Annotated in this window: 82 protein-coding genes, 2 tRNA genes and 1 pseudogene (1 of these 85 only partly in view); 43 read left to right on the top strand and 42 right to left on the bottom strand. The window is 58.9% G+C overall.

Features of this window, described 5'->3' with window-relative positions; translation table 11 throughout:
• Positions 1-70: 70 nt before the first annotated feature.
• Both nspC and speB read left to right on the top strand, forming a co-directional pair.
• Complete coding sequence (gene nspC, locus ACR0JN_RS18080; protein WP_480887714.1) at positions 71-1,240, top strand: carboxynorspermidine decarboxylase; 1,170 nt, start codon at positions 71-73, stop codon at positions 1,238-1,240.
• Entirely contained in the window at positions 1,237-2,079 is an 843-nt protein-coding gene (gene speB / locus ACR0JN_RS18075; protein ID WP_480887712.1) for an agmatinase, read from the top strand. Before nspC ends, speB begins: the two co-directional genes overlap by 4 nt.
• Here the strand turns inward: speB and ACR0JN_RS18070 are convergent.
• A complete protein-coding gene (locus ACR0JN_RS18070; protein ID WP_480887710.1) occupies positions 2,076-2,666 on the bottom strand; it encodes an HD domain-containing protein in 591 nt (196 codons plus the stop codon). The two genes, speB and ACR0JN_RS18070, sit on opposite strands and share 4 nt — an antisense overlap.
• A gap of 100 nt (positions 2,667-2,766) precedes the next feature.
• Here ACR0JN_RS18070 and ACR0JN_RS18065 point away from each other — a divergent pair, with 100 nt between their 5' ends.
• Positions 2,767-3,597: a LysR family transcriptional regulator gene (locus ACR0JN_RS18065; protein WP_480887708.1), complete on the top strand. Its 831-nt coding sequence runs from the start codon at positions 2,767-2,769 to the stop codon at positions 3,595-3,597.
• Positions 3,598-3,599: 2 nt separating this feature from the next.
• On the opposite strand, the gene lptF is transcribed toward ACR0JN_RS18065, so the two are convergent.
• Both lptF and ACR0JN_RS18055 read right to left on the bottom strand, forming a co-directional pair.
• Positions 3,600-4,733, bottom strand: coding sequence for an LPS export ABC transporter permease LptF (gene lptF, locus ACR0JN_RS18060; protein WP_480887705.1), 1,134 nt, complete (start codon positions 4,731-4,733; stop codon positions 3,600-3,602).
• Positions 4,734-4,842: 109 nt separating this feature from the next.
• Complete coding sequence (locus ACR0JN_RS18055; RefSeq protein WP_480818299.1) at positions 4,843-5,286, bottom strand: hypothetical protein; 444 nt, start codon at positions 5,284-5,286, stop codon at positions 4,843-4,845.
• A 195-nt stretch (positions 5,287-5,481) separates the two neighbouring features.
• Here ACR0JN_RS18055 and ACR0JN_RS18050 point away from each other — a divergent pair, with 195 nt between their 5' ends.
• Both ACR0JN_RS18050 and ACR0JN_RS18045 read left to right on the top strand, forming a co-directional pair.
• Complete coding sequence (locus ACR0JN_RS18050) at positions 5,482-5,688, top strand: hypothetical protein (RefSeq protein ID WP_480887703.1); 207 nt, start codon at positions 5,482-5,484, stop codon at positions 5,686-5,688.
• A 1,067-nt stretch (positions 5,689-6,755) separates the two neighbouring features.
• Positions 6,756-7,514 (top strand): nuclear transport factor 2 family protein, encoded by a 759-nt coding sequence (locus ACR0JN_RS18045; RefSeq protein WP_480887701.1) that lies wholly within the window; start codon positions 6,756-6,758, stop codon positions 7,512-7,514.
• A 22-nt stretch (positions 7,515-7,536) separates the two neighbouring features.
• Here ACR0JN_RS18045 and ACR0JN_RS18040 read toward each other — a convergent pair whose 3' ends face one another.
• From ACR0JN_RS18040 to ACR0JN_RS18010, 7 genes are all read right to left on the bottom strand, one after another.
• Positions 7,537-9,147, bottom strand: coding sequence for a GMC family oxidoreductase (locus ACR0JN_RS18040; protein WP_480887699.1), 1,611 nt, complete (start codon positions 9,145-9,147; stop codon positions 7,537-7,539).
• Positions 9,148-9,233: 86 nt separating this feature from the next.
• Complete coding sequence (locus ACR0JN_RS18035) at positions 9,234-10,304, bottom strand: acyl-CoA dehydrogenase family protein (protein WP_480887697.1); 1,071 nt, start codon at positions 10,302-10,304, stop codon at positions 9,234-9,236.
• Positions 10,305-10,307: 3 nt separating this feature from the next.
• Positions 10,308-11,495: an acyl-CoA dehydrogenase family protein gene (locus ACR0JN_RS18030; protein WP_480887694.1), complete on the bottom strand. Its 1,188-nt coding sequence runs from the start codon at positions 11,493-11,495 to the stop codon at positions 10,308-10,310.
• Between the two features lie 2 nt (positions 11,496-11,497).
• Entirely contained in the window at positions 11,498-13,558 is a 2,061-nt protein-coding gene (locus tag ACR0JN_RS18025) for a 3-hydroxyacyl-CoA dehydrogenase NAD-binding domain-containing protein (RefSeq protein WP_480887691.1), read from the bottom strand.
• 21 nt (positions 13,559-13,579) lie between these two features.
• Positions 13,580-14,305 (bottom strand): IclR family transcriptional regulator, encoded by a 726-nt coding sequence (locus tag ACR0JN_RS18020; RefSeq protein WP_480887687.1) that lies wholly within the window; start codon positions 14,303-14,305, stop codon positions 13,580-13,582.
• Positions 14,306-14,311: 6 nt separating this feature from the next.
• Positions 14,312-15,499 carry an acetyl-CoA C-acyltransferase gene (locus ACR0JN_RS18015; RefSeq protein ID WP_480887685.1) on the bottom strand — a complete coding sequence of 396 codons (1,188 nt, stop codon included), beginning with the start codon at positions 15,497-15,499 and terminating at the stop codon, positions 14,312-14,314.
• Positions 15,492-16,982 (bottom strand): class I adenylate-forming enzyme family protein, encoded by a 1,491-nt coding sequence (locus ACR0JN_RS18010; protein ID WP_480887682.1) that lies wholly within the window; start codon positions 16,980-16,982, stop codon positions 15,492-15,494. Before ACR0JN_RS18010 ends, ACR0JN_RS18015 begins: the two co-directional genes overlap by 8 nt.
• 192 nt (positions 16,983-17,174) lie before the next feature.
• On the opposite strand from ACR0JN_RS18010, the gene ACR0JN_RS18005 reads away from it, so the two are divergent.
• From ACR0JN_RS18005 to ACR0JN_RS17995, 3 genes are all read left to right on the top strand, one after another.
• Entirely contained in the window at positions 17,175-17,636 is a 462-nt protein-coding gene (locus tag ACR0JN_RS18005; RefSeq protein ID WP_480887679.1) for a putative molybdenum carrier protein, read from the top strand.
• A gap of 207 nt (positions 17,637-17,843) precedes the next feature.
• Positions 17,844-19,700, top strand: a complete 1,857-nt coding sequence (locus ACR0JN_RS18000; RefSeq protein WP_480887724.1) for an SLC13 family permease — start codon at positions 17,844-17,846, stop codon at positions 19,698-19,700.
• 171 nt (positions 19,701-19,871) lie between these two features.
• Positions 19,872-22,664, top strand: a complete 2,793-nt coding sequence (locus ACR0JN_RS17995) for a bifunctional aconitate hydratase 2/2-methylisocitrate dehydratase (protein ID WP_480887678.1) — start codon at positions 19,872-19,874, stop codon at positions 22,662-22,664.
• A gap of 64 nt (positions 22,665-22,728) precedes the next feature.
• Here the strand turns inward: ACR0JN_RS17995 and ACR0JN_RS17990 are convergent, their stop codons facing one another.
• The 5 genes from ACR0JN_RS17990 to ACR0JN_RS17970 all read right to left on the bottom strand — a co-directional run bounded on the left by ACR0JN_RS17990 (position 22,729) and on the right by ACR0JN_RS17970 (position 29,700).
• Entirely contained in the window at positions 22,729-24,432 is a 1,704-nt protein-coding gene (locus ACR0JN_RS17990; RefSeq protein ID WP_480887677.1) for an ABC transporter ATP-binding protein, read from the bottom strand.
• A 4-nt stretch (positions 24,433-24,436) separates the two neighbouring features.
• Positions 24,437-25,387 (bottom strand): ABC transporter permease, encoded by a 951-nt coding sequence (locus tag ACR0JN_RS17985; protein ID WP_480887674.1) that lies wholly within the window; start codon positions 25,385-25,387, stop codon positions 24,437-24,439.
• A complete protein-coding gene (locus ACR0JN_RS17980) occupies positions 25,384-26,361 on the bottom strand; it encodes an ABC transporter permease (protein WP_480887673.1) in 978 nt (325 codons plus the stop codon). The genes ACR0JN_RS17985 and ACR0JN_RS17980 overlap by 4 nt, the downstream gene beginning before the upstream one ends.
• Before the next feature lie 100 nt (positions 26,362-26,461).
• On the bottom strand, positions 26,462-28,027 hold the full coding sequence (locus ACR0JN_RS17975) for an ABC transporter substrate-binding protein (protein ID WP_480887672.1): 1,566 nt from the start codon (positions 28,025-28,027) through the stop codon (positions 26,462-26,464).
• A gap of 92 nt (positions 28,028-28,119) precedes the next feature.
• On the bottom strand, positions 28,120-29,700 hold the full coding sequence (locus tag ACR0JN_RS17970) for an ABC transporter substrate-binding protein (RefSeq protein ID WP_480887670.1): 1,581 nt from the start codon (positions 29,698-29,700) through the stop codon (positions 28,120-28,122).
• Positions 29,701-29,969: 269 nt separating this feature from the next.
• Between ACR0JN_RS17970 and ACR0JN_RS17965 the strand changes: the two genes are divergently transcribed.
• The 10 genes from ACR0JN_RS17965 to ACR0JN_RS17920 all read left to right on the top strand — a co-directional run bounded on the left by ACR0JN_RS17965 (position 29,970) and on the right by ACR0JN_RS17920 (position 41,080).
• Complete coding sequence (locus ACR0JN_RS17965; protein WP_480887668.1) at positions 29,970-31,103, top strand: LacI family DNA-binding transcriptional regulator; 1,134 nt, start codon at positions 29,970-29,972, stop codon at positions 31,101-31,103.
• Positions 31,104-31,127: 24 nt separating this feature from the next.
• Positions 31,128-32,483 (top strand): ABC transporter substrate-binding protein, encoded by a 1,356-nt coding sequence (locus ACR0JN_RS17960; protein ID WP_480887667.1) that lies wholly within the window; start codon positions 31,128-31,130, stop codon positions 32,481-32,483.
• Positions 32,484-32,541: 58 nt separating this feature from the next.
• A complete protein-coding gene (locus ACR0JN_RS17955) occupies positions 32,542-33,774 on the top strand; it encodes a carbohydrate ABC transporter permease (protein WP_480887665.1) in 1,233 nt (410 codons plus the stop codon).
• Entirely contained in the window at positions 33,774-34,982 is a 1,209-nt protein-coding gene (locus tag ACR0JN_RS17950) for a carbohydrate ABC transporter permease (protein ID WP_480887664.1), read from the top strand. Before ACR0JN_RS17955 ends, ACR0JN_RS17950 begins: the two co-directional genes overlap by 1 nt.
• Before the next feature lie 5 nt (positions 34,983-34,987).
• Complete coding sequence (locus ACR0JN_RS17945) at positions 34,988-36,235, top strand: MGH1-like glycoside hydrolase domain-containing protein (RefSeq protein ID WP_480887662.1); 1,248 nt, start codon at positions 34,988-34,990, stop codon at positions 36,233-36,235.
• On the top strand, positions 36,235-37,281 hold the full coding sequence (locus ACR0JN_RS17940; RefSeq protein ID WP_480887660.1) for an ABC transporter ATP-binding protein: 1,047 nt from the start codon (positions 36,235-36,237) through the stop codon (positions 37,279-37,281). The genes ACR0JN_RS17945 and ACR0JN_RS17940 overlap by 1 nt, the downstream gene beginning before the upstream one ends.
• A gap of 273 nt (positions 37,282-37,554) precedes the next feature.
• Positions 37,555-38,748, top strand: a complete 1,194-nt coding sequence (locus ACR0JN_RS17935; RefSeq protein WP_480887659.1) for a tyrosine-type recombinase/integrase — start codon at positions 37,555-37,557, stop codon at positions 38,746-38,748.
• Positions 38,749-39,430: 682 nt separating this feature from the next.
• On the top strand, positions 39,431-39,667 hold the full coding sequence (locus ACR0JN_RS17930; RefSeq protein WP_480887655.1) for a hypothetical protein: 237 nt from the start codon (positions 39,431-39,433) through the stop codon (positions 39,665-39,667).
• Positions 39,668-40,002: 335 nt separating this feature from the next.
• Positions 40,003-40,599, top strand: a complete 597-nt coding sequence (locus ACR0JN_RS17925; protein ID WP_480887654.1) for a dihydrofolate reductase family protein — start codon at positions 40,003-40,005, stop codon at positions 40,597-40,599.
• 49 nt (positions 40,600-40,648) lie between these two features.
• Positions 40,649-41,080, top strand: coding sequence for a transposase (locus tag ACR0JN_RS17920; RefSeq protein ID WP_480887652.1), 432 nt, complete (start codon positions 40,649-40,651; stop codon positions 41,078-41,080).
• 109 nt (positions 41,081-41,189) lie between these two features.
• Here ACR0JN_RS17920 and ACR0JN_RS17915 read toward each other — a convergent pair whose 3' ends face one another.
• Positions 41,190-42,014, bottom strand: coding sequence for a GMC family oxidoreductase (locus tag ACR0JN_RS17915; RefSeq protein WP_480887651.1), 825 nt, complete (start codon positions 42,012-42,014; stop codon positions 41,190-41,192).
• Between the two features lie 570 nt (positions 42,015-42,584).
• Here ACR0JN_RS17915 and ACR0JN_RS17910 point away from each other — a divergent pair.
• From ACR0JN_RS17910 to ACR0JN_RS17835, 16 genes are all read left to right on the top strand, one after another.
• Positions 42,585-43,244 carry a hypothetical protein gene (locus tag ACR0JN_RS17910; protein WP_480887649.1) on the top strand — a complete coding sequence of 220 codons (660 nt, stop codon included), beginning with the start codon at positions 42,585-42,587 and terminating at the stop codon, positions 43,242-43,244.
• Between the two features lie 17 nt (positions 43,245-43,261).
• Positions 43,262-44,701 carry a phage tail sheath family protein gene (locus tag ACR0JN_RS17905; RefSeq protein WP_480887647.1) on the top strand — a complete coding sequence of 480 codons (1,440 nt, stop codon included), beginning with the start codon at positions 43,262-43,264 and terminating at the stop codon, positions 44,699-44,701.
• 27 nt (positions 44,702-44,728) lie between these two features.
• Positions 44,729-45,184: a phage tail protein gene (locus ACR0JN_RS17900; protein WP_480887645.1), complete on the top strand. Its 456-nt coding sequence runs from the start codon at positions 44,729-44,731 to the stop codon at positions 45,182-45,184.
• 5 nt (positions 45,185-45,189) lie between these two features.
• Complete coding sequence (locus ACR0JN_RS17895) at positions 45,190-45,669, top strand: phage tail protein (protein ID WP_480887644.1); 480 nt, start codon at positions 45,190-45,192, stop codon at positions 45,667-45,669.
• 12 nt (positions 45,670-45,681) lie between these two features.
• The gene (locus ACR0JN_RS17890; protein ID WP_480887642.1) at positions 45,682-45,852 is read left to right on the top strand and encodes a hypothetical protein; all 171 of its coding nucleotides are present in this window, start codon (positions 45,682-45,684) and stop codon (positions 45,850-45,852) included.
• Positions 45,853-46,506, top strand: coding sequence for a CIS tube protein (locus tag ACR0JN_RS17885; protein ID WP_480887640.1), 654 nt, complete (start codon positions 45,853-45,855; stop codon positions 46,504-46,506).
• 3 nt (positions 46,507-46,509) lie between these two features.
• On the top strand, positions 46,510-48,291 hold the full coding sequence (gene vgrG, locus ACR0JN_RS17880; RefSeq protein WP_480887638.1) for a type VI secretion system tip protein VgrG: 1,782 nt from the start codon (positions 46,510-46,512) through the stop codon (positions 48,289-48,291).
• A gap of 13 nt (positions 48,292-48,304) precedes the next feature.
• On the top strand, positions 48,305-48,598 hold the full coding sequence (locus ACR0JN_RS17875) for a PAAR domain-containing protein (protein ID WP_480887636.1): 294 nt from the start codon (positions 48,305-48,307) through the stop codon (positions 48,596-48,598).
• A 3-nt stretch (positions 48,599-48,601) separates the two neighbouring features.
• Positions 48,602-49,048 (top strand): GPW/gp25 family protein, encoded by a 447-nt coding sequence (locus ACR0JN_RS17870; protein WP_480887635.1) that lies wholly within the window; start codon positions 48,602-48,604, stop codon positions 49,046-49,048.
• Between the two features lie 458 nt (positions 49,049-49,506).
• Positions 49,507-52,512: a hypothetical protein gene (locus ACR0JN_RS17865; protein WP_480887634.1), complete on the top strand. Its 3,006-nt coding sequence runs from the start codon at positions 49,507-49,509 to the stop codon at positions 52,510-52,512.
• Positions 52,513-52,529: 17 nt separating this feature from the next.
• Complete coding sequence (locus ACR0JN_RS17860; protein ID WP_480887633.1) at positions 52,530-53,675, top strand: hypothetical protein; 1,146 nt, start codon at positions 52,530-52,532, stop codon at positions 53,673-53,675.
• Entirely contained in the window at positions 53,672-56,350 is a 2,679-nt protein-coding gene (locus tag ACR0JN_RS17855; protein ID WP_480887631.1) for a hypothetical protein, read from the top strand. Before ACR0JN_RS17860 ends, ACR0JN_RS17855 begins: the two co-directional genes overlap by 4 nt.
• Positions 56,347-58,374: a contractile injection system tape measure protein gene (locus ACR0JN_RS17850; RefSeq protein WP_480887629.1), complete on the top strand. Its 2,028-nt coding sequence runs from the start codon at positions 56,347-56,349 to the stop codon at positions 58,372-58,374. Before ACR0JN_RS17855 ends, ACR0JN_RS17850 begins: the two co-directional genes overlap by 4 nt.
• A 2-nt stretch (positions 58,375-58,376) precedes the next feature.
• Positions 58,377-59,675: an ATP-binding protein gene (locus ACR0JN_RS17845; RefSeq protein ID WP_480887628.1), complete on the top strand. Its 1,299-nt coding sequence runs from the start codon at positions 58,377-58,379 to the stop codon at positions 59,673-59,675.
• A gap of 4 nt (positions 59,676-59,679) precedes the next feature.
• Complete coding sequence (locus tag ACR0JN_RS17840) at positions 59,680-60,288, top strand: Pvc16 family protein (protein WP_480887626.1); 609 nt, start codon at positions 59,680-59,682, stop codon at positions 60,286-60,288.
• 251 nt (positions 60,289-60,539) lie between these two features.
• On the top strand, positions 60,540-61,691 hold the full coding sequence (locus ACR0JN_RS17835) for a hypothetical protein (protein WP_480887625.1): 1,152 nt from the start codon (positions 60,540-60,542) through the stop codon (positions 61,689-61,691).
• A 95-nt stretch (positions 61,692-61,786) separates the two neighbouring features.
• On the opposite strand, the gene ACR0JN_RS17830 is transcribed toward ACR0JN_RS17835, so the two are convergent.
• The gene (locus ACR0JN_RS17830; protein WP_480887623.1) at positions 61,787-62,044 is read right to left on the bottom strand and encodes a hypothetical protein; all 258 of its coding nucleotides are present in this window, start codon (positions 62,042-62,044) and stop codon (positions 61,787-61,789) included.
• Positions 62,045-62,184: 140 nt separating this feature from the next.
• Between ACR0JN_RS17830 and ACR0JN_RS17825 the strand changes: the two are divergent.
• Positions 62,185-62,733: pseudogene (locus ACR0JN_RS17825) on the top strand (IS5 family transposase); the annotation flags it as partial.
• A 658-nt stretch (positions 62,734-63,391) separates the two neighbouring features.
• On the opposite strand, the gene ACR0JN_RS17820 reads toward ACR0JN_RS17825, so the two are convergent.
• The 8 genes from ACR0JN_RS17820 to ACR0JN_RS17785 form a co-directional block, all read right to left on the bottom strand.
• Positions 63,392-63,844 (bottom strand): YiiX/YebB-like N1pC/P60 family cysteine hydrolase, encoded by a 453-nt coding sequence (locus ACR0JN_RS17820; RefSeq protein WP_480887621.1) that lies wholly within the window; start codon positions 63,842-63,844, stop codon positions 63,392-63,394.
• A 26-nt stretch (positions 63,845-63,870) separates the two neighbouring features.
• Positions 63,871-64,902: a hypothetical protein gene (locus tag ACR0JN_RS17815; RefSeq protein ID WP_480887619.1), complete on the bottom strand. Its 1,032-nt coding sequence runs from the start codon at positions 64,900-64,902 to the stop codon at positions 63,871-63,873.
• 414 nt (positions 64,903-65,316) lie between these two features.
• Positions 65,317-65,391, bottom strand: a tRNA-Phe gene (locus tag ACR0JN_RS17810).
• Positions 65,392-65,470: 79 nt separating this feature from the next.
• Positions 65,471-65,653, bottom strand: a complete 183-nt coding sequence (locus ACR0JN_RS17805) for a DNA gyrase inhibitor YacG (protein WP_480887617.1) — start codon at positions 65,651-65,653, stop codon at positions 65,471-65,473.
• A complete protein-coding gene (locus ACR0JN_RS17800) occupies positions 65,650-66,672 on the bottom strand; it encodes a ribonuclease E/G (protein WP_480887615.1) in 1,023 nt (340 codons plus the stop codon). Before ACR0JN_RS17800 ends, ACR0JN_RS17805 begins: the two co-directional genes overlap by 4 nt.
• Positions 66,669-67,247, bottom strand: coding sequence for a Maf family protein (locus ACR0JN_RS17795; protein ID WP_480887614.1), 579 nt, complete (start codon positions 67,245-67,247; stop codon positions 66,669-66,671). The genes ACR0JN_RS17800 and ACR0JN_RS17795 overlap by 4 nt, the downstream gene beginning before the upstream one ends.
• An 11-nt stretch (positions 67,248-67,258) precedes the next feature.
• Complete coding sequence (infA, locus tag ACR0JN_RS17790) at positions 67,259-67,477, bottom strand: translation initiation factor IF-1 (RefSeq protein ID WP_005978431.1); 219 nt, start codon at positions 67,475-67,477, stop codon at positions 67,259-67,261.
• A gap of 91 nt (positions 67,478-67,568) precedes the next feature.
• Positions 67,569-68,444: a carbon-nitrogen hydrolase family protein gene (locus ACR0JN_RS17785; RefSeq protein ID WP_480887612.1), complete on the bottom strand. Its 876-nt coding sequence runs from the start codon at positions 68,442-68,444 to the stop codon at positions 67,569-67,571.
• Between the two features lie 147 nt (positions 68,445-68,591).
• Between ACR0JN_RS17785 and ACR0JN_RS17780 the strand changes: the two genes are divergently transcribed.
• Positions 68,592-68,807 (top strand): hypothetical protein, encoded by a 216-nt coding sequence (locus ACR0JN_RS17780; RefSeq protein ID WP_480887610.1) that lies wholly within the window; start codon positions 68,592-68,594, stop codon positions 68,805-68,807.
• 90 nt (positions 68,808-68,897) lie between these two features.
• Here the strand turns inward: ACR0JN_RS17780 and ACR0JN_RS17775 are convergent, their stop codons facing one another.
• The 9 genes from ACR0JN_RS17775 to ACR0JN_RS17735 all read right to left on the bottom strand — a co-directional run bounded on the left by ACR0JN_RS17775 (position 68,898) and on the right by ACR0JN_RS17735 (position 74,687).
• Positions 68,898-69,491 (bottom strand): GNAT family N-acetyltransferase, encoded by a 594-nt coding sequence (locus ACR0JN_RS17775; protein ID WP_480887607.1) that lies wholly within the window; start codon positions 69,489-69,491, stop codon positions 68,898-68,900.
• A complete protein-coding gene (locus ACR0JN_RS17770; RefSeq protein ID WP_480887606.1) occupies positions 69,484-69,882 on the bottom strand; it encodes a ketosteroid isomerase-related protein in 399 nt (132 codons plus the stop codon). The genes ACR0JN_RS17775 and ACR0JN_RS17770 overlap by 8 nt, the downstream gene beginning before the upstream one ends.
• A complete protein-coding gene (locus ACR0JN_RS17765; protein WP_480887604.1) occupies positions 69,879-70,337 on the bottom strand; it encodes an arsenate-mycothiol transferase ArsC in 459 nt (152 codons plus the stop codon). Before ACR0JN_RS17765 ends, ACR0JN_RS17770 begins: the two co-directional genes overlap by 4 nt.
• 3 nt (positions 70,338-70,340) lie before the next feature.
• Entirely contained in the window at positions 70,341-70,820 is a 480-nt protein-coding gene (locus ACR0JN_RS17760) for a UPF0262 family protein (RefSeq protein WP_480887602.1), read from the bottom strand.
• Between the two features lie 85 nt (positions 70,821-70,905).
• Positions 70,906-72,207: a histidinol dehydrogenase gene (gene hisD, locus ACR0JN_RS17755; protein WP_480887601.1), complete on the bottom strand. Its 1,302-nt coding sequence runs from the start codon at positions 72,205-72,207 to the stop codon at positions 70,906-70,908.
• A 52-nt stretch (positions 72,208-72,259) separates the two neighbouring features.
• Positions 72,260-72,787 carry a GNAT family N-acetyltransferase gene (locus ACR0JN_RS17750; protein WP_480887599.1) on the bottom strand — a complete coding sequence of 176 codons (528 nt, stop codon included), beginning with the start codon at positions 72,785-72,787 and terminating at the stop codon, positions 72,260-72,262.
• A complete protein-coding gene (locus tag ACR0JN_RS17745) occupies positions 72,784-73,260 on the bottom strand; it encodes a DUF2948 family protein (protein ID WP_480818333.1) in 477 nt (158 codons plus the stop codon). The genes ACR0JN_RS17750 and ACR0JN_RS17745 overlap by 4 nt, the downstream gene beginning before the upstream one ends.
• Positions 73,257-74,525 (bottom strand): UDP-N-acetylglucosamine 1-carboxyvinyltransferase, encoded by a 1,269-nt coding sequence (gene murA, locus ACR0JN_RS17740; protein ID WP_480887598.1) that lies wholly within the window; start codon positions 74,523-74,525, stop codon positions 73,257-73,259. The genes ACR0JN_RS17745 and murA overlap by 4 nt, the downstream gene beginning before the upstream one ends.
• A gap of 6 nt (positions 74,526-74,531) precedes the next feature.
• Positions 74,532-74,687: a hypothetical protein gene (locus tag ACR0JN_RS17735; RefSeq protein ID WP_480887596.1), complete on the bottom strand. Its 156-nt coding sequence runs from the start codon at positions 74,685-74,687 to the stop codon at positions 74,532-74,534.
• A gap of 83 nt (positions 74,688-74,770) precedes the next feature.
• Between ACR0JN_RS17735 and ACR0JN_RS17730 the strand changes: the two genes are divergently transcribed.
• Positions 74,771-74,845 (top strand) — tRNA-Thr (locus ACR0JN_RS17730).
• Between the two features lie 254 nt (positions 74,846-75,099).
• Here ACR0JN_RS17730 and thpR read toward each other — a convergent pair.
• The 5 genes from thpR to ACR0JN_RS17705 all read right to left on the bottom strand — a co-directional run bounded on the left by thpR (position 75,100) and on the right by ACR0JN_RS17705 (position 77,687).
• Positions 75,100-75,618, bottom strand: a complete 519-nt coding sequence (gene thpR, locus ACR0JN_RS17725) for an RNA 2',3'-cyclic phosphodiesterase (protein ID WP_480887594.1) — start codon at positions 75,616-75,618, stop codon at positions 75,100-75,102.
• A gap of 46 nt (positions 75,619-75,664) precedes the next feature.
• Positions 75,665-76,324: a hypothetical protein gene (locus ACR0JN_RS17720; RefSeq protein WP_480887591.1), complete on the bottom strand. Its 660-nt coding sequence runs from the start codon at positions 76,322-76,324 to the stop codon at positions 75,665-75,667.
• 121 nt (positions 76,325-76,445) lie between these two features.
• Positions 76,446-76,937 carry a hypothetical protein gene (locus ACR0JN_RS17715; RefSeq protein ID WP_480887588.1) on the bottom strand — a complete coding sequence of 164 codons (492 nt, stop codon included), beginning with the start codon at positions 76,935-76,937 and terminating at the stop codon, positions 76,446-76,448.
• A gap of 58 nt (positions 76,938-76,995) precedes the next feature.
• Entirely contained in the window at positions 76,996-77,427 is a 432-nt protein-coding gene (locus ACR0JN_RS17710) for a hypothetical protein (RefSeq protein WP_480887586.1), read from the bottom strand.
• Positions 77,424-77,687, bottom strand: a complete 264-nt coding sequence (locus tag ACR0JN_RS17705) for a hypothetical protein (RefSeq protein WP_480851942.1) — start codon at positions 77,685-77,687, stop codon at positions 77,424-77,426. The genes ACR0JN_RS17710 and ACR0JN_RS17705 overlap by 4 nt, the downstream gene beginning before the upstream one ends.
• Positions 77,688-77,760: 73 nt before the next feature.
• Here ACR0JN_RS17705 and ACR0JN_RS17700 point away from each other — a divergent pair, with 73 nt between their 5' ends.
• From ACR0JN_RS17700 to ACR0JN_RS17690, 3 genes are all read left to right on the top strand, one after another.
• Positions 77,761-78,009: a helix-turn-helix transcriptional regulator gene (locus tag ACR0JN_RS17700; protein WP_480887584.1), complete on the top strand. Its 249-nt coding sequence runs from the start codon at positions 77,761-77,763 to the stop codon at positions 78,007-78,009.
• 154 nt (positions 78,010-78,163) lie between these two features.
• A complete protein-coding gene (locus ACR0JN_RS17695) occupies positions 78,164-78,493 on the top strand; it encodes a hypothetical protein (protein ID WP_480818399.1) in 330 nt (109 codons plus the stop codon).
• A complete protein-coding gene (locus ACR0JN_RS17690) occupies positions 78,493-78,978 on the top strand; it encodes an ImmA/IrrE family metallo-endopeptidase (RefSeq protein WP_480818400.1) in 486 nt (161 codons plus the stop codon). The genes ACR0JN_RS17695 and ACR0JN_RS17690 overlap by 1 nt, the downstream gene beginning before the upstream one ends.
• A gap of 87 nt (positions 78,979-79,065) precedes the next feature.
• Here ACR0JN_RS17690 and ACR0JN_RS17685 read toward each other — a convergent pair whose 3' ends face one another.
• Positions 79,066-79,650 (bottom strand): hypothetical protein, encoded by a 585-nt coding sequence (locus tag ACR0JN_RS17685; RefSeq protein ID WP_480887582.1) that lies wholly within the window; start codon positions 79,648-79,650, stop codon positions 79,066-79,068.
• 234 nt (positions 79,651-79,884) lie between these two features.
• Here ACR0JN_RS17685 and ACR0JN_RS17680 point away from each other — a divergent pair, with 234 nt between their 5' ends.
• Positions 79,885-80,814, top strand: a complete 930-nt coding sequence (locus ACR0JN_RS17680) for a hypothetical protein (protein ID WP_480887580.1) — start codon at positions 79,885-79,887, stop codon at positions 80,812-80,814.
• A 136-nt stretch (positions 80,815-80,950) separates the two neighbouring features.
• On the opposite strand, the gene ACR0JN_RS17675 is transcribed toward ACR0JN_RS17680, so the two are convergent.
• Together ACR0JN_RS17675 and ACR0JN_RS17670 are read right to left on the bottom strand one after the other, a co-directional pair.
• Positions 80,951-81,727, bottom strand: a complete 777-nt coding sequence (locus ACR0JN_RS17675; RefSeq protein WP_480887578.1) for a hypothetical protein — start codon at positions 81,725-81,727, stop codon at positions 80,951-80,953.
• Positions 81,728-82,560: 833 nt separating this feature from the next.
• Positions 82,561-82,866, bottom strand: a complete 306-nt coding sequence (locus ACR0JN_RS17670) for an ArsR/SmtB family transcription factor (protein ID WP_480887577.1) — start codon at positions 82,864-82,866, stop codon at positions 82,561-82,563.
• A gap of 154 nt (positions 82,867-83,020) precedes the next feature.
• On the opposite strand from ACR0JN_RS17670, the gene ACR0JN_RS17665 reads away from it, so the two are divergent.
• Together ACR0JN_RS17665 and ACR0JN_RS17660 are read left to right on the top strand one after the other, a co-directional pair.
• Entirely contained in the window at positions 83,021-83,194 is a 174-nt protein-coding gene (locus ACR0JN_RS17665) for a hypothetical protein (RefSeq protein WP_480887575.1), read from the top strand.
• A gap of 49 nt (positions 83,195-83,243) precedes the next feature.
• On the top strand, positions 83,244-83,354 hold the 5' portion of the coding sequence (locus ACR0JN_RS17660) for a hypothetical protein (protein WP_480887574.1). The gene runs 30 nt beyond the window's last position; 111 of the gene's 141 nt are visible here — the first part of the coding sequence; the start codon lies at positions 83,244-83,246; its stop codon lies beyond the right edge, outside the window.

The following is an 83,354-nucleotide window of genomic DNA, read 5'->3' as shown; positions in this document are numbered from 1 at the left end:
TGGCCAAAAGTATCCCGGGGGGGTCCGGGGGGCTGGCCCCCCGGCCTCTCCACAATCGGAGACGCCGGCAATGTCCGACATGATGACCACCCAAGCGGGCGACGCCAAAGCTTTCCGCAAGTTCGATCTGGCCCGCGTCCCCACCCCCTGCTTCGTGGTCGACGAAAAGGCAATCGAACGCAACCTGACCATTCTTGCCGACATCGGCACCCAATCCGGCGCGCATGTCCTCAGCGCGCTCAAGGCGTTTTCGATGTTCTCACTGGCCCCGCTGGTGCGTCAGCACCTCGGCGGAACCTGCGCCAGCGGCATCTACGAGGCCCGTTTGGGTCGCGAGGAATATGGCGGCGAGGTCGCTACCTTCTGCGCGGGTTACAAGGACGCCGATATTGACGAAATCCTATCGCTGTCCGACCACATTATCTTTAACTCTCGGGCGCAGAAGGACCGGTTTCTTGCCAAGGCAAAGGCCGCGAAGGTTCAGGTCGGCCTGCGCATCAACCCCGAACATTCCGAAGGCGAGATACCAAAGTACGATCCCTGCGCCCCCTGCTCGCGCCTTGGCACCCCTGTCAGCCAACTGACCGCCGAGACCCTGACCGGGGTCGATGGGTTACACATGCACACGCTCTGCGAACAGGGGTTCGAGCCGCTGCAACGCACATGGGCGGCAGTCGAACCAAAGCTCAAACCCTTCCTCGGCCAACTCAAATGGCTGAATTTCGGCGGCGGGCACCATATCACCCGCGATGACTACGACCGCGACGGACTGGTGGCTTTCATCAAAGCCATCCGCGCCGAATATGACATCGATATCTACCTCGAACCCGGCGAGGCCGTCGCCTTGGACGCAGGCATTCTGGTGGGCGAAATCCTCGACCTGCCGACCAATGGCATGAACCTCGCGATCACCGATATCTCGGCCACCTGTCACATGCCCGACGTGATCGAAGCCCCCTATCGCCCCGCCCTGATGGACGAGGCAGAGGCAGGCCATACCTACCGTCTGGGCGGGCCCTCATGCCTCGCGGGCGACGTGATCGGCGACTATACGTGGGACAAGCCGCTGGAGATCGGTCAGCGCTTTGCCTTCCTCGATCAGGCGCATTACTCGATGGTCAAGACCAACACGTTCAACGGCGTGCCCCTGCCCACCATCGCCCTGTGGAACAGCGAAACGGACGAGCTGAAAATCATCCGACAATTCGGCTATGACGACTTCAAAGAGAGACTCTCATGAGCATCTTCCTCGACAGCGAACTCACCGCCGCGGAACGCAGCGAAGACGCCCGGTTCCGCGTCATCCCGGTGCCACTGGAACGCACCGTGTCTTATGGCGCGGGCACGGCCAAGGGCCCCGGTGCCATCATCGAAGCCAGCAATGAGCTGGAGCGTATCACCGGCCATGCCGAACCCTGCGTCGAGGGGATTTTTACCGAACCCCCGCTGGACTGCGACGGCCCGCTGGCCGAGGTGATGGAGCGCCTCGCCCAACGCACCGAGGCCGCCATCCGCGCAGGCAAGGTGCCGGTGACGCTGGGCGGAGAACATTCCCTCAGCTACGGCGCGGTGACGGGCGTGGCCCGCGCGCTGAACCAGCCCCTCGGCATCGTCCAGATTGACGCCCATGCCGATCTGCGCAATGCCTATCAGGGCGAGAAACACTCTCATGCCTCGGTCATGCACCTGCTGGCCGAGGACGGCATCCGTCTGGCCCAGTTCGGCGTCCGCGCCTTTTCCACGGAAGAGGCTAAGAGCCGCCTGAAGAACCATGTCTTCCATGTCGATGCCGAAGAGTTGGTGACCGGTGGCCTTCATGCAATCGACCTGCCCGAGGATTTCCCCGAACTGGTCTATGTCAGCTTTGATGTGGACGGTCTGGACCCGTCACAGATGCCCGCCACTGGCACCCCGGTTCCGGGTGGGCTTGGCTATTATCAGGCGCTGCGACTGGTAGAACACGCACTCAAGGGACGCAATTGCGTGGGCTTTGACGTCGTGGAATTGGCCCCGGACGGCAATGCGGCGTGGGATTTCACCGCCGCACAGATCGTCTATCGCTTGATGGCGGCCTGTTAACCCTCGGACGTTTCGTTCAACTCCATGTGGCCTTCGCCTTTATTCAGCACGCGGCGCAGCATGGGTTCAAAGAACTCAAGCGGTCTGGTCGGGTAATCCGGGTCGAACGCTTTCTGGTCGTATTCGTGGCAGAAATACCGGCAGTCCTCCCAATGCGGGCTGTCCCGGTACGTGTCGCGGGCGTGACGGTCGCCGCCCAGATGGTGGTTGTAGTAGTATCCCTGAAACACGCAATGATGTTTCAAAATCCAATAGGTTTTCTCGCCGACATAGGGCTTCATCATCGCCGCCGACAGCTCACCATGGTTGTAGGGGGACAGGATATCGCCCGTGTCATGGATCAGGGCGGCGACCACCAGCTCCTCCTCTGCGCCGTCCTCATAAGCGCGCGTCGCGGCCTGCAAGCTATGCTGGTAGCGGTTGACCGGATAGGGCGTCCACTCCTCGTCCAGAGACCGGATCGCGTCCAGAATCCGGTCGGGCAGCGCGGCGTTATACGCCTCTTCATACTCCATCACCGCGTCCCAGTCGGCCTTGGTGGCCTGTTCAAAACTGGTCCAGGTCGGCTTGTGGCTTTTGTCCAGCATGGCGTGTCCTTTGATCTGGTTCTTGCAATCAGGATACCGCAAGCCACAACATCAAAAAAACGAATTGATTTTATCGCCTTGATCAAAAAATACTTTCGGTATGCAAATCAAAGCTCTGGAAACCTTTCTCTGCGTTGCTGATACGGGCGGATTCCACGCCGCTGCTCGGAAACTCAATGTCACCCAAACCGCCGTCAGCGCCCGCATCCGGCTGATCGAGGAGGAGACGGGCAAGCAACTGTTCACACGTGGGGCCGGCGGCACGGCGCTGACCGAATTCGGGCGACAATTCAAACCCTACGCCGAACAGATGCTGTCGCTGTGGTCCTTTGCCTCGACCGACTTGCCTGCGCAGACGCAGGACCGCCTGGCCCTGCGGTTAGGCACGCAACTCAGCATCTGGGACCCGCTTCTGGTCGATCTTGCGGTACAGTTCGAGCAGCAATTCGGCAAGCTGCTGCTGACATTGAACTACGACCACGACCTAAACATGACAGAAGCCGTGGCGACCCATGTTCTGGACGCTGCCCTGACCCACGAAAAACCCTCGGACCGCCGGGTGATCTGTCACGAGCTGACCCCAGAACGCCTGTCGCTGGTCGGAACTCCCGACGACTCGGCAGATGACGCCCCGTTATTCGTTAATCTGGAACTTGGCGAGATCTATCAGGATCACGTGCGCTCAACAGCACGGCAAGCGGCAGGCCAAACGATCTTTCTCGGCAATTGCATGATGGCACTGCGCTATGTCCTGAAACGCGGCGGGTGCGGGTATTTTCCCGATTACGTCATCGGCGACCATCTGGCTTCGGGCACGTTGATGCGTCTGGACAGCGCGCGGGACCTGGTGCTGCCCCTGTATCTTGTAGTGCGAAAGGACAGCGAGGAATTTGCCAACATCCTGACTTGTCTGACCTACCTGCGCGGCTGAGATCAGGTCGAAGGCACAGCATCGCTCCGCCGCCTCGCTGGCATCAGCGGACGTCCGGCGATCAGCAGAAACAAGCAGGATATCAGAACGCCCATGATCGCGGGCAGGTAGAGCAATATCCACAGGTTGGGGTCGGCAATGACCACGGGCGACACAAACCCTCGAACACCTTCCAGCAGCACCAGAATGGTGAAGGCCGCTAATATCTGCGGCCATAGCCCGAACCGCGAAAAACTTCCCAGCATCAGGGTCGAGTATCCGGCCAGCGCGACCGCGATGCAGATGGCCACCCATGAAAACCGCTGATGCAGTTCTTCGACCAACTGCCCCTCGCTATAGCCGTCGGCGGCGGCGACCCCGGCGCGGTCCTGCAACAGATCTGCCGTCGGTATCGCCTCGAGGCTGCGGCGGGTCATGCTGCTGGTATTGGTGAGTTCAGAGATGTCGTAAGAGGCATCCTGAAACAGGGTCGATGACAAGGTCCTTCCCTGCTGGTCCAGACGCAGGGCAATGCCATCCACCATCACCAGATGGATGCCAGTGTCGTTGCTGACCAGATACGCCGTCGCGCTGGAGTAGCTAACAGCGTTTTCCGCATCGCGCCGGTCCGAGACGAAGACCTCATGCAAGGTGCCGTCCAGATCAATCTGCCCGATATAGACGGTCACGCCTGTGGCCGGATGCAGGAATTCACCCTCGTTCAAAAGCTGCGCCGTTACATCGCCTGCGACCTCGGCCTGTCGCACCTCAAGCTGTTCGACCGAGGCTGGGCGCAGAAACACGCTGATGATGGCCATCATCAGCCCCGTCACCACGCCAAATAGCACGATCGCCCGGGCCAGACGCCAGGGGCTGGACCCGGTGGCCAGCATCACGGTCAACTCGCTTTCCCGGCTCAGCCGGTTGGTGGCATAGACGGCGGCGGCGAACACAGCCATCGGCATGACCGTGCGGACCAACGTCGGCAGCGTCAAAGCAGTGAATTCCAGAAACACCATCGCGGACTGCCCGCCGCTGATCACGCGGTCAAACAGGCTGACCGAGCGGGTGATCCAGAACACCCCGACAAGGACCAAAGTGAAAAAGCCGAACAGAATCAGCAATTGCCGCAGGAAATATCCATCAAAGCGCGACATGAGGCTCCATCCCAGTGATCCGTTCGCGCGGACAGTAGTTCATTCGGCAGGCCGTGGAAACCGCGATTGGCGGGTGGTCCGCGTTTTCCGGCAACGCGCGTACGCCGGATCAATCCGGTAGCAAATGAATGGTCAGGTAACACAACAGCTGAAACCCGCCCTGCACCATATGGTTTTCCTCAAGATCAAACTTCATGACCGTTTGATCCGCAAGAAAGAATGCAAGCCAAAGGCCGAGCGAAACGATAAAGGCGATATCGACCCGGCGAAGCCATTTGTCTTGTTGCTCATAGGGCGTGATGGCTGCAAAGACGAACAGAAGCGTTGACAGCAAAGCCCAAAGGATGATGCCGACAAACAGGGCGACATTGATCACCGTGGTCGAGCCGAACTGTTCCAGCGTCTTAACCAGGAACGGGTAGTTGTGCCCGTCAAACCATGGGGTCGACGTTACGCCCAGCAACTCTAGCCCGCCGATGAAGTCTGTCAGAAACGCGAAGGCCCACCAGAGTAGCCAGAAGATCACCAACCCCTGTTTGAAGAAAACCCGCATTGATCATCCTCCGCCCATGTCAAAATCATTGCATCCAATGACAACAGGATACGCGGTTAAGTCGGGAAAGCGAAACGCGAGGCCGGTTTTGCGCAGCTTGCTGAACGAAGATTAACCCTTGGGCCATGCGGGGTTCAGCACCTATCACGATGTCTGGTTCAAGCTCAGCCAGTCACGAAACAGAAGGAAACCGCGATGGCCTATGCAGACACATTTACCGGAAGCGGTTACTTCTCTCGCTTTTTCGCATCGGCCAAAAGAAAGGCGCGGCGCCAGAAACTGGCAGAGTACAAAGGGAAGCGGCGCGAGGTGGACTTGATGTCCGACAAAGTGCTGGCAAAACTCGGCCACAGCAGATGCGACATGCAGGAAGTTTTGTACCGGCACTATTTTCAGGGTTGATGAGCGGCCGCGATTTCAGCCCATGAAAGCCTGATTGATCCTCACGCTGAGGGCGCATCCGAATAGATGTACGGGAAACCCCTAATTTCAAAGGCGTGATAGTGCTGCTATCCGTCGGGCAACGGACCACTTTAACCAATCCGTAGCCCCCTAGATGAGGGGCTGGTCGAGACCCCCTCACCCAGCCCCTCACACCACCCATCACATCCAGAGGCGATGCGACAGGCGATAACGGTTGCTGGCAGCTGCTTTGAGCCAATGCACCGCGATTCCCGGTCCGAGTACACTCGCTATTTCTGAGGGGTTTGAGACGGCGGATGCGCTTCAGTGTGTCCGAGGATGGTCCAAAAGCCTCGTAAATGCCGAATTATTAACAGAACGTTAACGAAACGTTTCCCCTGCATTCAACTGGATTGTTGCAGGGTGGCAGACAGTCGCGCTGGTGACGCTATCGCGACAAACGCTCAATGATCGAGAGAGGAAGTCTGATGTTGGATTATTTTCTGAATTTCTCTGTTGCATCGACAGCGATCCTTATCGGGTTCCTTGCGACTTTTATTGTCGCGTAACGGAAAGGACGCGGACACCTGTGCACAAACCATCGACCGCAAACACAGCCGTTCTGAATGCAAACCGACTGCACCAGGACGACGCTGAATATGTCGCCGCCATGTGGGCGGCCTGCGCTTTGGCGGCTTTGTGCCAAAAAAGGTCAGATCACTTCGCAGAATATGCGCATGCCTGGGCCGGAAAGCTGCATCCAAGCAACTCCCGGTAAATGCGTACTCGGGGCGGACAAACCGGACATCTGATTCTAATTCCCCATAAAAATATGCGGTTCGTCGTGCGAACCGAACTAACCTGAAAGGGGCTGGCGCCCATACACCCCCCCTCGGCCAGCCCCTTATTTTTTCGAATGCAGATTGATGCGGTCCCTACCGCCGCAAGACGGCACGCGTCGCTCGACTTCTAGTGCCCGACCCAACTAGAATGGACGTTCAGGGAACATGAGCGCCCGGCACGCGCATAAAACAAATCCATCTGTGCCGGTCAGGGGGGGGAATCGCATGGCGTCGAAAAAAGAGCTGTTGCAGAAGCTTCTGAAAGGCATCGAAACCGGAGACGCGGCAGCCGCAGCCGTGGTGAACGAGGAAAAGTACATTCAGCACAACCCGCAAACCCACGAGGGTAGCGAGGGGCTGGCCGAATTGTTCGCTCGCCTGTCCAAAACAAACCCGCGGGTCAGGTTCATTCGGGTGTTCGAGGATGGCGATTTCGCTTTTGCGCATAACGAATACGATTTCTCGAGCCTGCGCGCCGCCTTCGAGGTGTTCCGGTTCGAGGATGGCAAAGCCGTGGAACATTGGGACAATATTCAGCCCCTCCAAAGCCCGAACCCATCGGGGCGCGGCATGCTGGACGGCAGCACCGAGATCACCGATCTGGACAAGACCGAGGCCAACCGGGACCTCTCGCGCAGCTTCGTGGAGACGATTCTTATAGACCGCCAGATCGACCAACTCGACCGCTTTGTCGCTGACGGTTTGATCCAGCACAGCCCTGACCTTGCCGATGGGCGCACTGCCTTGCGTTCCGCGTTGGAGGCCACCCAAAACGGCGCGTTGCGCATTCAGTACCACCGCCTGCACCGCGTGCTGGCAGAGGGCAACTTTGTCCTATGCATGAGCGAGGGCGGCAAGGACGGTGTCCATTCCAGCTTCTACGATCTGTTCCGCCTTGAGGACGGTTTGATCGTAGAGCACTGGGACACGGTCGAGGCCATCGCCCCACGCAGCGAATGGAAAAATGACAACGGCAAGTTCTAGGGCCGTTGCCCTCGCCAAATCGTCACCCCGTACGGATGAGATCGGCAGCCTTTTCCGCAATCGCCATGGTCGGCGCGTTGGTGTTGCCCGAAATCAGGTTCGGCATGATCGAAGCATCGACTACGCGCAACCCTTCAACCCCGTGCACGCGCAGCTGCGGATCGACCACGGCCATCTCGTCCACGCCCATCTTGCACGAGCCCACCGGGTGATAGATCGTATCCGCCCGCGCGCGGATGTGCTTTTCCCAGTCGGCGTCGGTCGTGACGGTATCGGTGCCGTGCATCTCGGACAGTTCATAATCGACCAGCGGCGGGGCCTTCATGATCTCGCGGGTGATCTTCACGCCCTTGATCAGGGTCTCAAGATCGCGCGGATCGCTTAGGAAGGCGGGGTCGATCCCCGGCATCGCAAAGGGATCGGCGCTTTGCAGGAACACATTGCCCCGGCTGTCGGGGCGCAGCTTGCACATGTGGCAGCTATAGCCATGACCCCGGTAAATCTTGCGCAGATGATCTTCGACGATGGTCATCATGAAGTGCAACTGAATATCCGGGCGCTCCAGTTCGGGTGAGGTTTTCAGAAACGCCCCGCCTTCGGCCACGGGCGAGGCCGCCATCGACCTGCCATCCCGGCCCCAACGCCAGAAGTGGCGCATCAGGTTCACCCCGCCCCAGGCGCTGAGACCCAGATTGTCTTTGTATGTGGTACGGAAAGACAGTGAGAAATCCAGATGGTCCTGCAGGTTCCGGCCCACGCCCGGCAGGTCGTGGACCACATTGATGCCCAAACGCGCCAGATCCTCGCCGTTACCGATGCCCGACAGTTGCAGGGTCTGCGGCGATTTCAGCGCACCCGCGCAGAGCAGCACCTCGCGCTTGGCTTTGACCTGAACAGCCTGCCCTTTGTGCTGATAAAGGACGCCGGTCGCCCGTTTGTCCTCGGTCAGCACGCGCTTCACCGAGGCCTGCGTGATCACCGTCAGGTTCGGGCGATCCAACACCGGAAACAGATAGGCCGCAGCAGCCGAACAACGCTCGCCGTTTTTTTCCCGGTCGTGGAATTGCGTGACCTGATACAGGCCTACACCTTCCTGATCGCCGCGATTAAAATCGTCGGTGGCGCGGTGCTGCAGGTGGGTGGCGGCCTCGACAAAAGCATGGGAAATCTCACGCGGGTCCTGTTGGTCCGACACCTGCAACGGACCATCTGCGCCGTGTTCGGCATCGCCACCGCGCTGGTTGTTCTCGGACATTTTGAAATAGGGCAGCATGCTGTCCCAATCCCAGCCCTCATTGCCCAGATTGGCCCAATCGTCGTAATCCTGCCTTTGCCCGCGCACATAGAGCGCCGCATTGATCGCGCTGGATCCGCCCAACGCCTTGCCGCGCGGCTGATAGATTGTGCGCCCGTTCAGACCGGGCTGCGGCGCCGACTCCATACACCAGTTATTGATCTGAACCGGCTTGTTCTGGATCATGACGGCCCCGCCCAGCATCATACGGACAAGCAGCCCGTTGCCACCACCGCCCGCTTCCAGCAGGCAGACGCTGACATCCGGGTCTTCGGTCAGACGGCGCGCCAGCACACAGCCAGCCGAGCCGCCGCCAACAATCACATAGTCAAAGATCATTTGGTCCCTTCCACGGCGGTCACCGTGCCGGGCCTTTGCCTGTGCTTCAATCGTGCCGTCGCGGCACTCGGGTTCCGTGTCGCTTTTTAGCTGTTCGCACCCACGGCCATGACGCGGTGCAACTGCGCATAGCGGTCGCCCAACTGGTGGTCGATCATGACCAGCCGCTTGGCATAGTGCGAGGCCGGATACTCCCAGGTCATACCGATCCCGCCGTGCAGCTGGATACTCTCCTCGGCGATCAGCGTCCCCGCGCGACCGATCAGGTTCTTGGCCATGGCGATATACGTTCCGGCCTCATCCGTGCCCAGCTTACTGGCGGCCAGAATGGTGATCGAGCGGCATTGCTCAAGCTCGATCGCCATATCCACCGCCCGGTGTTGCAGCGCCTGAAAGCTGGCGATGGGGCGGCCAAACTGCGTGCGTTGCTTGAGGTAGTCGACCGTCATGTCGACCAACACCTCCATCACCCCCACTGCCTCGGCACACAGCGCCAAACGGCCTGCATCCAGCGCCGCTTCGATGATGTCGTCGGCTGTCTCGCTCAGGCAGGTGGCCGGGGTGGCTTCGAGGATCAACTCTCCCGCGCCGCCGCCGTCGATCATGGCGTAGTCGATAGCCTCGGGCGTCTCGACCAGAAACAGGCCGATGCCCGCGCTGGTACGCGCGGCGACCAGCGCGCCGTCGGCACCGGGCAGGCCATAGACCACCGATTTTCGGCCGTTCAGAACCCAGCCATCGCCGGTTTGATCGGCGCTGGCGCGGATCAGCGGCAGGCTGTCCGCGTCCGGTTCGAACACCGCCAACGGCAGGCGCCTTGTGCCCGAAATCATCTGTTCAACCAGTTCAGCCGCCCCGCAATCGGCAGCAGCGCGGACACTCATCAGCGCCGCCAGCATCGGTTCGGGGCAGAGCCCCCGGCCCAGTTCCTGAAACACGGTGGTGATGTCGAAACCCGCGCCTCCGAACCCGCCCTGCTGTTCGGACACGAAGGCCCCGATCAGGCCGAGGTCAGACAGTTCGGCCCATTTGGCGAGCGAATGATAGGGGGCAGAGCCGATCACGCCATTGCGGGTCTCGAAATCATATTGTTCCGCCAGATAGCGCCGCAGGGTATCGGACAGCATCTGGCGATCTTCGGTCGGGGTGAAATCCATTGGTCAGCCTCCGAACAGGTCTTTGGCGATGATGTTGCGCTGAATCTCGTTCGACCCGCCAAAGATCGACAACTTGCGGTGGTTGAAATAGGTGGCGGCGGACCGCGCGGCCTCCTCCGGCACGGTCAGTGCGTTTTCGGGCAGGTCTCCGGCCGGAAACGGCGATGCGGCGGCCCCAAGGGCCGAGCGGGTCAGAGACAGAATCCGCTGCCGGATCACCGTGCCCTTGATTTTCAACATCGAGCTTTGCACCCCGGACGCTGCACCTTCGCGGGCGGCCGACAGCATGCGCAGGTTCATGACGCGCAGCGCTTCAAGGTCGATCTCAACTTCGGCCATTTCGGCGGCAAACAGCGGGTCTTGCGCTAGCGGTTTGCCGCCCCGGAGCAGTCGCTGCGACAGGGTTTTTAGCTTTTCCAGATCGCGCGCCGAAAAACCCACGCCAGCGATATTGGTGCGCTCATGGGTCAGCAGGTATTTGGCGATGGTCCAGCCCTTGTTTTCCTCACCCACCAGATTGGTCACGGGGACGCGGATATCGGTAAAGAACACCTCGTTCACCTCATGCCCGCCCTCCAGCAGCCTGATTGGGCGCAACTCGACACCCGGCGCGCCCATATCGACCAGAACAAAGCTGATGCCTTCCTGCGGCTTGCCCTCGGTCGAGGTCCGAACGAGGCAGAAGATCCGGTTGGCGTATTGTCCTAACGTGGTCCAGGTTTTCTGGCCGTTGATCACGTAGTCGTCGCCGTCCCGCACCGCGCGGGTTTTCAGGCTGGCGAGGTCTGACCCCGCGCCGGGTTCCGAATAGCCCTGACACCACCAGTCCGAGCCATCCAGAATGCGCGGCAGAATCTCGGCCCTTTGCGCCTCGGTCCCAAACTTGATCAACACCGGACCCAGCATGTTCAAGCCAAAGGGCACAATGCGCGGCGCGTTGGCCAGTGCGCATTCTTCCTCGAAAATATGCCGCTCGACCGCGCCCCATCCGGTGCCGCCATATTCGACGGGCCATGTCACGGCCAGCCAGCCCCGCGCGTTCAGTTTGGCGTGCCAGCCCTCCATCTCGGCCTTTGTCAGCGGCTCGGAGTTGCGGCCTTTGCGGGCGAGGTCTTCCGTCAGGTTTTCGTCCAGAAAGGCGCGGACTTCGGCGCGGAACGCCTGTTCCTCGGGGATGAAACGCAGGTCCATCCTCAGCCCCCTTTGTTCAGATCATCGAAGGCTTTGCCCGCCTCGGCCAACTCGCGCAGCAGGCCGGGGACTTGCCAGTAATAGGGGTCTTCCTGCGCGTACTGCTCGATCCGCCGGACCAGCACGTCCAGCCCGGTGATATCGGCATATTGCAGCGGGCCGCCCCAGTGGCGCGGGAAGCCGTAGCCGAACAGGAACACCGCATCCACGTCGATCGGGCGCAGGGCGATTTTCTCTTCAACCACCCGCGCGGCCTCGGACACCATCGCGGCCATGTAGCGTTCGACGATCTCCTGATCGGTGAAGCTGCGGGCGGTGATGCCTTTGGCGGCGCGCTCCGCTTGCGCATATTCGGCCACGGCAGGGTTCACGCTGCGTGTCTTGCCGTCGTAGATGTAGAACCCCTTGCCGGTCTTGCGCCCGAACCAGCCCTCTTCGCAGATGCGGTCAGCGATCTCGACATAGCGTTCGTTGGCCGGGCGGAACGCGGCCTGACGCTTGCGCGTGGCCCAACCGATGTCCTGCCCCGCCAGATCAGACACTGCAAAGGGGCCCATAGCAAAGCCGAAAGACTCTAACGCCCGGTCGATCTGTTCAAACGGCGCGCCGTCGAGCTGCATATAGGCCGAGGATTTGCGGTAATGCGCCAGAATGCGGTTGCCGATGAAGCCGTCGCAGACCTCGGACCGCACGGCGATCTTGCGCAGTGTCTTGGCCAGTTTGAAGCTGGTGGCAACGATTTCGGGGGCGGTCTCCTGGCCCACCACGACTTCGAGAAGGCGCATGACATGGGCGGGTGAAAAAAAGTGCAACCCGACTACATCTTGCGGTCGGTTGGTCGTTGAGGCGATTTCGTTCACGTCCAGATACGAGGTATTGGTCGCCAGAATGGCCCCCGGTTTGCAGACCTGATCCAAAGTGCCGAAGACCTGCCGCTTGACGTCCATGGATTCAAACACGGCCTCGATCACAACATCCACCTCCCCCAATGCGGCCATGTCGGTGGTGCAGGTCAGCGTGCCCAGTGCCGCATCGCGCTGCGCCTCGGACAGCTTGCCGCGTTTCACCGCCCCGTCGAGGTTTTTGGTGATCGTCTCGCGGGCGAAGGCGACGCGGTCCTCCTCCATCTCAATCAGGGTGACGGGCATCCCGGCCAGCAGCATCGCGGTGGCGATGCCCGAGCCCATGGTGCCGCCGCCGACCACACCGCCCGATGTCAGATCGCGCGCCTCGGCCTTGGCTTCGGGGATATGCGCCACCGCGCGTTCGGCGAAGAAGGCGTGTTTCAGGCCCTTATGGGCGTTGCTATTCAGAGCCTCCATGAACAGGGCGCGTTCCGCCTTCAGCCCTTCGGCCAGCGGCAGGCTGCTCGCCTCTGCCGCTTTCAGGGCGCGTTCGGCGACCTCACCCTTGGCCTTGGCGCGGAAGGCGTCCAGTTCCTCGGCAGTGATGCGGTTGTTCAGTTCGGCCGTTACGAGGGGTTTCAGCGTGCCGTCCAGCAACTGCTGACCGGCGGCCAGAGCAACCCCCTCGGGGTCGCCATCCTGCAGATCATCCAGTAGGCCGGCCTGCAGCGCCACCTCGGCCGGGATCGGTTTGCCCGACGTGATCATACTCAGCGCCGTCTGCCCATCGACCAGACGCGGCAGGCGCTGAGTGCCGCCCGCGCCAGGCAGCAGGCCCAGATTGACCTCGGGCAGACCCAGTTTCAGCCCCTTGATCCCTACCCGCGCCTGACAGCTCAGCGCGATTTCCAGACCGCCGCCCAGAGTGGTGCCGTGCAGCACACAGACGATGGGCTTGGCGCTGTCCTCAAGGACCTCGCATACTTCGGGCAGGATTGGCTGTTTCGGCGGCTGGCCGAACTCGCGAATATCGGCCCCAGCAACAAAGGTCCGCCCCGCCGCATAGAGCGCGATGACTTTGACCGCATCGTCCCCGGCCAGTTCCCGCACCGCGTTCACCAGCCCGATCCGCACGTCATAGCCTGCCGCGTTCACCGGCGGGTTGTCGATCCTGACCAGCGCCACCGCGCCCTCTTTGCGAATTTCGACCGCAGCCATGGAAGCTCTCCTGTTTATCAATCACATATGCCCGAGGCTCAGCCTGAGCGTTTGCACCGTGTCGCGCAGTTTCGGCGCGACCGTCTGTTCAAGTTCCCCGGCATCCAGCACCGACGCATTTGCCCCACACAAAAACGCGAAGGGTTGCGTGCCTGGCGCGGACTGGAACGGCACGGCGCAGGCGTTGACGTCGCGGTTCCACCCCCCAAGCGAGGTCACGTAGCCCTTGCTTTCCAACTGATCGCGATCGGCGCGCGCCTGATCGCTGTTAGGCACCTGCGCCGGGTCCGCCGCCAGCATTGCCCGCCCGGGCGCGCTGCGCTCCATCGGCAGGCGGTGCCCCTCGCTCAACCACAGCGAGGACGCGTTGCGAGGACGCCAGCAGCGGGTCAGCATTGCCGCGCCGCCATGGCGCATGGTCAGGGCGACCAGAACGCCGGTGTCGTCGGCCAATTGTTGCATCATGTTCTCGGCCATCGGCAGAAAGGACAGCCCCGCGCGCGCCGTATATCCCAGCGCCATGACCGAGGGCCCGAGGCGGTAGGTCTCGGACGGCTGCAACTGTTCCAGAAACCCCATCGAGGCCAGCGTAAAGGTCATCCGCGCCACGGTCGAAGGCGGCATCCCGGTGCGGCGCGCCAGTTCGCGATTACCCAGCGAGGGATCGTCGGGCTTGAACGCCTGCAGCACCTGCAACCCCTTGGCGAGGGTCGAGGCAAACCGGCGATCTCGTTCCGCGTCCGACATGAGGGGCTACACCCGTTCCAGGATCAGGGCGATCCCCTGCCCCACGCCGATGCACATGGAAAGGCAGGCATAACGCCCGCCGGTGGCCTCAAGCTGCCGCATCGCAGTCAGCACGATCCGCGCGCCGGACGCGCCCAGAGGGTGCCCAACCGCAATCGCGCCGCCATTGGGGTTAAGGCGGCTGTCGGCGGGATCGAGGCCCAGATGTTTGCAGCAGGCGAGCACCTGCGCGGCGAAGGCCTCGTTAATCTCGATCAGGTCCATGTCAGCCATCGTCAGGCCCGCGCGCGCCAGCGCCTTGGGCACCGCGTAAGCCGGGCCGATCCCCATGATCCGGGGCGGCACGCCCGCGACGGCCCCGGCCACAACCCGCGCGCGCGGCGCGGCGCTTTCGGTTTTGGCCCCGATCATCAGCATCGCAGCCCCGTCGTTGACGCCCGAGGCATTGGCCGCCGTGGTGACACCGCCCGGAAAGAGCGTCGGCAATGCGGCCATCTTTTCAGGCTGCACATCTGGGCGGGGATGTTCGTCCTGTGTCACCTCATGGTGCGCACCTTTGCGGCCCGTGATTGTGATCGGCGTGATCTCATCGTCAAAGAAGCCCAGCGCGCGAGCGGCTTCGAACTTGCGCTGCGATCCATGGGCAAAGGCATCCGCCGCGTCGCGCGTGATGTCATATTCCGCCGCCAGATTGTCCGAGGTCTGCGGCATCGTATACTCACCGAATTGCTCGGCGATGCGCTTGTTGGGAAAGCGGGTTCCGATGGTGCTGTCATACATCTCGGGCTGCCGCGCCCACGCGGCGTTCGACTTGGCGACGACAAACGGCGCGCGGGTCATGCTTTCGACCCCACCCGCGATGTATAAAGGCGCTTCGCCAAGGGTGATCGAGCGGGCGGCATCCAGAACCGCCGACATGCCGGACCCGCACAGGCGGTTTACGGTCATTCCCCCGGCCTCAATCGGCAGACCCGCCAGCAACCCCGCAAAGCGCGCCACGTTCCGGCTGTCTTCACCGGACTGACAGACATTGCCCAAAATCACATCCTCGATCCCGGTCGGATCAAGTTCAGAGCGCTTGACCAGATCGGCAATGACCTGGGCCGCCAGATCGTCCGGGCGCACCGACGCCAAGGCCCCGGCATGACGGCCAAAGGGGCTGCGGAGCCCGTCATAGATGTAAGCGTCAAGCATTCTGAGCCTCTTCGTCCAATTGCGCCAGTTCGTCCGCGAAGGTTTCGACCAGCTTGTGTTTCAGGATTTTCCCGGTCGCCGCTTCGGGTAGCGTTTCGGCAATCACGATGTGATGGGGAAGCTTGTAGCGCACCAGCGCCTTGCCCAGATGCGCGTTCAACTCTGCCGCCGTCGCCGGGGCGCGCAGGGTCACAAAGGCCAGCACGTCCTCATTCCCGTCGCGCGCGCGGCCAACCACTGCGGCCTGCGTGACGGAAGGGTGGGCGTTCAGCGCGGCCTCAACCTCAGGCGGGTAGACGTTGAAGCCGGAATGGATGATGACCTCTTTGCAGCGGCCCACGATATAGATGCGCCCATCCGCTTCGATCCGCGCCAGATCGCCGGTGCGCAGGAAGCCATCATCGGTGAACACCTCAGCCGTAGCTTCGGGGTTCCGGTAGTAGCCCTTCATGATGTTTCGTCCGCGCGCCAGCAACTCGCCGACACCATCGGTGCCGGGGTTGTCCAGCCGGACCTCGATCCCGGGCAATGCGGGGCCAACGCAGTCGTCCTGCGGCGGGTTCTCGATCTGCGTCGTCGCAATCCCCGGCGATCCTTCGGTCAGGCCATAGCCATTGTGGATGGGCAGGCCAAAGATTTGCTCGACCCGGCGCTTCCAGCTTGGGTCAAGCGGGGACCCGCCCGAGGACATATAGCGCAGCCCGGTCTCGATCCGGTCAATGCCGTTGTCCTTGCAGTGCTTCAGGATCAGCGCAAACATCTGCGGCACGCCGGACAGCATCGTGGCACCGTTTTGCAGCGCGTCGATCACAAGGGCCGGGTCGAACCGGGGCTGAAAGCGCAGGCTGCCCCCGGCCAGAAAGGTTGTCAGGATGATCGAGGAAAACCCGAAGACATGCGTGCCGGGCAGCACCGCCAAAGACTGATCCGCCGCCGTCGCCTGCCGTCGCTGCATCGAGGCGTTGGCTGCGCACAGCAGGTTCTCATGCGTCAACATCACGCCCTTTGGCGTTCCGCTGGTGCCCGAGGTGTAAAGGACCGCCGCCACCTGCCCGGCCCCGGCCTCAACCGATTCGACCTCGGTTTCGTTTAAGGGCGAGACTTTCAGCCGCCCGAGCGGAGCCGCGCCCAGTCGGTCCGCATGGGCCTGCGCCGCGTCCGAGGCCTCGGTGGTGCAGATGACACAGCGTGCGCCGGAATGGGCGATGATGGTGTCCACCTCCTGCTCCGTTGCCCGCGCGTTGAGGGGGATGATCCACGCATCCAGCAGGCTCAGCGCCAGAATGACCACCGCATAGGTCGCGCAGTTCTCGGCCAGCACTACGACCCGATCACCCGGGCGCACGCCATGTGACCGAAGCGAGGCACAGGCCACGCGTGCCGCCTCCGACAGGTCCCCATAGCTGAGGCGCGCGCCATCATGGCCGATGACCGCCAGAGCCGAGGCCTGTTTGCCGTCGATCAACTGGTGAATTCGGTGCACTGCCTTCCCCCTGAGCGCAAGTGGCCGGTTCAGCGGGCATGCTAAAGGATATCAATATGCGGTCAAGTGTTCCGCATTGCGGAACTTTGCCGCCAACCGGTTATGCGCCTTGTCACCGGGAAATCCGGGCCGTGATCTGCTATGATGCGGAACCGATGAACAATAAAGAGCGGCGCGAGCGACGTGAAAATTATGACGGGCGGACAAACTGGGGTCGATCTGGCGGCGCTTCAATTTGCGCGCCAGAACGGCATTCCCTATGGCGGATGGGTGCCCAAGGGCCGCATGAATGAGGCCGGTCGCATCCCCGATCATTTCAGCGGTCTGGTTGAAACACAGTCCGAAGATGTCAGCGTGCGCACAAAGCTGAACGTAAAATCCAGCGACGCGCTGCTGGTCTTTTCGGACGGATCGCCCAGCCCCGGCACCCAACTGACGGTGGATTTCGCGGAAGCGACCGGGAAACCCTGTCTGATCGTCGATGTCCGGGACGGGGCAGAGCTCTGCGCCCGCCAGATACGCTCTTGGCTGGAATCTAACCCCGCCACGGCGCTGAACATTGCGGGCCCGCGGGCGTCGGAGGCCCCGCAGATCGGAGCACAGGTGACAGATATTCTGCATCTGTCACTGGGCGGGGCCGAGGACGAAACCTAATTGGGCCAACTTTTCCCGCCGAGCGTAATTTCGATTGCAGAACGTGAGCGCAGACCCCACCAACACCCCAATCTGGAAATTATGTTTCGCCCACACCACCCAAAACGAAACTTCATGACAAGCCCCTCGGGATAGTCTAATTGTCTCATTTAAGCCAAGTTTTAAGTCCCGGTGAATTTTGTGGAATACGTGACCTTTACGTTCGAGATGGGTGTGGTTTGCGCACTGTTGGCCTTTACCGTGTTCCTGTTTGTCTCGGAAATCGTCCGAATTGACCTGTCTGCCATTCTGGTTCTGGTGATCATCGGCCTGCTCAGCTATGCGCCGGGGCTTGAGAACCTGGCTGACGTGCCGCATCTGTTTGACGGGTTTGCCTCGAACGCGGTGATCTCGATCATCGCGGTCATGATCGTGGGCGCGGGTCTGGACAAGACCGGCATCATGAACAAGGTGGCGGCGGTTATCCTCAAATACGGTGGCACGTCCGAGAACCGGGTTCTGCCGATCATCTCCGGGACCGTGGGCGTGATTTCGTCCTTCATGCAGAATGTCGGTGCAGCGGCCCTGTTCCTGCCGGTCGTCAGCCGGATTTCGTCGCGCTCGGGCATCCCGCTGTCGCGGCTGCTGATGCCGATGGGGTTCTGCGCCATTCTGGGCGGGACGATGACGATGGTCGGGTCCTCGCCGCTGATCCTGCTGAACGATCTGATCCAGACGGCCAATGACGGGCTGCCTGACGGCCAGAAAATGAAACCCTTCGGCCTGTTTGCCGTCACCCCGATCGGCGTTGTTCTGATCCTGTCGGGGATCGCGTATTTCCTGCTGCTGGGCCGCTGGGTTCTGCCGGGGGATTCCGGAGCAGACAATACCGGCACCGGTCAGGGTACGCAGGAATACCTGCAACGGGTCTACGGGCTGAATGCGGATGTGTTCGAGGTGGTCGTCCCCGCCGACAGCCCGCTGGTGGGGCAGGTTCTGGCGGATATCAACCACGAAAACCATCTGTATATCATCTCGACCTTCTATCGCGGCAAAACCTCAATGGTTCAAGTTCTGACGGCGGAAATCGCCGCCCCCTGCCGTCTGGCCATCATCGGTCGCCGCTGGGTGGTCGAGGAGTTTGCGAAGAAATTCGGCCTGACCGTCCTGCCCGATCTGGACATATTCGTCGAAGAGTTCGCACCCACCAATGCCGGTATCGCCGAGGTCGTCGTCACCCCCGACAGCAAGCTGATCGGAAAATGCCCGCGCGAGCTTTTGTTCCGCAAGACATACGGCATGTCGCTGCTGGCCATTCACCGGGGCGAAGAAACGCTCAGCCATGTCGAGACCGAAGACCACCAGTCGACGCAAATCGGGCTCGAGAAATTCCACGCGGGCGACATGCTGGTTGCCCATACGCGCTGGGACAACCTGATGCGGATCAAGCGCGATCCGGACTTCGTGGTGGTTACCACGGATTTCCCGCAGGACGAGCTACGACCCCAAAAGGTCGGCTGGGCGCTGGCCTTTTTCGCCATCTCGCTGTCGCTGATCCTGTTCACCGATGTCCGTCTGTCCCTGTGCTTGCTGACCGGGGCCGCAGGCATGATGCTGACCCGCGTGCTGAGCGTGGATGAGGCCTATCGCGCCGTGGGGTGGAACACCGTCTTCCTGCTGGCCTGCCTGATCCCTCTGGGGCAAGCGGTTCAGAACACCGGCACGGCGGCATGGATCGCGCAACAGATCATGGTCATTCTCGACGGCTGGCCGATCTGGTCGCTACAGGCCGGGGTCGCCATTCTGGCCACCGCGTTTTCGCTGGTGATGTCGAATGTGGGGGCCACGGTCCTGCTGGTGCCGCTGGCGGTGTCCATCGCGGTCGCTGCCGGGGGCAACCCGGCGGTGTTTGCACTGACGGTCGCGATCTCGACCTCGAACAGTTTCATCATCCCGACCCATCAAGTGAATGCTCTGATCATGGGTCCGGCGGGATACAAGGTTATGGATTTTGTACGCTCGGGCGGGGTGATGACAATTGTGTTCCTGATCGTCTCGCTGCTGACCCTGAACCTGATCTACTAAGGGGCACCAGAGGCCCACCGGTCCAGATGGGGCAACATGCCACTGCCGGGGTGTATTGCAACCTGCCGAGAATTAGTATACCGCCGCATACAATGAGTTTGGCCGGGCCTGCGAACCCCCTTTGCGACCCGGCGCTCTCGCCTGATTCAACGCTTACTCGTCGGGATAGCCATGAGCCTTTACACAGACTACTTAACCGAGATCGAAACCCGCAAGGAACAGGGGCTGAACCCCAAGCCCATCGAAGACGGCGCGCTGGTGAAAGAGATCATCGCGCAGATCAAGGACACCGGGAACGCGCACCGGGCGGACTCGCTGAACCACTTCATCTACAACACCCTGCCCGGCACAACCAGCGCCGCAGGTGAAAAGGCGCAGTTCCTGAAAGAGATCGCCCTGGGCACCGCCGAAGTTACCGAGATCAAGCCCGCTTTTGCGTTCGAGCTGCTGTCGCATATGAAAGGCGGCCCCTCAGTCGAGGTTCTGCTGGATATCGCCTTGGGCGACGATCTTGCCATTGCCGAACAGGCCGCCGAGGTTCTGAAAACGCAAGTGTTCCTGTATGACGCCGACACGGACCGGCTCAGGGCGGCCTATGCGGCCGGGAACCCGGTGGCAAAGGACGTTCTGGAAAGCTATTCCAAGGCCGAGTTCTTCACCAAGCTTCCAGACGTGGACGAAGAGATCAAGGTTGTGACCTATGTCGCGGCCGAAGGCGACATCTCGACCGATCTGCTGTCGCCGGGCGGTCAAGCGCATTCGCGGTCCGACCGGGAGTTGCACGGCAAGTGCTTCATTTCGGAAAAGGCGCAACAGGAAATCGAGGCGCTGAAACTGCAGCACCCTGACAAGCGCGTGATGCTGATCGCCGAAAAGGGCACGATGGGCGTTGGTTCGTCGCGGATGTCGGGGGTAAACAACGTGGCGCTCTGGACTGGCAAACAGGCCAGCCCCTATGTGCCCTTCGTCAACATCGCGCCGATTGTGGCGGGTACCAACGGGATCTCTCCGATCTTCCAGACCACCGTGGGCGTGACCGGAGGCATCGGCATCGACCTGAAGAACTGGGTCAAAAAGGTGGATTCCGAGGGCAACCCGATCCTGAACAATGACGACAATCCGGTCCTTGAACAGAAATACTCGGTCGAGACCGGTACCATTCTGACCATCAACACCAAGGACAAGACCCTGTGCAACGAAGACGGTGACGAAGAGCTTGTGGATGTCTCCTCGGCCTTCACGCCGCAGCAGGTCGAGTTCATCAAGGCTGGCGGGTCCTATGCGATTGTCTTTGGCAAGAAGCTGCAGACATTTGCGGCCGAGACGCTGGGCGTGGAACTGAAATCGGCCTTTGCCCCGGCCCGGGAGGTTTCGCACCCGGCTCAGGGCCTGACGGCGGTTGAGAAAATCTTCAACAAAAACGCCGTGGGCGTCACCGAAGGCGCGGTTCTGCACGCGGGGTCCGACGTGCGGGTCAAGGTCAACATCGTCGGCTCGCAAGACACGACCGGCCTGATGACCTCGCAGGAACTGGAAGCGATGGCGGCCACGGTCATCTCCCCGACCGTTGACGGCGCGTATCAGTCGGGCTGTCACACAGCCTCGGTCTGGGACGCGAAGGCGCAGGCAAATATTCCGAAACTCATGAGCTTCATGCACAAGTTCGGCCTGATCACGGCGCGCGACCCCAAGGGTGTTTACCATTCGATGACGGACGTGATCCACAAGGTGCTGAACGACATCACGGTGGATGACTGGGCGGTCATCATCGGCGGCGACTCGCATACGCGTATGTCGAAAGGCGTGGCCTTTGGCGCGGACTCGGGCACCGTGGCGCTGGCGCTGGCAACCGGTGAGGCAACGATGCCGATCCCGGAATCGGTGAAAGTGACCTTCAAGGGCGCGATGGCCGATCACATGGATTTCCGTGATGTGGTCCACGCGACGCAGGCGCAGATGCTGAAACAGTTCGGCGAAAACGTCTTTCAGGGCCGCGTGATCGAGGTGCATATCGGCACCCTGCTGGCCGATCAGGCGTTCACCTTCACCGACTGGACCGCCGAGATGAAGGCGAAGGCGTCGATCTGTATCTCGGAAAATGAGACGCTGATTGAATCGCTGGAAATCGCCAAAAGCCGCATTCAGATCATGATCGACAAGGGCATGGAGAATGACGGTCAGACTCTGCAGGGCCTGATCGACATTGCGGATCGGAGGATTGCCGAGATCAAGTCCGGAGAGAAGCCTGCTTTGGCCCCCGACAGCAACGCCAAATATTTTGCCGAGGTCGTCGTCGATCTGGACGAGATCAACGAGCCGATGATCGCCGATCCGGATGTGAACAACGCCGATATCTCCAAGCGCTACACCCACGACACGATCCGGCCGATTTCCTACTACGCGGCGGAGAAGAAGGTTGATCTGGGCTTTGTCGGGTCCTGCATGGTTCATAAGGGTGACGTGAAGATTGTCGCCCAGATGCTGAAGAACCTGGAAAAGGCCAATGGCAGTGTCGAGTTCAACGCCCCGCTTGTCGTGGCCGCGCCCACATACAACATCATCGATGAACTGAAGGCCGAGGGCGACTGGGAAGTTCTGCAGAAATACTCGGGCTTCGAGTTCGATGATTTCATGCCGAAAACAAAGGCCCGGACCGAGTACGAGAACATCCTGTATCTGGAACGCCCCGGCTGTAACCTATGCATGGGCAACCAGGAAAAGGCGGCCAAAGGCGACACCGTTCTTGCCACATCCACGCGCCTGTTCAAGGGCAGGGTGGTCGAGGATTCGTCCGAGAAGAAAGGCGAGTCTCTGCTGGCCTCGACGCCGGTTGTGGTGCTCTCGGCCATTCTGGGCAGAACACCGACGGTCGAGGAATACAAGACCGCCGTGGAAGGGATCGACCTGACCAAGTTCGCCCCGCCGCTGCAGAAACCGGCGGGCACGCAGTCGGCCCATTTCTAAAGGCTTAACCTGAAAAAAACGCCCCGGCGGTCGAGGTCACGCTCACCGCCGGGGCTTTTATGTTTTAGACGTCCAGACCTTCGGTCGACAGATCGTCCAGCTTGGGCATCAGCCGCAGCAATTCGCGCGCATAGTCCGTTTGCGGGTTGGCAAACAGCGCGTCGGTCTCCTGTATCTCGACCATCCGCCCGGCCTTCATCACCGCCACCCGGTCGCACATCTGCCGGACCACCGGCAGGTCGTGGCTGATAAACAGCATGGTCAGGCCAAGATGTTCCTGCAGGTCCTTGAGGATGTTCAGAATCTGCGCCTGAATCGAAACATCCAGTGCGCTGGTCGGTTCGTCACAGATCAGGAATCTGGGCTGTGTGGCCAGTGCGCGCGCGATGGAAATCCGCTGCCGCTGACCGCCTGAAAACTCATGCGGGTATTTCAGCCCAGCCTCGTGGCCCAGCCCGACCTGATCCAGCAACTCATCCACCCGGCGCTTGATGTCGGCGCCCTGCATCAGGCGGTGATGGCGGATCGGTTCGGCGACAATCTCATCCACGCGCATGCGGGGGTTGAGCGAGGAATAGGGGTCCTGAAAGATCATCTGGATGTTCTTCCGGTATTCCTCTTGCACCGCTTTGTTGCTCAGATCGCTGACCAACTGTCCGCCGAAGGTGATCGAGCCGCCGTCCACCGGGTAAAGCCCCGCAATCATCCGCGCGACGGTGGATTTGCCCGAGCCGGATTCGCCCACGACGCCAAACACCTCACCCGCCTGCACGTCGAAACTCACGTTATCGACAGCGGTGAAATAGGTGCGGTCCCAGGGCAGCAGGCCGCGTTTTTGCAGAAACTTCTTGGTCAGGTTGCGGATTTCGAACACCGGCTTCGAGGTGTCATTATCCACCTTGGGCCAATGGCGCGCCATGTCCTCGATGGCAAACCGCGTCTCGCGCCCGCCATAGCTGATCTGCGGAAAACGGTGCAGTTTCAGCGTCGGGCGTGGCACGGCGGCGATCAGCGACTTGGTGTATTCGTGGCTGGGCTGGCCCATGACCTGCGCGGTCGGGCCGGATTCGACCACCTTGCCCGCATACATCACCGTGACCTTGTCGGTTGTATCGGCGATCACGCCCATGTCGTGCGTGATCAGGATGACGCCGACCTGACGTTCGCGGGCCAGTTCCTTGATCAGGTCCAGAATCTGCGCCTGAACCGACACGTCCAGCGCCGTGGTCGGTTCGTCCGCAATGATCACATCCGGCTCGGTACACAGGGCCAGCGCGATCACCACGCGCTGCCGCATCCCGCCCGAGAACTGGTGTGGATACTGATCCAGCCGCGTGTCCGGGTCCGGGATGCCGACCCGGTCGATCAGGTCGCGCGCGCGGGTATTGGCCTCGGCCTCGGACCCGCCCAGATGGGTCAGAATCGTTTCGGTCAGTTGCTCGCGCACCGTGAACAGCGGGTTCAATGAGGTCAGCGGGTCCTGAAAGATCATCGAGATCTTCTTGCCGCGCAGCCCGCGCATCGCATCCGCATCCAGCCCGCTGATCTGATCGCCGCCCAGCATGATCTGACCAGCGGCGATCTGCCCGGGGCGTTCGAGCAGGCCCATAACAGCTGCGCCGATGGTGGATTTCCCGGCCCCGGATTCGCCGACCAGACCATGTATCTCGCCCGGCTCGACCGAGAGGCTGGCATGGTCCACGGCAGTAAACAGTTTCCGGCGGGTGGGGAACTCGACGGTGAGGTCCTGAATCGTAAGAAGGCTCATGAAATCACCGCAGCTTGGGGTTCAAAGCATCGCGCAGCCAGTCGCCCAGCAGGTTGACCGACAGGGCCAGCGCCAGAAGGGTGCAGGCCGGGAAGAACAGGATCCACCACTCACCCGAGAACAGGAACCCCTGCCCGATGCGGATCAGTGTGCCCAGTGAGGGTTGCGTCGGCGGTGCTCCGACCCCAAGGAAGCTCAGCGTCGCCTCGGCAATGATGGCCAGCGCCAGTGAGATGGTGGCGATCACCAGAACCGGGCTGAGGACATTGGGCAGGATGTGCCGAAACATAATCGGGATCGACCCGCGCCCGATCAGGCGCGCGGCCTGCACATATTCCTTGTTCTTTTCCACCAGCGCAGCGCCACGCACCACTCGTGCGAACTGCACCCAATCGGACAGGGCAATCGCGACGATCAGCACGTAGATTGCCATCTCGTTGCGGTATTCCGGCGGGGTGACGCCCTTGGCGATACCAAAGATCAGCATGGCGACCAGAATGGCCGGGAAGGTCAACTGCACGTCGGCAATGCGCATGATCAGCGTTTCGACCCAGCCGCCGAAATAGGCCGCGACCAGCCCGAGGATCACGCCGATGATCATCGCCAGCAGAACGGCAGCCGATCCCACGAACAGCGAAATGCGCAGGCCATAGAGGATGGTCGAGAACACATCGCGGCCCTGATCGTCGGTGCCCAGCAGGAACGTCTCTTGCGTGAACGCATTGGGTGTGCCGGGCGGCGTGAAGCCGTTCATCAGGTTCAGCGTGGCCGGATCGAACGGATTGTAGGGCGCGATCAGGGGGGCAAAAATGGCCGCCAGTACAAGGATCACAACCACCAGCGTGGCGATCACCGCCACCGGAGAGCGGCGGAAGGACCAGGCAAAATCGCTGTCCCAGAATTTCGCAAAACGCGATTGCGCCGGGGCTTTGGGGGGTAAAGGCGTATCGGTCATGTGGCCCTCGCGTCGACGCGCAGGCGCGGGTCGATGGCATAATAAAGCAGATCCACGATCAGGTTGATCGCCACGAACATGACCGAAATCAGCATCAGATAGGCGGCCATGACGGGGATATCGACGAACTGAATCGCGTTGATGAACAACAGGCCCACGCCGGGCCACTGAAACACCGTCTCGGTGATGATGGCAAAAGCGATGATCGAGCCAAGCTGCAGGCCGGTGATGGTGATCACCGGGACCAGAGTGTTCTTCAGCGCATGGCGGAAATTGATCACCCGTTCCGACAGCCCGCGCGCACGGGCGAAGCGGACGTAATCGGCGCGCAGGACTTCCAGCATCTCGGACCGGACCAGCCGCATGATCAGGGTCATCTGGTACAGGCCAAGAGTAATTGCAGGCAATATCAACGCCTTAAGACCTGATGTCGTCAGGAATCCGGTGGACCACCCTCCTATCATCACTGTTTCTCCCCTGCCGAAACTGGGCAGAAGGTCCAGTTCGACCGAGAAGATGTAGATCAGCAATATCCCGATCAGGAAGGTGGGAAGCGATACGCCAATCAGGCTGACGGTCATGATCACATTCGCCGCGATCCCTTGTCGTCGGATCGCCGTGAACACGCCCAGCGCGATGCCCAAGGTGATGGCCAGAAAGCCCGATACAAAGGCCAGCTCCAGCGTTGCGGGCGCGCGTTCGGCTATGATGGTCGAAACCGGGCGACCCTGACGGTATGAGACGCCGAAATTGCCCTGAACGGCCCCTTGCAGGAACTTGAAGTATTGAACCGGAAAGGGCTGATCCAGGCCAAGTTCGGTCCTAAGCCGGTCGATATCGGCCTGCGTGCGCTCCTGACCCAGCATGTTGTCGATCGGGTCGCCGACAAACCGGAACATCGAAAAGGCAACCAGACCCACGACCAGCAAAACGATCACGGACTGGAACATCCTTCGGACGATAAATGCGAACATGTGTTCTCCCCACTGATCGGTCCGTCTAAGCCCTACCCGATCAGATGGTCAAGGTGCGGCTGGCAAAAGAAACCGGAACCGGGGCCCAAAGCGGGTGGCGTCAGTTGACGGTCACCCAGCGCAGAATGAAAAAGTCATCGGGGCGTTGCGTCAGGTCGATATTGCTGCGCGTCCCCCAGACCAGAGGCTGGACGTAAAGCGGCACATAGACCTGATCGTTCTGATAGATCTGCGTCACCTCGTCCAGCATGGCCTGACGTTTGGTTTGATCCAGCTCGGATTGGATCTTTGGCAACAATTCGTCGACCCGCGGGTTCGAGTAGCCGCCGAAATTCCAGCTTCCCAGCTTTTTCTCTTCGTTTGGGGTCGCCACAAGGAACCGCACCGGGTGTTCCGCGTCAAAGGTGCCGGGGCTCCAGCCCAGCATGTACATGTCGTACTTGTCCTCACGCAGTTCCGGCCAATAGTTGCGCACCGGCATCGCGTCGAGTTCCGCCGTCACCCCGATCTGGGCCAGCATGCTGACCACGGCCTGACAGACGGCCTCATCATTAAGGTAGCGGTCATTGGGGCATTTCAGACCGAATGAGAACCCGTCCGCGTACCCGGCCTCGGCCAGCAGCGCTTTTGCGCCTTCCACATCGAAGGCTGGCCGATCCGAGTTGGCCCGCGAATACCCGCTCATCGCCGGGCTGACCAGTTGCGAGGCAGCCTCGGCATTGCCGCGCATGATGGTGGCAAGGATCGCGTCGACATTGACCGCCTTGGCGACGGCCTGACGCACGCGGGCATCCCGGAACGGGTTCGGCTTGCCCGCATCGTCGGTGTATTTCAGCGCTTCGGCCTGATGGTCGAAGCCCAGCATGATCACGCGTGCCTCGATGCCCTGAATGACGTCCACGTCGCCACTGCCCTGCAACCGCGCCACGTCCTGAATTGGCACCGGGTTGATCATGTCCACATCGCCGGACAGCAAAGCGGCGACAGCGGTGGCGGGATTCTGGATCGGGGTGAACTCGGCCTGGGTGATATTGTGCCCGGCCTCATCCCACCAGCCGTCAAATGGCTCCAGCACCGTGCGCAAACCCGGCTCGCGCGCCGTTACCCTGAAAGCCCCCGTGCCGTTTGCGTTGAGGGTGGCGTAGTTGCCGACTTCTTTGTCCGGCAGGGTGGCCTCATTGGCGTCGGCCCAGCCCTGATCAATGATCATCCAGTTGGCAATCGAGGACGGGAACAGCGGGTTCGGGGCCGCGGTCATGAAATCGACCGTATAGTCATCGACCACCTTCACCTCGCTGATCGGTGCGAACCAACTGCGGGTATCCGCGACCTCGTCCGAGGCGCGTTGATAGCTGAACAGAACGTCCTGCGCGTCAAAAGTGCTGCCATCGTGAAAGGTGACACCTTCGCGCAGGTTGAACCGCCAGCCTTCGCCATCGCCGATCGGCTCCCAGCTTACCGCCAAGGCAGGCTCGACGCGCATATCCTTGCCCCGCCGCACGAGCCCTTCGTAGACGTTGTTCAGAAAGCCGAGGACTGCGGCAGAGTTCACCGCGTGCGGGTCCATCGTTTGCGGGTCAGTTGTCGAGGCCCATTTAAACTCGGCAGCCTGCACCGCACTTGCGGCCAGCAGGACCAGACCAATGGCACTGTTTCTGAGGATCATGGCGACGACTCCCTGATTAGCCCGCAGGCGGTTTTCGAATATCCTAAAGCAAAACAGGGCGCGAAGCCGCGCCCTGTTTCCAGTTGCTCACCTTAGTTCATGGTGAAGTATTTGATTTTCGGCGAATCTTCGGGCTCGACAATGGTGCCGACATCCGACTTCATACCCCAGTTCAGCACCTGATGGTGGATCGGGATGTAAAGCTGTTCGTCCTGAACAACCTGCCAGATTTCCGCGATCTGCTGGTCGCGCGCAGGCAGATCGGTTTCCGAAGCCAGCGCCTGAATCTTGGCGTCCAGATCGGGGTTGGAGTAGCGCGTGCCGTTCCACGAGCCGTATTTCTCACCCTTGGTGTGCGCCAGGAAGTTGAAGATGTACTCCGAATCGTAGGTCGGAACACCCCAGCCCAGCATGTAGAAATCGGTCTCCAGGTTGTTGATCAGCGGGAAGTGCTGCGCCTTTGGCTTGGCGTCCAGATTAACAGTGATCCCGATCTGCGCCAGCATGCCAACAGCGGCCTGACAGATCGCTTCATCGTTGATGTAGCGGTCGTTCGGGCAGTCCAACTGGATGGTGAAGCCGTCGGGATACCCCGCTTCGGCCATCAGCGCCTTGGCCCGTTCGATATCGGTGGTCGAGGAGCTGTCCATCCCCTTATCCCAGCCATTCACGAAGGGCGGAGCAATCATGCCCGCCGGGGCCGACTGACCGCGCATCACGACCTGTTTGATCGCATCGCGGTTGATCGCCTTGGACATGGCCTGACGCACGCGGACATCGGACAAGGGGTTCTTGCCGTCCACATTGTCATTGGCCAGATCGGCATCGCCCATGTTCATGCCAAAGAAGATCACACGGTTCTGCGGCGCGGTGCGCACGTCCAGCCCATCGGCGCTGGCAACACGCTGAAGGTCCTGCACCGGCACGTCCTGAATAAAGTCCACCTCGCCCGACAGCAGGGCCGCCACGCGGGTCGCGGCGTTCTGGATCGGGGTGTAGATGATCTCGGTCACCTGCAGCGGGAACTCATCCTTACCCCAGTAGTTCTCATGCGCCGTAAGCACGGTTTTGACGTCCGGCTCGCGGCTGACCACCTTGTAGGGGCCGGTGCCGTTGGCGTTCTTGGCCGCAAAGGTATCCTCGCCGCCCTCATAGTCCTGAACCTTGACCGCGTTGTTCGCCTCGGCCCAGCCTTTGTCCATCATGAACATGTTGGTCAGGTTGTTCGGCATGATCGGGTTCGGACCGTCGGTTTCAATCTCGACCGTGTATTTGTCCGGCGCGCGGACCTCTTTGACCGAGGCCAGAAGTTCCTTGTAGTCGGAATCCGGCGTCATCGCCCGGTTCAGAGAGAAGACGACATCCTCGCTGTCGAACTCCGCCCCGTCATGGAACGTCACGCCTTCGCGCAGTTTGAACACCCAGACATTCGGGTTGTCTTCCGAAGGTGACCATTCCGTGGCCAGCGACGGAACCAGCGCGCCGGAATGGTCGCGCATGACCAGCGTTTCCATGATCTGATGCGCCAGTGCCGAGGTCGGACCTTCGTTCTGCGCATGCGGGTCCAGCGTCAGCGAGTCGCCCGCGCGTGCCCAGCGCAGCGTCTCGGCCGAGGCGCTACCGGCCAGCAGCGCCGTTGCACTGGCTGCGATCAGCAAGTGTTTCAGTTTCATATTGGATCTCTCCCCTATTGGTTTTTGCCCGCGCAGTTGGCGGGAGACCGGGTTGTTCGGTCTTCATGCCCCTGATCATCCAAATCAGGCTGGAACTTTCAACCGCATAATTGCCGTTAATCCGGATTGCTACTGGGTCAGGTCCGGCGCGTAACTGGCGGCAACGCTTCCCCATAAAGCGAAGCGTATCCCGTCAGAATTTGACCGACCCGCGCCTTTTTTGAACTTTTTGGTTGCCGAAACCGGTTTCGGAACTCCTAATTGACCCTATGAAAGCGAATCTGGAAACCCTGCATGTAGGCTCGGCAGCCCCTCGCACAGCGATTGCGGGCCGCGTAAAGCTGAATGAACTGGCCGAGCATCTGGGGCTGTCCAAAAGCACCGTGTCGCGCGCGCTGAACGGGTATCCGGACATTTCCGAGGTCACCCGCAGGCGGGTTGAAACCGCCGCGCGCAAGCTGGGCTATCGCCCGCTCAGCCACGCGCAAGCGATCCGCACCGGGCGGGTTCGCGCCATCGCGATGGTCCTCAACAGTGATGAGCCGGACGGGCACAACCCGTTCCTGCAGGAATTTCTGGCCGGAGCCTGCGAGGCCGCCAGCGGGTTCGACTGGACCCTGACAATTTCGACCGCGAAATCCGAGGCCGACACCCTGACCGTGCTGCGCCGTCTGGTCGAGGAACATAAAGCCGACGGGTTCATACTGCCCCGTACCGCGGTTGACGACGCGCGGGCCAATCTGCTGCGCGACCTGAACGTGCCGTCCATCCTGTTCGGTCGAACCGGGTACGGGCGCGACGAGCCGCAGGATGACATCTCGTGGTTCGACATTTCCGGCGAAACCGCCATGCACAAGGCCGTGCAGCGGCTGGCCGATCATGGGCACAGCCGTGTCGCCTATGTGGGCAGTGACCCCAAGTTCAACTACAGCCACCTGCGTCAGGACGGGTTTGTCGAAGGTCTGGCCGCCGCCGGTCTGCCGCATGATCCCGATCTTATTCGAAACGGCGCCCGGACCCGCGAGGAAGGGGCCGCCGAGGGTCGCGCCCTGCTGCAGCTTGACCGTCCGCCGACCGCCATTGTCTTTGCAACGGACCTTGCGGCTCTTGGGTTCTGTTCGGTCGCCGCAGAACGGGGGCTGGAGATTGGACGGGATATCTCGGTCATTGGCTACGACGGAATTCCCGAATGCGCCTATGCCAACCCGCCACTGACCACTTTTAGCGTCGACTCGCGCAAGGCCGGGCACCGGCTGGCGACCTTGCTGATCCGCCAGATCCGGGGCGAGGCCGCTGGCACGCTGCGGGAACTGGCCGATGCCACTTTGATCGAACGGCTCAGCGACGGCCCACCAGCGCTGACGAGCGAAGGCTTGGCCCGGAAATTACGAAATACCCACTGAACACAAACGGGGAGGATACAACCGATGAAACTGACACCCACAGCCGCACGGCTGATGATGGGCTCGTCCCTTGCACTGGCGCTGACCGCGCTGACCGTGCAGGCCGACACGATCCGCTTCTGGACAACCGAGGAACAGCCCGAACGGCTGGCCAAACAGCAGGAAATGGCAGACCAGTTCAAAGCCGAAACCGGCACCACGGTCGAGGTGATCCCGGTCACCGAAACCGATCTGGGCACCCGTGCCACCGCAGCCTTTGCCGCCGGTGACCTGCCGGATGTGGTCTATCACCCGCTGCAATACGCCCTGCCCTGGGCCGAGGCCGGCATTCTGGATACCGAAGCCGCCAGCGAGGTGATCGAGGAACTGGGGGCCGACACCTTCGCGCCGGGCGCATTGGCGATGGCGGCGTTCAACGACGAAACCGCCTCGGTTCCCGTCGATGGCTGGACTCAGATGGTGGTCTACCGCAAGGACCTGTTTGATGAGGCCGGGCTGGGGGCTCCGTCCTCGTTCGGCGACATTCAGGCGGCGCTGGAAAAACTGCACAACCCGCCCGAGATGTACGGCTTTGTCTCGGCCACCAAGGTTGACGAGAACTTCATGAGCCAGGTGCTGGAACACGTTTTCCTTGCCAATGGCGTCAGCCCGGTCGGCCCGGATGGGTTCCAGCCACTGGATGAGGCCAAGACGACCGAAGTTCTGGATTTCTACAAGGCGATCTCAAAAGCGTCCCCTCCGGGAGAGTTGTTCTGGAAACAGTCGCGCGAACTATATTTTGACGGCAAAGCCGCCATGATCATCTGGTCGCCCTTCATTCTGGACGAACTGGCCGGTCTGCGCGACAGCGCGCCGCCAACGATCAATGACGACCCGACCTCGCGCGACCTGGCGGGCAAGACTGGCATCGTGACCAAACTGTCCGGCCCGTCGAACCCCGATGGCGCGGCTTGGGGCGACATTCGGTATTTCGGCATCACCAACGATGCGGATACCGACGCTGCGATGGAGTTTGTGAAATACGCAATGGATCAGGGGTACACCCAGACGCTGGCCATCGCACCCGAGGGCAAGTTCCCGGTCCGGCGCGGCACTGCGGACAACCCAACCGCGTTTTCCGAAGCCTGGGCCGAACTGCCCGTGGGCGTCGACCGCAAAGCACCTTTGGGAGAGCTCTATGAGCAGTCGATGATCGACGAGATTGTCGGCGGTCTGGACGTGGCCCAACGCTGGGGCGTGGCCGAGGGCCAACTGGCGCTGGCCTCGAAAATGATCAACTCTCAGGCGATCAACCGCGTTGTCCGGCAATATATCGACGATGAGATTGACGCCGCCGCCGCCGTTGCGGCCATGAACGAAGAGCTCGCCAAGGTCCAATAACCTTTCGGCAAACGCAGCGGCGGCCCGCGCCGCTGCACCCAACCCTTCGAGGTATCCCATGTCTTCGGCCACCCCACCGACCGGAACCGGGGCGCTTGCCAAACGCGAGGCGCGATTGGCCTGGGCGCTGCTGTCTCCGACCGTGATCAGCGTATCGCTTGTGGTGATCCTGCCTTTGCTGGCGATCTTCTGGATCAGCTTCAAGCCCTTCACCCTGTCCGACCTGCGCCCACCTGCGCCTGTGGTTCGCGAAAGCCTGCGCGGATCGGACGATGACCTGCGCATCGAATACCGCCTGCGCAACTCGAGCCAGGAGATCGCCATCGACGGCGTAACCCTGAGCGACGTGCTGCCCGACGGCGTCACACCCGCCGAGGTTGCCGCGCCCTGCGTGCTGGACGGGCAGGACCTGTTCTGCGATTTCGGCACGCTGGACGGCGGTCAGCGCGAGCGCATCCGCATACCCATCACACTCGACGGGGACCCGGACGCCTTCGAGGATCTGATCGAAGGATCAGAACCCGACGTTACCGGCAGCGGCCCCAATGTACTGACCAATTTCGAATTCAGCCTTGAGAACTTCGCCCGCGTCTTTGACGGGTCCGAGTTCTGGGGCGTTCTCTGGGTCACGCTATTCTACACGGTGTTCGGCACCATCGGCGCGCTGGTCATGGGCCTGTTCGCCGCCCTGCTGCTGAACAAGAGCTTTCGCGGGCAGGGCTTTATCCGTGGCCTCTACCTGTTTCCCTATGTCGCGCCTGTGATTGCCGTGGCCTTCACATGGGTCACGCTGTTCGACCCCTTCTCGGGTTCAGCCAACGCGCTGCTGGTGCAGATGGGGCTGAACTCTGAGCCGATCAACTTCTTCGGCGAACGCCCTTTGGCGCTGATCATGGTCACAGTGTTCGAGATCTGGCGCTATTTCCCGCTGTCCTTCCTGTTCATTCTGGCCCGAATGCAGTCCATCGACAGCAGCATGTATGAGGCAGCGGATATGGACGGGGCCTCACCTTTCCAGAAATTCTGGCTGCTGAGCATCCCGCAACTGCTGGGCATTCTGTCGGTGCTGTTCCTGCTGCGCTTCATCTGGACCTTCAACAAGTTCGACGACATTTTCCTGCTGACCGGCGGCAATGCGGGCACTCGCACGCTGACCGTGAATGTCTATGAACAGGCCTTTGCGATTTCCAATATCGGCGCGGGCGCGGCTGTAGCAGTCGTGATCCTGATGTGCCTGATCGCCTTCAGCTTCGTCTTCTTCCGTTTCATCAGCCGAGAGGAGGGTTTGTGATGCGCAATGGTTTTGTCACTGGCCCGGTTCTGGGCGCGTTGTGGCTGGTGGTGATCGCCACCACTATCGCGATCACCATGTCCTTTGCCACGGGTGCCGCGTTCCGCCCGCAGGTTCTGCTGAGCCTGATCTGGGGTGCTATCGCGGGTCTGGCCTATGTCCAGTTCCCGACCCGACAGGCCCCTGCCCGGCTCGGTGTCTCAGCCCTGCTTGGCCTGTCCTGCCTGACCGGGTTCGGCCCGGTTCTGATCGGCTCGGACACCACGCTGCAGGCAACCCTGATCACCGTGATTGCGATTGCCATCGTGATGCATCTTTCGATGGCCGAGATTCTGAAAGACGTCCCTTTCGGCGAGTTGACACGGCACGAATTCGAGGACGCTGTGATCCGCTTCTGCACCGGCTTCGGTTACATCTTCTTCACGGCCATCGTCATCATCCCCTTCTACGTCATGGTGATGACCAGCCTGAAATCACAACAGGCACTGCTGCAAAACCCGCTGGATTTTTCGGTCGACCTGTCACAAGGCACCGCCCTGTTCCGCAGCTACACGGAACTGTTCCGGGACTTCAATTTCGGCACTTACCTGTGGACGTCTTTCTATGTCTCGGTCCTGACCGTGTTCATCACACTGGCCTTCAGCGTCCCCGGCGCCTATGCCGTGGCGCGGTTCCGGTTCAAAGGGCAAAAGACGTTCTCACGCTCGATCCTGCTGATCTACATGGTGCCTATGATCGTACTGGCCCTGCCGATCTACATTGCCTTCTCGATGACCGGCCTGCGCAACTCGATCCTCGGCATCGTGCTGATCTACCCGGTCACAACGATACCGGTCTCGCTCTACATGCTGCAGGGCTATTTCCGGGGCCTGCCGACCGAGGTCGAGGAAGCAGGACTGATGGACGGCCTGTCGCGCCTGTCGGTGATCTGGAAGATCACCCTGCCCCTCAGCCTGCCGGCGCTGGCGTCGGTGTCGCTCTATGTCTTCATGATCGCCTGGAACGAGTTCCTGTTGGCCTTCATGCTGCTGGACGACCCGTCGAAATTTACCCTGACCCGAGGGGTCACGATGCTGAACTCCTCGGAAATTCCCCGTCAGCACCTGATGGCCGGTGCGGTGATTGCCACCGTCCCGATCATGGCGCTGTTCCTGGGACTTGAACGTTTCATGACCAAGGGCCTGACTGCGGGGTCCGTCAAAGGATGACTGAGATGAACCAACACACAAACCCTGATCGCGAGGCGCGCAATATCCTGATCGCCAATGACCGCGGCGGCTACACCATCCCGACCGAGGGGCTGTACCCCTATCAATGGAACTGGGACAGCGCGATTGCGGCACTTGGCTTTGCCGAGTTCGATATCGACCGCGCCTGGGTCGAACTGGAAACCCTGCTCTCGGGCCAGTGGAAGGACGGCATGGTGCCGCATATCCTGTTTCACCAGCAGGACGACGGCTATTTCCCCGGCCCGGATGTCTGGGGTTGCAGTGGGCCCATTCCATCTTCAGGTATCATCCAGCCCCCGATTGCTGCCACGATGGCACGGAAAATCTGGGAGAAGGACCCCGAAGCAGGCGAGGCGCGCATCCGCGCCCTATTCCCGGCAGTGTTGGCCTGGCACCGGTGGATCATGCGGTGGCGGCTGGACGACCAGAATGCAGTCTGCACCACCCATCCGTGGGAAGCAGGCCGCGACAATGCGCCGGACTGGGATCAGACCATGGCGCGCATGGATGCCTCGGGGGTCGGTGAGTACCAGCGCCGCGATACGACCCATGTGAACAGCGAGGATCGCCCGACGAAGTTCGACTATGACCGCTATATCAAGCTGGTCCAGATCGGGCGCGAGGCCGGGTGGGATCAGCAGAGCCTGCTGACCCTCAACCCTTTCCGCGTGGCGGACCCGACAATGACTTTCACCACCCTGCGCGCGGCACGGGATCTGCTGGCAATCAGCGACGCACTCGGGATAGCCGCCGAGGGGCTGCAGGCCGATATCGAGCGACTGGAGACAGGCGCGCTATCGCTGTGGAACGAAACGCTGGGCGCCTTCGATTCCCGCGATGCGCAGACCGGCGAATGGTCCGGCACGCTGTCGAACGCCTCGTACATGTGCTGGTTCGCGGGTGTGGATTCCGCTCAGATGCTGGAACGGGTAAGGACCACTCTGGCCAATGTCCCGCATCCGATCCCCAGCTACGACCCCGGCATGCCCGGTTTCGACGCCCGCCGCTACTGGCGCGGGCCGACCTGGGCGATCATGAACATGATGATCGGCTTCGGGTTGGAAGACATGGGCCACGCGGACGAAGCTGCGCAGCTGCGCGCCAAAACCGCCGAACTGATCTCAACCTTCGGCTTTGCCGAGTATTTTGACCCCATGACCGGCAGCCCCGCTGGCGGCAACGCATTCACCTGGACAGCCGCCGTCTGGCTGCACTGGGCAGGGAGGAACTGATGGGCAGTATCGCACTGAAATCCGTCGAGAAATGGTTCGGCAGCGCGCAGGTGATCAAGGGCATCGACCTGCAGATCGACGAGGGCGAATTCGTCGTCTTCGTCGGCCCGTCGGGCTGCGGCAAATCTACTTTGCTGCGCATGATCGGCGGGCTCGAAGACATCTCACGCGGTGAGTTGCTGATCAACGGCGCTGACGTGACTGATCATCCGCCCTCGAAACGCGGCCTGACCATGGTGTTCCAGTCCTACGCCTTGTACCCGCACCTGACCGTGGCCGAGAATATGGGCTTTTCGCTCAAGGTCGCGGGCGTCCCCAAGGTCGACATCGAAGAGCAGGTGAACCGCGCGGCGGATGTCCTGAAGCTGGGTCCGTTTCTGGAACGCCGCCCCAAGGACCTGTCCGGCGGCCAACGCCAAAGGGTCGCCATCGGTCGCTCAATCGTCCGCGACCCGACCGCGTTTCTGTTCGACGAACCGCTGTCGAACCTCGATGCCGCCTTGCGGGTCGAGATGCGCTACGAGATCGCAAAACTGCATCAGAACCTCAAGCGCACGATGATCTATGTGACGCACGATCAGGTCGAAGCCATGACCCTCGCCGACCGGATCGTGGTGCTGGAATACGGCACGATCGCACAGGTCGGCACCCCGCGTGAGCTATACGAGCGACCCGCCAACCTGTTTGTGGCCCAGTTCATCGGCAGCCCGAAAATGAACATCCTGCCCTGCACAACGCGCGATGGTCACTACCAACTGGAAAACGGCGGCAGCGGGGTGCTGGACCGGTCGGGCGAAGCAACCAAACTGGGCATCCGCCCGGAACACATCAGCCCCGTGGCCCCCGGCGAAGGCCAAAACGACGGCACGATCGAGGTCATCGAATACCTCGGCGCAGACACATTCCTGATCGTGGATTGCGGCGGCGAAGAGAACGTCACAGTGCGCATAAACGGCGACACCGATCTGAAACCAGGAACCAAAATCGGCCTGCACTTCGCCCCGGAAAAACTGCACTTCTTCGATGAGAAGGGGCAGGCTCTCTGATCATTGGCCCATCGTGGCGGGCCCCGAGCAATCCGCTTCGGGCCCGCAGGCGTCCGGACCTGCGACAGAGCACCAAGGCTCGTCATCTTGATGAACGTTTTGAAGTCGCATGGCGTCTCGGTTGAAATGGTGCCCGGGGGCGGCACATGCAACCTGTTTGAGGTTGTTCGTTCTTGTTCAGGTTCTCACTCTGCTACCTTGTTTTAGCTAATTAAACTGTCCGGGATTGTCTTGCCGTGTTTAGCGCCATCCAATAGAGTAGGGTGGATATAAATGCGGGCAACAAACAGACTTTCAGCTTCCTTTGTGAAATCTGCACCTGTGGGTAAACACTGCGATGGCGCTGGTCTTTGGTTTATTAAACGAGATGATGGTGGCGCGCAGTGGATGCTGCGTGTGACTGTGCATGGCCGAAGGCGCGAAATGGGCTTAGGCGGCTATCCAGCTCTTTCTCTTGCAGGTGCCCGAAATGTTGCACAGCGATGGCGTACGGTCGCTGCGGAAGGCCTTGATCCGGTCAAGGAGCGTGAAGCAGAGGCACGTGCTGCGCGACGGGAAGATGTTTCACTTGCGGTTCTGACAGCAGATGCATTCGAAGCGCGAAAGGCTGAACTCAAAGGCGATGGAAAAGCTGGGCGTTGGCTCTCACCGCTAAATGGGCATGTACTGCCCAAGCTTGGAAAGGTGCCAATAACAGACATTGACCAGCGCGACATTCGCGACACCCTGGCTCCAATCTGGCACACAAAACCCGACACAGCGCGCAAAGCAATGAACCGGCTAAACATTGTATTTCGACATGCGGCCGCGCTCGGATTGGACGTTGACCTTCAGGCGACAGAAAAAGCCAAAGCGTTGTTGGGAAAATCACGTCACAAGCCGAAACATATCCCAGCAATGCTGTGGAGCGATGTCCCTGCTTTGTACTCAAGCTTAAAGGAACCCTCGCTTACGCACCTAGCTATGAGGTTGCTCATCCTGACCGGCGTTCGCTCTAAACCTTTGCGCTTTATCAGGCTCGAACAGATTGAGGGAGACGTTTGGACTATACCCGGTGAGGCCATGAAAGGTCGAAAAGGGGCAACAAGTGATTTTCGTGTGCCGCTTTCGCAGGAAGCGCATTGCGTTATCGGCCTTGCCCTGCCGCATTTCAGAAACGGTTTCCTTTTTCCGAATACACGGCAGGGCGTGATCTCTGATATGACACTCTCACGAATGATGGAACGTCGCAAACTGGACGCCCGCCCGCATGGCTTCCGCAGTAGTCTTCGCGACTGGCTGGCTGAAGCCACCGACGCGACGCACGAAGTAGCCGAAGCGATGCTGGGACACGTAACCGACTCTGGTGTGGTCCGAGCCTACAGACGCACAGATTTTCTTGAGCAGAGACGCGTTTTGGCTGAACGCTGGGCAGACTTTGTCATGGTTGGCGCAGGTCATGTCGTAAAGCTGGCGACTAATCAATGACTGAGCGGAACGACAATGCCAACACCTCGAAAGAGATTGTTGAGCCCACTTCAGATTTGAACGAGTGGGGTATCCCCAACTGGTGTGATGCCGAAGCGTATGGCGATGTTACGGTTTGGACATTGGATCGTTGGAGATGGGAGTTTTTCTGCGCAGGCCTGAACCTTTGTCTGATGATGAAAGCGTCGGTCCGGTGCAAATTGTGACGAATCCGGCAGCGCAACCTTCAAATCTCGCAGACCAATAAAGCCCACATGCAGTGCCTGTTCGGAAAATACCAACTACATCTTGTGGTGCAGCAATTTGTTGTCTATTCTTTGAGTGTTGCTGCGCAAGAAGTGCAGCTCGTCTTCCCCGTTTAGGGACACCCATTGGTGGGACGAGCGGCCGTTTGCGATCATTCTGGCTTTCGTCCCCAGTAAGAAAGGACGACTGCCACAATAAGCACATTCACGGCGACGGCAATATCAGCTCCTAGGCGTTACCAGGATGATCGGACCAGGTAAATAAGGTTGATGAAAGACACGCTTCATTACCCATGGGGACTGGCTAGGCGACACGTGGAGATCTCTAAGGGCCATTCTACTCCGCACATGAGTTACTCAGAATCCGATCAACACGAATTTTGATGTCAGCCACAGTGCTGCAATAAGCAGGGGGATGGATATGGGGCGCGGGCCCGGTGTTCCTGCTGCCAACATCCACTGATGATAAACTGGGTCTGGGTGAGTGGGGCGCAGGACTGACAGCGGTGGCCCTTAAACAACAGGGTCCATGGACCTACGGCGGGCTGACCAACCACATCTGGGACATCGACGGCGATACGAATGTTAACCAGACGTTCTTACAACCCTTCCTGTCATACACCACGCCGAACGCCTGGACGTTTACGATCAACAGCGAGTCCACATATGACTAGGAAGCTGAACAATGGTCTGTCCCAATCAACGCGGTTGCAACGAAAGTGACCAAATTTGGCAATCAACTTGTGAGCGTCGGTGGCGGAGTTCGCTATTGGGCAGATGGTCCGGATACAGGGCCCGAAGGTTGGGGCGCGCGTCTGATCCTGACGCTGTTGTTTCCACGATAACTCCCAAAGGTCTTTGCCGCCCGCTTCGCATTGGCGAGGAACGCCTCAAGGCCAACAATTTGGCGGCAGGTCGCAAGACAATCCGAGGTAGCCAACTAAATGTCCGTGCTCAAATTACGCCACGACTGCTGACCTGAGACCTTCTGAAAAAAGACGAGGACAAAATGAAGTGTTCTGCTTACATCGCGGCAAGCGCAGATGGGTACATTGCCCGGGTCGACGGTGGTATAGACTGGCTGGAAACTGCTGGTGGGCTAAATGCTGGCGTGCCCCAGGGCTATGTCGACTTTGAGGCTTATATGGCGACGGTTGATTGCATGATTATGGGTCGCAAATGCATGGAGAAGATCAGTAGCTTCGACTTGCCCTCTGACCAATGGCCCTATGGAACGACAAAGATCGTCGTTCTAAGCAACACCGTTAAGACGCCCCCCGAAAATCTGAAAGATAAGGTTGAAATATACTCTGGTGATTTGGAGGCACTTCTGAACAGGCTGGAGTCCGAAGGCTATCAGAGCGCCTATATCGACGGTGGCAACACTATTCAGGCCTTTATCAACCTTGGGCGGTTGGACGAGATAACCATCACGCAAATACCGGTTCTGATTGGTCAGGGGGCACCATTGTTCGGACGGACGCTCCGAGATATAACCCTCACGAACGCACAGGCGGTGGTTTGTCCGAACGATTGCATCCAGATACGGTATCAGATCAAGAACAGTAAATCGGCAAGCCGACACTCATGCCGTCCGCAGTACTAGGCGAAAAGTGCTCGTTGCCGCTTTACGCTACTTTTCAAATTAGTGACCGGTGGCAACCCGAAACGGACATTCATCATCGGGCTTTGCAAACTCCGAAATGCGGACCAAAGCCGCCAGATGGGAAATTGGGTGGCTTTCCATCCGGTTCCGCAAGTACTTTGCCCGCAAGCAAGGCTGTTCAACCTGTGCGCACAAGGAGCAATGTACCCCGAACCAGCCAACCAGAAAGATCTCCCGCCATGTCCAAGAGGCTGCAAGAGACGCAGCCCGGCGCATCGTGAAGACAGACGCCTACGCCGATGCCAGCAGGCGACGAAAAAAGGTCGAGATGCTCTTTGCTCACCTCAAACGCATTCTCCGGCTCGACCGGCTGCGCCTCCGCAGACCAAACGGCGACAAAGACGAGTTCCTCCAGGCAGCAACCGCCCAAAACCTCCGGAAACTCGCGAAACCGATCCCTGGCTCTCCGGTGATGGCGTGACGGCAATGACCAGACGGACGCGACCGCAATGGCAACGCGTTCTCACAGACGACTTCTTCAACACAATCGGCTCAACGGAGACATCTGACTAAAACTACCGGATGACTGCTTACCCGAATGCATCGGTTTCGAACAGCGACGCCGTTACGGGACCGGTCTTGAACAGCATATATCGCTGCCCCGCAAGAATGCCGCGATCCAGCCGTTCGACCCCGTCATAGCTTTGCCGCCCGGTGCATTCCCGCATCGCGCACAGGTCGATGTGATCCTGCAAGTTGCGGCCAACACCCGACAGGTCATTCACCACGTCCACATCAACGGACCGCAGGTCATCTGCACGGCCGATCCCCGAGAGCATCAGCAACCGCGGCGACCCTATGGCCCCGGACGCGATCAGAACCTCTTTCCGGGCCTTGATGACTGACCTCTGCCCCTGTCGCAGAACTTCTACCCCGACCGCAGGCCCTTTGGTTACGACAACGCGTGGGGCCTGTGTGTGGGTCATGACCGTCAGGCTCGGGCGTTGTTCCGCAGTCTTCAGATAGGCCGAGGCCGTGGAAGATCGGCGCACGCTTTTCTGCGTCAGCTGATAGTACCCTACCCCGGCTTGCTGTGCGCCATTGAAGTCCGGGTTGTAAGGCAATCCGTATTCCTGCCCTGCCCTGATGAATGCATCACAAATCGGAAAAGCCCCCCGCAGCATGGACACCCCCAACGGCCCCCCGGTCCCTTGATTCAGTTCGCCGAAACGTTCATTGCCTTCGGCGCGTTTGAAATAGGGAAGAACCTCACAATAGCTCCAGCCGTTACATCCCCAATCCTGGGCCCAGGCGTCATAGTCGTGGCGGTGGCCACGGGTATAGACCTGCGCATTGATCGAGCGGCCGCCGCCAATCACCTTGGCCTGGGTAAACCAGATCTCGCGTCCCTGCATGTGTTTCTGAGGCACCGTGGACCAGCCCAGCTTGCAATGCCCTTGGTCATCTTGGCAAAGCCTGCGGGCAACTGAAACAACAGACTTCTGTCCCGGCAACCCGCTTCGAGCAACAGCACGGAAACATCTGGATCTTCCATCAACCGATTGGCCAGGACACAGCCTGCCGATCCTGCACCTGTTATGACGCAGTCAAATTCTTGACCAATATCAAATGCTTGCGCGGGGAGCCTTTTGTATCCGAACAGTTAAAAACGTCGGTTTCATATCGGCACCCGCAAGTCAACGCCACCTGGCGGTCACCCCCCGTCACCACGTTTCATATCGGAGAGGCCACCGGGTACGACGTACGCTCAACACCCCAAGTCGCAACTATCCTGCCATGGCTGGCGATACACCCTTTGAATTGAATGTCAATGCCAAAAGGGTATCCAGCGCCCTTTGGAAAGCTCAACCAGGACGCAAAAACGGCACTTAACAACCCATGAACGACTTCACGATCATAGCCGTAGATCGAAAGCACTTGTCGGGTTATTGTTACGTTAAGATATTTTGTTGAGGAGATTCGTTTTGACAGATGAAAAGCCCTCCAAGCATGAGCCGAAACCGACCGAACCCGACATGCCGAGCCCCGGCAAAGGCGGCGGGCATGGCGCTGCGGCGGTGCCGGCAAAAAAAGAGCCCGCCTACGAAAGCGACAAATCAAAACTGGATCTCCAACTGACGGAGAGGCTCACAAAGATCGAAATCTCTGAACGCACGAAGAGAAACAAGATCAACGATGACATCAAAAAGCTTCGTGCGTCATACAGTGCAAAACTGGCACCGTTGGAAAGTGCCCTGGAACTGTTGATCAGCGCCAACCCGGCCTCCGATACTGAGCCTGGAGACGCCAAACAGGTGCAAGACAAGGCCGCAAAAGCAACTGGGGAAGCCACTGACAAAGTCGACAAAGCGCAAGAAGCCGTGGCAAATGCTCAGGATGACCTGAAGGCCGCAAAAGCAGAGCTTGAGACCGTCAGGAAAGACTGGGACACTGCCGTCAAGTTGCATGCAAAAACGAACCTTACTGACGATGTTTCCGATCTCAAAGAAGATCTCGAAGCCCTTCTGGAAGTGGAAGGCGGAAAGCTCGATGTTGTCGAAAAGGCAGCGGCGCATGACCGCGAGGAAGCTCAGAAAGAATATGATGAAGGCATTCAAAAGCTGAACATCAATCACGGACACTAGAACGCGTATTGGATTGAATGATGGCCTATAAAACTCCTGGCGTTTACATTGTGGAAAAAAACGCCTTCCCGAATTCAGTAGTCGCTGCCTCAACCGGCATCCCCCTTTTCATCGGTCACACGGCCCGGGCTGAAACTGCGGCGGGTGACACGCTTGAAGAGATTCCGACGCGCATCACGTCGATGACCGAGTTCGAGGCGTTGTTTGGGGGCGCACCCGGCCTTCAAGTCGAATTTGACAATAACACCTACAAGATAAACGGGTCGCGCTACTATCTGTATCGCGCCGTTCAGCTTTTCTTTGCCAATGAAGGCAGTGTCTGCTGGATCGTGTCCGTAGGGAACTACGACACTGCGGTCACTACGGACACTCTGGACAAGCCGTTCGAACAAAATAGCGAAGCCGAGAAAGCGGGCGAACCCGATCTCATCGTCATACCTGACGCGGTCGCCTTGGAGAGTGAAGAGGACAGCGCATCAATCTATGGCAGAGCCCTGCTTGCCAATGATCGCATTCCGGACAAACGCTTTGTCCTAATGGACCTGCGTGATGGGGCAAGTTCCTTCGCCCCGGAGATTGCCGACACTTTCAGGACCGCAGTTTCGACCGGAGATCTGGCCTTTGGCGCAGCTTATTATCCCTGGATCCATACCAACCTGATTTCGGTGCCCAGCCTTGCCTATTGTACGTCCACGACCATCGACCACCTCAAAGCCTTGATCCAAGCGGACACACCGGAAATGTCCGAGGAAATCGCCACGGCAATCGACGAGGCCCTCGAGTCTGGTGATGCTGTCTCACTGGCACGCGCACATAGCATGGCCGCAGCGCAAAGCCCGAGATATGTCATTGCAATGCAAAAGATCCTTGAGGTGTTGAACCTCCAACCAACCGGAGGAGCCATAGCAGGCGTCTATGCCAACACCGACAAAACCGCTGGCGTTTTCAAAGCGCCAGCAAATCTTGGGATGGCGGCCGTGGTCGCGCCAGCGGCCCAGATTTCAAATCAGCAGCAGGAAGGTCTGAATGCGCCCGCAAGTGGCAAGGCCATCAATGCCATACGGACATTCCCCGGAGGTGGGACATTGATCTGGGGCGCGCGCACGCTCGACGCAAACTCGCTGGACTGGCGCTATGTCCCGGTGCGGCGCATGGTATCTTTTTTGGAAAAATCCATTCGGGCCGCCTGTCAGGCCTATGTGTTCGAACCGAACACGGCCCAGACGTGGGTGTCCGTGAAGGCCATGATTGAGAACTTTCTCTACACCCAATGGAAAGACCGCGGATTGGCGGGCGCAGTACCGGAAGACGCCTATTCAGTTCACGTTGGCCTTGGGTCAACCATGACCGCTCAGGACATTCTCGACGGCCAGATGAACGTATCGATTTTGATTGCTGTTGCAAGACCTGCAGAATTCATTGAGCTGACATTCACACAAAAGATGCAGGCGTCCTGAACAGACGCGCCATAGGAGGAAGACGCCATGGCTGGCGAAGAACAAAATGCAATCTGGCCACTGCCGAAATTCTATTTCCAGGTGGATATCTCCAATATTGGGGATGGCATGGCTTTCAGCGAAGTCTCGGGTTTGGATGTCGAGACGTCCGTGATCGAATACCGTGCTGGCAATTCCAAGGTCTTTTCGACCGTCAAGATGCCCGGAATAATCAAGACAGCGCCGGTTACGTTGAAGAAAGGCGTCTTTGCCAATGACAACAAGCTTTTCGACTGGTTCAAGCAAATCAAGTTGAACACGATCAAGCGCGAAACCGTCACGATCAAACTCCTGGATGAAACGGGTACGCCCACAATGGTCTGGAAGCTCAACAACGCCATGCCCACAAAGATCGTCGGAACGGATCTGAAATCCGACGCCAACGAAGTAGCGGTCGAGAGCATCGAGCTTGTCTATGAGGGGCTTGAAATCGAAAACGGTTGACGTCAATGGATCAGGATCCTCCCCTAACGGCGTTTTCTTTCCATGTTCGGTTTCACGGCATTGGTTCGGAATTTGACGGCGGATTTCAGACCGTATCCGGACTGACCAGTGAACGCGAGGTTGTCGAAGTTCCGGAAGGTGGGGTCAATACGCATGTACACAGACTCCCGGCCCGGATCCGCACACAGAATGTCGTGCTGAAACGAGGCATCTTTTCTGATGCCTCGCCTTTGCGGAATTGGGTGACACGCATCATGCAATCGGAATTGTCGAGACCCATTGATCCAAAGGACCTGACGATCTCGCTGTTGGATGAAAATGGTGATCCCGCGATGTCCTGGGTTCTGAACAATGCTTACCCGGTGAAGTTCGACGTTGATGCGCTGGACGCCATGAAAAGCGCGCTGGCGGTTGAAACACTGGAATTTGCCTACGCGGAACTCCGACGGGTATCTTCGCCGATTTCCACCGGAGTTTGGGCTTAGGAGACGCCGAGTATGAAAATCGAGATCGGGACAATCGAGATTGTAGTGGAACAGCCTGACGCAGATACGGGTGTTCAGGGTGCAAATCCGACGCCCGTCCTCACCGATGACCTGCGGCGCGAGATCCGTCAGATTTGCGCAGAGATTGTCCGGGATACACTGCAGCGACGGAGCGAGAAATAAATGTCGCTCAGCAAACTCGTCATCAAGGCATATTCACCAAAGGATCGGCGCAAATTTCTGGGTGACTGGACCGCTCAGATCAATCCGGACGGCTACCGGCAGGCTTACCGCACGCTTGTCTCCGAGGACCGCGGGATTGATACGGCCGGATCGGTGATCCGCTACCGCACCCAGAAACCACAGGAATTGTCGTTTCGCTTTACGGTCGATGGCACCGGCATCGTGCCTGGCGTCACGGATGTGGACGAACATGTCGTGGCGTTGCGCGAACTGGCAGTCGACTACAACGGTGAGCATCACAGCCCCAATCTGCTGGACGTGATCTGGGGCAAGCTCGTGTTTCGCAGCATGCTGGTATCGATGGAGGTCGATTACACACTGTTTGCCCCCGATGGCACACCGCTGAGAGCCGAGATTTCAGCCTCTTTCCGTGAACATCGTACACCGGAAGAAATTGCCCGGAAAGCCTCCAAACGGTCGGCAGACCTGACACATGAACGCATCATGACAGATGGGATTTCTCTGTCCATGCATTCGCATGACATCTATCGCGACGTGTCCTTCTACATTGATGTCGCGCGGGCGAACGACCACGACGACCTGATGCCAATCAGACCCGGTACATCCGTCGTTTTTCCCAAGATGGAGGAGTGACCCATGCCCAAGTCTCTCCGAGTCGAAAGCCAAGAGATCCTGACCATCGCGGTCGAGATCGACGGCAAGACGATGTCCGAACAGGCCACGGTCAAGCAAATCACGGTCGATCATGCGCTCAATCGTGTACCGCGTGCCACGGTCAGCTTTGCTGACGGCTCCCCAAGTGAAGAGGACTTTGCCTTGAGCCGAAGCGCGGATGTCCTGCCTGGCGCCAAGGTCAAGATACGGGCCGGGTATCATGCCAGCAACGAAGTGCTCTTTTTCGGCATCGTCCTGAAACACGCGATCCAATTACGCGAGAACGGCGAAACCCAACTGGTTCTGTCCTGCGCAGATCCCGCCATCGCGCTGACATGTGTCCGCAGGACCCGGCATTTCGCAAACCAAAAGGACAGCGATGCCCTCTCGCAGATCATTCGCGACGCAGGTCTAAAGGCGGACATATCCGCGACCTCGGAAACAGTTGAACAGATCGTTCAGCACAACGCGACGGATTGGGACTTTCTACTGATGCGCGCCGCCGCAAATGGGCATGTTGTTTCGGTCTATGACGGCCGCGTGACGGTTGCACCGCCGCAACTCGACACGCCGGAATACGAGGCCCGCTTTGGCGAGTCGTTGCTGTCCTTCGACGCCACGTTGGATGCAGGAAGCCAGATCGCAGGCGCAGAGGCAAAGGCATGGGATTTCGCCAGACAAGAAGCCGTATCCGCCAGTGCACCTGAACCTGGCGTGAACCGGCAGGGTGATGTGACCGGAAAGTCCCTTGCCCGTTCGGTCAATGGCGGTGAAGCGGATTTTCGCAGCTTTGGCGCGCTGTCCGCAAAGGGGTTGCAAACCTGGTCCGTCGCGCAGCTGCTCAACAGCCGTCTGGCCCGCCTTTACGGCCGTGCGAAGCTGGCGGGCAGTGCAAAACTGCGCCCCGGACAGACCCTTGAATTGGGCGGCATGAGCCCTCGTTTCAACGGAGCGGCCTACATGAGTGCCGTCCACCATCACCTCATGGCCGGAGAATGGGACACCGAAGTGCAATTCGGTCTGGATCCCCACCTGCACCAGCGCCACGATGTTGCTAACGCCGACAGCCCGGCCGCTGCCGGGCTACGTCCCGGTGTTTTTGGACCGCAATATGCCAAGGTACGTCAAACCCATGATGATCCTCTGGGCCAGGGCCGGATCGAGGTGACCCTGCCCTTGTCGGGCAATGCTGCGCTTTGGGTGCGGGTTGTTACGCCATATGCGGGAAACGAAACGGGCATCGACTTTTTGCCCGAGGTCGGGGACGAGGTCGTGATCGATTTCCTGGATGGCGACCCGCAGAACGCAGTTTGTCTGGGCGGCTTGCACAGCAGCAAACGGCCTGCCCCACAGGTCCCGGACAAGACAAACACGTTCAAGACCATACGCACCCGTTCCGGGATTACTTTGCAATTCGACGACGAAAAGGTCGTTGCAGATCTCAGCACGCCGGCGGGGCACAAGGTCACGCTGGATGACGACGCCAAGACCTTGGTCGTGCAGGACAGCCACGGCAACGCGGTCAAACTCAGCAAAGACGGAATTTCGCTCAAGAGCATTGCCGCGGTCCAGATCGAGGCGGCCACGGATATCGACTTCACTGCCGGCGGCACACTGAACGGCGAAGCGAAAACGGATATTTCATTGCGGGCGCTGAACATTTCTCAGGATGCCAGTGCCGCGTTCAGTGCCAAGGGGGCGACGTCGAAGCTTGATGCAAGTGGGCCCATGACGATCAGTGGCCTCCCGGTAAAAATTAATTAGAGAGGAAAGCCCGATGCCGCCCGCTGCCCGCCTGTCAGACCTTCATACCTGCCCGATGGCGCCCCCCAACGGCGTGGCGCATGTTGGTGGGCCGGTGTTCGGCCCGGGAGTTCCCACGGTGTTGATCGCTGGCATGCCTGCGGCGGTCTTGGGGGATAAGGCAATATGCGTCGGACCACCGGATACGATCGTAAAAGGGTCGGCCACTGTCTTGATCGGGGGCAAGCCTGCCGCCCGTATGGGCGACAGCACCGCCCATGGCGGTGTGATCGCGGCTGGCGCCCCAACCGTTTTGATAGGGGGCTAGCGCATGCACGGACCCGCTCGCAAATTTCTGGGGCGCGGCTGGGCGTTTCCGCCCCGTTTCAATCTCGCATCCTCGACCGTTGAAATGCGCACGGACGTGGATGACATCCAGGAAGCTCTTGGTCTTTTGCTGCGCACCATTCAGGGCGAACGGATCATGCGGCCAGATTTCGGCCTGCCGGTGCAGGTATTTGCCGTTGTTTCGCAAAATTCGCTTGGTGAACTTGCCACCCAAATCAAGGATACCATCACACGGTTTGAACCAAGAGTAAAAGTGCTCAGGGTTGAAGTCCTGTCCGAACGCATCGAAACCGGAGAAATCCTTGTCGATATCGTCTATGACGTGCCTGCGGTGAATGCACGGGCCAATCTGGTCGTCCCGTTCTATCGCGAAGAAGGCACAGCCTTTGGACCGATGGATCCGCCGACAGGCCGAAAGGCAGGCGGATGACAGACAGGTTGTTGCATACTTGGCAAGGCGGGCGCGGACAACCGATGCTGGCGCCCGAGACCGTGCCGATCGATGCGCGCAATGAAGCCGAACTTCTTCATTACCTCGCTGACATAGCGGCAGCTCTCAAGTTCGACGATGGGACTGAAAGCACGGCAAACTGGCGTGACTTTCTTGATGGTGATCCGCTGTTTCTGATGGCCGAAATCGCCGGTCACGTTCGGGATCGGACCTATTTCGATCATAGAGGGAACCCCGATGAATTGGGACCTTTACAAACTGGACTTCTAAGGAGTTTCGAGGAGTGGAAAGTTCGGTGCCAAAGACAGTCAAACCACACGCTTCAAGCCGAGATCTCGATTGCGGCAAGGAACGCCCTTCGCATCACACGGCCCGCGACATTGCCACGACAGGATCGTACGCCACTCAAAGGCATGGCGCCGGTTAGCGTACCATCGATGCAGGAAATCAGCGCGGCGGACCGTGCCATCCGCGCGCTGGGAGAAGAAGTTGCAGAGGAATTGCGCCACGCAATGGCGAGCCGCTCTGACCACGCCCCGCATATCGGCCTGCTGCTTGCATTTCTCCGGATGCGAGAAACCGTGCGCGCACATGTCAACGCACTGCCAGAGGCGCATCTGTCGTTTTTTTACAACCGGGTGCTGGGTCTCAGCCCCAGATCCGCTACAATGGACCAAACCGTTTTGGCCCTGTCACTGGTGGCTGACACGGCGCCGTTCGTTCTTCCCGCCGGTACGCAATTTGAAGCGGGCCAGGTCGAAGGCGACGGACCGGTGCGCTATGCAACGGACAGCGATGTGCATCTTGACCACGCGCAGGTCACGCGGGCGATCTCGGTAACCCTCGACCTAGATGACACGCAGAATTGCCGGGATCTGCGCTTTCAGGACCAGTCGCTGCCCTTAACACAGCCCATGCTGCCATTCGGAGGGCGCGATATGGGCCACCCGATGGCCTGCGGGCTGGTTATCAGCTCGCCCCTGCTTGTCTTGCCCGGAGGCCACCGCCGCATCATCGTGACGTTGGACCTCAGCGCTACCTCTGATGACCTGCTAGCCGCCTTTGCGACCGCCGGGTCCGAGGGCATCCCGGCCCAAAGCCTGGGGTTGCAGATCTCTCTGAGCGGGGCCGACGGGGCGCAAGTAACGCCTGCCTCACGCGTGCGGTTGAAGCAAGAAAACCAGGTCGAGATCAGTTGCACCTTAGCGCCGACGGCGGCGGCAGTCGTTTCGGCCCCCGATCCCCTGGGCCGGGCCGATGGCGGACGCATGGACATTCGTCTTGCACGCACCGCCATGGGGCATGGCCTTTCGATATTCGGGGTGCTCAAGATCGCGTCACTCTCGCTCTCGGTGACGGTGGACGATCTGCCGCTTGACAGCCTGGGAACACCGGACGGCCTCGTCAATGCCGCCGAACCGTTTGCCCCTTTTGGGATGCAACCGCTGAACGGGGCCGCTGTTGAAATAGCGTTGCCGGGCGGAATTGCGCTGCCTGTGACAGTCGCCAAATTGACGCTGACATGGACACAACTACCATCAGGAAAGGGTGGCCTGGAAGACCATTATGCGGGCTACGGGCTGGGGATCAGGAATGACAGCTTTCTGGTTCGGGCCGGGGCCGTCCACGGGGGGTGGTTGCAGGAAGCCGGACCTGACACCCAGCTTTTTCGCCCCGAACGCGGCCCGATCTCGGCCCAAAGTCATTTTGAACTGCCAATTGGCAAACTGACCGAGGCCCAGACGTGGCGGCTGCGCCTTGTTGCGCCGGAAACCGGATTTGGGCGAGAGGTTCATCCCGCGCTTCTGGCCGCATCGACGGCCAAGGCAGCTCTGCCAAAGCCACTGGTCGCGGCGATCGCCAGCAGAGCGCGGGCAACCCTTGGCAAGGTGATCCCGTCCGCCGCGCCACAAGACGCGCCGATCCCCAAGCCACCCTACACCCCGATGGCAAGCGAGGCGACGCTGAGCTATACGGCCAGTGCGCGGATTGACCGGCGGGACGATGCACGCTGGGGCAGCTACTTTGCCGCCACGCCGCTGGGCGACATCCCGGCCTGGTCTCGGGGATCGCTGGCGTTAGCGGAACTTCCCGGCGCCGCTTCCCCAACCTCTGCCGGTGTGTTTGTCCTGGGGGTCGCAAACCTGTCCAACAGGCGCCGGCTTGATCTGAACGTTGACATCGAAAGCCGGACGGTGCGGGTCAGGCGTCCCTCGAACGGCGCGCCTCCTCCACATCTAGACTGGAGTTATCTGACGGCGCGCGGCTGGGCAAAGCTGCCGAACAGGAACATCTTGCACGACGGTACCCATGGGTTCACGACCGCCGGCATTCTTAGCCTGCAAGTGCCTTTCGACGCCGTCGAAGATGCCCCTGACATGCCTACCGGGCAGGTCTGGCTGGCCGCGCAGCCGACCAAACAGACGCCGGTCAAAACCATTGGCGCGCTGCGCAGCATTATGGCCAACGCGGTCTCGGTCACGCGGATCACCGAAGCCCCCTGGGCCAATGTGCCCAAGGGGCGGATCACCCGACTGACGGACGCAGATCAGACCCATCTGATCCAGAGTGCCGTCCAGCCGTCCAAAGGGCATGGGGGTCGTCGTGCAGAGACTAAGTCATCGTTTGACATTCGCGTCAGTGAACGGCTTCGCCACAAATCCCGAGCCCTTCAGGCCCGCGATTACGAACAGATAACACTGGCCGAATTTGATCACATCGGGGACGCGCGTTTGATCCGCGTGGCTCCGGGCGAGCTGACCCTTGCGGTGGCCGGGCGGCGCGGCAGCCCCGGCACATTGCCAAGGGTCGCGCCCGAGCAACTGAGTGAGATAGCGGACCATCTTAGGCAACGCATGCCGGGTAACGTCAGCCTGTCCGTGCGCAGCATTCGCTATGAAACAGTGCGGGCGCGGCTGTGGTTCGGCTTTGACGAACGCGTCGGTACGTCGGTTCTCGATCTTGCGACACGGGCCATCGACGATTGGATCGCCCCATGGCTTTGGGATCCGACCGCCCCTTGCCCCATTGGCGCAGGATCCCTGGACCCCTCTGATCTTGGGTCGCGGATCGAGGGACTTGCCGGCATCACCTATACAACGGGGATTGCGCTTTCGCGGGTCAGTGCATCCGGCGGGCCCGAGGAAGATGCCGAGTCACACACCTATCACGCACTCTCATCGTCCGCTGAGTTCAGTGTAGGGACAGTCCGGCCGAGTGCGCCGTTTTCGGTGCTGGTGCCTGCCAAAGCGCACCTCGTGACCCCTCTGTTCCCGCCATTCGGCGTGAGCGAGATGGAAATCGGCAGCTCTCTCGTTGTTCACCACCCGAATACCGAAAAAGACGACAACATTGATATCAAGACGACCCCGTTTGGTGTTGGCGCCCTGCGCATTGGCCAGGACTTGATCCCGCGCCCGAACCGAGGCCCAGGCGATGAATAAATTTGAAGGAGGCTTTCATGTCTTATAAAGACAAATCCAACGAAGCCGCGTTTGACAGGGATGCCAAGCGCGATGAGCTCGCCGGTCATTTCCGCCAAGGGGCCATGCCCAGCGAGCGGGATTTCAGAGACCTGATTGATGCCATGGCCCTGGAACGTGACCTGCACGATTTCAGGAACGATGTGGAAACACCGCTCAAGGTGGCAAGGCACATCGCTGAGCTCAGCAAGGACGAAACCTTCCTGAAGCTGAAGCACCCGCTGGGTCTGCGCGCCCGGCTGGGCAACTATCATCATGACACGAGCCAGAGCGAGAAATCGCTGAACGGCATCGACGTCACGGGGAGCCCGGATCTGGAATGGACCTTGATCCCGGCCAGCGAAGCCCCCTTCGCTGCCGAAGTCGTCGCGAGCCTCGATGACCCGGACCGCAGGCCGGCCGGATTCTGGGAAGACGACTGTTCGGCCATGTTACAAGCAACCGTCGTGTGCCGCAGCCCGACGTCGACTCACATTCGGATGACAAAAACGCCACGCTTGCTTGGCCCACTGTTCCAACGCTCTGTCCACGCGGCGTCCTGGGGATTTTTGGTCAGCCTTGTTTTTGTGTTGTTGTCCCTTGCAGTGATTACCGACCTGTCCCCACCTGGCTTGAAAATATTGATCGCAGAGATACTGAATTGGACAGAAAAGTTGCCGCATGGGGCGACAGAGTTATGGAAATTGAATGACGACGAAATAGGGACACTCAAAACAGAACTCGGAAAACTCGATAACAAAGAATTTTGGATCTTTACGCCGATCACCCTGATTTCAGCCGTATGTCTCTCTATTGCTTCATATCGGGTGTACGCACGGCGCACCCTTTTGACCCTGACATGGTCCGCGGCAAAGGGGCTTGTGCTCAAACCAAAGCTTGGCCGGGTCCAATCTGCGAACAAAAACGACCCCAGACCCAAGCTGCGATACAGTGTGACGTTCCTCACGCAGCCCAAGACAGTTTCTCACTCTTCAAGCCTGCCCGAGGACGCGACACAGGCCGTGGCAGAGGCTGCAGGCCTGCATGTGGCAGAACAGGACTCCCCATCGGTGCAGCACGAGAAACCCGAGACCCTGTCGACGGACGCGCCGGTAGCCGAGGAGCCGCCCGGGGAAGATAAATGACCGCAGAGCTTCCCAAGCTGAACCGCAACCGCGTCCTGCCCCCTGCGCTGGATTTCAAGGCTCTGCTTGAGCTGGGCATTCTGCGTGCGCAGGAAGCGTCGGGAACAGAGTGGACTGACTACAATCTGCATGATCCGGGTGTGACAATTCTTGAACAAGCCTGTTTTGCGCTGGTGGACATCGCCTATCGGGCCTCGCACCCGATCGAGGACCTGATCGAAACGGTTTTTGCTGCGGACGCAGACCATCAGGCCGCCCTGCCCGGCCCGGACCGCGACGCGCGCATGGCGGTTGATTTTCCTCTGCCATATCGCGCCCTGAGTTCTCCTCCGGTAACACATGCCGATTTTCAGGCCGCTATCCTTGATGCCTTTCCAGATGTCCGCACGGTCTGGATCACCTCGCAGTTGGAGCGCTGCGCTTTTGATGGCACAGATTTCACCGGCACCTCTGTCCGGCTTCTGCCCTATAGCAACACCGCCCTGCCCGACTACGATCATTTGAAGCTGCGGAATGAGGTCGAAGACTATCTTGGACATCACCGTCTTTTGGGCCAGACGTTCAGCGATGTGTCGCTCATCGAGGTGACACCGTACGAATTTGACGCAACACTCGTGGTCGAACCCGGGCGGGAGCCAGACGACCTGATTGCAGCCGTGCTGCACGCGGTCGACCTTGCTCTTTGTCCGCCGCTCTTGTTTCAGGCCCACACGTCTGCCGATACGCTCACACCAGATGTGCGTTTCAACGGTCCTCTCTTGAACGCGGGTCTCCCCGGGGCATGGGATACGCCTGACCCCCAAGCCACCCGGAATGCTGCGTGGCTTCAACGGGTCGTGCGAGATGTTGACGGCGTGGTCGCTGTCCAAGACGTTCGGGTGCCCAGGGCATCCCCCGATAAAGGCGCGGTCTTTGGCATAGACCGTTCTGATACCGCTCGCTTTGATGCGATCAGGATTGTCGATCCTGTGTGCGGATCCATCGGAGCCATGCGCCTGGATGCTGAGGCCGAAACGCTGCGCAAGAGCCATATCACCCTGAGTCTCGCGCATCGGTTGGGCGTGATCCGAGACGAGTCATCACGCCTGCGCCGCCAGACGCGGCAGGCACTTGCGACCCAGCTCCCCAAAGCCAAACCCCGTGCGCGGATGGATCACTATCATTCGATCCAATATGGTTTTCCGGCTGTATACGGGCTGGGCGGGCCCGGCCCGACCAGCAGCGGTAACGCAAGGCCCCGCCCTACCCCGGACGGTCTTGGCCCAAAGACTCCGGACACTCCGACCTCGGATGAAGTGCGCAATCTCCGCGCATTTCTGACCCTTTTGGAACAACCCCTCGCCGACATGCTCCAGCAGTTGCGCCTGGCCCCAGATCTGCTGAGCGCGGGGGCCGAGCCGGGCAAACTGCTCGGCGCGACCTATCGCGCCGCGGATTTGGGTGACGAAACCACTGGCGGCAGCCCTGGGTTTTCTGAACTACTAACCTGTGACACAGACTACAACAATGCGCTCAGCAATGCTGTGTCACGCGCAGACGCCCAGGGCGGGCGCTACGAAAAATTCCTGGACCATCTGCTCGCACGATATGACGAGCGATTTGACAACGCTGTTCTCAAGAAATTCGACGTCCCAACCAACCATGCGCGTCAAATGGCCAACCGCGCCCGCATCGAGGCCAAGCAGCGTTTCCTGCACGAAATCGTTGGCGACGCAGCGACTGCGGAGGATGGCATACATATCGGCATCGGCTTGGCCAGCCACCGCGGAAGCGCCGCCGAAAATCAAGACCTGCCGTGCAAGAGCTCGGCCTTTGCACGTCGTGTAGAACTCAAGACACTGCTCCCCACTCCGCTTGCCGTGTTGGAGCACCAGATGCTGCATGGGATAGATGTTCCCGACAACCGCAAATCGTCCCTGTTCTGGTTCGACACTTTGAACTCGTCATCAAAATGGCAGACCAGCATCGCGTTCAAAGTGCAGGTTCCCGGGCCTGGGAACGCGGGCACCCCCTCGGACACGGCGACGTTGTCGCAGGAAAAGCTGCATGTTTTTCTGCATCTGGCAAAGCCTTTGAACGATCGGCCGATAGATGGCGTTGACCTGCACGGCCTAATTGCCGATGTGCTTGCGGGCTCGATTCTGCGGGAATTGACGGATCCCGAGACCGGCACAAAGTGGTACGCGTGGTGCCAAAAGGCAAAGACCACAGCACAGCTGATCCTGCTCAGCCCGGTTCGGGCCCCCTACGATTCCACCTACAACGCGTTCGCGCACCTGTCGAAAAGCATCAATCATCCTCTCTGCCGACAATCTCTTTGTCCTGTCGTGTTTCCGTCGCGTTTCAGCGCATCGCGGTTGACCGTCGTCGCTGAGACCAAGAGCTTTGCCAATGTCGAGGCGAGCACTGCCTATAATGGCTTTGTCCGCGACACGGTCATGGCCGAGGCCCCAGCAGCTCTCGAAGTGACCTTCACCACGGCAGATGCGTGGCCCAGAGACACAAGAAATGACCTGGTCCTGGGCTCGGTGCGGGAAATGCGCGCCGCGCTCATGGAGTGGTCTACAGGCAACAGCGCCGAAAGAAACCTTGCCGGTCTCAGGCTCATGCGCACCTCGGCTGAAACCGCATATCGCCAACATCTGGCGACATTGGACAATCTGGTGAATGAATGACCGAAGCCAAGCGAATAGGGGTCGGAAAGGCTCGCCTGCGTCTCAGGACTGCGAAGGCATATGTGCCTCTTGAAAATGACAGGATCACGCGCGCGCTCGAGGACTCGTTGGCGCGCGTTGTCGGGCAACATGATCCCGGCGCGGATGTTGAGATCGGAACGCTTCGGCTCGACCTGGGCAGGCTTGATCTGAACGACGAGTTGAGCCTGCGGTATAGGCTGACAACCGGCTTGGAAAAGGCGCTAAGCCCTATTCTGAAGCGGGGTGATCCGAACGGATGGGCCACAGCTTCTCTTGATCAAACACAGGCGGGCGCCACATCTGGTGGTTCGCACACCGATCACATTTTGAGTTCTCCACCGCCTGATTTCGTGCGGGACACCGGCCCCGCCCCGCCCCGGTCACACGCAGACCATGATGCGTACCTGTCTTTGGTCTTTGGGCTAAAGCAAAACACCCAGCCGTGGCGCTCGGTTGAAAGCCTGGTCACAGACCTTTTGACCCGGAAGGACAGCGGCGCTGCCCTGTCGCGTTTGATGCGATATGCTCCCGCCAGAACACGGCTCGGTACAGCCTTGTCGCGCCTGGGTGACGCATATTCCGACCCGGGCTTGACTCTTGTCAATCTTGGCACCTCGGAACGGTCCGACCTGCACACGTGCATGAGTGGCAATTCCCACCCCGACACACAACCGACTGTTCAACAGCAGGACAGGGTCTCGCAACCACGCCAACGTAATGAGCTTGGCCAATATGCGCTGGATCATCCCATGCCAGGGGCAGTCCAAAAACCGTCTGACCCCGCGCGCGGTATTGGGGCGGCAGAACAGTCTGACGGGACAAGTCACCAAAGCAACCGCACAAAGCCTAAGGATAGGTCACTCCCATCTGCGGGGTCATCGCCGGTTATGCAGCACAAGCCGGAGCCCAACGCTGCGACCCGCCCCCCTCGACGCGAACCGCCGAGCGGTGCACCCAATGCAGTCCCTGATACAAGCCCATCGTGGCCTCAGCCTCCGTACGCGGATCATGGAGGCAAGCCACTGGTGGACAGTTCCCCTGGGCCGTCGGAGCCAAAGACACCACTTGGCCCGAGCGCTCGACCTGACAAAGCCGCCCAAGCATCTGTCACATACAGCGCGATCAAAGACCCCGCCGACCATACGGTGCAACGGGCGCTGCTGGCGATTCTGTTGGAGCTTGTCAAAACTGACACGACCGCAGGTTCTAAGGAAGAGCCCCAGAAAAGACTGCAACTTGCCGATATTGCCCGCTCTGTGGTGGATTGGGCGGCTCGCCGCGGCGACACATCACGGCAGGAAACGACATTCAAACATGAACGGCTTGACCGTATCCTTGACGCCTTGCACCAGAAAGCAGACGCACGATGGCTGTCGCCAGACACCCTGGCGCGCCACTTTGCGCGGCCGCCACTGATCAGCGTCCTTCAGGAACTTCTTGACCCCGCCCGGCGCACCGGGGATGCAGACCAGCAAAGCAATCGGACCAAGAAGTCAGACATAACAACAGGAACGCAGATCGCGATAATGGGGGCCGGACTTGTTCTTGTCGCTCCGTTCCTGCCGCAATTTCTTCAGAAGATCGGCGCTGATCCGCGTGGTTCGGTTGATCACGCACAACGCGCTGTATGGGCGCTGCACCGGTTGAGCGGAGCGGACGCCCGAGACGAAACGGATTTGGTTCTGGCCCGGATCCTGTCGGGGCTTCCGCTTGATGTGCCGCTAATCGATGAAACGGAACCTGATGAAATCGAAATCGACACGGGCCAGTCCCTTCTTTCCTCTATCCGGGCGCAATGGCCAGGTTTGCAGGGATCGTCGAACGCGACTTTGCAAACCAGCTTTCTGGCCCGCGACGGCCTATTGGAACGCGAAAGCCAGGGCTGGCGGCTTTCCGTGACCCCGGCCGGATACGACGTATTGCTTGACCGGTTGAGCTGGTCCTACAGCCTGGTGAAGCTGCATTGGATGAACGACCCTGTATTCGTCACATGGAGGGCGTAGGAATGTCGGCTACGACCGTTTTTGACGCCTTGCGCGCCGAGCTGGACTGGACCGGGGAAATCACGGCCCAATCTGTCACGGCGTATTTGTCGGGTGCCGAGATGCCGGAACTTGTGACGCCGACATCGGACGGTCTTGGCCCATGGGTGGCCACAGCCATTGATCTGGAGGGCTGGGAGCGCCTTGCCCTGGGGCTTACCCTGGCGGCGAGCTTTGCGCCAGAAACACTCGTTGCGCTCTATAGCAGACATCCTGCCACCAATCAGCGGTTTACCCAGTTCGGCGGCACGGGTCCGGACGAAGCTTTCTGCCCAACGGTGCGGACCTTGGCCTTCCTGTTGCGGGGAGATGATCCTGCGGGCACCGCAGAAACCTATGTCCGCATTCTTGACAGCCGGTTGCACAAGGCGGGTATGATCACGCTGGACGGTGGGCATAGCGCTCACCTTGTGCATGGACAACGACTGTTGCCCGGGCCCGCTACTCGCACGCTGCTGGGCAGCACTGCACGGGACGCAGCCATACCCGGTGCCGCCTTGTTCAAAACGGACCTCGGCCCCGACGACCTCGTCCTGCCCAAGGCCACACAGGAGGAACTGGAGGTCTTGTTGCACTGGTTGGAGTTTGGTCCGCAGATGGCCCGCGACTGGGGTTTGCAGGCCCGCGCGGCACCGGGGTTCGTTGCGGCGTTTACCGGGCCGCCCGGCACCGGCAAGACATTGGCCGCCGCGCTGATCGGCAAAAGGGCGGGCCGTGATGTCCTGCGGGTCGATCTTTCGCAGATCACTTCAAAATGGATTGGAGAGACCGAAAAGAACCTCTCGGAGGTTTTCGACGAGGCGGCCTTTACCGACGCGATCCTTTTCTTTGATGAGGCCGACGCTCTGTTCGGCAAGCGAACCGAAACGGCATCCGCAAACGATCGCTATGCCAATCAGGAAGTGTCCTATCTTTTGCAGCGGATCGAAGCTGCGCCCGGGTTGATCATTTTGGCCACCAATCTGAGAGACAACATCGACACGGCCTTTCTGCGACGGTTTCAGTCGGTGATCTATTTCGGCCGGCCCGGTCCCGCTGAACGGTCCGAGATCTGGCGGCGGGTCCTCGCCCGAGTTCCGGGAGCGGATCGCGTCAACATCACCGAACTTGCCGAGACCTATGATGTGACGGGCGCGGTGATCACCAATGCGGTGGTGACAGCGGCGCTCTTGGCCCGGGCCAGGCAACAGGATGTGGTAAGCGAAGGCTGTCTTCGGACAGCCCTGCGGCGTGAACAACGCAAACTCGGACTGAAAGGATAGACACATGGTACATGGTGCTCTGCAACGTCTGATGGGTGTCTTGAACACTGGTTTGGGCGTAATCGCTGGCGAGGAGCCGCTTGCCACACTCAACGCACCGCAGGAAAACGACACCGGCGGCGGGCTCGCGACACTGCGTCTTTCGCTGATCAAGGTGGACCGGGATGTGTCCTTGCAGGTGGCGAAACCTGTCATTCCCAAGGAAACTGTTGAACTGCAACCTGCTCCGCTGCGTTTGAACATGGATGTGCTGATGGCGACGGCCGGCGGATCATACGAGGATCGGCTGCTGCTTTTGGAGAATGCGATGCGGGTCCTGCACACCGCCAAATCGGTCAAGATCGGTCAATCGGGCAATCCTGAACGCCCGCTTGGCATCATCCAGATCGAATTGCAGAATCTCGACCTGCACGCCCTGTCCCATATCTGGTCGGCCAATCAGGCCCGCGTGTCCCCACATGCTGTTTATAGGCTTCGGGGTGTGCAGATCGTGGATGCCGATAGCTTTACCAACGAACACGTAATTCAAAATGTGAACACGGACATGAATGCCCCCAAGGATAAATTTGTTGCCACCGTGGTGCGTCAACGAAAGCAGGTTGAAGATTGGTAAAAGTCGGCATTGCAAACTAGCGAGCCGGTAAAACCAGACGATTGGAAAAAGGAGTTGCCGCTGTGAAGCTCAAGAGCAAGGCCGCTAGACCGGTCAAGCGCCCGGATCCAACCAGCCGAGACCGGCGCGCCAACCCCGCGCGAAAACGCGCCGCGACGCTGGGGCAGAAACCTGCCCTGACGCATGAGTCGAAGCTGCCGACACAAAGCGACTTCACCCCGGATGAACGGGCCTTTCTCAACCGGCTCAACGTGGATCTGAAGGACCTTCCCGAAGCGGCTTATGCCCCTTTGGCCGAGCTGCTAAAGAGTGTCACCGAACAATCCGCACAGTTGCCAGCGCACCCTACCGGCATGCGGCAAGCAGCCACCATGCTGACCGCGCAGTCCCAGGACGCAAGCCTCACGCTGACAAAGAGCATTGATTTGGCCGCAGGGCACCTGACGGTGGAATTGCACTTTCGTCACAAAGAGGCGCAGTATGCGTGGCACACAACCTTGGACACAATGCGCGTTCGGCCCTTGGGGCAAATGGCCGAGCAACATCCTCCTCAGTCCCAAAGCGACACATTACAGTCGGCCAAATCAGAGTTCGGACAAGAGGTTGAAGAGAGCGTACAAGCCTTTATGCGCGGAGCCTTGTTGGGGGATTTTAACGAAGACAGCTCAATCAGCGCCATCGCAGGTCAAACGCTGATCGGATTCATTCCGATCGTCGGCCAAATCGCCGATGCCCGCGATCTGGCCGCAGCCGTCAAACGCGCCAAAGACGGCGAACCCGGCGCACTTATGGATGTGGCCATTGCCACCATCGGCTTTGTCCCGGGGATGGATTGGCTCAAGGGCAGCCGCAAAGCCGCCATGCGATCCATCACCGAAGCCAAAGCACCTCTGGCAAAAGCCGTCCCTAACAAGAGCACCATCGAAAGCCGCAAACTTGCCCGTCGTAAGAAACCCGTGCTTACCGAAGAACAACAGAATATCTGGAATGAGCAGCAAAAAGCCAAAACACGCGCACGGTCGCGACGGGGACGCAGTTCGGAAACGAATACTCTGAACAACCTCGATCTGCCTGAGAACAGGAAGAAGTTCAAAACCGCATCAGGCAACACGGTCCCGGACGCGGTAGATTACAGGTCCAATGCGATGAGCGGACATTATTTCGACGGGCACACGAAGGAGATCTTTGAAATCAAGGACAAGGATTACCTGACACTCAGCCAACAAAACGGACAGTTACGCAAACAGATCGAGGCTGTGCGCAGCGGGCAAGCTGACGGTTTGACCCTGATCATCAGCAATCGGACCGTGCTTGCCAAAAGTCTCTTGCGTGAACTGCGCGACATCGGCGCTCTGATCATTTCCAGCGATCACTTTCTGCGCAACCCGGTTCGTATGGATTGAGCCGGGTGTCACCGCCTGGTCCATTCAGCGATGACGCACAAAGCGTACAGACATGTGCGGGTCCTGAGCCCGAAAGGCAACCAACCGAGCCGAACTCAGGCGATGACCGGTACCAGGTCGCGGGTGTCGGCCGCCAGATGATCAAGGATTTCTGCCTGCAAGTGATTGAACCTTTCGCCAGGCAGCTGATTGCGGGCAAGGTCCAGAAACGGATCTTCAACGCCCGAGCTGTGTCCACTGAGGGCTTCCATGATTGCCAACCCGCAGATAGGCACATGGGTTTCGCAATAGCCGCCTTCATGAACCAGAACCAGCCGCCCCTTACACAGGCGATCTGCGGCGGTCATCAACATTCTGGTCATCCATCGATAGCTGTCGCTGTGCAACAACATCCGGGGGAGACGAAGGGAGGTTTATAATACCGCCAATAGGCTTTGTTGCACAAATCACGCTGGGGATTCACTCTATGAATCTAGCTTGATAGCCGGGAGGCATGAGCAGTTGGGCCCTTACGAAGTACAAGACCAGGAACTGGCCTTCGTACAACACAGCGCTGAAGCAACACGGATCGCTGTCGATTTGGTTTGATCCGGAGATGGTCTGGGCGCCGCCGCCAACGGGCAAGCGTGGGCGGCAGCAACAATTCAGCGAAGCCGCGATCCAGAACTGCCTGACCCTGAAGGTGCTGTTTGGCATGCCGCTCCGGCAGACTACAGGGTTCGTCGAGAGCTTGCTACGGCTGGTTGGGCTGGATTTGACCGTTCCGAATTTCAGCACCTTGTGCCGCCGCCAGAAGACACTGAAGGTGAACCTGCCCTATCGCAGCAGCACCGGCCCGCTGAACCTCTTGATTGACAGCACGGGTATCAAGGCAGAGGGCGAAGGCGAGTGGAACGCCCGCAAACACAGCGGCACTAAACGCCGGATATGGCGAAAGATACACATCGGGATCGACGAGGAAACGCTGGAAGTGCGGGCGATCGAGGTCACCACCAGCAATGTTGGCGACGCGCCCATGTTGCCAGAATTGCTTGACCAAATTTGGCGGGGGGGGCACGTCAAGGTGAATAGACTAAAGCGGACATTCAGCGCGGCTTAGTGAAATGCCTAGAAGCGGACGACGCGGTCCTAGGGCATCCCTCGCTCAGTGTTCCGCATCAGCAGTTTTTATGGATGACGTCTGAGCCAATCTTCTGCAATGTCTAGACGATTGGCATGATGCTCCGCCAACATCTGATAGAATACCAAGAGCATCGCTATAGTCTGTCTCGGCCTCATCGAATGATAGTATTGGTAGGTATTTGCATTCGACACATATCGATTGTCTGTACGAGATTCCCCCGAAAGCGTGCTTTCGCAATACCATCGAACATCGTCAGGCTGCCGATTGCCTAAGTCCTCCATAAGCATCGCATCGTAGTGCCACGGGTTAGTCTCGTGGTCTATTTTCCAGACTTGAAGGTATCCGGACTCGACATAGAGATGCATGATCGCCTCGTCATGCTCGGAATGCTTGAGCACAAGTTCGTCGACGTCACTAAGATTCTGGATAGACCTATCAATCTTTCGAGCACCATTCAGGATGTGGTTCGTAGACTGCCGCATTAAGTCTAGGCCAGTAGGATGCGTCTGCCAAGTTTGAAACTCCTCGTCGGTGACCTCCACAGTAGCAATATCTACTTCGACAAGCTTCGCGCTCTTCAGGAGGTCTTTTGGGGTGCAGAAGTCGGTGTTCTTAACAAGGTCGATGCCGTTGGTAGCGTAAGCTTGCGCGACGAGGCGGCTACAGAACTGTTTGGGCGTGCCTTTTTTCCCAGCCCCTGCCAAGCCCTGCCAGCTTCCATTGTCGCGTATTCGCTCCCTATGCGTTCTCGGACGTAGTTGCATATTTTAGTTGAGGTGGTGGGGCTAAGCCCGTCCGTGAAACGGAGGGCAAATACGGAATTGTCCTGTTCAAAGAAAAGTCGTTGCGTATTGGCGGAATGGAATCCATCTCCTGTCGCATCGATGACCGAACAGTCATCGACATATAACATGGCGTGTGAAATCGGACTGATGGTGGTGGCACGAATGATCTTGCTGATCTTCGCGTCGCTGGTGGTCAGGATCACATCACCACGTTTCAGTACTTTCTCGTTTAATCGCTTTTTCATTTACCTGTAGTGTTAAAATAAGAGCCCTATCTGGCTGTTTCATTTGGCCAAGTAGGACTAGGAGTGGCCATAATACGCCCTCCTGTACGAAACCTATTCATTGATCCTAGCAATGGACCAGATAGCTTCCGTCCAGGCGGGAGAAAACTCACGGGATTTACATAGACTTTGCTCTTATGAATCATGAGGCCACGCAATGGAAGCCAGCCCGATTCTCCCAAATTCCCGATAAAACCACGGCGCAGAGCGTTCGTAACAATATCTACTAACTCCAGACCCGGCTCTGGGTCACTCGAAATTCTGAAACTCTCACGATACATCACTTGTAGATCGATGCCCGCACCGTACTTACAATCAACTGGAGGTGCTACTTCTCGGAGATCATCAGGAATCTCATCAATGATAAAGCGGCGAAAATGGCGAAAGTCACCGCCCGGAAGCATGGCTTCAGGTTTTTGAAGTGACATCGCTTGAAGCCAAACGATGAGCGTTTTTGACCACCAATCTTCCCAATTTGTAACTTCCGCCGGTTTTTTCGCATCCACAACCCAGTGAAATTTTCCTAGCTCCTTTTGGTTGCGTTGGCAGTGATAAACGATCATATCTTGCATGACTTCATGGAGCAGGTCGATTGCAACTGCTCCTTGGACATACAATTGACCTGAAAACCCCTCCATTCTTTCTTGCAAGTCAGCAATGCTGTCTCTCAGCTCTTGCGTGTGTCCGTTGGTGAGGTTCGCGGCAAGGCTGGCGATCTGGCACGCACGATGCTTTGCAATATCTTCGGCTGTATGCTCTGCCATGTCGATCATTGAAGCACAGAGTATGGCTCCGTTTTTCCGCAGTATTTCGATCACTGCTGCAACTTGCGCTTCCTTGAGAAGGCTCCCTTTGACCACCCCCTTGCGCTTCGGAAGGTTTGCTCGGATTCGCTCATACTTGCGGAATAATTTTGGTAAGCGGTGTGTCGCGATGACTAGAGCACCCAACGTCGAAACGGCTGGTTTGCTGGCTCCATACCCGGTAAATATCCCAGACTCGTCTATGTAAATGTGCAAGGTAGCAACCCTTGATGTAACTTCATTAGAGAATTAGACCGAAAGGGCTTGTGGTTATCGCCAAACCTATTTGGAACGGAAACCAGTCTGCTAGCCCATTGTCGAGAACTGCCGTCCAAAGTTGAATACCTTCTCCATTGTTTGTGGTGCATCCACTCGCTCATCGAAAATGTTACACACTGTGGAAAGCTGCCATTAGTGATGCTCAGTGTTGCATAGACGGCGAGTGGCTGCTGTGTGACCTTCAACTCACATGAAGGCCATGTCAGTCTGTCCGGGAAATCGTGCCAAATTGTCCGAAAGCTGCCGCCGCGCTACATATAGTACTAGGGCCGAATGGGTGGATAATTAGGTGGTTATAATTTGCGTTCGATCCGGATACTTCACAAAAATATATTAGAAAATGCGATTTAATGGTGCCCGGGGGCGGAATCGAACCACCGACACGAGGATTTTCAATCCACTGCTCTACCCCTGAGCTACCCGGGCACGGGAACGACGTTTGTCGTTGGGTGGGGGCCTTCTATGACCTGAACCATGCAGTGTCCAGAGGCTTTTTGACATTTTTTCAGTGCGGACGCCGAACCTCGTCTTCGGGTTCTGAACCGACCGGATCGGCTTCTTCTTCGCGCTGTGACGGGACGGCGTAGGAGCCGTTCAGCCACTTGGCAAGGTCGATGTCGGCGCAGCGCTTCGAGCAGAAGGGGCGGAACTTTGTGACCGTGTCTTCGCCGCAGATAGGACAGCTCATGTCAGCACCTCTGACAAGGGGATACGCCCGCGTTTGCGCTGCAATTCGTAGTGGCCCAGAGGGGTCCAGCCCGCCAATGTGGTTTCGATGCCGTCTGCTTTGAATCCAGCGCGCAGGGCGGCTTCGAACCCGCGGCGGTCTTTCTTGGGCATGGGCGCGAGGTCAAGTGTGATCTGCCCGCCTAGGCCGCGCACCCGCAGCGCGCGGGCCAGAGCTTTGGCGCAGGCGAAGTTGGCTTTGGTTCCGGCGGCCAGTGACGTGTCGGAGCCGGTATTGACGTCAACCGCCACCAGCGCGCGGGTGGGTTGGATGTACAAATGGCCACCGCCGGTAAGCGGTTCGGATATTCCGCGCGCGGTGTCCAGCGCGTCGAGCACGCCGTGGGTCTCGAACCCTCCGGCTTTGGTCACGACCTCGGCCGGGTCGGTCCAGTCGCGCCAGGCCAGAACATGGGGGTTGTCGCCCTCCAGCAGCAGTTCCGGCTCGGTGCCCGGATCGTTCAGCACCTGATCGGCATGGGAAAGCATCGCGCTGATATCTTCGGCGATCTCGGCAGCGTCCTCGCCCTGACAGCACGAGCGCAGGATCAGGCCATGGGCGCTGCCCTGCATGCTGTCATGCGCGATTTCAAGGAGGCGGTCGCGTTCGTCTTCATCGCGGATGCTGCGCGAGATATTCAGGCCGGGCGCATCCGGCGTGACAATGGCATAGCGGCTTTTGAACAGAACGCGGTCCGTCACCGGCAGCGCTTTGCCCGGCTCGGCAAAACCCGTCACCTGCACCAGCAGCGGCGCGCCGGGGGCCAGCCCCTTGACCTGCCGCAAAAAGGCTGGACCGTCGGGTGTGGTCAGGAACATCCCGCCCTGCCCTTTGACCGGACGGTCGGCGCGGGCGCGGTAGATGGTGCCGGGCGCGGGGGCGTCCGAGGCGATCAGGAAATCATCCAGCTTGCCGTCCACCATCAGGGCTGCGGCTTCGCGACCCTCAATGTGGTCCAGAACGATGGTACGGCCTTTCATGACGCCTCTTTGTACAATGGATAGCCGATGCCCTGCAAAAGCCCGGCGGTCTCAGACAGGGGCAGGCCCACAATGCCTGTGAACGAGCCTGAAATCCACGGGATGAAAGCCCCCGCGGGCCCCTGAATCGCATAGGCCCCGGCCTTGCCCTGCCAGTCGTTGGTTGCGAGGTAAGCGTTGATCTCAAGATCCGACAGGCGTTTGACCTTGACCTGAGACACCACATCGCGCTGCAAAACCCGCGCGCCGCAGCGCACCGCGACTGAGGTCACGACCCGGTGCCGTCGACCCGACAGTGCATGCAGGTATTCAACCGCCTGCCCGGCATCTTCCGGCTTACCCAGAATGCGGCGGCCCAGCGCGACGGTGGTGTCGGCGCACAGGACAATATCGCCGCTATCCGCCTGAACCGCCTGCACTTTCTCGCGCGCGATGCGGCTGCAATAGGGCACCGGCAGCTCGCCCTTCAGGGGCGTTTCGTCGATATCAGGGGGGCGGATCGCGTCAGGCCGCACGCCAAGCTGAGCCAGCAGGTCCAGCCGCCTTGGGCTGCCCGATCCGAGGATAAACGCCATGAGGTAGGGCGTTACTTGAAGCGGTAGTTGATCCGACCCTTGGTCAGATCGTAAGGGGTCATCTCGACCTGAACTTTGTCGCCGGCCAGAACACGGATGCGGTTCTTGCGCATCTTGCCTGCCGTATGTGCGATGATCTCATGGCCGTTTTCCAGCTCGACCCGAAACGTCGCATTAGGCAGGAGTTCCTTCACGACACCGGGAAATTCGAGCGTATCTTCCTTGGCCATGTTGTCTCCATCATTACGTTGCACCCGCAGAATCTGCGAGGATGTGCGCTTAAATGAGCCTATTTCGGCCTTATTTCAAGGGCGGAATCACCTAAAGGCGGGATATTGTGACCGAATCGACTCGGGGCGCTTGTTCGTCCCAATGCGTCCTGTTGAGCACATGCCCGTCCGCCCGGACCTCGGCGATGGTGGTCAGGTCAATGTCCGCAAAGGTCCATCCAGGCTGGTTCAACTGACCCTCGGCTAGAACGCCGGTGGCCGGGAACCCCTTGTCGGGCGGGCCGAAGACACCGCCCATACCGGTGTTCATGTCCACTGCCTCGGACCAGTCGTTGCTTCCGACCAGCGAGGCCATGACCGTAACACATTGATTTTCCAGCGCCCGCGACATGGCCCCGATGCGTACGCGCCAATAACCCGAGAGCGCCTCGGTGCAGGACGGTACCAGGATCAGATCGGCCTCGCTTAGCGCACGGCCCAGCAAGGGGAATTCGCTATCGTAGCAGATCAGAACGCCGATCCTGCCCAGCGCCGTGTCGAACAGCTTCAGCGGCCCGCCGGGGGCGATGTCCCAAGCCTCGCGCTCGAACCGGGTCATGATTTGCTTGTCCTGATGATCGCAGCCACCATCCGGAGCGTAGAGCGCTGCCCGGTTCACCGGTCGGCCCGCGCCGTTCAAAACCGGGGCCGATGCGCCCAGAATATAGACCTTATGTTCTAGCGCGAGGCGCTGATGCAGGGTCTGTGCATCCTCCATTCGATCCGACACCGCACGGATCGAGCGTTCCAGATCACCGGCCACCTCGGCCCCGTCGAGCGTCGACAACTCCATCGCGCCGTATTCTGGAAAGACCAGCAGATCCGCGCCATGCCCTGCGGCGTCAGACACCCATCGGTCCAACTTGTCCTCGTACTGTGCCCAGCTATCGAGCCAGTCGAGGTTATAGGCAGCGGTGGCGACTTTCATTGGTTGGTGTCCTTCGGAGCTGGTTTGGCGTGACAGTAAGAGAGGACCTCGTTCCCTGTACAGACCGATTTGCCGGTTCTTCCAACGACGCAAAAGTGAGTTGGCTTACAGCACAAGACTTGGTTCAATAGAAACCGGAGGATCACCATGCGAAACGCGGAAAGCTTTAAGAAGTTCTATTTCGCCAAAGTGGGTATGGGCGAGGCCTGCGGCTGTGCTGAACGCGTGATCGACGTGTTCGAGTTCAACAGAAAAGGCGGCGAAACGGCCAAGACGGCTGTGAAGCAGGAAAAGGTCAAACGCCGAACGCTTAGGGGATGGGCGGTCAAATACGGCCTGCTCAGTCGCAAGCGTCAGACCTGAAACATCGGACAGGGCCCTATTCTTTGGCGTATGCCTGTCGGTAAAAGGCCGGAGCAGGTACCACTCTGGCGAAACGCGCAAGGACTCTGCTTACAAATCCCTGATCCAGAACTGTAGCGGCTTCAACGTCTCACTATCGTCCCCAACATCCTTCCACGAGAACTGCGCTACTACACCAGGCACACGTTCATAACCCCGGGCGCGCCAGAAGGTGTCCAGCGGGCGGTAGTGTTCGGGCCGCATTGGGTGATCCGTCGGACGCTGTACACCGCAGAAGGCGCATTTGGTGAAGCCCAGGTTGCGGGCATGTGCCTCGCGCAGGTCGAAGAATTTGTGGCCGACGCCCTGCCCCCGGTAGTCGGGCAGCAGGACGGATTCAGCACAGTAGAAGATGTCGGACAGGTCCAGCCCGGTGCCGTCGAAGGCTGCTGCAAAATCGTCGGCGTGGTCGGTCAGGGGCGCTCCGGTCGAAGCTCCGACAAGGCGGTCACCGTCCAAGGCTCCGACCACAATAGCCTTGTCGCTGTCGCGGTAGGATTGCAGGTATCTACGCTCGTATTCCAGGTCCCCGTCATACAGATAGGGCCACGCGCGAAATACCTCGATCCGCAGGCGGGCTACGTCGTCCAGAGCGGCCTCAAGCGCCGCTCCGGTCAGGGCACGGACCTCGGTCACGTCAGCCATTTGACACCTGCTTCACCCAGTCGGCGAGGTTGTAGAAGGTGGTCACGCGAGTGATCTTGCCGTCGCGCAAGTCAAAAAACGACCCGGCAGGCAGGCGATAGGTCTGACCGTGGGCTTCTGGCAGGCCGTCGTCGGTTTCCAGATAGGTGCCGTTCACGATGAACTCGGCGGCGGCGCGGGTGCCTCCCTCGGCCTCGAAGATCACGATATCGGTCAGGTTCTCTTTGTAGCAGCGGTTCATATGGGCGCAGAAGGCGGCGAATTTCTCTTTGCCGACGCGAATCTGGCCCTCGTTGACGTGATGGGCCACATCGTCGGACAGGCAGATCAGCATGCCGTCCACATCCCCGACGTTGAAGGCATCGAAATAGGCTTTGACGGTCTGGTTCATGTCCCCTCCGTAGGTTCGCCCCAGCGGTCTTTCAGATGTTTGATGATCTGATCGCGGGTCTGTCGGTAGTGGTGTAGCTTTTGTTCGCGGTTCTCACCCAGCCCGGTAGGGTCCATAATTGGCCAATAATCGACATCGAGGTGAAAAATCCGCGTCAGTTCCAGCGCCTTGCGCTGGCTGGCCGGGGACAAGGCAACAACCAGATCGAACGAGCCCAGATCGTCGCCCCATTCCTGCATCTCGTCAAAGGACCGCGACCGATGGCGCGACAGTTCAACCCCGACCTCGTGGCATGCGGCGATGCTGAAACCATCAATTTCCAGATCATTGTGGACACCCGCAGACTGGACATAGGTGCCGGTGCCATAGAACTTCTTCATCAGCCCCTCAGCCATGGGGGACCGAACCGCGTTGTGGTCGCAACAGAACAGGACCGACTGCGGCAGAGGCTTCACGTGTCAGCCCCCGAAATGCAGCACGCAGATCAGCGTGAACAGGCGGCGGGCGGTATCGTTGTCAACGTCGGCCTTGCCTTCCAGCCGTTCCTGCAACACGCGGCTGCCTTCGTTGTGGATGCCGCGCCGGGCCATATCAATGGTTTCGATCTGGCTGGGTGGCAAGGTTTTCACCGCGTCGAAATAGCTTTCGCATATCTGGAAATAGTCTTTGACCACCTGCCGGAAGGGCCCGAGCGACAAATGGAACTCGGCCGCCTTTTCGGCATCTTCCGTTGCGACATCGAAGACCAGCCGCTTGTCGCGGATCGAGAGCTGCACGTGATAGGGCCCGTCCGGGATCGCGCGATCATCGCGTTTTGGCAGCAAAAAGCTGTTATCTTCGAGCAGATCATAGATGGCGACCTTGCGCTCCTGCTCGATCTCGGGCGTCGGCGGCGGCAGGTTTCTGTCATCCAGTTCGATATGCGAAATGCGGGTCATCTTTACGGTCACCATCCTTCACGTCAGCACAGACCTATAGCAACGTATTTCGTTGAGCAACGGATAGAAGCACCTCGGCAGCAGGTCAGCCATTCAGCCGGTTGAGACGCGCCGTGACCGACAGGCCGTGCGCTTCCAGGCTTTCGGACTTTGCCAACTGTTCAGCCGCTGGCCCGATGGCGCGCAGCGCCTCGGGCGTCATCTGGCTGAGCGTGGTGCGTTTAAGGAAATCCATCACGCTGAGGCCCGAGGAAAACCGCGCAGACCGCGCCGTGGGCAGGACGTGGTTGGGGCCGCCGACATAATCGCCGATGGCTTCCGGGGTGTATTGTCCCAGAAAGATTGCGCCCGCGTGGATGGTTTTCTCGCTCAGCGCTACGGGATCGGCGACGCAAAGCTCCAGATGCTCCGGCGCGATACGGTTCGACAAGGTGGCGGCTTCGTCTAGATCGCGCGCGGTGATGATGGCACCGAAATCACGCCAGCTTGCACCCGCGATGGCGCGGCGTTGCAGGGTTTCCAGACGCCTATCGACGGCTTGCGCCACGGCCTGGCCGAAGTCGGCATCATCAGTGATCAGGATCGACTGCGCGCTTTCGTCATGTTCGGCCTGGCTGAGCAGGTCCAGAGCGATCCAATCCGGGTCATTGTCCTTGTCCGCAATCACCAGAATCTCGGAAGGGCCTGCGATCATGTCGATGCCCACCTTGCCAAACACCCGCCGTTTGGCGGCCGCGACGAAGGCGTTGCCCGGACCGGTGATCTTATCCACCGGCCTGATCGTCTCGGTACCGTAGGCCAGCGCGGCAATCGCCTGCGCGCCACCGATCCGGTAAACCTCGTCCACGCCGGAAAGCTGCGCGGCCAACAGAACCAGAGGATTCACCTGTCCGTCAGGCGTAGGTACAACAATGGCCAGCCGTTCGACACCCGCCACCTTGGCCGGAATCGCGTTCATCAAAACCGAGGATGGGTACGAGGCCAGCCCGCCCGGCACATACAAGCCCGCCGCCGAGACCGCCGACCAGCGCCAGCCCAGTGTCGCCCCAGTCGCATCCGTCCACTGACGATCCTGGGGCATCTGCTGTTCGTGATAGGCCCGGATGCGCTCGGCGGCCAGTTCCAGCGCGGCGCGATCCTCGGGCGTGACCTGCGCGACCGCCTCAGTGATCTCATCGGCGCTGAAGGCCATGGTTTCAGGCGTCAGTTCCAGCCGGTCGAATTTAGCGGTCAGTTCGATCACCGCCGCATCGCCCCGGCTGCGCACATCGTCGATGATCTGCGCCACGACCGCGTCCACATCCGGGCTGTCCTCGCGCTTGGCGCTGAGCAGCGATTGGAATCCGGCTTCAAAATCGGGCGAGGTCGTGTTCAGGAAAACGGGCATAATCAAGCACTCCGGGCGTTTGCATGCGTCTTATCGCCGGGGCCGGTGCGCCTCAACCCTCGACCTTGGGGTGCAGCGATTTGCGCATATGGAATTGGCGGAGGCCATAGTGATCCGTCGAGGTGCCAACCTCTTGCCAACCTTGCCTCAGATAAAAGGCCCGCGCGGTGGTTGTCGCAGTCAGATAGGCCTGATCGCATCCTTGCGCTGCCAGTTCGCGCTCCAGCTTGGCCAGCAGAGCCGATCCAACGCCGTGGGCAACGTGGTCCGGCCCCACAAAAAGGCGCGAGATTTCGGCCTGACCTTGCAAACTGCCCACCCCGGCGATCTGACCGTCGGTTTCAGCCAACCAGACCTCTGTGTCCGACTGAACCCAGTCGCGGATTGTCTGCGGGTCCTTGTTCGCAGTCCACTCCGCCACAAGATCGGGATCATTGCGATGATCGGCGGCGCAAAGTTCAGTGATCGAACGGATCAGAACGCGGCTGATATCAAAGACGTCAAACACCGTCGCCGGGCGCAAGATAAGCCCAGGCGGCACTTGCTGAAACGCCTGAGAGATACCGCGCTTGTTGTTCACTCGGGATGATGCGGCGCGTGGCCCGACGGGGCGCGATAGGGTCGGGTGACATCCTTGAGCGTGGCCTCCAGCGCCTCGACCGTCAGCCGGATCGCGCCGTCACCGGCAAGGGTCAGCAGAACCTGCCCCGCACCATCCTCGCCCGGTTCAAAGTCGACCGACAGCAGGGACAGGATCATGTCCGGATCGCGGCGGTCGATGCCCTGACTGGCGACCGACAGAACGGAGTCAAACACCAGAACCGACTGCACCCTCTCAAACGGGCGATCCCGGCGCGTGGCGGCTTCCTTGTCTTCCCACCGGAACCGGTTCAGCAGCAGGCCAAAGCGCCGCTGCGCCGGCTGCCACTTCATCTCGGTCACCGGGAAAACCGCATCCTGCGTCAGCGTCGCAACGACCTGCAGGTCATCGCCGTCCTCGGCCCCCAGATTCAGCGGCGCCTCGCGCCCGTCTTCGAAACTTGCGTCTGTCATTCGCCCTTGATCCGTTCAATCTTTGCGCCCACGCCTTCCAGCTTGCGCACCACATGCTCATATCCGCGGTCCAGATGATAGACCCGGCTGACCACCGTTTCCCCTTCCGCCGCCAATCCGGCCAGGATCAGCGAGACCGAGGCCCGCAGGTCCGTCGCCATCACCGGCGCGCCTTTCAGGCGTTCGACCCCGGTCACGGTGGCGGTGCCGCCATGGACCTCGATTTCAGCGCCCATGCGGACCAGTTCAGGGGCGTGCATAAAGCGATTCTCGAAAATACGCTCTTCAAGAACGGACACACCTTCGGCAGTACACATCAACGCCATCATCTGCGCCTGCAGATCGGTGGGGAAGCCGGGGAAAGGTTCGGTGACCACATCGACCGCCGTAACCCGCCCATTCTTGCGGGCGACTTTCAGGCCCTTTTCGGTCTCGGTGACATTGATCCCCGCCGCATCCAGCTTGGCCGCAAAGCTTTCGACCAGCCGCATCCGACCGCCCAGCAATTCGACCTCGCCGCCGCAGATCGCGGGGGCCAGCATATAGGTTCCCAGTTCAATCCGGTCGGTCACCACCTGATGGGTCGCGCCGTGCAGGCGGTCGACGCCCTGAATTTCGATGGTCGAGGTCCCCTCGCCCGAAATCTGCGCGCCCATCTTGCGCAGGCATTCAACCAGATCTACGATCTCGGGCTCGCGCGCGGCGTTCTTCAGCTCGGTCGTGCCCTTGGCCAGCGTGGCGGCCATGACGATGTTCTCGGTCGCGCCAACAGATGCAAAACGCATCTCGTGCACCGCGCCTTTCAACCCGCCCGGGGCGTTGGCGTGCAGATAGCCGTCTTTCAGCTCGATCTCGGCCCCCAGTGCTTCCAGCCCCTCGACATGCAGATCCATGGGCCGCGCGCCAATGGCACAGCCGCCGGGCAAAGACACCACTGCCTGCCCGAACCGCGCCAGCAACGGGCCCAGAACCAAGTTCGAGGCGCGCATCTTCCGCACGATATCATAGTCCGCCGTCTGACTGGTCAGATCGTGACTCGACATCGCGATCACCTGACCATCCTGAAGGGCCGAGACCTCGGCCCCCAGCGATTGCAGCAGGGCGGTCATGGTCTTGATGTCGCTCAGCCGCGGCGCATTGGTCAGCGTCAGCGGTTCTTCGCTTAAAAGCGTCGCGGGCATCAACGTCAGGCACGCGTTCTTCGCCCCCGCAATCGGAATCTGCCCGTTCAGCGGGCCATTCCCCGTCACCAGAATCGAATCCATCTGCTCTTATCCCTCGTCCTTACCGGCCTTGTCGTCCGAGGCCGCGCGCGCCTTGGCCTGCGCCTTGCGCCGCCCCATGTTCGCTTTCAGCGCCGCTTTCAAGCGGTCTTCGCGCGTTTGCCCCGGTTTACCGTGTTTTTTGGGTGAATTTTTCTCTGCCATTGTCTTTCTCTACAGGAGGCGAAAAAAACCGTCCAGACACCCTTGCGCCGCGTTTCGTTTGAGTCTAATCACCCGCCCACAGCGCTGCTGTAGCTCAGAGGTAGAGCACTCCCTTGGTAAGGGAGAGGTCGAGAGTTCAATTCTCTCCAGCAGCACCATGATTTCGAAAATTGTGCATTTATTTCAAGGCGATAACAGAGGCACGCTGAAACCAATCCCCTTTTTGACCCCCCTTCGGTTGCGCCACTAATTGGTCTTTTCGTCGCTTTAAAGTTTGCGTTAGCTCGCAGGGAGCACCGACTCCGCGCAATTGTCAGTTGCTCAAGAATCCCGCAGCGTGACTCCAATTGGACGTCGATGCCCTCAGAGATTCGAATGACGATTCGATATACCGCCGACAACCGGCAAACAATTAATGTAGGGCATAGTGTGCCAAGGCGTCGTGCCGAGCCCCGTCGGGATGCAAGGTCGATTGGAAAAGTGTAAAACTGGCGACGAGCATCGTTGTCAACGCGCTGCATGTGTGGGGAGGCTGGGCATGCTGAACCGCCTCGCGATGCCCCGGTTTTAAGCGAGCTATTGTTACATGTGGGCGGAAGCGCCGACGTGGAAGTATGATTCCAGCTCGCCGCGTGGCGGTCTGGATATTGCGGTGCAGAGCTACGAGCTCAGTACAATCCACCACCCCGACAGCCAGCACCTGCCCAAATCTTTCGACTCCGGAAAAAGTAATGCTAAAGGGCGAGGCTGTCGTTGTGAGAAGCTGTTCATGCAATTCTTCCAGTTTCTCCTCGGGCTGATTGTCCAAGAAGACCAGTGTTAGATGCATGTTTTCCGGCGGCACCAATCGGCCAGCAGGCAATGCGCGCTGCAACGGTGCAAAAGCGTCTTTTGCCTCATCGCTGAGTGATATGGCAATGAAACTGCGCAAAGAGCATTCCTGTGTTCGGTTAAACTCCAAATTACGGAGCTAGGACCTAATTCAACCAGTCCGGCCTTCTAGAGTCGTCACCCCAGGCTTCTTTGAGTAACTCTATGAACCTTTGGTACTCCATGGTCCTGCAGGGAAGTGTCTGAAACCTCTGCTTCTGGAGACTGACGGCTGTATACCAATCGTGTTTCCATGAACCATCACTTTGCCGGATCGAGGCTTCCATCCAATCTCTGGAGTTATCAATGAAATCAAACCATGGGCGATAGAAATCATATGGAAACAGGTTCACTGGGCCCTCAATGACAACATGGAATGCGTACATAGCATGGCCGATTGAGACTTTAGGGGAGTCTACGTCGATGGAATCTATGTGTTTGAACTTTGAACTGTTTTCGGCGCTAAAGCTGCTGTAGAAACCGTCTTTTAGGTGAAATTTTCCATCCACTGGGCAGTTTAGCTCAAAACTGCCCCGGGATTTAGAGGTGAAGAAGTCAGCCAAGGAGTTCCAGAACCCAATTCCTCTGCTAGACAAGTCTTGGTATTCCAGTTCGAAAAGCTTGGTGCCTTTGATTAGGTTGTCTCCAGTCTTAACCTTCCAATTTGACGCGTTATGTTGTCTGTCGGGGGCTACGCTATGCAAAAAGTTTGAAAGATCCGCATCTACAGCAGGCATGAAGAGAACATGCAGTTCCGTCTCTGACATTTAAGAAGTACCTCTTACTTGGGTTATCAACTGGCAACTGTTCTGGTTAACACAAGCTTAGCGAAGGTGTGATTTTTGTCACCTGCGGAAAGACGTCTGTTGTTGGGCAGGTTGCAACAAGTTACCCACGCGCTACCACCAACGGCGGCTCCTTCGGGAACGACCGAATATCGAACCACTTAAAGCACGTGCCATCGGCGTTCCGCTTGTCGCCCATCATAAGATGTGCGCCCGTGGTTCTATGCCGAATGAGCGCCGCTCTGAACGCCCGCAGGTCAATAAGCCACCAGCTATCAATCACCTGCCCGTCAGGCCCAGCATGGCCGTAGAACATCCAATCCCCGTGCCCGTTTACAATCTTGGATAGCTCTGTCTCCGCACCGGTTGGCAGCTTGGCCCTGATGGTGAACTGATGCGGGTATCTAGTTGCGTAGCCGTGTCGCCTAACCCTGGCTGCGATACGCATGTCCTTGGCGTCCAGCATCAACAAATCTGTGGCTTGGAAGTGGTCCAGCGGATCTGGCGCAGCCTGAAGGATGTGGCTGCCGATGATACTCTTTATCTCGGGCAAGAACTGATCCGACCAATGTCGGTTGACGCTGTAATAACTCATATCAAATCTCAAACATGAAAACGGGCGCAGGAAATGCCGCGCCCGAAAGGGATGCCGGTTACGAGGCTTCTTCTTTGACTTCTTTCAATGCCTGTTCTGCCGCCTTGATTGTCTGTTCCATTGGAGCCAAACCCTTGATGTAGGCTTTCATCCCAATCTCGATTGCTCGAATTTCTTGGTCGTCGAGCAGTTTCAGGTTCTCTGAGAACTGATGCTCCTTTTTATGAGACTTGCGGAACGCTGCCGCCATGCCCATCGGATCGCCGCACGCCAACCAGTCGATGGAAACACCTTCTTCCTTGCACCAACGAAGAAACACATCGTCAATCAGGATGTCGCCGTCTTCGTCATAGCGCAGGCCTGGGTCAGGCAGGTCAAACCATCGGCAAAAGGCGGTCACGCGCTGCTGGCAGGTCATAAAGTCTGAAAAGTCAGCAACAATGAAGTGTGGGTTTGCGTCGAAGTCATTAGTCTTCGTCTCGGCGTTCATTGCACTTCTCCTTTTTCAAGTGGTTCGAAGATGGGCTCCATGTCGAGGATGTCGGATGCAAGCTGCCCAATCACTTCAAGCAACTCGCCGTATCCCCTCATTGTCAGGTCGATGTTCATTGCGCTGTCGGAGGCGGCAACACCAGTGCGAGCAAGCGCCAATATTTTGAGCGCCTTGTCATGGGTGTCGGTCTGCGTTGGGACGTCAAAGATTGGTCCAGACGTACCTTCTCCGTTCGCGCTGGCGCGTTGTTCTGGCATTGCTGTTTCCTCCGGTTGTGGTAATGTTCTAATAAGAACATAGTAAACTGTTCTAAATAGAACAAGGGCAAAAATGACCACACCAGACCAAATCAGGGCAGCGCGAGCACTTACAGGCTTATCTCAAACCCAAATCGCCGATGCAGCGGGCGTTTCCAGCATGACGATAAAGAGGGCAGAAGGATCGGGAAGACCGCGACCTTCCGACGAAACAATTCTGTCCATTCGTAGAGTGTTCGAAGCCCAAGGCGTCCAGTTCCTAGACGAGGGCGATACGGCCAATGGGGTTGGGGTGGTATTGGTTAAGAAAGATGGTCAGTGACATACCATTTCGCGCTGCGCCTGATTGCTCGTATTCATAGACGAAACCGGCGACCCTGGCTTTGAGCTGGCTGCAAAACGACGTACCCTTTTGCATCGATATCTCTCAAATCGGAGGTCTCGACTCTTATCGCGAACTATAGAATTAAGAGCGAATGGACCAGAACTCACAAATTCCCCCAGACGCTATTGCAATCGCAGCACAAATTGGCCGTTTAGACCTAATTTCTTTGTTATTGGCCGCCATAGGCCTTATCTTGGTAGCAGGAGGTATTTTTGCCTTTGTGAACCTACGAAGAGTTGCCCGAGCCCAAGCCGAAAGCGAAGCTCGGGAAGTCGCAGAGGAGGTAGCTGAGCGTGTTGCTAATCAGTACCTACAGCGAGAACTGCCAAAAATACTGAGTGAATATGAGGATATTTTTTCATCAAGCAGTGATATGAGTGACCAAATAGCAGGTGCACAAGATGTCAGGGAGGGCGAGTAATGAAACTATCGGAACAGTTAGAACTCATTAACAAAGCGCGGAAAACCGCACCCGTAGACCTGCACATGCTGGCCGCATCGCTCGGTGTAAGGGTAAAGTTGGCGTTTCTCGCTGATAAAGTATCTGGGATGATTGAGAAGCTTGGGGACACCTACTTAATCACTTTGAGCGCATTTGATCCTCCGACCCGTCAAAGATTCACGCTGGCGCATGAGTTGGGCCACTACATTATGCACCGCCATTTGATTGGCGATGGCTTGGACGATGACAGGGCCTATAGAAGCACGGACGTTGGAAAGTACCACAACACTGCAGTTGGGCCTCGTGAGGAAACTCAAGCTAACAAGTTCGCAGCCTCCCTTCTGATGCCCGATGAGCTGATTCAGCAAGAATGGGATCGGCTCAGCCCTGATGTGGATGCAATGGCTTCGCACTTCGGCGTCTCTAAGCACGCGATGTGCATTAGGCTGGGGCTTCCGTACTAACAACTCCTCTGCCCCGGGAATCATACCAATGAACAAGCCCCGCTCCGGCGGGGCCTTTGCATTCTAACAGAATTGGAAAGTATCAGGCTAAAACCATCCGGTTCGATTGTCGCAGCTTTTCCCCTCAAAACACTTAATGCGCACTGCATTTCCCGACTCTTTTGGAATCGTGCACCTACCCTCTGCAATTCGTTGGTCGAGGTCGGGGCGAGGGATGTCTTCAATTACCAACAGAACATCAACCCATGTCCTACCTTTTCCAACGCCCTTCTTAGGAGTAACCGCATACAGCCGAACACCGCCCGCTGAAATTTCCGCCTCAAAATGCGCAGAGTTTCTGCTGACAATTTCCAATCCTACGCGGCAGTACGCGCGCATTTCCCCACTTGGGTCGGCTAAGATATCTGCGTTTGTCTCATTGCCTCGGCGCCGATAAGTTTCGTTGGAAGCATATGCCGCCCAATCAACCACATCGGAGTCCCATCCGACAGCCTCGGCCATCCGTCTCATAGCGGCTTTGCAGCTCTCATTGTTTGCGCAGTCATTTAAGATGTCGTGAGGCCCCTTTGGCTCCATCACAGGGTTAAAGTGGTACTTAAGGATGCGAAAATCCTGTGCGTTGGCTATGCCGGTCGAAAAGATAATTGAAAGCAATATAAAAAAGTATCGCATTGCTACGCCCCCAAGTCCTGACTGAAATCCAAGCTACCGATAGCACAAAGTTGGTGAAAATACGATTCTTACTGACCCATTGTGCAGGGTTCACAATAGACGCTACCAACCAACAATCCGACAAAAGCCCAGTCCCTTGACTGCCAACCAATCTTGATCCCTTAGCAGCCCATATTGACGCTGGCGGTGTGCTATGCGCTGTGTGCTAAGTAGTCGCTCATGGTAGGCCTCCTAATGAAACTAGGCCCGGATATCACGCTATCGCAGCTTATTGAGCTGAAAAATGGTCACTTGGCAAACAACCATTTTCAGGTGAATCTGCCCCTATCTGGTGGAGGGGAACTGATGCCGCGCAGAACTGCACAATATGATTCCGAACTTTATAGCTTGCAGCGCAAATTCGACGGTTTGCTGTGTGTCATTCTTGAACGTCTTCCCCGTGAGTTGCGTTCAGCTAGCTTCGGTTTGGGCGAAGCGGAGAACTCTGAAGCGTTTCGGGAAGCAAAATACAGTTTCTCGGCAATGTGCATCGAAGAAAGTAGAAAAAGTATCGAAAAAACCAATAGCGATTGGGGCTATGCCCAAGAGCGCTGTGATTGTGTCCTGTGCAGGTCTAGCGCAGCCGCAAAACGGGGCATTGAGAAGCATCTCTACCCTGGCGCGGGGGCTGACTGCCCTGTCATGGCCGCTATTATCTATAGCGCCCAACGAGATTTCGAAGAATCTGCAGCTCGGCAAGTCGAGATTGAAGCGGAGCGCGCTGCCGAGGTTGAAAGGCTCGGCGTAGTATATCTAACAGACATTTCTTTACCCGCAGAGCCAAGGCGCAGGTATTTCCAAACGTTCGAACGAAGCGACGAAGACTTAGCAAAGGTTGAGGAACGACTGAAAGTCATGGGTTTTGTTCGCGTAGAAAGTCCTATCCGAAAAGGTGTAACAGAAATACGGTGGGAAATGCACACAGAAACGGCATATGTATTAGCCGATCCATTCCCGCAAAAAAGTGTTCGCATTAGAGCGTGGCCTAGAGGTACTGAAAACACCTTGAAGCCAAATAGAAGGCACAGCAACACACCATACGAGAGCATTTCCGACAACACCAAGCATGACTTATCTGGCAAGGTGATGGCTCGCGCAAACAGGCTTGTCGCTATTCAAAAGTGACCTAAACCCACCTTGGGGTTTTGGTGCAACTTGCACTGAAACCGAACGAGCCGCCCCAAATTCCCTGCGCTTCCCTAAGTGTTCCGCCGTCTGTGTCGGCGTCAGCTTCGACTGTTCGCTAATCTCCTAGGTTTGCCTATTTGGCGGTCTGATATGCTATTCGGCGCTGAACAAAAGCTATGTCTCCCTCGCTACGTACGTTGACCAACGCTGGTGGGATTATCTTGCGCTTGCCGTTGGATTGAATCCGCTCGTGGGCGCGTCTCAAATGAGGCCTGGGGCTAGCGCGAGTGCCACCGCGATCCACGCTTTCTTTTGCGGAATTGAGGGCGGTCAAATACTCGCCTGCATCAGTAGTGTAGTGCGCTGGGATTGGAGCCTTACCGAGTCGCTTGCGCCTTGTATTCGTGACGCTCGGCGCGCGTTTCAAATCGATCCGGCAGCCCCGTGTATTCAGCAACGCAACGGCGAGCGGATATCGCGAAAGCGCTCCCAATCCATCTGGGTTTGCATCTTGCAATATGGAGTTGGCGCTTTCAATTTTTGTGCCACTGTCAGTATGCCTAAACAGGAACAGCGCTGTGTTGGTAACGCGTCGTGGCATCAGAAGGTACTGGCAAACATGGATTGCACCATCGCCTTGCGGTCTGACCACTTCCAACATGGTCATTGGTTTGCTTTCGCCGTCCATTTCGAGGGTGGAATAGTCCAGCATGAACGCCCAAGGGTTTAATCCGAATGGTTGCAAAACCTGATCCTCGAGTCCTTGCAGCACGTCTATCACTCGAGCGTGATTCAGGTTGGCGCTGCTGAACGACCCGAGGGCAAAGATTCGACCTTCATCAACGATACCTTGTGGAACTATTTCGTTGCCCAGCCTGGGCAAAAATTCTAATGCGCGGTTCAATTTCATGGCAGCATCAATGCTCTATGTCAGTACCGAGCGCCAGTGGGTTATTGGTCAAAAACCAATTTCGGCATTCGGGGCCTGCTAATCCCGCTCAAACCGCTAATCACCGCTATCAAGCGGGCATCCCGATAACACTTCAGAAGGTGACCCGATCCATGTCCCCCCTCTACGTCAAAGAAGAGACCATAGCCAAGATGTTAGGCCATAATGTTAGTTGGCTGCGGGCGAATGCGGTAGTTCTGGAAAGGCAGTATGGGTTCCCGAAGATTGATCCGGCTGTAGGCCTGAGGCACGTTGAGGCTGTTGAGGAATGGGCGCGCGAGCGCAATATGAGAATGACCGCACGTCCAGAGCGACGACTAAATTCAAATAAAGAGAACCGGGATGCCTTTTAGGTGGCTCACGTCAGAGTCCGCGATTGCCGAAACAAACGGCATTTAAACCGGGGCAGTACTCAATCCACTACATAAACCTCTCAAAACCCCACAAAACACGCGCGCACACGGTCTGCCTTGCCTGCATTCAGGCATGAATCCTCGGATCGATCCGACAAACACAACAACCAGCCGCGATTGAAAGCAAGCAGGGTGACGGGCGCAAAATTGAGCCGGTTACACAGGTGGGGCAAGTTGCACCACCAGTCCTTGCCCGTAAACCGCCGTAAATGCGATGCCCCTGTTGTCGCCTATATCATCAGGCGTTCGGCACCGGTTATTCAGGATGTTCCGAACAACTCAATTCGGCCTCGGCCCCCTGCTACATTCGCTACATCTGCTACATGGGATTTGCTCCACTGTGGAGCGAAACCATGCATATCTGCACAGATTGAGTGAGGCTTATTGTTGGCCTTCGTCAGTGCAAAATAGCTCATAAACCACACTGAGAATGCCGTGCACTTTCGCATCGCTGATTTTGTAGTAAACCGACTTTCCGTCGCGCCTATCAGAAATCAAACCCTCAAGCCGAAGGCGAGACAAGTGCTGTGAAGTAGATGCTTGCTTTAAGGACAGCGCATCCTGAATATCGCTCACGGACTTTTCGCCTGTTAACAAATAGCAGAGAATTTTCAGGCGACCTTCATGAGAAATCGCTTTCAGAAAGTTCGATGCAGCAAGTGCGTTTTCATTCATCTCGGCGCGCATGACATGTTCCTTACTGCGAATTTAGACAGCTGTGCACCCCTCAGGCCAACAAGCGCAAAACCGCGCTGTTCAACCATCACTGGCGAAAGACCTGTCAGAATCGCGCAATGCCAGTTATGAAGTCTCACATTGATTTATGACTTGAGGTTTCACTATGGACATTGTTCGCACCCCTAGCGCGTACCGCGCCGCACTGCTGGAAATCGAACTGTTGTGGGGTTCTGAACCGGATACCGACGAAGGTAGGCAACTGGCGGAATTTCTGGCCGCAGTGGACCAGTACGAACAGCTAGCCAACCCAACACCAGATACGCAGAAGGTGGCTTAGATACCTGCGGGTATCGCCGTGGGACACCTCTCTGCAAGGGAGGATAGATATGAACAGGAACGTAATCATTATCGCCGCTGTTGTGGTTGTTGTTATCTTGGCATTGACCATGATGAGGTCAGGTGATGAGGACGACGGTGGTGGGGCCACAGGTGGGGAC

It is taken from the genome of Ruegeria sp. G12 (genome assembly GCF_056533565.1).
This window is presented reverse-complemented; position numbering and strand designations above follow the sequence as displayed.

Excerpts from the sequence above, each read along its gene's own strand:
- nspC (WP_480887714.1), top strand. The coding sequence starts at position 71 with ATGTCCGACATGATGACCACCCAAGCGGGCGACGCCAAAGCTTTCCGC.
- speB (WP_480887712.1), top strand. The coding sequence starts at position 1,237 with ATGAGCATCTTCCTCGACAGCGAACTCACCGCCGCGGAACGCAGCGAA.
- ACR0JN_RS18070 (WP_480887710.1), bottom strand. The coding sequence starts at position 2,666 with ATGCTGGACAAAAGCCACAAGCCGACCTGGACCAGTTTTGAACAGGCC.
- ACR0JN_RS18065 (WP_480887708.1), top strand. The coding sequence starts at position 2,767 with ATGCAAATCAAAGCTCTGGAAACCTTTCTCTGCGTTGCTGATACGGGC.
- lptF (WP_480887705.1), bottom strand. The coding sequence starts at position 4,733 with ATGTCGCGCTTTGATGGATATTTCCTGCGGCAATTGCTGATTCTGTTC.
- ACR0JN_RS18055 (WP_480818299.1), bottom strand. The coding sequence starts at position 5,286 with ATGCGGGTTTTCTTCAAACAGGGGTTGGTGATCTTCTGGCTACTCTGG.
- ACR0JN_RS18050 (WP_480887703.1), top strand. The coding sequence starts at position 5,482 with ATGGCCTATGCAGACACATTTACCGGAAGCGGTTACTTCTCTCGCTTT.
- ACR0JN_RS18045 (WP_480887701.1), top strand. The coding sequence starts at position 6,756 with ATGGCGTCGAAAAAAGAGCTGTTGCAGAAGCTTCTGAAAGGCATCGAA.
- ACR0JN_RS18040 (WP_480887699.1), bottom strand. The coding sequence starts at position 9,147 with ATGATCTTTGACTATGTGATTGTTGGCGGCGGCTCGGCTGGCTGTGTG.
- ACR0JN_RS18035 (WP_480887697.1), bottom strand. The coding sequence starts at position 10,304 with ATGGATTTCACCCCGACCGAAGATCGCCAGATGCTGTCCGATACCCTG.
- ACR0JN_RS18030 (WP_480887694.1), bottom strand. The coding sequence starts at position 11,495 with ATGGACCTGCGTTTCATCCCCGAGGAACAGGCGTTCCGCGCCGAAGTC.
- ACR0JN_RS18025 (WP_480887691.1), bottom strand. The coding sequence starts at position 13,558 with ATGGCTGCGGTCGAAATTCGCAAAGAGGGCGCGGTGGCGCTGGTCAGG.
- ACR0JN_RS18020 (WP_480887687.1), bottom strand. The coding sequence starts at position 14,305 with ATGTCGGACGCGGAACGAGATCGCCGGTTTGCCTCGACCCTCGCCAAG.
- ACR0JN_RS18015 (WP_480887685.1), bottom strand. The coding sequence starts at position 15,499 with ATGCTTGACGCTTACATCTATGACGGGCTCCGCAGCCCCTTTGGCCGT.
- ACR0JN_RS18005 (WP_480887679.1), top strand. The coding sequence starts at position 17,175 with ATGACGGGCGGACAAACTGGGGTCGATCTGGCGGCGCTTCAATTTGCG.
- ACR0JN_RS18000 (WP_480887724.1), top strand. The coding sequence starts at position 17,844 with ATGGGTGTGGTTTGCGCACTGTTGGCCTTTACCGTGTTCCTGTTTGTC.
- ACR0JN_RS17995 (WP_480887678.1), top strand. The coding sequence starts at position 19,872 with ATGAGCCTTTACACAGACTACTTAACCGAGATCGAAACCCGCAAGGAA.
- ACR0JN_RS17990 (WP_480887677.1), bottom strand. The coding sequence starts at position 24,432 with ATGAGCCTTCTTACGATTCAGGACCTCACCGTCGAGTTCCCCACCCGC.
- ACR0JN_RS17985 (WP_480887674.1), bottom strand. The coding sequence starts at position 25,387 with ATGACCGATACGCCTTTACCCCCCAAAGCCCCGGCGCAATCGCGTTTT.
- ACR0JN_RS17980 (WP_480887673.1), bottom strand. The coding sequence starts at position 26,361 with ATGTTCGCATTTATCGTCCGAAGGATGTTCCAGTCCGTGATCGTTTTG.
- ACR0JN_RS17975 (WP_480887672.1), bottom strand. The coding sequence starts at position 28,027 with ATGATCCTCAGAAACAGTGCCATTGGTCTGGTCCTGCTGGCCGCAAGT.
- ACR0JN_RS17970 (WP_480887670.1), bottom strand. The coding sequence starts at position 29,700 with ATGAAACTGAAACACTTGCTGATCGCAGCCAGTGCAACGGCGCTGCTG.
- ACR0JN_RS17965 (WP_480887668.1), top strand. The coding sequence starts at position 29,970 with ATGAAAGCGAATCTGGAAACCCTGCATGTAGGCTCGGCAGCCCCTCGC.
- ACR0JN_RS17960 (WP_480887667.1), top strand. The coding sequence starts at position 31,128 with ATGAAACTGACACCCACAGCCGCACGGCTGATGATGGGCTCGTCCCTT.
- ACR0JN_RS17955 (WP_480887665.1), top strand. The coding sequence starts at position 32,542 with ATGTCTTCGGCCACCCCACCGACCGGAACCGGGGCGCTTGCCAAACGC.
- ACR0JN_RS17950 (WP_480887664.1), top strand. The coding sequence starts at position 33,774 with ATGCGCAATGGTTTTGTCACTGGCCCGGTTCTGGGCGCGTTGTGGCTG.
- ACR0JN_RS17945 (WP_480887662.1), top strand. The coding sequence starts at position 34,988 with ATGAACCAACACACAAACCCTGATCGCGAGGCGCGCAATATCCTGATC.
- ACR0JN_RS17940 (WP_480887660.1), top strand. The coding sequence starts at position 36,235 with ATGGGCAGTATCGCACTGAAATCCGTCGAGAAATGGTTCGGCAGCGCG.
- ACR0JN_RS17935 (WP_480887659.1), top strand. The coding sequence starts at position 37,555 with ATGCGGGCAACAAACAGACTTTCAGCTTCCTTTGTGAAATCTGCACCT.
- ACR0JN_RS17925 (WP_480887654.1), top strand. The coding sequence starts at position 40,003 with ATGAAGTGTTCTGCTTACATCGCGGCAAGCGCAGATGGGTACATTGCC.
- ACR0JN_RS17915 (WP_480887651.1), bottom strand. The coding sequence starts at position 42,014 with ATGCAGGGACGCGAGATCTGGTTTACCCAGGCCAAGGTGATTGGCGGC.
- ACR0JN_RS17905 (WP_480887647.1), top strand. The coding sequence starts at position 43,262 with ATGATGGCCTATAAAACTCCTGGCGTTTACATTGTGGAAAAAAACGCC.
- ACR0JN_RS17900 (WP_480887645.1), top strand. The coding sequence starts at position 44,729 with ATGGCTGGCGAAGAACAAAATGCAATCTGGCCACTGCCGAAATTCTAT.
- ACR0JN_RS17895 (WP_480887644.1), top strand. The coding sequence starts at position 45,190 with ATGGATCAGGATCCTCCCCTAACGGCGTTTTCTTTCCATGTTCGGTTT.
- ACR0JN_RS17890 (WP_480887642.1), top strand. The coding sequence starts at position 45,682 with ATGAAAATCGAGATCGGGACAATCGAGATTGTAGTGGAACAGCCTGAC.
- ACR0JN_RS17885 (WP_480887640.1), top strand. The coding sequence starts at position 45,853 with ATGTCGCTCAGCAAACTCGTCATCAAGGCATATTCACCAAAGGATCGG.
- vgrG (WP_480887638.1), top strand. The coding sequence starts at position 46,510 with ATGCCCAAGTCTCTCCGAGTCGAAAGCCAAGAGATCCTGACCATCGCG.
- ACR0JN_RS17875 (WP_480887636.1), top strand. The coding sequence starts at position 48,305 with ATGCCGCCCGCTGCCCGCCTGTCAGACCTTCATACCTGCCCGATGGCG.
- ACR0JN_RS17870 (WP_480887635.1), top strand. The coding sequence starts at position 48,602 with ATGCACGGACCCGCTCGCAAATTTCTGGGGCGCGGCTGGGCGTTTCCG.
- ACR0JN_RS17865 (WP_480887634.1), top strand. The coding sequence starts at position 49,507 with ATGCAGGAAATCAGCGCGGCGGACCGTGCCATCCGCGCGCTGGGAGAA.
- ACR0JN_RS17860 (WP_480887633.1), top strand. The coding sequence starts at position 52,530 with ATGTCTTATAAAGACAAATCCAACGAAGCCGCGTTTGACAGGGATGCC.
- ACR0JN_RS17855 (WP_480887631.1), top strand. The coding sequence starts at position 53,672 with ATGACCGCAGAGCTTCCCAAGCTGAACCGCAACCGCGTCCTGCCCCCT.
- ACR0JN_RS17850 (WP_480887629.1), top strand. The coding sequence starts at position 56,347 with ATGACCGAAGCCAAGCGAATAGGGGTCGGAAAGGCTCGCCTGCGTCTC.
- ACR0JN_RS17845 (WP_480887628.1), top strand. The coding sequence starts at position 58,377 with ATGTCGGCTACGACCGTTTTTGACGCCTTGCGCGCCGAGCTGGACTGG.
- ACR0JN_RS17840 (WP_480887626.1), top strand. The coding sequence starts at position 59,680 with ATGGTACATGGTGCTCTGCAACGTCTGATGGGTGTCTTGAACACTGGT.
- ACR0JN_RS17830 (WP_480887623.1), bottom strand. The coding sequence starts at position 62,044 with ATGTTGATGACCGCCGCAGATCGCCTGTGTAAGGGGCGGCTGGTTCTG.
- ACR0JN_RS17820 (WP_480887621.1), bottom strand. The coding sequence starts at position 63,844 with ATGAAAAAGCGATTAAACGAGAAAGTACTGAAACGTGGTGATGTGATC.
- ACR0JN_RS17805 (WP_480887617.1), bottom strand. The coding sequence starts at position 65,653 with ATGAGCTGTCCTATCTGCGGCGAAGACACGGTCACAAAGTTCCGCCCC.
- ACR0JN_RS17800 (WP_480887615.1), bottom strand. The coding sequence starts at position 66,672 with ATGAAAGGCCGTACCATCGTTCTGGACCACATTGAGGGTCGCGAAGCC.
- ACR0JN_RS17795 (WP_480887614.1), bottom strand. The coding sequence starts at position 67,247 with ATGGCGTTTATCCTCGGATCGGGCAGCCCAAGGCGGCTGGACCTGCTG.
- infA (WP_005978431.1), bottom strand. The coding sequence starts at position 67,477 with ATGGCCAAGGAAGATACGCTCGAATTTCCCGGTGTCGTGAAGGAACTC.
- ACR0JN_RS17785 (WP_480887612.1), bottom strand. The coding sequence starts at position 68,444 with ATGAAAGTCGCCACCGCTGCCTATAACCTCGACTGGCTCGATAGCTGG.
- ACR0JN_RS17780 (WP_480887610.1), top strand. The coding sequence starts at position 68,592 with ATGCGAAACGCGGAAAGCTTTAAGAAGTTCTATTTCGCCAAAGTGGGT.
- ACR0JN_RS17775 (WP_480887607.1), bottom strand. The coding sequence starts at position 69,491 with ATGGCTGACGTGACCGAGGTCCGTGCCCTGACCGGAGCGGCGCTTGAG.
- ACR0JN_RS17770 (WP_480887606.1), bottom strand. The coding sequence starts at position 69,882 with ATGAACCAGACCGTCAAAGCCTATTTCGATGCCTTCAACGTCGGGGAT.
- ACR0JN_RS17760 (WP_480887602.1), bottom strand. The coding sequence starts at position 70,820 with ATGACCCGCATTTCGCATATCGAACTGGATGACAGAAACCTGCCGCCG.
- hisD (WP_480887601.1), bottom strand. The coding sequence starts at position 72,207 with ATGCCCGTTTTCCTGAACACGACCTCGCCCGATTTTGAAGCCGGATTC.
- ACR0JN_RS17745 (WP_480818333.1), bottom strand. The coding sequence starts at position 73,260 with ATGACAGACGCAAGTTTCGAAGACGGGCGCGAGGCGCCGCTGAATCTG.
- murA (WP_480887598.1), bottom strand. The coding sequence starts at position 74,525 with ATGGATTCGATTCTGGTGACGGGGAATGGCCCGCTGAACGGGCAGATT.
- ACR0JN_RS17735 (WP_480887596.1), bottom strand. The coding sequence starts at position 74,687 with ATGGCAGAGAAAAATTCACCCAAAAAACACGGTAAACCGGGGCAAACG.
- ACR0JN_RS17720 (WP_480887591.1), bottom strand. The coding sequence starts at position 76,324 with ATGTCAGAGACGGAACTGCATGTTCTCTTCATGCCTGCTGTAGATGCG.
- ACR0JN_RS17715 (WP_480887588.1), bottom strand. The coding sequence starts at position 76,937 with ATGAGTTATTACAGCGTCAACCGACATTGGTCGGATCAGTTCTTGCCC.
- ACR0JN_RS17710 (WP_480887586.1), bottom strand. The coding sequence starts at position 77,427 with ATGAACGCCGAGACGAAGACTAATGACTTCGACGCAAACCCACACTTC.
- ACR0JN_RS17705 (WP_480851942.1), bottom strand. The coding sequence starts at position 77,687 with ATGCCAGAACAACGCGCCAGCGCGAACGGAGAAGGTACGTCTGGACCA.
- ACR0JN_RS17700 (WP_480887584.1), top strand. The coding sequence starts at position 77,761 with ATGACCACACCAGACCAAATCAGGGCAGCGCGAGCACTTACAGGCTTA.
- ACR0JN_RS17695 (WP_480818399.1), top strand. The coding sequence starts at position 78,164 with ATGGACCAGAACTCACAAATTCCCCCAGACGCTATTGCAATCGCAGCA.
- ACR0JN_RS17690 (WP_480818400.1), top strand. The coding sequence starts at position 78,493 with ATGAAACTATCGGAACAGTTAGAACTCATTAACAAAGCGCGGAAAACC.
- ACR0JN_RS17685 (WP_480887582.1), bottom strand. The coding sequence starts at position 79,650 with ATGCGATACTTTTTTATATTGCTTTCAATTATCTTTTCGACCGGCATA.
- ACR0JN_RS17680 (WP_480887580.1), top strand. The coding sequence starts at position 79,885 with ATGAAACTAGGCCCGGATATCACGCTATCGCAGCTTATTGAGCTGAAA.
- ACR0JN_RS17675 (WP_480887578.1), bottom strand. The coding sequence starts at position 81,727 with ATGAAATTGAACCGCGCATTAGAATTTTTGCCCAGGCTGGGCAACGAA.
- ACR0JN_RS17670 (WP_480887577.1), bottom strand. The coding sequence starts at position 82,866 with ATGCGCGCCGAGATGAATGAAAACGCACTTGCTGCATCGAACTTTCTG.
- ACR0JN_RS17665 (WP_480887575.1), top strand. The coding sequence starts at position 83,021 with ATGGACATTGTTCGCACCCCTAGCGCGTACCGCGCCGCACTGCTGGAA.